The following is a 98,986-nucleotide window of genomic DNA, read 5'->3' on the forward strand; positions in this document are numbered from 1 at the left end:
TCGGAATAGTGCGACGGCGCTTTGGTGCTGGAAGCATCCGCAAGGGTGTCAGCGAACAAGGGGGTTTCCGTGCCGGCGTCCGCAGCTTCAGCAGCTTTGCGGTCCGCGCGACTCTCGGGCTGTCCGTGGGCTGGTGTTGCAGTTGACGTAGCTGAAGACTTTGCTGCCGCGGGTGCTGCTCCGGTGGTGGCTGGAGCAGTGGCCGCAGTAGAGCCACCGGACGTTGTGGGCTTCATCCAGTCGAAGGCCGGTTCGTTCGGGTCCTCATGGACGGCCGTGTCCGGTTCTTGTGGTTTTGGGCTCTTGTCGCTCACAGCGGGTTTCACTTCCGTAGGCATCCGCCGGCGATTGCTTGCTACCGGCTCTCTTGTCTGCATTCGAGCCTACCGCCCGGCATTGGCGAGACACGCGGTGCCACCCCGGCTGCGGCCAGATTGAAACGTAACTGTAAGCTCTATGCCGCGATGCTGCGGTAACCGGCGTCGTTGGCGTCCATGTCTCCGGTGACGCCGGCGCGGACTGCCTTTCCGCCAAGGATCAGGGTGTAAACCCAGTAACCGGCCAAAACCAATGCCCCAATAGTGACCTTGGCCCAGACCGGCAGCGGGCTTGGAGTGACAAAACCCTCCACAATTCCTGAGACAAACAGGACAAGCACCAACCCCATGGCAATGGTGATCAGCGAACGGCCCTCATCAGCCACAGCCTGCAGCCTGGTCCTGGGGCCGGGCCGCACCATGGCCCAGAAAATCTTGAGCCCCGCCGCGCAGGCGATGAAAACGGCCGTGAGTTCCATGAGCCCGTGCGGAAGGATGTAGCTGAAGAAAATGTCCATCTTCCCGGTGGCCAGGAAAAGTCCCGCAGCGATTCCAAGCCCCTGCGCATTCATGAACAAGATGAAAGGCACCCAAAATCCGGTAACGCCGAAGGCCACCGCTTGTGCGGAAATCCAGGCATTATTGGTCCATACCAAACCGGCGAAGGAAGCGGCAGGATTCTCGGAATAGTAGTCGATGAAGTCTTCCTCCACGTACTGCTGCACTCTGGCGTCGCTGGAGGCAACAGCCCTCAACGCCTCCGGTGAGGTGCCGATCCACAAAGCATAGGCACCCGCCACCACAACAAAGGCGAGCCCGCACCATAGGGTCAACCACCGGATCCGGTAAAACGCCGCAGGGAGGGAAAGGACGAAAAACCGTGCCAGATCCTCCATGAAATTCGAGCGCGCCCCGGTGAAACGTGTACGGGCCTGGGCCAAGGCTGCGGACAACGACGCCGACAATCCCGTTTCAGGCGCCACGGACCTAATGAGGGAAAGGTGCCCGGATACCGTCTGGTAGAGGCGCAGAAGTTCGTCTGCCTCGGCACCGGTAAGCCTGCGCTTATGCGCGAGGAAATGAAGCCGGGACCATTTGTCCTCATGTACGGCCGAGAAGGCATCAATGTCCACGCCACCACCCTAGCGCCTGTAGCCTCCGCGCGGTCAGCCCCACGGCTAGACTCGTTGGTGCGGGCACTCAAGGCGCCCACGGTATTGGCAAACTTGGGGGCGGGCATGAGTTCAATCATCACAGGCGAGGCAGTAGTCCTCGAGCTGCGCCCCGCGTCTTTCGCCGCGCGGGCCCTGGGCCTGATTCTGGATGTCATTTCACAGGTAGTCCTCGCAATACTCCTGATCATTCTCATTTCCGCAGCCTCCCGGGATCTTGACGACGCCGCCATCCAGGCATTGGTCCTCAGCAGCGTCGTCTTCTCCGTGGTGATCGTCCCCATCACGGTGGAAACCCTGACACGTGGGCGGTCCCTGGGAAAGCTCGCAACCGGACTACGCACAGTGCGCGACGACGGCGGGTCCATCCGCTTCCGGCACGCCCTCATCCGCGGGCTCGTCGGCTTCCTGGAGATCTACATGACCTTCGGCGGCCTGGCAATCGGCGTGGCACTATTCAACGACAAATCCAAACGCCTCGGGGACATCGTTGCCGGCACCTACTCACTCCGTCAACGCGTGCCCTCAAAGCCCCGGATCATGCCCGCAGCACCGCACCATCTCCAAGCATGGGTGTCCATGGCGGATATCGGCAGGGTGCCGGACGCCACCGCCCGCCGGGCCGGAACCTTCGTCCAGCAGGCCTACCTCATGGCACCTGCCTCACGCGTCAACATGGCGGCCGCCCTCGCATCAGAACTCGCAAGGTACGTCGCCCCACCCCCTCCGGCAGGAACCATCCCCGAGGACTACATAGGGGCAGTCCTCGGGGAACGGCGCAACCGCGAACTCATCAGGCTCCGTCAAGCGGAACAGCGGAACGCAACCGTAGGTGAGCGACTCAGAAGGCTGCCGTTCACTGGTGCCTGAAACATGGCCGGAAGACCGGCCGATGGCCGACATCCTCGGCGTGCTCGCTCGTTCCTCGCTTAGACGCACGCTGCCGGATGCCGTCCACCAGCCGATAACGCTGCAGGTTTAGCCCCAGTGAGCCGGTTTTGTTAATTGGGGGGGTAGGAGGGTGGTGGGGTCGCCTTCGGCGGCGTTGATCTGCGGCTGGGTCAGGTAGAGCGCCTTGGTGAGATCGGCTCCGTGAAGCTGCGCTCCGCGCAAGTCAGTGCCCAGGAGGTCTACGGCCGTGAGGTCGCTCCCCCGTAAGTTGGCTCCGATCAGGTAGGCGCCGCGGAGGTCCGATCCGCAGAGGCGACGGTCCGCGAGGTTGGCACCCATGAGGTCGGCACCCGCACGGAGACCGCCGTCGGGTATTTGCTGGTCTTCGGCGCCGTAGGAGGCGCGGACCTCTTCGCTGACCTCCATCAGGAGCGCCCTAACCTCTCCATGGAGTGTTTCGACGTCGGCGGCCAGTACCGTGGACGCGTCTCCTTGGGCGGCGGCTGCTATGGCCTCGGAGAGATGGTCTGCCGCAGCAGCAAGATCGGGATCGAAAGTCCGTTGGCCTGCTTCAGCCAGGTACCAGAGCATCTCGTGGAGTTGCCTGACAACTTTGAACACCGCAAACATCGAGGACGTCGACGACGGGTCCTGTGCCCAGCTGGTTCCGGAGAACGTGCGTTGGGAGACCACTTGGCCGGCGCCGAAACAATCAAAAACCGTACAGCCGCGGAAGCCCCGGGGCCGTAGGCGTTGGTGAATGGTGCAGGAAAAATCATCCGCCATGTTCGGGCACGGCGAAGCTGCCGGTTTGTCGATCGCGAAGTCAGCGGATCGGGCGAATCCGAGCGCGGTACAGCAAAGGGCAAAGCAGTTGCCGCAGTCCGGGCTGAGGTTTAGTGAAAGGGTCATGCATGCTCCAGGTGAAGAGAAAGGGTCCGGTGGGAAGAGCCGGGGAACCCGTGAACGGGTTCCCCGGAGGGACACCCGTGATCACCTTGGAGGGCAGCACAAAGGGCAGTGCCGACGTTGTGTCAGCGCTGGGAAAATGGGTCAAAGCGCGCAGGAAAGAATCACTGCAATGATCTTAACAGGTGGATTGGCTTAACAGCAGGACTACCGCTGGGCGTAGCTCGCCCACGGAATGTTCCAGTCGCCGAAGCCTTCCAGCGGTTCCACTGCCGGTGCACCGGTGTTCAGGACCTGGACCACATCACCGGTCTTCATGTTGTTGAAGAACCACTCAGCATCCGCAGGCAGCAGGCCCACACAGCCATGCGAGACGTTGGCCACTCCAATAGAGCTCCACGCGGATTCCAGGGCTTGGTGAACATACACCCCGGACCACGTCAAGCGGTTTGCATAATCCACCACCACGGGAGCGTAGTAGCCCTTATCGCCAGGCTTCAGGCCGATGCTGCCGGCATTGAAGTTGGACTTGCGCTCCTGCTCAAGTATCACGGCGTAGCCGGTGGGCGACAGCCAGTCCTCCCCGCCCAAGGATACGGGGGCAGTATGAACCAGCTGACCATCCGAGTAAATGTTCATGGTCTTGGTTTTGTCGTCCACCACGGCCACACGCTGCGGACCCGTGGTGAACGTCGAGACCACGTCAGCGTTGCCGATCATATTGTTCCCAAAATCCACGCCCAAAAGCTTCATGTCCACGGTGACCGTAGTGCCGGAAGCCCAGAAAGCCTCCGGGCGGATCCTGACCTTCTTGTCCGAGTACCAGTGCCACGCCACAGGCTGGCCGGAGGACACGGTAATGGCAACCCGCTTCTCCATTGCCACCTTGTCTACTACGGGCTCACTGAAGTTGATTTCGATGGGCTGCCCCGAGCCTGCCGTGGTGCCGTGGCGGGGGTAGATGGATGCGTCGGCCTCGTATGCGGCGGAAACCGTGGTGAAGGTCTGGGACTTCCTGGTCTCTTTCCCTGCGGTATCCACAACAGTGAACGAGTAGCTGTACTGGGTTTTGAACTTCAGGACCTCAAGAGTGGTCCAGGTGCTGCCGTCGGGGCTGGTCTCGCCCTGCACAGGAGTACCGCCTCCCACCGGTGCCAGCACTACGTCCTTCAGCTTGCCATTGACCGCCTTGATCTGGGGACCCACCACGGGGTTCCACTCCACGGCACCGTCCAGCGGCGTGATGCCCAGCTCTACGGGTTTGGCTTCGACGGTAGGAGTCGGCGACGGCGCTACGGAGACGTCCTGCGCAGAACCTGCAAGCAGTCCAGGCACCGTGGCGACGCCAATTCCCCCCACCACAATAGCTGCGCAGATTCCAATGATGGCAAGGATCTTGCCCTTTTTCCGTTTGGCGACTTCCGTCATGGTTCCCGTCATCCTGTCCCCCGCAAGCATTGCTGAAGACCAAATTCTAGCCGAAAGGCCGGTCACGCTGGTCGCGTTCCCGGCCTTTCACCATCGATTTGGTTACCGCCGACACCGGCGGAAGGAGCAGCCTAGTAGCGGTAGTGCTCAGGCTTGTAAGGACCTGCAACATCCAGGTCCAGGTAGTCCGCCTGGTCCTTGCTCAGTTCCGTCAGCTCCACGCCCAAAGCATCCAAATGGAGGCGCGCTACCTTCTCATCAAGGATCTTGGGAAGGACGTAGACCTGGTTCTGGTACTCCCGCTCGCCGGCGGGCTGGTCCTTCTTGGTCCACAGCTCAATCTGCGCAATGGTCTGGTTGGCGAATGAGTTGCTCATCACGAACGACGGGTGGCCTGTGGCATTGCCCAGGTTGAGCAGCCTGCCCTCGGACAGCACAATAATGGAGCGTTCGGAATCCGTGCCGGCCTCGAAGACCCACTCGTGGACCTGCGGCTTGATCTCGACCTTCTTGACACCCGGAATTTTGGCAAGCCCGGCAATGTCGATCTCGTTGTCGAAGTGGCCGATGTTGCCCACGATCGCTTTGTTCTTCATGCCCAGCATGTGCTCGGCCATAATGACGTCCTTGTTGCCGGTGGTGGTGATGAAGATGTCACCCTGCGCGAGCACCGTCTCCAGCTTGGCAACCTGGTACCCATCCATAGCGGCCTGCAAAGCACAGATGGGATCAATCTCAGTGACGATCACCCGCGAGCCTTGGCCACGAAGCGCTTCAGCGGCACCCTTGCCTACGTCACCGTAGCCGCAGACAACTGCGACTTTGCCGCCCATGAGGACATCCGTGGCCCTGTTGATGCCGTCCGGAAGGGAGTGGCGGATGCCGTACTTGTTGTCGAACTTGCTCTTGGTGACGGAGTCGTTGACATTGATGGCCGGGAACAAGAGCTTGCCCTGCTCCGCGAGTTGGTACAGGCGGTGCACACCTGTGGTGGTTTCCTCGGTGACGCCTTCGATGCGTGCGGCCAGACGGGTCCACTTCTGCGGATCAGCGGCCAAGGTCCTGCGCAGGAGATCCAGGATGAGGACGTATTCCTCCGGATCATCCTCCGTGGCGGTCGGGACGGCGCCTGCCGCTTCGAATTCGGCGCCCTTGTGCAGCAGCAGCGTGGCGTCGCCGCCGTCGTCGAGAATCATGTTGGGACCCAACTCCGGGTTGGCATCGGCGCCAGGCCAGGTGAGGATCTGCTCAGCAGTCCACCAGTACTCCTCAAGGGTCTCACCCTTCCAGGCGAAAACCGGAACACCCTGCGGGTATTCCGGGGTGCCCTTGCCGACGACGACGGCGGCAGCGGCTTCGTCCTGGGTGGAGAAGATGTTGCAGGAGGCCCAGCGAACTTCCGCGCCCAGGGCAGTGAGGGTTTCGATGAGTACCGCGGTCTGGACCGTCATGTGCAAGGAACCGGCGATCCTTGCACCCTTGAGGGGCTGCGAAGCGCCGAACTCAGCACGGAGCGACATGAGGCCCGGCATTTCGTGCTCGGCAAGACGGATCTGATGGCGGCCGGCCTCCGCAAGAGTGATGTCAGCCACTTTAAAATCGAAAATCATGGAAGTCCTTAGGGGTACCGTGCGGATTAGATGGAAGTAAGCGCGTCAGGCCTTGGAATCGTGCTGGGCCGAGCTCGCAGCGTTGGCGGCGGCCAGCAGTTCCGGTGGCAGGAGGAGCGGGATACCGTCCTCGATGGTGTAGCGGAGCTTTTCGCCGTCCGCAGCGGCATCGGTGGAAACCAACTCGTCGCCCTCTTGGACCAGCGGTGAACCCGTCACGGGGCAGCGCAGGATGGACAACAGTTCAGGACTGACCTTTGGCATGAATGATGCTCCCTGGGTGGCGCCGGCACGGCGCCGCTGGCGGATATATCTGCAGATTCCAGACTACCAAGCAGGGAGATCGTGTTTTGATCCCGACGACGAATTGCGTCCGGGAAGCGAAACTCTGCAGCTGAAGCGGGCGCTAAGACGGTTCGCGGAGGATGCGCAAGTGCCCTCGACGGGTGCCTTCGGTGCCTGCGGGCGGCTCCATCTGCGCGTGATTGTGCCGGGTTGGATTCTCCGTGGTGGCCGACGCCGCCTCCCGGACCGCGTTGGCAAGTGCCAACAAGTCATCCGGGCCCGGCTCCTGGGGTGTTGTGGGCATAGCCAGGCGCAGGACTTCCCAGCCACGTGGAACCGTAAGCGACTCTGCGTGCTGAGAGCAAAGATCGTAGGCGTGCGGCTCCGCGTAAGTGGCCAGAGGACCGAGGACGGCGGTTGACTCTGCGTACACGTACGTCAAAGTGGCCACCGCGGACTGGCGGCAGGCTGATCTGGAACACTGACGAATGGCACCCACAACATCCCAGATTAGCGCCATTCCGCACGTACGTTGCGCATTGCCGGCCCGTGGCCCACAACTCCACGGAGTATCAAACCGATGCGGCGCGCTGCGGGCATTGATGTCGCGCTGGCGGTTCCTCGGGACTAAAGTCGATATATGCAGTCACAGCCACATGTTCCCGGGTTCAATATCCGGTGGACTGACGCCGATGGCGATCAGGCCCAGGAACACGCCGGTTCGGAAGTGCGGGGCTTTCGGCGACGCCGGCGAAACCGGCACGGACGGGGACTGCGGGGAGAGTTGATGCTCCCCAATCTCCCCGGGTTCCGCACCCGCTCAGAACGCTTCGACGACATGGTGTTGGATTCCGCAGAGCGGCTCCAGGACATGTGGGGAAAGCAGCTGGACGGCGTCCTTTTTGCAGTCGATGAAATACCGCCCAACCTTGAACAGATTGTCGCTACGGGAAACACTGCCCCGATGGGTTCCTACACCCCCGGTGGGCATGGCGAGGCACCCATGATCACGGTGTACCGCAGGGTGGTTGAGCAAGGCGCTTCCACCCGCGAGGAATTGCAGGACCTTGTCCACGATGTCGTGGTTGAGTACACCGCCGAGATGCTCGGCGTGCCGCCGGAGACGCTGGACCCGGTCTACCGTCGTCGATACCAGTGACTTAGTAGCCTACCGAGACCGGGACCTTCTCAAGTCCCGCTGCTGCGTCCTGGATTGCCACGACCGATACGTCTGTCCGTCCTTGCCTTCCAAATACCAGCGCCCCGAACACCGGGTCACCTGACGCTGAGACCACGTAGCCAACCACAACCGAACCTCCGGACTTATCCGACAGCCCGATCACGGACGTGGTCCCGCCGGACATGTCCACGTCAACGGCCTTGCCGACTTTTCCGTCAGCGGTCACCGGTGCGTACGTGACGGTGCCACGCCCGTCGGGGACACCGAAGCTCAAGGACCGCTGGCCCTCCCGGGGAAGGGCCACCAAGTGCTGGCTGCCAAGGCGGGCCGACGACGGCGACCACGCAAAGTCGGTTGCTTCCTCGGCCTTGGCGCCGCGGGTGATCCTCGCCGATGCAAGGAACGAAACGTCCGAGCTCGCACTGAGGGTGTAGCTGCCGGCCGGAACCCCGTCGAGGTTTAGGGTGGCCACTGTACCGCCTTTGACCGTCACGACTCCTCCGTTGGGGATCTTGCGTTCCCCGTTGACACCATAAAGTCTTACCTGCACTACGGCGTCAGTGGATCCGGGCACTGCGATCTGAAGGGCCGGTACCGCGTCCGCGAAACCCGACTTACCGGCCAGCGCCTTGATGGCCCCCGGATCTTGAATATCAACTCCGGACATCACCTGCAGGTTGGAAGGACCCGCACCCGGTGAGAGGTACTCGACGCCGCCGGGAGCGATCCCCCGCAGCACGCTCTGCTGAATGGTGGATGCGACCGGGCCACCCGTGCTGCGCACGTGCACGGCAAGTTGCGATTCGCCTGGCGCGAGTCCGGCCAAGTTCACCGAACGGGTGGTTCCGGGAGCTACCAGGAGCCCGCGGGCGCCGGGAGCTTGAATCTGCCCTTCGTATCCGTACAGTTCAAGGTTTACGGTGGCAGGGGTTTCGGAGGCATTGCTCACGTTCAGGACTGCTGTCCGGCCGACAGCAGTGTTGGCTCCCAAGAGCCAAGCATCGTTGCCCGGCGACTGGCATTGGGTGGACGCGAGGCCGCGGAGATCACCATCCGTAGCTGAGTAGCTCAGATTGGCCGCCAACGAGGCCTGTTCGTTTCCAAGGGCTTCGGCCCCCACCACCGTGGGAGAAGTCACCGGGCTGATGGTCGCCACTCCGGCCGCCAGTACGGGCGGACCAACCGTGGGGGTCGGCGTGGTGGCAGGAGCCTTGGCGATCTCGGCCACAGCCTCACCAGCCAGCGATGTCACATTGCTCCCGGGGACCGTTCCGGCAGGGTTGCTCAACACCACAGCGTTCAGGGCGCTGGCGGCCGTGGTGGACACCGGGCTGAAGTCAGCGTCAGTTCCCACCACCGTTCCACTCACGAGCCTCGCGGGTTCGGGACACACTCCCAAAGAGCGTCCCGCGGGAACGTCGGCTTCTCGGATGTCCGTGGTGGTCCCCCCGGAAGGTTCCGGGACCATCGCGGTCGCAGTCACCGCGGCGCCACCCGCGGCGAGGATGACCACTGCCGACACGACGCCGGTGATGACTCCCTTGTTGGAGCCGCGGGAGTTGGAGCCGCGGGAGTTGGAGCCGCGCGAGTTGGAGCCGCGGGAAGTGGAACTGCGGATCTTGGAGCTCCCGGACCTCTTGCCGGAACCTCTTGCTTCTCCCCTGTCCCCCGCCGGGGACTTTGTGTTTTCCGGGGTTCCAGGGCTTTCCCCGGACACATTCGTCTGGACCTCAGACACTGCTGTACTCCTTACGGAGGGAGACTTCATCCCTCGACATGCCGGTTCGGCTACGGCGCGCGGGCATCGGAACGGCCAACAGCACCGTCAATCCAATCACCACAGCCTGCAGGATTCCGATCCACACGGCCCAAGCGTTGGTGTAGCGGATCTCAAGGTCGCCACCGCTGGCAGGGAGTTCGAAGGCCTGAGACCAACCGGATGTTGTGGCCTTCAGTTGGCGGCCATTCAACCAGGCGCTCCAGCCGGGATCGGACCGTTCGGCCAGGACAACTTTTCGGCCCTCAGCGCCCGGCGGCACAGTGGCGTTGACGTCCACTTCTTCCGATGGCAGGCCACTAACCAGCGCGCCCTGTGAATCCACAATGCGTACCCGGTGCGCGGTGTCTGCAGCAGTAGCCGCTGGTTGGTCTCGCGGCGTCACCCGCCACAGCCAGCCGGCGTCGGTCTGGCCAACGGCCACAAGTCCGGGGACAGCGTCGATCCTGCTGGCCGTCAACTGCGCAGCATTGTCTGCTGCCTTGAGGACCACGAACCCGGCACCGAGTTGTTCAAGGTCGGCGCGGGGGTCCACACCCGTTCCCGCCACGATGGTGGCGACGGCCCTGCGGAGGGAGGTAGTAGCGGCGTCATCGGCCGCGATTTCCTCACGTCCAGGCGCACCAATGATGGTCCGTGCAGAGGCAATAGTGGACAAGCTGTCCAGGGTGGTACCGACGCCCCGCATCAGTGAAGAGGAGTATGCCCCCTGCTCACCGCTGGTGATGACAAGCGTTCGCGCCCGCTCGGGTCCCTGTCCACGGTCGACGGCGGTGGCAGGCAGGGTGCCCGTCTCCACCGGCCATATTTGGCGGCGGGCTCCAAGGGACGAGACCTGATCGGCCGGGTCGGGTGCGGCAGTAACACCGGCAATCGGCGTGGGCTGAAGGACGTTCTGGACGGCCCAGGCAGTCATGCCGGCAAGAGGACCCGCGACGAGCAGCGTCATTGCCACAGTCGAGGCAACCCGCCGCCACGGGAGGTGACGCGGGGCAAGCTTTGGTGCCCGCCGCGTTGCGGCGAAAAGCTTCTCCGCGCCGAGGATAGCAGCACCGAGGAGCAACATACCTGCCGCTGATACGGCCGGGCCTGTGAACGGTCCAACAATGACGTTGTTGTTGACTCCGGTAGCCACATGGCCCACAAGCCAACCACTCGCAAGGGTAGCCAAAGCAACCAACCAGAACACCCTGACCAGTGCAGCGCGCTTGCCGGGCACGAACAAGGCGGCAACAGCCAGGACCAGGATCGGTGCGATGAAAAGCAGGGCCAGCAACAGGGCCCAAGGCACGGAGCCAGGGCCGAAGATCGCCAAACCGGTCAGGCCGCCGTCGATGTCGAAGGCAAGCGGCTGGCCGAGAAGCTGCTGCCACAGCGGCGCGGCTTCAAAGGTCAGCGGCAATCCGGGATCGGCAAGCAATGAGCGCGGCCTGTCCAGCACGGATACTCCGTAGGGAAGGAACAAGGCGACAGTTGGCAGGAGTGACCACCACAACGTTTTACCGCGATGCCCCAGGACTACTGCGGCCAGGATTACCGCCACGGCGATAGGCCCCAACAATGAGGGCGCAGAGGCCGTGATGACGGCCATGGCGAGACCTGCAGCGGCAGCAGCAGTCCAGGACGGTGTTCCATTGATGCCGGGCTTACCGAGGATCAGGGCAGGACGTCGGCTGAGGTGTGTGGCCGCCAACGCAGGCCCTTGGGCTACGGCCGATCCCGAGGCACGCAACAGCGCGAGCAGCAGAAGCGGCATCATCATGTGAGCCATCAGGGCGCCGACGCGGCCCTCGTTGATCGCAATCAAAAGCGCTGGAGCGCCGGCCCATGCAAGGGCGGCTGCAATCCTAAAGCGGCGCTTGGTAGTCAGCGCGCCCGCCGCGAACCATGCGCCCAGTGCGGACAACGGCATGGCAAGGATCAGGAGCCACACCATGGCCGCGTTTCCGTCTCCGCCTCCGAAGAGGGAGAGCAGCCACAGCACATAGCCGAACGGATCGCCGTGTCCGGGCAGGCCCGCGCCCAAGGCGATCCACCACGTGGACGCATTCGCCCAAATGTCATTTGGTGACGCCGAAAGAGGCAGGAGTCCACCGCCTGCAACCATGCCTGAACGGAGTAGGCCCAACAATCCCACGAGTGCCGCGGCGAGGGCCACCAGGGAAGCGGCGACGGCGCCGGTGCCCACCCAGCCTCGTTCATTGGTGGCCAGCGCGGCGAAGTCGTCCACTGCATCCCCGCTGGGTTCCGGGGCCAAAAGATCGGAGACCGCCGAGATTTCGTCGGCGGGGCGGATTGCCTCCAATAAGGAGCGTCGGTTAGCGCGGACTTCCCTTGTGGGCGTCTGCAGGCCCCGAACCACGGACCTGTGTACGCGGCGCGTCCTGGCAGCAACCCTTCGCCCCCTGGCGATGGCCATGGGCCGGACGAGGGCAGCAATGGTGGCAGTAAATTGGGAGAGTCCGTATCCCGGTTCTTTAACCAGGATGCTCAGCATTAGTCGGATAATGGCACCGAACAACGCCCCCACGGCCTGGAAGGGCACATTCCACCAAGGCGTGTGCTTGAGCCGCATATGGATCTGGGCTTTACGTGCCGCGGTGGAGGTTCCCAGGCCGTGCGGGCGGTGCTCCACGTGGAACATGCGTGCACTGGGGACTACTACTACGCGGTTGCCCGCCAGCCAGTTGCGCCAGCAGAAGTCCACGTCGTCGCCGCTGCCGGGCAGTGCGGGGTCAAAACCCTGCAGCAGTTCCCAGACGTCGCGGCGGATCAACATACCTGCGGAGTTCACGGCGAAAGTGTCCGTACGGGCGTCGTATTGCCCCTGGTCCACCTCGTCGGCGTCGATCAGGGTAAGGCGTTCAGCCCAACGGCTCGTTGAAAGTCCCACATCAACCAGATGCCGCTTGTTGTCCCAGCCGAGCTGCTTACAGCCGGCCACGGTAACGGATGGGGCGCGTTCAACTGCATGGAGCAGCTCCGCCAACGCATCGGGCGCCGGTGCGGCGTCGTCATGCAAGAGCCAGATCCATTGGACAGAATCACCCTGCGAAGCAATATTGTCGGGAGCGAGTTCCTGCAGCCCGGCGCGCACAGCGGCCCCGAAGCCTGACTTTGCGTGCTGGAACGACGTGACGTTGCTCTGGCCGAGGGCCCCTCGGAGCAAGTCAAGCGAATTATCCGTGGACCCTGTATCAACGCCAATGGCGGCATCTGCCGAACGCGTCTGGTCCGCCAATGCCGCCAATGTCCTGGGCAGATAGTTGCCGCCGTCGTGGGAAACCACGACGGCGGTAACATGCACTTCCTTGAGAATTAGACCGCTCGCTTCCTTAGCCGACGACGCTCCCGCTCGGAGAGTCCGCCCCAAATACCGAACCGCTCATCATTCGCGAGAGCGTATTCCAAGCACTGCGAACGGACGTTGCACGCTCCGCAGACCTTCTTGGCGTCCCGGGTTGACCCACCCTTTTCGGGGAAGAAAGCTTCAGGATCGGTCTGTGCGCATAGCGCGTCTGTCTGCCAGCCGAGTTCACCTTCGTCATCGAAGTCCCCTTGGGGCAAGCCGATCCACACCGGCTGCCCCGGCGTTTCAAGCGGACGACGCACCTCCATGGGAGGGTCGTCCAAGTCTTCGTCCGGTCCAGCGGGCAGGTCACCGACCAGCGCCTCATGTGCGGCAAGGAGGGCTGTTGCCTGATCCTCCAAGGACTGCTGCACATTCTGGTTGTATCGCTCTGCCGCTTCCGGGTCCGCCGGGTCCACGTACCAATCCCCCGGTACTTCCCGCGAACGGTATTTCACCGACGCATGTTCTGCGACGACTGCATCTTCCTGGATACGCAACGCTTGCCCCATGGCGTCCCTCCTGATTTTGCAGCTGCTGCTTGGATGTGTTTCCGATTCCCGGTGACGTTCCGGGGATCTGTGCAGCGGCGTTGATTACTAATTACACGCGTGTAACTACCCGCCCGTCAAGCCGCGCCGGGATAATAATCAAGAATTCGTAGAAACGTGGGATGCGCCACGCCCAACATTTTGGTCGCGCCGCTGCGTGTCTGGACGGGAAACGGAAGCACCTGGTCGGTTCAAGTGAACTTTCATTGAATTTCCGCGGAATTGCGCTCCCGCCCCCAATGGCGCCCACCGACTGGAGAAATTGCAGTGTGTCGCATCTCACAATTGCGGTGTCGGGCCCTAAGGAACCTGCCTAACCGCCGTGGCAAGATTGACGCATGAGCATCCCGGCAGCAAACCTGATGACAGCCCTGCGATCCGGCCATTCGACCTCACCACGCCTCACCTGGTACGGCCCCGACTCTGAGCGGGTGGAGCTGTCAGGTCGGGTCCTGGATAACTGGGTGGCCAAAACCAGCAACCTGTTGCAGGACGAACTGGATGCCGAACCCGGTATGTCAATCAGGCTGGATCTCCCGGCCCACTGGAAGTCCTTCGTCTGGGGGTTGGCATCGTGGCAACTGGGAATGGAGGTGGTCTTCGACCACAGCTCAGCGGACCTCTTGGTAACGGACAAGCCCGGCGACGGCGCCGGGGCCGGTTACAACGCGGTGGTCGCCGTGCCGCTCGCTGCACTTGCCATGCGGTGGCAGGGCGAGCTGCCCTCCGGCGTCGTGGATTACGCGGCGGAAGTCCGCTCCCACGGCGACGTCTTCATGGCGCATAACGAACCCGAGGCAACCCTGCCGGCCGTACGTGGAACGTCAGGTGTCCCCCACGAGGACCTCATAGACGTTTTTGCTGCCGCGCAAGAGCCCGGTGTCCGGCTGCTTGTACGTGCGGCAGACGGCCTGGAATCGTGCTTGGCAGCGTCATTGGGGGCATGGAAAGAGGACGGCTCGGTAGTGCTGGTGCACCCGGACCTTGAAGTGACCGACCACCTGCTGGAGAACGAGCGGGTTAGCCGCTCCTAACCCCAGTGGTATCACACGCTCTTGGGCCTCAGAGGTTCTTGGCTGTAGGAAATTCGCCGGTAGCCGGATGGGCGCCGGCTTCGGCCTTGGCCTTGTGGTGAAGCTCAATGATCTCGTGGTCATGCGAGAATTCGGGTTCGGCATCCAGTTCTTCGTTGAACACCCAGAAACGGTAGGCGAAGAAACGGAAGATGGTGCCCAGGATGAGCCCAACAACACTGCCGGCAATGAACAGCGAGGGCTTGTCGTTGAGGTCCAGGATGTACTTCGCCACCCACACACAACCCGATGCAATCAGGAGCCCTACAAGGTTCATGATGGCGAACAGCACGGCCTCACGAACAACGTTGGCCTGTTTACGGTGCCGGAAAGTCCAGAAACGGTTGGCTACCCACGAGAAGATACTTGCAACAATGGTTGCAATGGCCTTTGCCCACACTTCGCTGCCGTGCATCGGGCCGGAGAACAGCCAGATGAATACCGCCGAATCGATGACAAAAGCAACACCGCCGACGGCGCCGAACTTTGCTACCTCACGCCAGAAAAGTGAGGCAAGTCCGCGGATGCGATCTGCAAGTGTGGTGATCATGACCCTCCATGGCCGTTGAAATGTGGGCCGATGGGCCAGACCCATTTTAGCGCCGATTTCCATGCGCCGCCTTTGAGCGGGCTGTGAGAACGCCGATACTGCTGCTTCGCGCCGTAGAAATCCGTAGCCAAAGGCGGCAGAATCAGTGATCCTGCCGCCGGTTCGGTAGGCTGAACCTTGTGACTTTTCCAGTAATTGGCGTTGTTGGCGGCGGCCAGCTCGCACGAATGATGGCTCCGCCCGCTACCGCCCTGGGCTTCGAACTCCGCGTTTTGGCCGAAGGTGAGGACGTTTCGGCCGTGGCTGCAGTGGCCACTGCGCCTATTGGCGACTACAAAGACCTGGACGCTCTTTTGGAGTTCTCCAAGGGCTTGGACGTGCTGACGTTTGATCACGAACACGTCCCCACGGAACACCTGCAGGCCCTCCTGGATGCCGGCGTCAACGTGCAACCGGGCCCTGATGCATTGGTCAATGCCCAAGACAAGCTGGTGATGCGGGCGGCAATTGACCGCCTGGGCCTGCCGAACCCCGAGTGGTCAGCAGTTAACACAGTTGAAGATCTCGTGGCCTTTGGCGACAGGATCGGCTGGCCCGTGGTTCTGAAGACACCTCGCGGCGGCTACGACGGCAAGGGAGTAAGAATTGTTGACTCGGCGGAGGACGCCGTGGAAACAGCCGACTGGTTCCAGGCCATGAGCCCGCTGCTGGCCGAAGCAAAGGTTGAATTCAGCCGCGAACTTTCGGCCCTTGTAGCGCGCAGCCCCAGTGGCGAATCACGCGCCTGGCCCGTCGTGCACACCATCCAGGTGGACGGTGTTTGCGATGAAGTGATCGCTCCCGCACAGAACATTTCCCTTGAAGTGGCTGCTGCAGCGGAAGAGGCTGCCCTGCGCATTGCCAATGAACTTGGCGTCACCGGAGTCATGGCCGCAGAGATGTTCGAAACTCCTGGAGTGGGAGCGGGCTTCCTGATCAACGAACTCGCCATGCGTCCGCACAACACCGGTCACTGGACGCAGGATGGCTCCATCACGAGCCAGTTCGAGCAGCACCTGCGGGCCGTGTTGGACCTTCCGTTGGGTGCTACCGACGCCTTGGCCCCTGTAGTGGTCATGAAGAATTTCCTGGGAGGCGACAACCAGGACCTCTTTGAAGCCTTCCCCATGGCATTGGCCTTCGAGCCCGCGGCAAAGGTGCATTCTTACGGCAAGTCCGTCCGCCCGGGCCGCAAGATCGGCCACGTGAACCTCGTAGGCAGCTCCGTCTCCGACGTCGACTCCGTCCGCCAGCGTGCTACCACCGTGGCCAACATCATCCGTGACGGCCGCAGGCCCGCGCAGACCACCCTTGAGGAGACCGCATGACTTCCGAAACAACAGCCCCGCTCGTAGGGCTCGTGATGGGCTCCGATTCCGACTGGCCAGTCATGGAAGCCGCCGCTGACGCCCTGGCCGAGTTCGGTATCCCCTTTGAGGCCGACGTCGTTTCCGCCCACCGAATGCCCACAGAGATGATCCGCTACGGCCAGACCGCCCATGAACGCGGCTTGCGCGTCATCATTGCCGGAGCAGGCGGAGCAGCGCACCTTCCCGGGATGCTGGCCTCAGTTACGCCCCTTCCGGTCATCGGCGTCCCGGTCCCCCTGAAGACCTTGGACGGCATGGACTCGCTGCTGTCCATCGTGCAGATGCCCGCCGGTGTTCCCGTGGCCACAGTGTCCATCGCGGGTGCCCGCAATGCAGGCCTCCTCGCCGTCCGTATGCTGGCTTCGGGGACCGACGAACTTGCCTCGAAGCTCCGTGCCGACCTCCTCACTTTCGCCCAGGAGTTGAACGACGTTGCCACCAAGAAGGGCGAAAACCTTCGCCACAAAGTAGAAGAGGTCTTTTCCCCTGCCAATGCTTCCGCACGGAGCTCCCGCTAGGAAGGCAGCGGTTGATGACCATGCAGAAGACCCAGAGTCAGCCCGGTTCCGCCCTGACTGATCCCGTCCGCTATCCGTCCGGCGCCAGCGCACCGGTGCGGACCAAACGCGCCTTCGTGCTGGTCCTCCTCACTCTCTTTGTTCCCGGCAGCGCCCAAATCGTTGCCGGGGATCGCAAACTTGGCCGCATCGCTTTGCGTGTCACCATCACGGTATGGGCTCTCGCCCTGCTCACGTTGTTCATCGCCTTGGTGAACCGGACCATGCTGCTCAGCGTTGTCACCCATCCTGTGGGCTCGCTGTTCATCATTGCGGTCCTCGTCGCGTTGGCGGTGGGCTGGGCTTTCCTGTTCCTGAATACGCTGAGGATCATCAGGCCCGCGCTGCTGGCCCCTGGAATGCGCCCTATCATCGCCGTGGTCCTGGCAGTAACCACAGTCCTTGCCAGCGGATCGCTCGGTTATCTCGCCTACGTCCTGAACGTCAGCCGCAATGCGATCGGCAGCATCTTCAATGCCGGCCCCGCCATTGATCCCGTGGACGGGCGGTACAACTTCCTTATGATGGGTGGCGATGCCGGAGACGACAGGACCGGCCGCCGCCCTGACAGCCTCTCGGTGATCAGCGTCGACGCGAAAACCGGCGAGAGCGCCATCATTTCCGTCCCCCGCAATCTTCAGAACGCCCGGTTCAGCGAGGGTTCGCCAATGCGTCAGGTCTACCCCGACGGTTACAACTGCGGTGACGAATGCCTTATCAACGCCGTGAACACGGAAGTCACCAACAACTATCAGGATCTCTATCCAGGTGTGGCCGATCCCGGCGCCCAAGCTACGCTCGAGGCAGTGTCAGGCACTCTGGGCATCACCGTCCAGGCGTATGTCCTTGTGGACATGGACGGTTTCGCCAAACTCATCGACGCCATGGGTGGAATCCGTATCAAGGCCGGTGGCTGGGTACCTATCAGTGGTCCCGTCACTGACGAGGCCAACGGAATTCACGGCATGCCCGATGGCTGGATCCCTGCCGGCGACCAGCAGCTGAATGGCTTCCAAGCCCTTTGGTATGGACGTTCCCGCGAGTTCGTTGATGACTACGCCCGCATCGCCCGCCAGCAATGCGTACAGCAAGCCATGCTCAAGCAGCTGGACCCCGCCACGCTCCTCACCAAGTTCGAGGACATCGCCAACGCAGGCACCAAGGTGGTTGACTCCAACATCTCCTCCAACCAGCTGGGCAGCTTTGTGGACCTCGCCTTGAAGTCCAAGAACCAGCCCATCAAGCGCCTCACCATCGGACCTCCGGACTTTGATGCGTCCTTCTCCACGGTTCCCGACTTTGAGGTGATCCACTCCAAGGTCCAGGAAGTCCTGGCCTCGTCCAACACGCCCAAGGCGAATGACGCAGACATTTCCTCTGAAGGAGCCGTTGCCGGGGGCATCATGGCCGCTGGTCCGGTTGCCGGTTCCGTCAGCGCGGGTCAGCTGCCGTCGCCGTCGGCCGATTTCACCCCCGTGACCACCACGCCGGACGGCACCCCGATCACCGTCGAGCTGTTGAACGGCCTCAAGGCCCAAGGCGATGAGCAAGGTATCCGTGACCTCGTGGCTACCAACGGGCAGTGCGCACCACTGTAAACCCGGTTACACCCACCCACGTTCAGCGCAACGATAAGGACTTTCTTTCGTGTATCAGATAGAGAATGTTTTGCGACCCTATGCGTGGGGTTCGACGACGGCAATCGCCGGTTTGCTGGGTCGCCCGGCATCAGGTGGTCCGGAAGCGGAAATGTGGATCGGGGCCCACCCGGACTCGCCTTCCACAGCCGTCCACCCCAATGGAGTTACCCAGCCCTTGGATGCACTGATCGCTTCCGATCCGTTGCGTTGCCTGGGCTCGGAAAGCCTTGCCGAGTTCGGACCACGGCTGCCGTTCCTCACCAAGCTCCTCGCCGCGGAGCAGCCGCTGTCCCTGCAGGTGCACCCCAGCCTGGAGCAGGCCCGGGAAGGGTTCGCACGGGAAAATGCGGCCGGGATTCCCGCCGATGCGGCTGACCGGAACTACCGTGACGACAACCACAAACCTGAGATGATTTTCGCTCTCACTCCGTTCAAAGCTCTGTGTGGTTTCCGTTCACCTGCCGTGTCCAAGGACATCTTCGAGCACCTGGCCCGCGTCCTTGATTCCGCAGCGGTCAACACCCCGGATGTCATCCATGGCGTCATCACGGACCTTGGCCAGCCTGATGAGCCTGCAGCCCTGAAGGCAGCCTTCAGCCGGCTCATCCAAGGTGGCGCCGACGTCTCCGACGCCATCAACGAGGTAGTCGCGGTCCTGTCCGCCGGCGCGCCGCTGGAGCCGCACCGCGAAGCGTTGACCGCCATGGTGGACATCAACGAAGCCTTCCCCGGAGATCCCGGCGTGCTCATTTCGCTGCTTCTCAACCACCTGTCCCTGAAGCCCGGCGAGGTGGTTTACCTGCCGGCCGGCAACGTCCACGCTTACCTGCACGGTTTGGGGGTGGAGGTCATGGCGTCCTCGGACAATGTTCTCCGAGGCGGACTCACGCCCAAGCATGTTGACGTCCCGGAGCTCCTGAAGACCGTGCGTTTCGAAGCACTCGGCGCGCCCCGCATCGAGGCGAGCGGAACCGAATTCGGGCAGGAACTGTACCGCCCGCCATTCAAGGAATTCCAGCTGCAGCGCATCGAGCTCGGCCCGGGCGCCGAGCCGGTGCCGCTGGCCCAAAACGGACCCGCCGTCGTCGTGGTGGTGACCGGTTCCGTAATGCTCGACTCGCCCAAGAGCGATCTTCGCTTGCAGCGGGGCGCTGCGGCGTTCATCCCCGACCTCGAAGCGCCCGTGAACGTCCACCCCGTCCAGGGCACTACGGACACCAGTGTTGCCTTTGCAGTAACCACCGGCCTGGGGAACTGATCCATGGAGTTTTTCCTCCAAACGCCCGCATGGGCGGCCGTCCAGCGTTCCCTGGGACGCCGTGTCCATGAGCAGTCCGGACCGGGTTGGAGCTTCCTCGCCATCGAGGAGAAGAACCCGGCAGGCAAAGTCATTTACGCCCCCTACGGCCCCGTGGCGGAGTCCGTGAAAGCTTTCGACGCCGCCACCGCCGCCCTGGTGGCTCTGGCCAAGGACGAGCGCGCGGTGTTCGTGCGGATGGAGCCCGCTGCCGCAGGGTTCACAGCGTCCGACGCCGATGCCCTCCTTCGCGCCCGTGGCTTGAGGCCGGCGCCGGTCAACCAACAGCCAGAGCTCAGCTGGATCGTGGATCTGGAGGGGGACTTCAAGGACGTCCTGGCCGGCATGAAACCGACCAACAGGAACCTTTACCGGAATATCCACAAAAAGGGCGTGACCTTCCGCGCGTCCCAGGACCCCGCCGATATCTCTGTGCTCCTGCACTTCCTGCACCTCACGGCTGCCCGGAACGGTTTCAAGCCCCAAAGCGACGAGTACCTCACCCAAGTAGCCGCCTCCCTGCTGCCTAACGGTGCAGGAACGCTGTTCATCGCGGAGCTCGACGCCGAACCGATCGCCGCTGCTTTCGTCTATGACTCAGCTGATACTCGTGTGTACGCCCACGCGGCCCTGGACGACACCCATCGCAAGCTCAGCGCAGGTATCCCGCTCCTGGTCAACCTGATGGCCGATGCCAAGGAGAAGGGCCTCAAACACGTGGACCTCTGGGGCGTTGCACCCGAAGACCAACCGGACCACAAATGGGCTGGCTTCACGGCGTTCAAGAAATCTTTCGGAGGCCGCGAAGTCTCCTACCCCGGCACCTGGGACCTCCCGGTGAACAAGCTCCGCTACGGCGCCTACCAACTGGCCAGGAAAGTCCGGGACAAACTGCGCTAGGCCGCCGCCCGTGTCACCAGTGAACGCGTACCGCCACCACCCACTTTGAGGCCTCCTGCATCATGACACGCCGGGGATCCGGCTCGTCCACAGGGTTCCAATGTCAAAGTAGGTGGTGACGGCCCACCCCGCGCACTGCCCCACCAAATCCCTTAGCAGTGCGAAGCCGTGGGCCGCGGAACTAACGTGCCCCGGACAGCGAAAAGCGCCCTGTCGCGTCAGCGGCATCAAATCGACGAGGTACGAGGAGATAGCCGCAGAGCGATAGGGCGCTTTTCGCGTCAAAGACGCGACAGCAACGGGGGGTTACGGCTTGCGCGCGTACGTCTCCCACTTGGACGCGTGGTGCTCAGCTTCTACGAAGCGGACGGTCCCGGACTTGGAGCGCATCACGATGGACTGCGTCATGACGCGATCCTTCTGGTAGCGCACACCGTGGAGGAGGTCGCCGTCGGTGATGCCGGTCGCCGCGAAGTAGCAGTTATCCGAGGTGACAAGGTCGTTGGTGGACAGGACGCGGTCGAGGTCGTGTCCGGCGTCGATGGCCTTCTGCTTCTCTTCGTCCGACGTCGGCCACAGGCGGCCCTGGATCACACCGCCGAGCGACTTGATGGCACAGGCTGCAACGATGCCTTCAGGTGTGCCGCCTATGCCCATGAGGGCGTCGACGCCGGTGCCGGAGCGGGCTGCTGCGATGGCGCCGGCAACATCGCCGTCCATGATGAACTTGGTGCGGGCACCGGCTTCGCGGATTTCTTCCACGAGGGGGCGGTGCCGGTCGCGGTCCAGGATCATGACGTTGAGCTGGTTGACCTTGACGCCCTTGGCCTTGGCGATGAGGTGCAGGTTCTGCTTGACGGGCAGGCGCAGGTCCACCATGTCGGCGGCTTCGGGGCCGGTGACGAGCTTCTCCATGTAGAACACTGCGGAGGGGTCGAACATGGACCCGCGCTCAGCAACTGCCAGCACTGCGAGGGCGTTGTTGATGCCGAGGGCGGTCAGGCGGGTTCCGTCGATGGGGTCGACGGCGACGTCGCACTCGGGACCGGTGCCGTCACCAACCTGCTCGCCGTTGAACAGCATGGGGGCTTCGTCTTTTTCGCCTTCACCGATGACCACGACGCCGTTGAAGTGGACGGTGTGAAGGAACGAACGCATGGCGTCGACGGCGGCGCCGTCTGCCTTGTTTTTGTCACCGAATCCTACCCAGTGGCCACCGGCAATTGCCGCGGCCTCGGTGACGCGGACGAGTTCAAGCGCAAGGTTGCGGTCGGGTTCGTCGAGGCCGACGGCGAGCGACGGCGAAATCGTGGAATACTGCTGGGTCATTGGTGCAGGAGACACTTGAACCTCTTCTTCGAGTGACGATTCACGGGACCGGACATGGTTGCACTGGGCAACCCGGGGTTCCTCTATCAACGATCATAGTCGCCGCGTGCTCCGGGAGTCGTTGGATGACCACGGCCCACGATACCGGTGGTGAGGTTGCCGAATGTGTGTTCCCTGCCGGGATAGGGGATCATGGACACGTGAGTGAAACGCAGGACAAGCCCGCAGCAGAGAACCCATCCGGCGCTTCAGCGGCCAAGCAAAACGATGCCCAGGCAGCCCCGGACGCCCCCTACAAACCCGTCATCGCGGCGAAAGCTGCCAAACGGGCCAACGCTTCGGTCATCGGCATGGTCATCGCGCTGCTTGTCTGTGTACTGGCTTTCCTCCCCATCGTTTTGATGAACCCGGCTCCCAAAGGTGAGGGCTTCAGGCCTGATGTCGATGTTGCAGCCATTGCCCGCAACGCCACAGATGTGGCGGGATTCACACCCGTCACCCCGGATACCGGCGACACATTCAAGCCCAATTACGCCCGTTGGGAATCCGGCAGCGGAAGCGGCGTTCCTACTTGGGAGATCGGCTTCCTGACTCCCAAGGAGAATTTCATTGGCCTCACGCAGACCAACCAGGCGAACCCCACATGGGTTCTGCAGAAGACGGAGAACCTTCCCGTAACCGGCACCCGTAGTGCGGGCGGCCAGGAATGGGAGTTGCGCGACTCGGGCAAGGAAAAGCGCAGCATGGTCCTTGAGTACCGCGGCACCACGATCGTCCTGAACGGCACCGCAAACCTCGAGGAGTTCGCTACGCTGGCCGCCGCCGTCGTGAAGTCCGCGGAGCAGGCTCCGCCTGCAAGCGCACCGGCCACCGCGACTCCTTCCGCGCAGCCGTCCGCCTAGTCCCGGGCTTCCGCCTGACCGGCTTTCCCGCTTAACCGGCGCAACAGTTTCACGGACTTCCCCGTCCGCGTCGTAAAGTAAGGCTCGTGCCTACTTACCTGACTCCAGCCCTGGCGTGGCGCCGTCTCCGCGAGGGCAACGAACGTTTTGTTTCCGGCGAATCCCTGCACCCCAACCAGGATGCTTCGCGACGATCCTCACTCATTGAGAACCAGAACCCTTTCGCCGTGATCTTCGGCTGCTCGGATTCCCGGCTCGCTGCAGAAATTATCTTTGACCTGGGTCTTGGTGACGCCTTCGTGGTGCGCACTGCCGGCCAGGTCATTGACGATGCGGTCCTGGGTTCCCTCGAGTACAGCATCAGCGAACTTCGGGTTCCACTGATTGTCATCCTCGGCCATGACAGCTGCGGTGCCGTTAAAGCCACCAAGGCAGCCGTTGAAACGGGCGAGATGCCCCCGGGCTTCATCCGGGACCTCGTCGAACGCATCACCCCTTCCGTCCTGACTGCCAAGCGCAACAGCCAGGAAGACGTCAACGACATGGTGGTGGAGCACGTCAAGCAGACGGCTGCCCGCCTGGCTGACAGCTCGCGTGTGATTTCCGACGCCATCGACGACGGCCGGGTGGCCGTCATCGGTCTGTCGTACAAGCTCGATGAAGGCCGTGCGGCCCTCGTTTCCGGGATCGGCAAGCTCTAGGAGCACGTGCTCCGGCCGCGGCGCCGGAGCACGTAGCACTCCCCTCCGGGTTTTCTGTGCGGCGACCAATCGCCCTAAGCTAGCCCCATGACTTCCACCACTGAGTTCCGTATTGAACATGACACGATGGGCGAAGTTCGCGTCCCCGTGAACGCCCTGTACCGCGCCCAGACGCAGCGTGCTGTGGAGAACTTCCCGATCTCCGGCAAGACGCTTGAGCGCACCCACATTGAGGCCCTGGCCCGCGTGAAGAAGGCCGCCGCACTGGCAAACGCCGAACTGGGGGTGCTCGATGGCGAGCTCGCCGAGGCTATCGCTGCCGCTGCCGATGAGGTTGCCAGCGGCAAGTACGACGGCGACTTCCCCATCGACGTTTTCCAGACCGGCTCCGGCACGTCCTCCAACATGAACACCAACGAGGTCATCGCCGAGCTTGCATCGCGTGCACTCGCCGCCGCCGGGAGCGACAAAGTTGTCCACCCGAACGACCACGTGAACGCATCCCAGTCCTCCAACGATGTTTTCCCGACGTCGGTGCACGTCGCCGCAACGTCAGCCTTGATCAACGACCTGATCCCGGCGCTGGAGTACCTGGCAGCTTCCCTGGACCGCAAGGCCGTGGAGTTCAAGGACGTCGTCAAGTCCGGCCGTACCCATCTCATGGACGCCACGCCGGTCATGCTTGGCCAGGAGTTCGGCGGCTACGCTGCCCAGGTCCGCTACGGCATCGAGCGCATCAACGCAGCACTCCCCCGCGTTGCCGAAGTTCCCCTCGGTGGCACCGCCGTAGGCACCGGCATCAACACCCCGGCCGGCTTCCCTGAACGCGTCATCGAACTGCTTGCAGCCGACACCGGCCTGCCGCTGACCGAGGCACGCGACCACTTCGAAGCGCAGGCCAACCGCGACGGCCTCATCGAGGGTTCCAGCCAGCTGCGCAACATCGCGATCTCCTTCATGAAGATCAACAACGACCTCCGCTGGATGGGTTCGGGTCCCAACACGGGCCTGGGCGAAATCGCCATTCCGGACCTTCAACCCGGCTCCTCGATCATGCCGGGCAAGGTCAACCCGGTCATCTGCGAAGCATCCATCATGGTTTGCGCCCAGGTGATCGGCAACGACACCGCGATTGCCTGGTCCGGCACCAACGGCGCCTTCGAACTCAACGTCGGCATCCCTGTCATGGCGGCGAACCTGCTCGAGTCAATCCGCCTGCTGGCCAACACCAGCCGCGTCATGGCCGACAAGATGATTGACGGCATCACCGCCAACGTCGAGCGCGCCCGCTTCCTGGCCGAGGCTTCCCCGTCCATCGTGACCCCGCTGAACAAGTACATCGGTTACGAAAACGCGGCAAAGATCGCCAAGATCGCCGTCAAGGAAGGCCTGACCATCCGCCAGGCAACCGAGAAGCTCGGCTTCGTCGGCGAAGGTGAAGGCAAGGTCTCCGAGGCTGACCTGGACAAGGCGCTGGACGTCACCACCATGACTTCCCCCGCCCACAAGGCCTAACAGCCAGGGCACTACTTACCGCTCTACGACGGCCGGTACCTTTCGTACGAAAGGTGCCGGCCGTCGTCGTACCTGGAGTTTTTGTGCAGCAGATGCCCTTATAACCCCTCCTAAAGGGCGTTAGCTGTACAAAAACTCCCAGAATTTTGCACTTTCTGTGCATGAGTGCAAAACTTTACTTTGTGAGCAATAGTGCAAATATCGACGGTGGCCTCCGCGAGCGCAAGCGGGCAGCCACGCGAACGGCGATCACCGCCGTCGCGCGTTCCATGACCGCGGCGCACGGCCTGAGCGGTTTTACGGTGGAAGAGGTCTGCGAAGAGGCGGGGATCTCACGCCGGACCTTCTTCAATTACTTTCACTCCAAGGAAGACGCCGTGATCGGCTCGTTCTCTGATGAGTTGCCTGAAGACGCCTTGGAAGCGTTCAACCAGAACCCTTCCCGCACACCGGACAGTATCTCGGGGACCCTCCTGGCGGCCCTGCACGTGCTCACCGTGACGCTCATGGAGCGTTCATCCATCAGCCGTACCGAGGTCCAACAGTTCATCGCTGCCATCACGGCCGAGCCACAACTCCTGGCACGGCTCACCCTCGAAGGGGAAGCCCGCGAGCGGCAATTTGCCGCGCTGGTTGCTGCCCGCGAAGGGCTGGACCCCGAGCACCCCGAAGTCATGACAGCAACTGTGTTGTTCGGGGCTGTGTCCAAAAAAACGGCACAGCAATTCTTCTCAGAGGAAAATTCGCGTCCCTACCGCGGGATCCTCGAACAGAACCTCAACGCCGCACGGAAACTATTCGCCCAGCCGCTGGCCACGAAGCAACAGCTGGGCCCCAACCCCCTTGAAACCTCAAAGGATCCCGCATGAGTACCTTGTCCAAAGCAGCCGAACCGCTGCTGCTGACCCAGAAACGAATCTGGATCATCTTCTCGGCGCTGATCGCAGGCATGCTCCTGTCCAGCCTCGACCAAACCATCGTCTCCACCGCCATGCCGACGATCGTGGGCAAGCTGGGTGGAGTGGAGCACCAGGCATGGATCACCACGGCATATCTCCTTGCCACCACCATCGTGATGCCCATCTACGGCAAGTTCGGTGACATCCTGGGTCGTCGCAACCTGTTCCTCGTCGCTATCGCCCTTTTCACGCTCGCATCTGTTGGCTGCGCGTTTGCCACCGACTTCTGGGGCTTCGTGATCTTCCGGGCCATCCAGGGCCTGGGCGGCGGCGGCCTCATGATCCTCTCACAGGCGATCATCGCTGACATCGTTCCCGCCAAGGAGCGCGGAAAGTACATGGGCCCGCTGGGTGCCATCTTCGGCCTCTCCGCTGTAGCCGGACCGCTGCTGGGCGGCTTCTTCGTGGACCACCTCACGTGGGAATGGGCGTTCTACATCAACATCCCCATCGGCATCGCTGCGTTCATTACCGCCTGGTTCACGTTGACCCTGCCGAACAAGAAAGCCGAGAAGAAGATCGACATCCTGGGTGTCCTCTTCCTCTCCGCAGCGACCACCTGCCTCATCTTCTTCACCGACTTCGGCGGCAAGAAGGACGAAGGCTGGGACTCACCCCTTACGTGGGCGTTCGGTGCAGGCATGGTCCTGGCGGCCTTCTCCTTCGTGATGGTCGAACGTCGCGCCGAGGACCCCATCATTCCGCTGAGCCTCTTCAAGAACCCCATCTTCATCAACGCGACGGCCATCGGCTTCACCTTGGGCTTGGGCATGTTCGCTGCCATTGCCTTCGTTCCCACATTCCTGCAGATGTCTTCCGGCACGTCCGCCGCGGAATCGGGCTTGCTGATGCTGCCCATGATGGTGGGCCTGATGGGCACGTCCATTTACTCTGGTATCCGCATCTCCAAGACCGGCAAGTACAAGATGTATCCGATCCTGGGTGCAGCCCTGACCATTGTCGCGATGCTGTGGCTGACCACGCTGACTGCGGCAACGCCCATCTGGGTCATCTGCGTGCAGCTCTTCATCTTCGGTGCGGGCTTGGGCCTGATCATGCAGGTCATCGTCCTGGTGGTGCAGAACTCCGTACCGGCTGACCAGATCGGTACGGCGACCAGTACCAACAACTACTTCCGCGAAGTAGGTGCATCGCTGGGTGTCGCCGTGTTCGGAGCAATCTTCACCAACCGCTTGGCAGAATCACTCACCGAAGCCTTCACCGGTGCCGGCGCTTCCGCCGAGCAGGCCTCACAGTCCACCAGCACGTTGGATCCGCAGGCCTTGGCCCAGATGCCCGAGCAATTGCGGGACGCGATCGTCAACGCCTACGCCAACTCCTTGGCGCCCGTCTTCTGGTACTTGGTTCCGTTCATCGCCATAGCGCTGATCCTCGCCCTCACGCTAAAGCAGATCCCGCTCTCCGACACCGCCGGCATGGTGGCACGCGGCGAGGCCGTGGGTGGCGAAGAGGCGAACCGGCTTGAAGCCGAGCGCCTGGAGACTGCAAAGCTGGAAGCTGACCTTGCCGCTTCGGAGGACAATGACAAGGACCGCGCCGGCGCCGGACGGTAGCCCGCTTCAGTCCTCCATTTGGTACGCCACGGGGCCTTCGGGTTCCGTGGCAAGCCTGATTGCTTCAAGGTTTCCGGCGCTCATGTCAGGGAGGTCGTCCAAGGCAAACCACCCTACCGCCAGTGATTCGTCGTCATTAACGCGGGCTTCGCCGGACACATAGCGGCACCTGAAGATGATGTCCAGGAAGTCGCACACGTCACCGTTGGGGAAGGTCACCGGACCCACGACGCCGACTCCGACGATGCGCTCCGTTTCGGCCACCACCGCAGTTTCCTCGAAGATTTCCCGGACCAGCCCGGGAGCCGGGTGTTCGCCCGGCTCGAGCATTCCTGTGATGAGCGCCCAATGACCGTTGTCGGCGCGTTGGCCGAGCAACACCCGGCCGTCGTCGTCGAACACCACTCCCCGCACGGCCGGCAGCCAGAGGGGATCATTGCCGATCTTTTCCCGCAGTTTGAGCACGAATTCCGGTGCACCCATGGTGTCAGTTTTCCTTCAATTCGATGGTCGCGTGTGAGTTGGCCAAGGTGAGCGTGTCGCCGTCGAGCGCCCACCGGACAGGCTGTTCAAAGAGCTCCTCTGTCCACGCCTGATAGCTGGCAGTTGCCCCGATGCAGCCCCTGTCGGTCACTGTCCGCCAGAGCTGCCTCAGCATGTCAGCCTGCACTGAAACGGCCACCTCCAGATGATTGCACGGCGTGTGGATGAGGAGGGTCCACGCGCCGTTGGTATGCCCGGAGCTGACCTTCAGGGGATCTGTTCCGAGCCACGCTATATCCCCTGAAGCATCCCTTCCCCGCACTGACGTGAATTTGGAACAGCCCAGCGGGCTCCCCTCGCAGGCGCTTCCGGGTGTGGGACCAGGATGTTGGGTGGCCCCCGATTGTTGCGGATCACGTGACTGAAGATCGGTCGCCGGCGATACGACGGAAACCGGCTGCCCGCATCCTGTCACCAGGACTGCGCAGCAAAGGGAAGCTCCCAGAAAGGACTTCAACCCGATCCGCTGCATTGCAACGCCCCTCCTGCCGTCCTTGAGCACATCCGAACACCTGTTGCGCCAAGCATGCCTTAGCCCGGTGAACACCGAGAATACGGACAGCGTTGCAATTCGGCCGCAGTTGGCTCCTTTTCTACGTTTCACGCGGGCAGGACAACCATGGCGGCTGCTGCCCCCGCCAGCATGAACGGGCCAAACGGGATGGCAGAGCGTAGCGTGCCGCGCCGGGCCACCAGGATGCCCAGGCTCCACAGCCCGCCTAAAACAAATGCAGCGAACGTACCGGCAAAGATGTGGCTCCACCCCAAATAGCCCAAGTAGAGGCCCAGCACGCCAGCCAGCTTCACGTCGCCAAAGCCCATGCCTGGCGGGTGAATAAGCCGCAGCACGAAATAGAACAGCCAGAGCACGGTGCCGCCGACAATGACGCCCAGCCCGGGCACCCCAAGCCAGGCAGCTGACAGTTCTGCCTCGGGATCGGCGTTCATGAATGTCAGGACTGCGGCGGCCAGTAGCAGCACTCCTGCCACTGCGTAGGACGGGAACACGATTCGATTCGGCAGCAAGTGGCTCCGGACATCTATCACCGTGAGCCGCACTCCCATCACCACGAAGTACAGGCAGGCCGCCACCACGAGCCAAAAGCCGAGCGGACTGGCTGTCCAGAGGTCTGAGAGTCGTCGGATCACCTTCGGATGCTATCCCGCTTTGGGCGACGGGCCTGCTTGAACGCTTGGGTAAACTGTGGATATGGGGCGCTACAGTGCAGCTGGACCGGGTTTTGACTTGTCCTCCACATTCCGAAATCTTTGCCGCTCTTCCCCGTGGAAGTGGACCAGCCTCCGCTTCGAGTACCTTGAAAGGCCAGCCCCCGGCACCGCCGTCGTCCGGGCCTGGCTTAGGCGCCCGGGGGCACTCCGCCTTGAAACCCCGGATGGCCGGCTTCTGCACAGCACTACCGGCATCAACGACTCCAAGGACGATCTATACGTCAGCTCCACCCGGCGCTCGTGGCTGCTTCCGGCCCACCTTGTGACCCCTGTATATGACGACGCCGGCCTTGTCCGCCGCCGTCCCGAAGCCGCCTACGGTGAACCCTCCTTCGGTAATGGCCGCCTCGCCGCCGCACTCGATCCCGTGGAGCTAGCCGGCAATGCGCCTGTCCCCTTGGAGTTCCCGGACACGAACCGGGTCTTCCTTGAGGAGCCGCGTGAGGTGGACCATGAGGGTCGTCTGGCATTGGAAACCATCGTGACGCCAAGCCGGACATACGTCCCCTCAGACCGGGATGCACCCTTGGCGCACCCGGGCCGGACGTTGATCAGGATCGACGCCGCCACAGGCGTTTGCGTGGCCAGCCAGAGCCTGGACGGCGACTCCGCAGGTAAAGGACACTGGCTCAAGATCCTGGCCGTAGACGAGTACATGCTGGACGACCTCTTCCTGGCAGAGTCGATGAACCTCACGGACGTCCGCCGCCACATTTCCTGGGACATCGGCCCCGCCGCCTGAGCAGGCCCCCCGCCGAGAGGTGATCTCTCGGCAGTATCAGGGCGCCAAAGTCCCGGGATCCAACCCCTCGGCGAGCGTCCCTGCGCCGTGACTCGCACGGCTCCCGCCGCCGGGCTAAGCTACGGCGATGACATCGCTGGCAGAAATATGGCCCCCGTTCGGACTCATCCTCACCACTCCGAGGCTGACGATCCGTCCCGTCCTTGACGAAGACATCCCCTCAGCCGTGGCAGCGGCCCGTTCCGGCGTCCACGAACCGGGTAAGAGTCCGTTCAGCGTTCCATGGGCCGAGCTTCCGGCCGACGAACTGGCCCCCAATATGGCCCAGTGGTATTGGCGCTGCCGTGCCAACTTCGCCAAGGACTCCTGGACCCTCCTCTTCGGAGTCTGGCACAATGACGAACTCCTCGGAGTCCAGGACATCGGCGCCAAAAACTTCAACAGTCTCAAGACAGTCAGCACCGGCTCTTGGCTCAAGCAGGCCGCGCAAGGCCAAGGTTTCGGCAAGGAGATGCGCGCCGCCGTCGTAAGCTTCGCCTTCGATTACTTGGGCGCCGAAGTAGCCGAGTCAGAAGCAGCGATCTGGAACCACCAATCCCTGGGCGTCTCCACCGGCCTGGGCTACGAACTGAACGGCACCTACCGCGACGGCTGGGGCGAAAAGGTGGAAGAGGTCCAAAGAGTCCGCCTCACCCCCACCACCTTCTCCCGCCCCAACTGGACCCTCAAAGTCCAAGGCCACGAAGAGCTCAAAACCTACCTGAAGCTGTAGCCGCACCAGTAGCATCAGCGTGGCTGCGGTCTCCCGGGAAGGAGCGCATCGCGACGCATCGGACCCCGAAGGTCGCCCAGCGACCTTCGGGGTCCTTTTGCGGTGTGTCCAAGCGACGGCGGGAGGCTGTTGCCGCGCGGCGGTAACCACTGTGCAGCAGCGAACCTAGATCTCAGCCCCTTCGAGCAACTCCGTCACCAGGGCTGCGATGGGTGACCGCTCGGAGCGCGTCAGGGTGATGTGCCCGAACAGTGGATGGCCTTTTAGCGTCTCCACTACCGCAGCGACGCCGTCATGCCGCCCCACGCGAAGGTTGTCGCGTTGGGCGACGTCGTGGGTGAGGACGATTTTGGAGTTTTGTCCGATGCGGCTCATGACGGTGAGGAGGACGTTTTTCTCGAGTGACTGTGCTTCGTCAACGATCACGAAGGCATCGTGCAGTGAGCGCCCGCGGATGTGGGTCAGGGGCAGGACTTCGAGCATGCCCCGGTCCATGACTTCTTCGACGACCTCTTGGCTGACGAGTGCCCCGAGGGTGTCGAACACTGCCTGCGCCCAGGGATTCATTTTTTCTGATTCGGAGCCGGGGAGGTAGCCGAGTTCCTGGCCGCCCACGGCGTAGAGGGGACGGAACACCACTACTTTGCGGTGTTCCCGGCGTTCCAGGACGGCTTCCAGGCCTGCGCAGAGGGCGAGTGCGGACTTGCCGGTACCCGCACGGCCACCTATGGAGACGATGCCGACGGCGGGGTCCATGAGGAGGTCGATGGCCAGGCGTTGTTCGGCTGAGCGTCCATGGAGTCCGAAGACGTCGCGGTCGCCTTTGACGAGCCGGACTTGTTTGTCTGCGCCTACCCGGCCAAGTGCGGAGCCCCGGTTGGACAGGAGGACGAGTCCTGTGTTGACGGGGAGCTCCGCGGCTGCGGGGATGAAAGCGGGTTCGTGTCCGTAGAGGGTGGTGATCTCTTCTTCGGTCGCATCGACTTCGGCCATTCCGGTCCAGCCGGAATCTTTGACGAGTTCGTTGCGGTACTCGTCCGCATGGAGGCCCATGGCGGAGGCTTTGACGCGCATGGGAAGGTCTTTGGAAACAACGATGACGTTGTGGCCTTCATTGGCAAGGTTTTTTGCCACGGCCAGGATTCGGCTGTCGTTGTCGCCTCCACGGAATCCTGCGGGAAGCACCTCCGGGGAGATGTGGTTCATCTCCACCCTGAGGAGGCCGCCGTCTTTCCCTATGGGGATGGCATGGTCCAGTCCGCCGTGTTCGATCCTGAGGTCGTCCAGGAGCCTGAGGGCTTTCCGGGCGAAGTAGCCCAGTTCGGGATCGTGGCGTTTTCCTTCCAGTTCACTGATGACCACGATGGGGACGATGACTTCGTGTTCGGCGAAGCGCAACAGTGCGTGGGGATCGGAAAGCAGGACGGACGTATCAATCACGTAGCTGCGGCCTGTGGCGGACGCCTCGGTCCGCGCTTTTTGTGAGACCCGCTTGGTGCGAGAGGTAGCTGCACTTTCCCCGTCGGAAACCATTGCGGGCAGTTGCTCAGAAATAGCCACATCGACTCCAGCCCCGGGCAGTTCGCCCGGCCTAATGGTGAAGCGGCTCGGCCGGAAGGCCGGGCGTGGCCTCCCATGTAACTGGTGCGATAGTCCGCTCCATATACTGGCCTCCCCGATCAGCGGGCGGTTTTGCCTGCTGATGGGATTAACGTAATCCCACTCACAGGAATTTCCGAAACCTGAGTCGGCAAGTCGCATTGCCTGCAGATTAATTCCTCGTAAACGGGAATGGGATCAGGTGCCGAACCTGCGCTGGCGCCCGGCATAGTCCCTGAGCGCACGCAGGAAATCGACCTTGCGGAAGGCCGGCCAGAGGGCTTCGCAGAAGTAGAACTCGCTGTAGGCGCTTTGCCACATGAGGAAGCCCGAGAGCCGCTGCTCACCCGAGGTGCGAATGACGAGGTCCGGATCTGGCTGGCCGCGCGTATAGAGGAACCTTGAGATGTCGTCCACCGAAAGTTCATCTGCAACGTCGGACATCTTTCGTCCTTTGGTGTCGGCATCGTGCAGGAGTTCGCGTACGGCGTCGACGATTTCACGGCGCCCGCCGTAGCCCACAGCCACGTTCACGTGGATTTTTTCGTGTACCGGGGTCCGGGCGGTGAGTTTGTTGAGGCGTTCGGCCAAGTAGTCCGGCAGGAGTTCCGGGGCGCCCATGGCGTGGACGGAGACGTCTTCGTCTTCATCGAGCCGGTCCATGGTGTTGGCGATGATGCCCATGAGGAGGTCAAGCTCTTCACCGGAACGGCTCATGTTGTCCGTGGAAAGCATGTACAGGGTTACTACTTTGACGCCGAGTTCCTGGCACCAGCCGAGGAATTCGTGGATTTTATCCGCGCCCGCCTGGTGTCCTTGGCTGGTGGGCGCGTTGAACTGGCGGGCCCAGCGTCGGTTACCGTCCACCATGACGCCGATGTGCCGGGGAATCCTGTCTTGCTTGAGGGAGCGCAGCAACCTGCGCTCGTAGAAGCCATAGAGGAAACCGGGCAGCTCCACCGGACTCTCACCTGACTTCCTTGCTTATACGACGACGGCGCACATCCAAGGCTACCGTCCCGAACTGCCGGGCCGGTGCAGTGGCCGGTCAAAATTCGTCCCGGACTTGTTACCACTGGGTAACTTACCGAAACGTAAGTTATTCTTGTCCCATGGCCGAGCTCCTCGAAACCAAGCCCCTATGGCGTGGGTGGATCCACGCTGTCGCCGCTCCTTTTGCCCTCGCGGCAGGGATCGTCCTGGTCACCATTGCCCCTACCCCGGACCGCAAAATCACCTCCGCCGTTTATGCATTGACGGGCTTCCTGCTGTTTGGGGTCAGCGCCGTCTATCACCGCGGGAACTGGTCACCAAAAGTCCGGATGCTGCTCAAACGTCTGGACCATACGAACATCATGCTGGTGATCGCCGGCAGCTATACGCCGCTGGCGTGGTCTTTGCTGGAGCGCTCACAGGCCGTGACCCTGCTCTGGCTGGTGTGGTCCGGAGCAATAGTCGGCGTGCTCTTCAGGATTCTGTGGACCCACGCTCCACGATGGTTGTACGTGCCCGTGTACATAGCCCTCGGCTGCGGAGCATTGTTCTACTTGCCCCAGTTCTTCTCGGCCAACGCCCCGGCAGCAATCCTCATCTGCGTCGGTGGCGCCCTATACATCGCGGGCGCCGTGTTCTATGCCCTCAAGAAACCGAATTTCAGCGTCCAGCACTTCGGGTTCCATGAGCTCTTCCACGCCTTCACGGTGCTGGCCTTTGCGGCGCACTTCGTGGCGATCATGATGGCGGTGGTGAGCTAGGCTCGGCAGAAAAGGCCACGTGAGCTCCTTGCACCCTCCGCGGGGACCCGGTTCAGCGGGTTCCGGGGCCGCCGTCGCCGTTCTCACCTGCGGTACTGCCTGCATCGGCAGGGCTTTCACTTGCACTGCCCGCATCGGCTGATTCGCCCGCCTCCGCAGCCAGGCGCGCCTCCTCTGCCTGTGCGCGGTAACGGACTCGGCGGATCCTGCGAACCATATCCACGATCAGGAAGGTTGAAAGGATCACGATGAAGGCCGTGAGGACGAAGCCCCACGTACCCGGCGTCACCTGATCCGCGGACAGGCCGGGCCGCAGCGTACCCGAGGGATTGGGCGAGGGAGTTACGGTCAGGGCAAGAATCAAGTGCTGCACTTTCATACCTTCTATTGGAGCTGGTGCGTGCCTGCTGGCAGCGCACGGCCGGGAAGCCGGCTGGCAATACGACAACTTCTACGAGCGATAGAAACTGCCTGAATCCCTATCTTATCCCCGCGAAGAGGTCCTTCTCCGGCAGCTCGGAGGAGACCCTGGACTTGATCAGGGTATAGTCCTCCCACGGCCAGGCGATCCGCTGCAAATCCGGCGAAACCGCGAAGAAGAAGCCGAGAGGATCGATCTGCGTCCGGTGGGCCCTCAGGGCGTCGTCCCGGGTTTCGAAGAAATCACCACAATCAACCTGCGTGGTGGTCTGATGCCCGGCCACCGGGGCCGTGTGACCTTCGGCGTCCGCTTCCAGCCAAGCAGCAAGCCGCTCCGCATACGGTGATTGCAGCCCGGCTTCTTCCAGCGCAAAATGCAGCGCACGGAATCGTTCGGGACTGAAGGCTCGATCGAAATAGAGCTTGCTGGGCGTCCACGGTTCCCCCATGCCGGGGTAGCGCTCAGGATCGCCCGCAGCTTCGAATGCTTCAACCGTAACCTTGTGGGCCATGATGTGGTCGGGATGCGGGTAACCGCCGTTTTCGTCGTAGCTGAGGATGACGTGCGGCTTGAAGTTCCGGACCAGACGGACCAAGGGCGCAGTTGCGCGCTCCAACGGCTGCCGGGCGAAGCAACCCGGCGGCAACGGCGGGAGGGGATCGCCCTCGGGCAGGCCTGAGTCCACAAAACCCATCCAACGCTGCTGGATTCCAAGGACCGCGGCCGCTTGGGCCATCTCAAGGCGCCGGGCACCGGCCATGTCCCGCTTGGGATGGGGCGCATCTACCATGGCGGGGTTCTGGATGTCACCACGCGAGCCATCCGTGCAGGTGGCGACCATCACGCCTACTCCGGCCGCGGCGTACATCGCCATGGTTGCTGCACCCTTGCTGGACTCGTCATCCGGATGGGCATGGACGGCGAGCAGCCGCAGCTGCTGCTCGGAACTGCTGGACGCTGTCACTTGACGGCTCCTCTTTCATGGAACGTGTGTAGGGCCAGTGCAGGAGGTGCCGCAATCCGCACTAAACTGAATAGGTGACTTCACAGAACGAATCGGCCACCGAACTACCGGCAAGTAATAGCCTAGCCAATCGCTACGGTGGCCAAAAGCGACGCTTGACACGAAAAACCAAGCGAATCATCGTTGCTGTGGCCTTGTCCGTCGGTATCGCGTTTGCTGCCTACGTCACAACGGGCCCGGGTCAGCCCCCGGTTACGTTCAAGGACATCGGTTACAGCACCGTGGACCAGACTCAGGCAGAGGTGGACTACCAGGTGACCAAACAGCCCGCCGCCACCGCCAAATGCGCCATCAAGGCTTTGGATTCCAAGTTTGCAGTGGTGGGCTGGAAAGTAGTGGAGATCGGACCCAACGAACCCGAGAACAATCCTGACGGCGGCAGCACCAGCATGCAACGGACGGTCCTGAGGACCGAATCCCCGGCAGTCTCAGGCGTTGTTGATAACTGTTGGATCGTGGACAGCGGCAAATAACAATCGTGTGACCCACGGCTCAACCGGTTTGGGTTCGTCCAAAGGATTTACTACAATGGATGAAACCTTCACCCCGTTAAGTTGGTTACTGAGATTCACGAGTGGCCAACTCGGCGGGGTCTTTTGCATTGTCAGATCTAAAGGAGAAATCCGTGTCTACCACCAATAGCGCCACTGCGGCTTGGCTTACCCAGGAAGCTTTCGACCGCTTGCAGGCTGAGCTGGACCACCTTTCCGGCGCTGGCCGGGCGGAAATCGTCCAGAAGATCGAAGCTGCCCGTCAGGAAGGCGACCTTAAGGAAAATGGCGGCTACCACGCCGCCAAGGAGGAGCAGGGCAAGATCGAGGCCCGCATCCGTCAGCTCACCGCGCTCCTGCGCGATGCCCAAGTGGGCGAAGCTCCTGCCGACGACGGAATCGTTGAGCCCGGCATGCTGGTTGTTGCCCGCATCGCCGGGGACGAAGAAACGTTCCTGTTGGGCTCCCGCGAAATCGCCGGAGATTCCGACCTTGATGTCTTCAGCGAAAAGTCGCCGCTGGGTGCCGCCATCATCGGCCACAAGGAAGGCGACAGCCTGAGCTACGTCGCTCCCAACGGCAAGGAAATCCCGGTGGAGATCGTCTCCGCCAAGCCGTACGTCGCCTAAGCAGCGGGCTTTCACCGGTCTGAAATACACGACGCCGGCCCACCCCATCGCGGGGCGGGCCGGCGTTTTTCGTGTGCCCGCCCAACCGGGTTGCAGCAGTGCGCGTTCTGAGAGCTCATAACGCGCACAGCTGTGACTTACTTGGGTTGGATGGCGGGCTTGGCCTTGGGGCGCAGCAGGACTGCCGCGATGACGCCGCCCACGGCACCGCCGAGGTGCGCCTGCCAGGAAACGTAGCCAAGCACAGTAGGAAGCACACCGAAGAGGATGCTGCCGTAAGCCATGAACAAAACCACGGAAAGCAGTATCTGCCACCAATTGCGGTTAAAGAATCCCCGCACCAACAGGAAGGCGAAGAAACCGAAAACCAGTCCGGAAGCTCCCACTGTCACGCCTCCCCCGCCGACCAGCCACACTGCAAGCCCTGATCCGAGCCAGCTGAAGGCCAACGCCGTGATGAACACCCGGATTCCGGACAGGAACACCAGGAAGCCGAAGATGATCAACGGCAGGGTGTTGGACAGCAAATGATTCAGGTTCGCGTGCAGCAGCGGAAATGTCAGGATGTCCAGCACGCCGTCCATGGAACGGGGGCGCAGGCCAAAGGTCGGGTTGAGTCCGTGACGCATCAGGGTGTTGAGGATCTCAATGACGTAGAGGACGATCACGAATCCTCCCATGAAGAGCAGACCGCCCTTCGCCCGGCCAGCGAGCGACTCCCTGGCCCCTTCCTTTGAGCCCTCCGGCATTCCCAGCACCATGGGCACCCCTCCTGTCAGTGCACCACGATCGGCTGGAAGCCCTCGGCCCGGAGTGCACCGAGAACCTGTTCGCCGTGTTCGTGGCCCTTGGTTTCCAGGTTGATAGTGATGGAGACGTCACCCATGCTGATGGAACCACCCAAGCGGGTGTGGTCCAAGCCGGTGACGTTGGCATCGTTTTCAGCAATGATGCGTGCGATGGTGGCCAAGGAACCCGGCCGGTCGTCCAGCATCATGCGGACCGTCATGAAACGGCCGGCAGCCGAGAGGCCGCGCTGGATGACTTTGAGCATGAGCATGGGATCGATGTTGCCGCCGGAGAGCACGACGGCGGTGTTCCCCGGGTTTTCGATCTTGCCGTCCATCAGGGCGGCTACTCCGACGGCCCCGGCTGGCTCGACAACCATCTTGGCGCGCTCGAGCAGGAAGATCAGGGCCCGTGCGAGCGAGTCCTCGCTCACGGTCACGACGTCGTCCACAAGCTCGCGGATGATGCTGAAGGGAAGCTGCCCGGGACGCCCAACCGCAATGCCGTCGGCCATGGTGGTGACCTTCTTCAGGGGCACCAAGGCGTCAGCAGCCAGTGATGGCGGGTAGGCGGCTGCGTTTTCTGCCTGCACGCCGATGACCCTGATCTCACGCCCGAGTTCCTTGGCCCTGGCCTTGATGGCCACAGCCACACCGGCCAGCAGCCCGCCGCCGCCAACTCCCATGAGGATGGTGTCCACGTTGGGGATCTGGTCCAGGATCTCAAGCCCGATGGTGCCCTGCCCGGCAACGACATCCACGTTGTCAAAGGGGTGAACAAAGACCGCGCCTGTTTCGTTGGCGTAGCGCTGCGCTTCGGCCAACGCCTCATCTACGTTGTGGCCATGTAGGACCACTTCAGCGCCGTGGCTCCGCGTGGCTGCAAGTTTGGGCAGGGCCACGCCCAGGGGCATGTAGATTCGGGCATTGATGCCCAGGCTCTTGGCAGCCACTGCCACACCCTGCGCGTGGTTGCCGGCCGAGGCCGCCACTACACCGCGCTTCTTCTCGTCCTCCGTCAGCCGTGCCATGCGCACATAGGCGCCGCGGACCTTGAAGGAGCCTGCACGCTGCAGGTTCTCGCACTTGAAAAAGACGTTGCCGCCCACGAGGCTGCCCAGCGCCCGGGACGATTCCACCGGAGTCTTGGTGATAATGCCCTCGAGCAGTTCCTGCGCCTTGAGGACATCGTCCAGCGTGACGGGCAGGGTTTCGAGGGTATTCACTGACTATTCTCCTTTGTTGGTGTTGGCTTGAGGCTCCTCAACTGAGGTGTTCCCCGAAGCCTTGGTCTTGCCGGCGATGCCTTTGCCGAGCCGGGATTCAGGCCGTGGTAGGTGGACCTCCTTGAAGTTGGCATCGCCGCTTGGCCCCGCCGAAGCGGCTGCCGGCTGGAGTTCCACACCGCCCAATCCTTCATCATGTTCCCACGTCCGGCCCGCAATATAGCGAACTGCCGTGTTTACTACGGCGAGCAGCGGGACCGCAAAGAGGGCTCCGGGGATGCCGGCGAGGTAGGAACCCGCGGCAACCGAGAGGATCACGGCCACCGGATGCAGTGCCACGGCCTTGCCCATGACCAGCGGCTGCAGGATGTGGCTTTCAAGCTGCTGCACTACCAGGACGATTGCCAGCATGATCAGCGCATTGATGGGCCCGTTGGCCACGAGGGCGAGCAGCACTGCGATGGCCCCCGTAACCAAGGCACCGACCACCGGGATGAACGAGCCGATGAATACCAGGACCGCCAAGGGAAGAGCCAGCGGGACCTGGATGATGGCCGCGCCCACGCCAATGCCCACGGCGTCCACGAACGCGACGAACATCTGGATCCGCACATAGCTGACCATGGATGTCCAGCCCCGGCGCCCGGCACCATCGGTGGCCCGCCGTGCGCTCTTGGGCAGGAGACGGACAAGGAAGGCCCAGATCCGCGGCCCCTCCAGAAGGAAGAAGATGAGGATAAAGAGGGCCAGCACAAGACCAGCCGCAAAGTGTCCGGCAGTGCTTCCGAAAGACAGCGCACCACTGAGAATGCTGCTGCTGTTGTTCTGGAGGGCATTCGCGCCATCAGAGATGTACTGGTCTATCTGGTCTGCGGTCAGGTGCAGCGGCCCATCGGCCAGCCAGGTCTGTATCTGCTGGATGCCCGCCAGCGCCTCCTGCCAGAGGGCACCGAAACCCGCAACGAGCTGCCTGCCGACCAGTGCCAGGGCACCACCGATTACGCCGATGAAGCCCAACACTGTGATGGCGACTGCTCCCCCGTTGGGGACCTTCCGGCCGCGCAACCACGCCACTACCGGATGCAGCAAGCCGGCCAGCAACGCAGCAACCATCACCGGGATAATGAGGAAACTCACCTTGCCCAGCAACCAAACCAAGGCACCGATCATGAGGAGGATCAGTCCTGCCCGCCACGACCAGGCCGCTGCGATGCGCACCCCGTACGGGATGTCTTCGGCGATTTGGCGGTCAGAACGTGTCTTGGCGTCCGGTGTTGGCGTCATGAACCCATAATTCCGTAGCCCGGGCCGTATGGGAAACCGGCTCTCACTTCCGAGACGATCCGAGACATACCGAAGGATTTCCCAGTCTTTTCCGAGGCGAACAAGCTAGAGGGATGCTGTGATTCCCCAGCGCATGGTGAAGTCCTCGCCAGGGGCCAACCAGCGGAGGCCATCCCCGCTGTTGAACGCGTTGGCAGGGCCAGTCATGGGTTCGATGGCCACTGCCTTGGATCTGCCGGGGAAAGTGTCTGTGACGAAAACGTGGACGTAGCCGCAGTTCTCGTCCTGCTCAAGGCTTACGCTGCGACCATCCGGAGCGGTCAGCGTGTGGCGCGCAATGCCGCCGTCGAACGCCAGGTCCGTCAGCGCAACATCCACCAGCAAATCCCCCACGGCAGCGCCGCGGGAGAAATCAAACTGACCATCCGCCGGAGCGGTGCTGCGTGGAATGAGTCGGTCGTCGGCTACGAGACGGGTGCCTGCCTTCACCGTCAGGGCCAGGTCCTCGGGAGCCGTGTCGCCGAACCGCAAGTACGGGTGCGCGCCCAGGACAAAGGGTGCCGTGGCCTGGGAATCGTTGATCAAGGTCTGCGCGACACGAAGGTCCAGGTTCTGATCGAGCTCGTAGCGCACCCGGTGCCGCACCAGGAACGGGTAGCCGTGTTGAGGGAAGACCGTGGCCTCCAACGTCACGGAAAACTCGGATTCGTCAACAAGGGCGTACCCGGTGTTGCGCAGCAGGCCGTGGCTGGCGTTATTGCGTGAGGCCTCGGTGATGTCCAGTTGCTGCTTCTTGCCCTCCAGGTACCATATCCCGTCTTCCACCCTGTTGGCCCAGGGCGCCAACGTGATACCGGTGGCACCAGGGGAAATTTCGTCGTCGCCGTAGCTTTCGGTCAACTGGACTCCGCCGCGTGAGTAGAGCCTCAGGCCAGCGGCCAGCTCGGTGACGACCGCGAGCGCGTCGTCCCTGCGAAGCTCGAACTGACGGCCAGTAGCAAAGCGACAGGATTCGGACTGGTGGGCGTCACCGGCAAGCGATGGGGAGGCAGGCATGGCAATACCGTACTGCATCAGCGGACTGCGTCCCATCAAGAAATGTTTGCTTTTGTTAGAAACTATGCGTTTTTGGTCGCTTGTGGAATGATGTAACTATGAGTCGCATCACCAGCACCCGCCTCGCCGACAGCCGAGAGCTGATCTACTTCGACGACCCCGGAACTCCGGAACGGACACCGGATTCACTGGTGGACCACCGCGAACTCCCGGCCCGCGGCGAGCCCGGCGAAGTCCGTTATGACGCCTTGTCGGGTGACTGGGTAGCTGTGGCCGCCCATCGGCAGACACGCACACACCTTCCCCCTGCTGATCAGTGCCCCATTTGCCCCACCACGGCCGCGAACCCTTCGGAAATTCCGGCGCCGGATTATGACGTTGTGGTCTTCGAGAACCGCTTCCCGTCCCTGGGCCCGGCTTTGGGCGACATCCCACCGGTTCCTGTCCCGGGGCACTCCGGCCATAAAATCAAGGGAGCGGCGTACGGGCGCTGTGAGGTAGTCGCTTTCACTCCGCAGCACACTGGATCCTTTGCCGAACTGGGTGAAACGCGTGCCCGCACGGTCATTGAAGCGTGGGCCCAGCGGACCGAGGCTCTGAGCGCCTTGCCCGGAATCAAGCAGGTGTTTCCGTTCGAGAACCGCGGTGCGGACATCGGCGTCACCCTGCACCATCCGCACGGCCAGATCTACGCGTACCCCTACGTGACTCCCCGCGCTGCCCAGCTCGGCACGGTGGCACGGAAGTATTACGACGACGTCGACGCGAGGGAAACGCTCGGGGCCTCGCTCCTGCGGGCTGAACGCGAAGACGGCAGCCGCATGGTCCTTGAGGCCAAGCACTTCAGCGCCTATGTACCTTTCGCGGCGCGCTGGCCGTTGGAAATCCACCTCACACCGCATCGCAGCGTCCCTGATCTTGCGGCCCTGACAGGCGAAGAACGCGATGAGCTTTCTCACGTCTACCTGGACCTACTGAAGCGCCTCGACGCCCTCTACCCCACCCCGATGCCATACATCTCAGCCTGGCATCAAGCCCCGCTGGACCCGGTTCTTCGCCCTGCCGGCCAGCTGCACCTACAACTCACATCACCCCGCCGCGCTGCCGATAAGCTCAAGTATCTGGCCGGCTCTGAGGCCGCCATGGGAGCGTTCATCAACGACACCACACCTGAAGCGGTGGCCGAGCGGCTCCGCAGCGTCGCCGCAGCACCTTCAACCAAGACCCTGGAAGGCACACGAGCATGACCACTACTACCGACGCCGGCGTTCTCGCGGCACGCTTTCAGGAAACCTTCGGCGCCACCGCCGACGGCGTGTGGCAGGCACCGGGACGCGTCAATCTAATCGGCGAGCACACTGACTACAACGAAGGTTTTGTGCTGCCCTTTGCCATCGACAAGACAGCAAAGGTGGCGTTGCGCGTCCGCGACGACTCGAAAGTGCGCATGCTGTCCACCTTTGGCGGGCACGGATTGGTCGAGGCCGACCTTGCGGACTCGGAACCCGGATCCGGTGCGGGATGGTCACGCTACCCTCGGGGCGTGGCATGGGCGCTCAAGGAACGTGGCATCGAGGTGCCCGGCTTTGACCTCCTGCTGGATTCCGATGTTCCTTCCGGCGCTGGATTGTCTTCGTCCCACGCCATCGAGTGCGCCGTCATCTCCGCCCTCAACGAGTTGACCGGCGCCGGTTTGGCTGCCGAGGACCTGGTGCTGGCTACCCAACGCGCCGAAAATGTGTTCGTCGGCGCGCCCACCGGAATCATGGACCAGTCGGCCTCCTTGCGCGGCGCCAAGGGACAGGCCGTCTTCCTGGACTGCCGCGACCAACATGTGGAGCTGGTCCCCTTCGACGCCGAAGCGTCCGGTTTGGTCCTGCTGGTCATCGACACCAAGGTCTCCCACTCCCACGCCGACGGCGGTTACGCCTCCCGCCGCGCCTCCTGCGAGTTGGGTGCCGAGATCCTCGGCGTCAAGGCACTGCGCGACGTCGGCGTGGAGCGTCTGGAGGAAGCGTCGGGACTGTTGGACGAAACCACCCTTCGGCGGGTCCGGCACGTGGTCACGGAAAACGACCGAGTCCTCCAGACGGTGGAAACCCTGGGCGCCGACGGTCCTGCAGCCATCGGAGGGTTGCTGGATGCCAGCCACGTCTCCATGCGCGACGACTTTGAGATCTCCTGCCCGGAACTCGACCTCGCGGTGGACACCTCCCGGGCCAACGGCGCGATCGGCGCCCGCATGACGGGCGGCGGTTTCGGCGGTTCAGCCATCGCACTGACTCCGGTGGACCAAGAGCAGCAGGTTCGCGACGCCGTCGTGCGTTCCTTCGCCGAGGCCGGCTTTACCGCACCGGACATCTTCACCGTTACGCCGGCCGCCGGAGCACGTCGCCTCTCCTGACGCGCTCCCCTATCTTCCTGCGAGTTTCTTCCTGCGAGCGCCCGGCATCCAAGTGGATGCCGGGCGTAAGCTGGGGCCATGACTGAGGCTGTCATTGTTGCTACTGCCAGAAGCCCCATTGGACGGGCCTTCAAAGGCTCCCTCAAGGACGAACGTCCGGACGACCTGGCCACGGCCATGGTTCAGGCCGCGCTCACAAAAGTTCCGGGCTTCGATCCCGGAGCGGAGGACGGGCAAGGCTTGGACGACATCCTGCTGGGCTGCGCCGAACCCAGCGGCGAGGCCGGATCCAACATGGCAAGGGTGGTAGCCGTCCTTGCGGGGCTGGACCGCGTGCCCGCGGCCACCATCAACCGTTTCTGTGCCTCGAGCCTGCAGACCCTGCGGATGGCCGTCCATGCCATCAGGGCCGGTGAAGCCCACGCGATCGTTTCCGCTGGAGTGGAGAGTGTATCGCGGTACCAGGACTGGGCCGGGGCAGGCGAAACGGATCCCTCGAACCACAATCCCGTGTTCGAGGCGGCAGCACAGCGCACGGCCTCCCGGGCGGCGTCGAATATCCCTTGGACCGACCCGCGGCTCGGCGGCCGACTGCCGGACATCTACATTTCCATGGGCCAGACGGCCGAGAATGTCGCCACGAGCTATGGCATCAGCCGCTCCGAGCAGGACGAGTGGGCTGTCCTGAGCCAGAATCGCACCGAAGCTGCCATCGCCTCCGGGTTTTACGCCCGGGATATCACGCCCTACACCCGCAAAGACGGAACCGTAGTAGAGCGGGATGATTCACCCCGCCCAGGCGTGACCCTTGAAGCGGTATCCGCACTGCAACCCGTCTTCCGCTCGGAGGGGACCGTCACCGCCGGCAACGCGTGCCCCCTCAATGACGGCGCCGCCTCGGTAGTGGTCATGAGCGACGTCCGCGCACGCGAACTGGGTCTGGAGCCGCTGGCCAGGGTGGTGTCCACCGGCGTCAGCGCCCTCTCCCCCGAGCTCATGGGAATGGGCCCCGTGGAGTCCACCAGACGGGCCCTGGCACTGGCTGGACTGACCATGGACGACATTGACCTTGTGGAGCTCAATGAAGCCTTCGCTGTGCAGGTGGTGGCGAGCGCCCGTGAATTGGGCATCGACCCCGCCAAACTCAATGTCCATGGCGGCGCCATCGCCCTTGGACACCCCTTCGGCATGACGGGTGCCCGGATGACGAGCACGTTGCTTAACGGCCTCCAGGAACGCGATGGGACCTTGGGGCTTGCCACGCTCTGTGTAGGTGGCGGTCAGGGCATGGCAGTTGTCTTCGAACGGCTGAGCTAGTTGGTTCGGTGAGGTGGCTGCGAGGGGTTGGTTCTCGACTCTTAAAGCCTCACATACGGTCGAGACGTCGCCCCTCGCGAACGAATAAATGCCCCCGGAGACGCAAAAATGCCCCCGAATCTCTTCGGGGGCATTTGCGGTGGAGCTGTTGGTAACTAGTCGTCGCCTCGCAGGATGGCCAGCAGGCGGATGATTTCCACGTACAGCCACACCAGGGTGACCGTCAGGCCGAAGGCCGCAACCCAGGAGTAACGCTCCGGGGCGCCGGCGCGGACGCCTTCTTCGATGCTGGTGAAGTCCATGATCAGCGAGAAGGCTGCCAGGCCGATGGCCAGGATGCCGATGAAAACGCCCAGCGGGATGCCGAAGATCTCTACTTCAGTGCGGAGGCCGAACGGCGATTGCACAGCGCCGGTCCACACCATCACCATGTTGATCAGCGCGAAGACTGCGTAACCAATGGTGGCGATCATGAAGAAGCGCACCATCTTGGGGGTGGCGCGGACCTTGCCGCTCTTGAAGAGCACCAGGGTGACGCCGAAGACTGCCAGCGTACCGATAACAGCCTGGAGGCCGACACCGGGGTACATGCCGTCCAGGATCCGGGTAAGGCCACCGAGGAACAGGCCCTCCAGACCGGCATAGGCAAGGATGAGCGCCGGTGAAGGCTGCTTCTTGAAGGTGTTGACCAGCGCCAGGACGAATCCGCCCAGCGCGCCAACGATCATGAGCATGGTGGAGAGGGCAGGCGCGACGAAGAGCGTTACACCTGCACCGATGATGAGAACCACGAGGCAGGCGACGGTCTTCATGATGACGTCGTCATAGGTCATGCGGCCGGTGTCGGCCGGGCCTGCAGCGGGCTGGTTGTACATCTGCTGCAGTTGCTCGTTGGTCATGTTCTGCTGCTGGGCGGACCATGCTGCATGGCCGTCCATGACCTGGCTCGGCGCACGGCCGGGTGCCTGGTTGAACTGCTGGCCGTACGGGTTCTGCGGTACAGGCGGGGCCTGCTTTGCTCCACGGAAATTCTTTCCGTTGAAGACTGGGTTTCCGCCAAGTGCCATTGCGGGTGTCCTCCTGAAAAAGGGCTAGTGATAGTTCACGGTACCAATTACCACGCGCGCGCGGCAGGGAAAGTTCCCTTGTTCACGGAGACGAAACTCAACCGTGACAAGAAATTGGCAGTGTTACCCCGGGGGAACGTTAAGGAGCACCCTCAAACAACAAAGGTTTACTTAAGCATTCCTACATCACTAGTTGCCTATAGCTTCACAGTTGTTATCCGATCGCGATCTTTGCACCCCCGAACTGGGCATTTATTCGGCTCACTGAGCGGTAACATAGGCCACACATGGGTGACTTAGATCACAATCGAGGCAGCTAGGCAAGAACTGTTCACAAGCCCCATTTACCGTTCGCACCGGCTGCAATGGCGCAGCCGGGACCACCCCCACTGTGGAGGTTTCCATTTTGAGAAGCACACTGCGCGACCCGTCCATGAGACGGTCCAAGGGACTGCAGAGAGTTGTGGGGGCGCTGTTCGCAGCCCTCATCACCGCTCTGTTGATCGCCGCCCCTTCGGCACAGGCAACCACCACCCCCTCGCCTTCGCCGTCACCGACGACGTTCCAGAACAACATCAGCGGGTTCCTCCGCGATGATGCCCGGGCTCCCATACCCGGCGTCAAGATCAAAGCCACGGGCAACGGCTTTGAAGGTGAAGCCACCTCCGGAGCCAACGGAGCCTGGACCATCGGCGTTCCCGTCCAAGGCACCTACACCATCGAGCTGGACACCTCCACCTTGCCGGAGGGCATCGCACTGGCCGAGGGCCAGGACAATCCCCGCGATGTCACGTTCAGCCAGACGTCCAACTTGTCGGTGATCTTCGCCTTTGGCGAAGGCATCGTGGTCCAGCAACAGGACTTCGGGCAAAACCTCCTCAACCGCCTGGTCGCGGGACTGAGCTTCGGCCTCCTCCTCGCCTTGGCTTCGGTTGGCCTCTCCCTGATCTTCGGAACCACCGGCCTGACCAACTTCGCCCACGGCGAGATGGTGACGCTGGGCGCCGTCCTGGTGTTCATGTTCAACGCCTTCGGACTCCCCTTCTGGCTGGCCATCCTGCTTGCCCTGGTGGGCGGCGGTCTCTTCGGCTACGTCCAGGACGCAGGGCTCTGGCGGCCCCTGAGGAAACGCGGCTCAGGACTGGTCCCCATGATGATCGTCAGCATCGGCCTCGCGTTGGCTATCCGCTACGTCATCCAGTTCTTCTTCGGCGGTGCAACACAGCAGCTGCCCGGCGCTCAGAGTGCCGAGATCCAGATTGGTCCTGTTTCGATTTCGCCGAACAACCTGTGGTCCTTGATCATCAGCGCCGTGGTCATTGCCTTGATCGGCATCGTCCTGCTGAAGACGCGCCTCGGTAAGGCAACCCGCGCGGTAGCCGACAACCCCGCACTGGCAGCCGCCTCGGGCATCGACGTCGACTCCGTCATCCGGATTGTGTGGATCGTGGGCGGCGTCCTCGCCTCCCTCGGCGGCATCCTGTGGGCGTACTACCGCCCGGGCGTCACCTTCGACATGGGCTCGCAAATCCTGCTGCTCATCTTCGCCGGTGTGACCCTTGGCGGTTTGGGAACCGTCTTCGGTGCCCTGATCGGCTCGATCGTCGTCGGCATCTTCGTGGAACTGACTACCGTGTTCGGCCTCCCCGCCGACCTCAAGTACGTCGGTGCCCTGTTCATCATGATTGTTGTTCTTCTGTTCCGACCGCAGGGTATCCTCGGCCGGCGTGAGCGTGTGGGTTAGGAGCGGGCCATGGACTTCGGATTCATTTTCTCCAGCGCCCTTGGCGAATTGTTCAGCCCGACGACGGCGGCGTACGCACTTGCCGCTTTGGGCCTCGCGGTGCACTTCGGCTACTCAGGCCTGCTGAACTTCGGCCAGGCCGGCTTCATGGCGGTTGGTGCCTACGGTTTCGCAATCTCGACCCTGAGCTTCGATGCCCCGTTCTTCCTTGCCTTGATCATTTCTGTTCTCTGCTCGGTGATCTTCGCCTTCATCCTCGGCATACCTACCCTGCGGCTTCGGGCCGATTACCTCGCAATCGTTACCATCGCAGCGGCAGAAATCGTCCGCTACGTGGTCACCACCAGCCAGCTCACCAGCGTTACCGGATCGGCCAACGGCCTGGCAGCGTTTGAGAACACCTTCTATGCCATGAACCCGTTCCCCGAGGGGTCCTACATGGGCATGAACAACCGCGACTTCTTTATCCGCGTCGTCGGCTGGGGACTGGTTATCGTTTGCTGTGTGTTGGTGTGGCTCCTCATGCGCAGCCCCTGGGGCCGCGTCCTGAAGGGCATCCGCGAGGACGAGAACGCTGTCCGCTCACTCGGCAAGAACGTTTACGCCTACAAGATGCAGGCGCTGGTCATTGGTGGCGTGCTGGGCGCGTTGGCGGGCATGATTTTCACGCTCCCCCGCGGCGCCGTCCAGCCGTCCAACTACGGCACTGAACTCACGTTCTTCCTGTGGACCTGCCTCCTGCTCGGCGGCATGGCCACGGTCCTGGGGCCCGTCATTGGAGCAATGATCTTCTGGGTGGTGCTTTCGCTGACCCAGAGCCTGCTCTACGGCCTCATCGAATCAGGGGCTGTCACGTGGCTGACCACCGTCCAGGCCGGACAGCTGCGCTACATCCTGGTGGGCGTTGCGCTGATGCTCCTGATGATCTTCCGCCCGCAAGGCGTCTTCGGCAATAAGAAGGAGCTTGCTTTCGCATGAGTGAGACGAACGAACGCAACACGGAAAATATCGACTACATGACCGATTCCCGGCCGATCGCCGTCGGGGAAAATACCCCCGGCTGCAAGAAGCGGGATCCCATTGTGGTGGCAGAGGACGTCACCCGTTCCTTTGGCGGCATCAACGCCGTGGACGTGGAATACCTCGAGATTCCACGCCACAAGATCACCGCCCTGATCGGCCCCAACGGAGCCGGCAAAACCACCCTGTTCAACCTGCTCACCGGATTCGACACTCCCAATACCGGCAAGTGGCAGTTTGAAGGCAACAGCCTGGCCGGCGTCTCCTCATACAAGGTGGCACGCATGGGCATGGTCCGCACGTTCCAGTTGACCAAGGTGATGGGCAAGTTGACCGTCATGGAAAACATGCGCCTTGGTGCTGCGAACCAGCCCGGCGAACGGCTTTCCAAAGCGCTTTTCAAAGGCATGTGGGGAGGCCGTGAAAAGGAAATCACAGCCCAAGCCCACGTGCTGCTGGAGAAGTTCAAGCTGGATACCAAGAAGGACGACTATGCAGCGTCCCTCTCCGGTGGTCAGCGGAAGCTCCTGGAAATGGCACGCTCCTTGATGGTGAAGCCCAAGCTGGTGATGCTCGATGAGCCGATGGCCGGTGTGAACCCCGCTTTGACACAGTCTCTGTTGGACCACATCAAGAACCTCAAGGCGGAGGGCATGACCGTGCTCTTCGTGGAGCACGACATGAACATGGTCCGCCACATTGCCGACTGGGTTGTGGTCATGGCCGAAGGCAAGGTTGTTGCCGAAGGCCCTCCGGGCGAAGTCATGAAGAACCCCGCAGTCATCGACGCCTACCTCGGTGCCCACCACGACGTGGACCTCGGTGACGCCGAAGGCATCAAGGTGCTCGAGGCAGAACTCGAAGCTGACGAGGAGTCGGTAGTGGGAACGGAAGACGCCGGCATCCTGTCCGAGATCGAAGAAACCAAGAAGGAGGACGGGAAATGAGCAGCACCAGCGCAATGCCCGCCTCGGCGGCCGCCCCGGCCGGTGATTCCGTCGTCAAGGTAACAAACCTCGTGGCCGGTTACATCCCCGGCGTCAACATCCTCAACGGCTGCAGCATCGAGGCCCGCAAGGGCGAGCTGATTGGCATCATCGGGCCCAACGGCGCCGGCAAGTCCACGCTCCTCAAAGCCATGTTCGGTCTGGTGAAGGTCCACTCCGGCACGGTAGTAGTGCGCGGCCAGGACCTCACCGGGTTGAAGGCCAACAAGCTGGTGACCCAGGGCGTGGGCTTCGTGCCGCAGACCAACAACGTCTTCGCCACGCTGACCATTGAAGAGAATCTACAAATGGGCATGTTCCAACGGCCCAAGGACTTCTCCGAACGATTCGACTTCGTCACCAGCCTCTTCCCGGAGCTGGGAAAGCGGCGTGCCCAGCGTGCAGGGTCCCTTTCCGGCGGTGAACGCCAGATGGTGGCCATGGGCAGGGCTCTTATGATGGACCCGGCTGTGCTGCTGCTCGACGAGCCGTCGGCAGGCCTCTCCCCCGTCAAACAGGACGAGACCTTCCTCCGTGTCCACGAGATCAACCGCGCCGGCGTCTCGGTGATCATGGTGGAACAGAACGCCCGCCGTTGCCTGCAGATCTGTGACCGCGGCTATGTCCTGGACCAGGGCAAGGATGCGTACACGGGTACGGGACGTGAGCTCATGAAGGACCCCAAGGTCATCCAGCTCTACCTGGGTACCCTGGCGGACGAAGTCTAGCTGCGACAACCCCGAAAGGCCTGGTTCCGGTGACGCACCGGAACCAGGCCTTCGGTGTTTTCAGATGCGTCCCTCAAACGTCGCGCTGCTGCTGTTCCCGGGCACCACCACATGCACCGCATTTCGTTCAACACTGAAGTCCGTGGGGGTGCTGGTGGTGATCTCGCCGTCGAGGTTCACCGGCAGTAGCGGATCAGTCACCAGCCTGACCTTCCGGCTGGTCAGGTGGCACACCCGCTCGTTGTCCACAAATTTGCCGTTCTTCAGTGAACGGGCGATCTTGACCTGTTCCCGCAGCGGCGCCGACCGGATCGCGTAAATGTCCAGGGTGTGATCGTCGATTCCCGCTGTTGGCGAGACCGCATTGCCGCCGCCGTAGTACCTTCCGTTGCCGACTGCCACCTGAAGCAGGTTGTCCAGCTCCATGGGCTCATGGTCCCCGTCCGGGAACTCGAGGCGGGCGTGGAAGGGCTTGTGCTTGGCATAGGAGCGCAGTGTGGCCACACCATACGCCAAGGGCCCGATGAGGCGCTTGAGGCGCGGACTGAGCGTCTCGGTTACTGCCACGGAGAGGCCGACTGAAGCCACATTGAGGAAGGGCTGCCCATTCGCCCGCCCGAGGTCGATGTCCACTACTTTTCCCTCCGCGAGGGCAGCGCAGGCGCTGCCCGGATCCCGGGGAATCTCCAGCGTCCTGGCAAGGTCATTGGCGGTGCCCAGCGGCAGCACACCCAGCACGACGTCGGTACCCGCCACGAGACCGGCAGCCGAGGCAACCGTTCCGTCGCCACCCCCAACCACCACGAGATCGTGCCCCTCGGTAACCGCTTGTTGCAGGGTTCGTCCCAGATCTTCGCCGCCATGCACCGTATAAACAGCAGAGACGGGGAGCCCCGCCTTTGCGAGAGACTCGGCCACAAGCTTCTGAGCCGCGGAACCTTTGCGTGATCCGGCATTGATGACCACGGCAATGGAGCGGGCGTCCCGGGTTAGCTTCATGAGGACATGGTAGGTCCACCGCCTGTGTAAGGGCTTTGTTGACCGGAACGGTTAACGCGCAGCGGGTCCCCTTCCTTGTGAGGAGGAGGACCCGCTGCTAAGTGCGGTCCAGTTGGCGTTCAGCTTAGAGCTTGCCGAACTCTTCGCGAACCGGCTTGTAGGTGTTGTCGTCCTGGTATTCGTAGATACCAATGTATGCCTCGGTGGGGTCACCGTCATTGGAGAACGTTACCGGACCGGACTGGCCGTCGTAGTCAACGTCCTTGCCCTCGCGGAGCAGGGTGACGCAGGACGGGAAGTCGGTGCACTTCTCGCCTCCTTCAGAGACTTCCTTGAGCTTGGCCGCGATTTCCGTACCCTTGGTGCTCTTTGCTGCCTCAGATGCCAGGGCGATCAGGTTCACGGCGTCGTAGGACTCGCCTGCGTAGCTGTAGTCCTTCAGGGCGGGATCGATCGCGAGGAGCTTCTGCTTGAAGGCGTCCTTGGCGAACGTACCGGGGATGGTCCCCTGCGCGCCCTTCATGGTGCCTGCCTGGAAGTCCTTGCTGTAATCCGAGGTGTTGCCGTCAACCATGAACAGCTGCGTGGGCTTGACGCCCTTGCCCGTCATGAGGGGCACGATGCTCTTGGCCTGGTCGAAGGTAATCAGTGCGATGGCATCGGGCTTGGCCGCGAGCACCTTGTCAACCTGGCTGCTGAACTGCGAATCACCTTCGTTGAAGAGCTCTTCAGCAACAACCTTGCCGCCGGCTGCCTCGAAGGCTTCCTTGACGTTCTTCTGCAGGCCGGTTCCGTAAGCGTCGTTGAGAACGATCATGCCAACAGTCTGGGCGCCACAGGTGGCCATGTAGTTGCCGAGGACCTTGCCCTGGAGGACGTCGGACGGTGCCGTTCGCCAGTAGAGGCCCTTGTCGTCCCATGTGGTGAAGTCAGGTGAGGTGTTCGCCGGGGAGAAGTGGATGACGCCGGCGCCCGTGATCTGGTTGATGACCGTCTTGGAAACGCCGGACGAGGCCGCACCGATAACCGCACTCACACCCTGGCCCAGCAGGGCTGTGGTGGACTGCGTGGCGATGTCCGTCTTGGTATCGCCGGAGTCGCGGTGGGTCACTTCAACGGGGGCACCCAAAACGCCGCCGGCGTCGTTGACTTCCTTGACGCCGAGGTTGACACCGGCAATTTCAGGCGGGCCGAGGAACGCCAGCGACCCCGTTGTCGGCAGGAGCGATCCAAGCTTAAGCGGCGTAGCCGTGGTGGTGGTCGAGGGAGGTACAGGTCCCGCTTTGGTGGCAGCCTGGCTGTTGCCGGCTCCCGCCCCTCCGCTCGGAGCCGGGCAGGCGATACCGGCCGGGGCGGCGGATTGAGACCCAGTCTGGGTAGGTGTCGAAGACCCACCACAAGCTGTGGCCAAGAGAGCGACCCCAATGCCAAGCGCTGTTAGCTTGGCGGCTCGGGGCGCCGCTGGGGAAAGATCAAACATTCGTTGTCTCCTCGATCGAAAGGTGCGAACTGCCTTTGATGCGATTTACTCAGGTGTTCCTGATTAAGACTCAAACTAGTGCAATTGCCCCGCGAACATAAGTGATTCAGGTCACATCCCTATAACACTCGTTGCCTGTGGGGAATCTACGAGGTTGCTGGGAAAAGCCGCTGAAGAGGAGAACCGTGCACGGGAAGGGAGAAAGAGCTCTCACCTTGCGTTTGTGCCCCAGGTGGGACTCGAACCCACAACACGCGGATTTTAAGTCCGCTGCCTCTGCCAATTGGGCTACTGGGGCGCCCGGACCATGGTATCCCAGCTAGAGCCTGTTAAATGGCGCGGCGTAGCGAAAGGTGCCCCGGACGTCGTCGGGCCACCCCGGTAGGGCAAGAAGCTGGAAGTGTTCGCCCCACACGGGCTCAGGCGGTTCAACACCCAACGAAGTGGCCGGCACATAGCCGAAGCGCCGGTAACAATGTGGGCTGCCGAGCAAGGCTATCCCGGGTTCCCCGAGGGCAGTGGCACGGGCCGCCGTTTCGCGCATCAGGGCCGAACCCACCCCGCGTCGCTGGAACGGTGGGAGTACGCCTACGGGACCCAGGCCCAGCAGTTCGAACTCCCCCACCCAGCCTCTCGTGCTGATGGCGTGACCCACAATTTCCCCGCCCATCTCCGCAACGATGCTCAGCTCCGGAACATACTCGCTGCACTCAAAAAGCTCCCGCAGGAGGTCCACCTCAATGGGTATGCCTTCAACGGGTTCACCGGTCGCCGGCGAGACAGAAAACGCGCGGGCTGTCAGTTCGAGGATCTCAGTGCGGTCCTCGGGGCGCTCGGTGCGCAGGACCACACCGCGTGCCAAAAGCCGGAGCAAGTCCATGGCCCGGGCAGCATCTGCCGACGGCACCAGGAGGTGGTCGTGATGGAAGCCGGCAAGGACGTTGCAGCTGATCCCGGCGTGCGTCAACGCGGCACTTACTGCAGCCGTGAGCCCCACGGCTTCAAGGGCCGAATGGACCTGGAGCGTGATCCACGCAGCGACGAAGTCGTAGCTCAGGCCCAAGGAATCAGCTTCGTCCCTGGGCAGGACAACGGTAAGGCCCTCGGCCTCTCGAACAGCCGCCTCGATGCCACCCGAAAGCGGTCTGCCGTGCGGCCACAAGGCGTAGACGTAGTCGCCATCGCGCACAACGGGGTGAAGGGATTCCAGCAACGTCTTGAGGTCGGTTTCACCGGACATGAGGACAGTCTAGGGGCAGCGGCGGAAACGCTGCTGGTTAAACGCCGACGGCGGCCACTCCCCGAAAAGGGGGTGGCCGCCGTCGTGCGTGGACTACTTGGCGTTAGCCGTAACCGGGGTCTTGACTTCCTCGGCAACCGGCTTGGCTTCCACCGGCGCCGGAGCGGCAGCAGGCTTGGGAGCCGGGGTTGCAGCGGCCACGAAGGCGCCACGCGGGTTGTCCAGGTCCATCAGGGGCGTGGTGTCGCGGCCGGCGAAGAAGGCCAGGATCCAGCCGAAGATCACGCGGAACTTACGCTCCACGGTGGGCATCGCCATGCCGTGGTAACCACGGTGGGCCAGCCAGGCGAGACCGCCCTTGAGGCCGATGCGGCCGAGCAGGTTGATGTTGGCAACACCCTTCCACTCGCCGAAGCCGGCTACAGCACCGAGGTTCTTGTGCTTGTAGTCGTGCAGCGGCTTGTCCCAGCGCGAAGCCCAGAGGTTCTTGGCGAGCTTCTTGGCCTGGCGGAGAGCGTGCTGGGCGTTGGGGACGCAGGTGCCGTCCGGCAGGCCCTTGCCCGTGAGGTCAGGAACAGCGGCGATGTCGCCGGCGGCCCAGGCGTTCTCAACGATGCCTTCGTCACCTGCGATGCGGAGGTCCGGGAGGACGCGGACGCGGCCACGGGGTTCCAGCGGGAAGTCGGTGGAGCGGATCATCGGGTTGGCCTGCACACCGGCAGCCCACACCAGGGTGTCTGCTTCAACTTCGCCGGCGGGGGTCTTGTCCGGGAGATTGATGAGCTTGAGGTTGCCCTCGGCGCTGTCAAGGGAAGTGTTCAGGAGTACTTCGATGCCGCGGCTGCGGAGGTGCTCCACAACCCACTCGGCCTGCGAGGCGGTGACCTCGGGCATGATGCGGCCCATGGCTTCGACCAGGATGAAGCGGACTTCTTCCTGACGGATGCGCGGGTTGTTGCGTACCGCGGCGCGGGCGAGGTCTTCCATTTCGGTGAGGCATTCGATGCCGGCGAAGCCGCCGCCGACCACAACGAAGGTCAGTGCCTTGGCGCGCTCTGCAGGGTCCGTCATGGTGGAAGCGGCTTCGATGCGCTCCAGCACCTTGTTGCGCAATGCAACGGCTTCCTCGATGGTCTTCAGGCCGATGCCCTTGTCCGCGAGGCCCTTGATGGGGAACGTGCGGGTGATGGCGCCTGCCGCGATCACGACGTCGAAGTATGGGATCTCGAAGTTCTCCCCGCCATCGGACGGGGCGATAACCGCGGTCCGGTTGGCGTGGTCGATGCTGGTGACGCGGCCCTGGATGAGCTCAGTCTGCTTGAGGTGCTGACGGTGGGAGACGACGGCGTGGCGTGCCTCGATGTTGCCACCGGCTACTTCCGGGAGGAAGGGCTGGTAGGTCATGTACGGCAGTGGATCAACGACGGTGACGATTCCGCCTGCGTTCGCGATCTTCTTCTGCAGTTTGAGTGCTACGTACAGGCCGACGTAGCCGCCGCCGACGACGAGAACCCGGGGACGGTCAATGAGCTCTGGGGTGGTTGCCATGGGTCCAGAGTACAGTACTTTGTGAAAATCTTCACTAACTACTTCCGGGCGGGCGGATCCACCTTCAAGAGGGCGCCTGTTTCGGGCTCTTCGGCCACCGCTGGCGGGTTCTTCACGACCCTTCGCAGCTGGATCGCAGCACCTGTTACGAGGGCTGCGAACAACGCACCAAAACCAAGTACGACGGCGGCAGGAAGGGCGTCGTCCACCGTGGCCGGCGTCTTCGCAACAGGGACGGTCGGATCAGCGAGGGTGGGCGCGGCACTGGTGGGACTAGCCACGGGCGCCTGTGAGGGCTCGCTGAAGACACCGCGGCGGTGGACGCGGATCCAGTCGGCAATCGAACCGAGCGGGTTGGTGCTGGTGACCGGCACGTCATTCTTCAAAGCGGCTTCAGCGTTCAGGATGCCGTAGCCGTAAAGAGGGTCCTTGCCGGGGGCGCCAGCGTCCTTGGCCGTGCTGACAATTCTGTTGATGACCTGGGTGGCGCTCATTTCCGGCCATTTGGAACGGATGAGTGCTGCCACACCTGAAACAATGGGTGCCGCTCCGGACGTTCCTGCCCACTCGGCATAGGAACCTCCGGGAATGCCACCCACCAGCTTCTCCGCAGGGGCTGCCACTCCGATGCTGATGCCTTGGGAAGATGAGTCGACGCTGGCGCGCCCCTCGCCGTCCAAGCCGGCTACGGTCAGGACGCCCGGAATGGTTGCCGGTGCTCCAACCTGCACGTTGCCACCCACCCGGTTTCCCGCGGCTGCAACGATCACCACATCTTTTTGCTCAGCGTACAAAAACGCTGCGTCCCAGCTTTGCGGCCAGTCAGGCGAGGTACTGCCCAAGGAAATGTTGATGACCTTGGCGCCGTTGTCCACCGCCCAACGCACTGCTTCAGGTATCTGTTCCTGGTCGGTCTTGCCGCCCGGGTTGGGCGAACCGAGCCAGGTTGAGATGGCCAGGATCTCCGCTTCAGGCGCAACTCCAGTGATCCCGTCCGGTCCCCCGGCAGGCGGAGTGGTTGGGGGCGGTGGCGGTGGGGCCGGTGATGCTGATGCTGACGCCGACGGCGAGGGTGGCGGGGTGGGCGTGATGTGGCCACGCCCGGCCAGCATCGTTGCCACCAAGGTGCCGTGCTCAGTCTTTGCACCGATACTCTTTTGTCCGTTCGGAGCCCCCGCTCCGGAGACATCCGTCCCACCGACAACAACGCCCTTGAGGTCAGGGTGGCTTCCGTCAATACCGCTATCAATAATCGCCACCTTGACTCCGGCGCCCTTGGACACCTGCCAGGCATTGGTAACACCCGACTCCTTGAGCCAATACTCCTTGTCCCGCCACACATCCGCGTTGGCTGCAGGAGCCGACAACAGCGCACCAGCAAGCGCGCCGCCCGCCAAGGTGGTGGCAAGCGCAGCGGAGAGGGTGCGTCGGTGTCCCAACGTCATTGGTCGTCCCGGATACTCAGGGCTATGCCGTCCAGGATGTCGTGTTCGCTGGCGACAGCCTCAAGAATGGTCCCGTTGCTGACCGCTGCCAGCCTGGTCAGAATGCGGCGCCACACCAAGGCTCCCGCCCCGATGACGTCCGCCCTTCCCGGATGCATGTACGGAAGGGCAGCCCGTTCGTCGCGGGTCATTTCCAACAGGCTGGTGCACGCGTCAGCGATGGTTCCGAGGCCCAACGACGCACCATGGATGCGGTCCGGCTGGTACTCGGTCAAGCCCAGCGCGTGCGCGGTGATGGTGGTGATGGAACCGGCCACGCCAACCACGGCCGTGGCACGGTCAAGCGGCACGGTCCCGGCAGCAAGATCCAGTGCGGCATCGACGTCGGCCTCTGCTGCGGCGATTTGCGCAGCCGTTGGCGGATCGCTGCGAAGGTGACGTTCGGTGAGACGGACACAGCCAATGTCCACCGAGCGTGCCGCGATAACGCCGCCGGAATCGCCCAGGACGAATTCGGTGCTGCCACCGCCAAGGTCCACCACAAGGATGGAATCCTCCCCTGTGGCGGGCAGGACGCTGCTGGCTCCTGCGAAGGACAACGCAGCTTCCTCATCACCGGAAATGACCTCGGGCTGCACACCCAGGAGGTCCCGGATGCCGTCTACGAAGACCTGGCGGTTAGTGGCATCACGAGTTGCGGATGTTGCGGCGAAACGAACTCGCACGGCGTCGTGTTCCTTGATAAGCGCGGCATAATCCCGGGTTGCAGCAAACGTCCGCTCCAACGCCTCCGGAGCCAACTCACCCGTGGCATCAACGCCCTGGCCCAGCCGTACCACGCGCATCTCACGCACGACGTCGGTCAGCGGGCCCGCTGCATCCCCACCAGACGCATCGTTCCCTGAGACATCGGCGATCAGGAGGCGGATGGAGTTGGTACCGCAGTCAATGGCAGCCACGCGGCTCATGCGGTGCCTTCCTGCTCATCTTCGGATTCGAACTTCGACTTCCGAACCGGCGCGGGACGCCCCACAATGTCCGGCAGTCCCTGCGGACCATGGCGGCTCAAGTCGCGCGAAGGAGCCTCGCCGGTGGTGTCCCAGGCGCCGTCGCAATAGCAGCGGTCCTTGGCCCACCACTCGGTGATGGCACCCAGTGCCTCGTCCCCCAGCGGATTCACGCCCGGACCGGCAGCCAACGAATGACCAACCAAAACATGCAGGCACTTCACGCGGGTGGGCATACCACCCGCAGAAATACCGTCGATCTCGGGCACAGCTCCCGTGCCGGAGCGGTCAGCGATCTGGTTACGGGCCTGGAGGTAGGCGTCGTGGGCGCCATGGTAGGCAGCGGCCAGGTCCTGGTCGGCGACCAGACGATCGTTCATCTCATTCATGAGCCCGCCCGCTTCAAGCCGCGACACCGCTGAGGTAATAACAGGATGTGTCAGGTAGAACGTGGTGGGAAACGGTGTTCCGTTGCTGAGCCTGGGAGCTGTAGCTGCCACCAAGGGGTTGCCGCAGACACACCTTGCCGGGATCTCGACAACATCCCGGACCGGCCTGCCCAACTGGCGGCTCAGGACCTCAAGATCATGTGCTGATGGCTGGCGGGATTCCTGCGGCACGGCTGCCGTGTTCTCTTCCACTTGCGCTGCCAACCTTCCTGCCCCTTTTGTCACGTCCCATGCGGACACGACGGCGGCGGGCACCGCATCTAGTCAGTTGCAGATCGTCTGATTGTCTCCCAGAGAGCATCCACCCAGGGCAGATTTTCCGGGTTGGCCGACGATCCGGAGCCGGTGCGGCCACCCGGTGTGCCGGCGGCTTCTTCTCCCCCAAACACCCAGTAACCTGTTTCACCCGGCATAACCATGTTAATGCGGTCGCGGGCCTGCTGTTTCACGTAGTTGGGGTCCTGCCACCGGGAGAGCTGCTTGTTCAGCTCGCTTTGCTCCGCTTTCCTACCAGCAATTTCCGCTTCCAACGCGGAAATTTCGGCACGTTTCTCCAAGAAGATCTTCACGGTGGGGGCCAGCAGGATGGTGATGGCAATCATGACCACAGCCAGTGCAAGCATCCGGCCTGAGAACGCCTTAGCCGGTACTGGATCCAGCAATCGGTCATCCTTCGACGCCGGGCTTGGTTTATCCGAGCCCTTGCCGGTTGCCTTCGTTGACGTCCCGGGCGGTTTGCTTCCGGTGGTCGCCTTGGCGCCCGTGGGCGCTTTGCTGCTGGATGTTTTGCTGCTCTCAGGCTTCGCGCCAATAACCGGCGTCTTCGAGGTGCCCCGAGCGCCGCCGAACTCAGCCTTGATGACGTCGGCGCCCGCAGAAGCTGCGTGTTCGGAATCCTTCGCGGCGGGACCCTTCACGGCGGTGCCGTTTGCGTTGGACGCACCGTTAGCACTGGACGGACGGGCACTACTGGACGGACGGCCAAGGGCGTCGGCCCTGGGTACTTTTGGACGACGGGTGGCCATGACACTCCTGTAATGCCCGGTGCTTGCCTGGCGGGTTGCTGCGCTTGCTCTTGCTGACCTGGCCGGTGTCATCAGAACCGGAGTTAAACAGAACCGGCGGCCATGGTCTTTCAACCATAGCCACCGGTTAAGTGTTTTCGCTGAAGGCTAGCCCTTGAAACGCGGGAACGCGCTGCGGCCGGCGTAGCGTGCGGCGTCGTCGAGTTCTTCTTCGATGCGCAGCAGCTGGTTGTACTTGGCAACACGCTCGGAGCGGGCCGGGGCACCGGTCTTGATCTGGCCCGCGTTGGTGGCAACGGCGATGTCAGCAATGGTGGTGTCCTCGGTTTCGCCGGAGCGGTGCGAGGTGATGGTGGTGTAGCCCGAGCGCTGTGCCAGGGAAACGGCGTCGAGCGTCTCGGTCAGGGAACCGATCTGGTTGACCTTGACCAGCAGGGAGTTGGCCGTGGCCGTCTCGATGCCCTGCTGCAGGCGGACCGGGTTGGTGACGAAGAGGTCGTCGCCAACAAGCTGGACCTTGTCACCGATGGTGTCGGTGAGGGTCTTCCAGCCTTCCCAGTCGTTCTCGTCCAGCGGGTCCTCAATGGAAACCAGCGGGTAGTCGGCAACGAGCTCAGCGTAGTAGGCGCTCATCTCAGTGGCAGAAAGTGCTTTGCCTTCGAACTGGTACGCCCCTTCCTTGTAGAACTCGGAAGATGCAACGTCCAGGGCGAGGGCGATGTCCGTGCCCGGGGTGTAGCCGGCGTTCTTGATGGCTTCCTGGATCAGGTCCAGTGCAGCGCGGTTGGACGGCAGGTTCGGGGCGAAGCCACCCTCGTCGCCGAGGCCGGTGGAGAGGCCCTTTTCCTGGAGGACAGCCTTGAGGTTGTGGTAAACCTCAACGCCCCAGCGCAGGCCTTCGGAGAAGGTCTCGGCACCGATGGGCGCGATCATGAATTCCTGGATGTCCACATCGGAGTCGGCGTGCGAGCCGCCGTTGAGTATGTTCATCAGGGGAACGGGCAGGACGTGGGCGTTCGGGCCGCCCAGGTACTTGTACAGCGGCAGGTCAGCAGAAGCTGCGGCTGCGTTGGCGACAGCCAGGGAAACACCCAGGATGGCGTTGGCGCCGAGCTTGCCCTTGTTGGGCGTACCGTCCAGGTCGATCATGGCCTGGTCGATGCTGCGCTGGTCAGTGGCGTCGAAACCAATCAGGGCCGGGGAGATCTCGTCGATGACGGCGTCAACGGCCTTTTGGACACCCTTGCCGAGGTAACGGCCCTTATCGCCGTCGCGAAGCTCAACGGCCTCGTGCTCACCGGTGGAGGCACCGGAGGGAACTGCTGCGCGGCCGATCTGGCCGTCGGAGAGCAGGACCTCAACTTCTACGGTCGGGTTTCCGCGGGAATCAAGGATCTCGCGTGCGTGGATGGCATCGATAAGCGCCATGGATGTGCTCCTTATGGGCGAATTACAGGAATGTGGAGGGAAATTCTCAACGTCCTCGTCGCTACTAGCGTAGTCGAGAGTGGCTTACGTTACGGCACGGCTTCCAACGGCTCACGTCATGAAGGCTGCGCCTGGTTGTTCTGAAAGGATCGAACTGCGGCACGGAGGGCCCGTTCGGCGTCGAGTCCTTGCTCCCGCGCACCGGCGACCACGGCGAGCAGCAGCTCCCCCAACGCCTCTTCCGAGGCCGGGATGACAGGAAGTCCGACGGCGGCCAAGGCACCTTGCGCGTCAACGTCCAAGCCTGAGCGTGCTGCCCGGTCAAGGGACTTCTGCGCCGCTGCCAACGCCGGAAGATGGGGCGGAATGCCCTCGAAAGGGTCTTTCCGTTCCGGCTTCTCCGCGCGTTTGGCGGCATCCCACTTGACAATGATCTCCTCGACGCTGGCCGGGAAACTCTCCTGCAGGGAACCGTCGGCTTTGAAGACGTGCTGGTTTCGCCGGACCATCTTGGCATTGATGCCCCGGGCCACGGCAGCAAAATCAAAGCTGCCGCGCTCCTCGGCGAGCCGGGCATGAAGCACTACTTGAAGCAGCACATCGCCCAGCTCGCCGCGGAGCTCGTTGTCCCGTTGCGCGGAGTCACCCGCTTCGATCGAGTCCACCACTTCATAGGCTTCCTCGATCAGGTACTCCACCAGCGACTCGTGCGTCAGCGCACCCATCCAAGGGCAGTGCTCACGCAAGGCAGCGATCGTCCCCAGCAGCTCCCCGACCTCGCAAGCTCGACCGGGTACCCCTGCTGCTGTGGGCCCATCCAGCAGTTCCAGCAGCTCGCAAGCTCGACCGGGTACCCCTGCTGCTGTGGGCCCATCCAGCAGCTCGGGGACCTCGTTGGAATCGCTAGCCGAGGTTGGCGTAGGCATCGTTGATGTACTCAACCAAGGCTTCGCGCTCGTCCAGGGGCAGGAAGGCTGCCTCCGCGGCGTTGAGTGTGAGCTCCAGCAGATCATCGAGGTCGTAGTCGAAGGTCTCCACCAGGAGTTCGAACTCGTCCGTCAGGGTCACTCCGCTCATGAGGCGGTTGTCCGTGTTGATGGTGACATTGAAGCCGAGCTGGAAGAGCATGTCCACCGGGTGGCTTTCGATGCCATCGCCGAAGCCGGAGATGGCGCCGGTCTGGAGGTTGGAGGACGGGCAAATCTCCAACGCAATTCCACGGTCGCGGACCCAGGCGGCCACGCTGCCGATGGTCACCATCCCGATGGTGTCCTCGCCGTCGTCGTCGGAGTTGTCCTCGAACTCCACCGAAATGTCCTCGGCGATCCGCACACCGTGGCCAAGACGCAAGGCGCGGCCGTCCACCAAAGCGGACTGGATGCTCTCCAGGCCGGCGGCTTCGCCGGCGTGGACCGTTGCCGGGAAGTTGTTCTCGGCAAGGTAGGTGAAGGCATCCTTGAAGCGGGAGGGCAGGAAGCCGTCCTCAGCGCCGGCAATGTCGAAGCCGACGGCGCCGTTGGCGCGGTGGCGGACAGCGAGTTCCGCGATTTCCTGACCGCGATCAGCGTGGCGCATGGCGGTGATGAGCTGGCCCACCTGGATCTGCTGGCCGCGCTCTTCCGCGGAATCCATACCGGCTTCGAGGCCCGTCTGGACTGCTTCCACAACCTCGTCCAGGGTCAGCCCCTGCCGCAGGTGCTGTTCAGGTGCCCAACGGACTTCGCCGTACACGACGCCGTCCTCGGCGAGGTCTTCCACGAATTCCTTGGCGACCCGGAACAGGCCTTCCTTGGTCTGCATGACGGCAACGGTGTGGTCGAACGTTTCGAGGTAGCGGACCAGCGAACCGGAGTCGGCGGATTCGCGGAACCATTCGCCCAGCGCCACGGGATCGGTGGAGGGAAGGGTGTGGCCGGCGGCCTCGGCCAGCTCGATGATGGTGGCCGGCCGGAGTCCTCCGTCCAGGTGGTCGTGGAGGGAAACCTTGGGCAGGCTCTTCAGATCGAAGTCAAGGGCAGGGGCAGCGTCAAGAATGGGCTCAGTCACGTACTAACTGTAGGGGGACCGCAGTAGCTTAGCCAGCAGGGTTGGAGAGGTCGGCGCCGGCAACAGCTTTTTGCGACGGCTCGGGCGACTCCGCTGCGGGTGCTGCACTACTCGCGGCCGCTTCACGGGCCAGGTCCTTCTTCTCAAGGTACTTGTGCCACCAACGGAGGGCGTGGTCCACCGCGATGCCGAGAACCACGGCGAATGCCACTGCAATTCCGACACCCAGGAGCGGGTTGTTGTGCACCCACTGACCGGCGAGCAAGCCAATGCCGATGGAGTAGGCCACCCAGGTGATGCAGGCGAAGGCGTCCAGCCAGAAGAAGGTGCGGTGCCGGAATCCGGTCTGCCCGGCCACATAGTTCACTGCTACGCGACCCCACGGAATGTAACGGGCGGTGAAAATAAGCACCGCACCGCGCTTGTCCAGCTCGTACTGCGCCCACGCGAACATTTTCTGGACCTTGGGACGCCGCATCCACTTCCAGCGGGTGAGGCCGATCTTACGGCCCAACATGTAAGCCATGTTGTCCCCGGCCATTGCACCCACCAGGGCAGTGGCTCCCAAGATCCAAAGGTTGGGTTCTCCGCTGTGAAGGGACAGCGCCGAGAGGCCCACAATGGCAGTTTCGCTGGGAAGGATAGTGGCGAATCCGTCAATGAAAAAGAAGACCAGAAGTACCGGGTATATCCAGGGCTGCCCGGCTGCATGCTCGAGCATTTGATTCAAAAACTCCACGCGGGGGTAGCTCCTAGACGAATTTGACTTGACGGTGTGACGGAAGTCGCTCTAGTGTCCCACGGCCAGGGCGTCGTTCGCTACGCCCCAGCCTTGGGATCACGCGTTTAACGCTATCGGTTTGAGAATGCCGGCGTCGTCAACCGCCGGGCTGATCTTCCAAGACCAAAGGCGTCATACCGTGGGTGGAGTCGGGGCGTCTTCCTCGGGAATGTTTTTACCGTCCAGGGGCACTGATCCCCGGACTTTGCTGATGACGCGATCGATGATAATTCCAAGGATCACAGCTACGACGATCGCAATGACGGCACCGAGGAGGTGGTTGTCCTCGAACCAGACACCAAAGAAGTACCCAAGGATCACCGAATACGTTGCCCACAAGATGGCCGACATGGCCGTGAGCGCTACGAATTTACGGTGGTTGAAGTGCGTGGCACCGGCCGTCAGGTTGACGGCCACCCTGCCAATGGGGATGAACCGGGCCACCATGATGAGCGAGGCTGAGCGACGTCGGAGTTCCTTGCCCGCCCAACGAAAGGCGCCCTGCATCCGCTGGGTGCGCATCCATCGCCACCGTTGGATGCCGATGCGGTGTCCAATGATGTAGGCGATGTTATCCCCGGAGAACGCGCCGATGGCTGCCATCAAGCCCAGCAGCCATACGTTGGGTGAGCCGCTGCTGCCGGAAACGGCGCTCAGGCCCACCACTACGGATTCGCTGGGGATGGGCGGGAAGAAGCCATCAATCACGCAACAAGCCAGCACCAGGACCAACACCCATGGCTGCTCGGCCGCGGCGAGGATGAAATCGTTGATGCCCTGCACGGTTTCCTTACGATAGCCGGCTCCCCCACAGGCGCCGGATGGCTGGTGTCCCGGCTGTTCCTGGAAACAGCCCGGGACACTTAAGCCTAGGCGATGCGGTCGATGATGAGCTGATGCGCCGGGCGCGAACCCTCGGGTGCAATCACCACGGCATTTTGGAGCGCTTCCTTGGCCCGTTCGAACTTCTCCGGGGTATCCGTCAGAAGTGTCATCAGGGGCTCTCCCGCCCGAACCAGGGCGCCGGGCTTGGCGTGCAGCCGTACTCCGGCTCCGGCTTGGACCTGGTCTTCCTTGCGGGCACGGCCAGCACCCAGGCGCCAGGCAGCAACACCCACGGACAGCGCGTCCAATTCCACCAGGACGCCGTCCGCCGGAGCGTAGACAACCTCGGATTCCCTGGCCACGGGCAGCGCGGCCCGGGGATCTCCACCTTGGGCTTCGATCATCCGGTTCCAAACGTCCATGGCGCGCCCGTCCTTCAAGGCAGCTGCGGGATCGGCGTCGTGGATGCCGGCGCCGGCCAGCATCTCCTCGGCCAGACGGACGGTCAGCTCGACGACGTCTTCCGGACCGCCGCCTGCAAGGACCTCCACTGATTCCTCCACCTCGATGGCGTTACCTGCGGTCAATCCAAGCGGGGTGGACATGTCGGTGATCAGCGCGACGGTGTGTACGCCTGCATCCTTGCCGAGGGCCACCATGGTCTCTGCAAGCTCCCGGGCCCGGGCTTCGTCCTTCATGAAGGCACCGGAACCCACCTTGACGTCCAGCACCAAAGAGCCTGTTCCCTCGGCGATCTTCTTGCTCATGATCGAGGAGGCAATCAGCGGGATGGCTTCCACCGTTCCAGTGACGTCACGCAAGGCGTACAGCTTCTTGTCCGCAGGAGCGAGCCCTGAACCTGCAGCACAGATGACTGCGCCGACGTCCTGGAGCTGGGCCATGATTTCGTCGTTGCCCAGGTTGGCCCGCCACCCGGGGATGGCCTCCAGCTTGTCCAGCGTCCCGCCGGTGTGGCCAAGTCCGCGGCCCGAAAGCTGAGGAACCGCGACGCCGAACACGGCCACCAGCGGCGCCAACGGCAGGGTGATCTTGTCCCCCACCCCACCGGTGGAGTGCTTGTCGCTGGTAGGCTTCCGGCCGCCGTCGGGCCTTGTCAGGGACGAGAAGTCCATCCGCTCGCCCGAGGCGATCATGGCCGATGTCCAGCGCGAAATCTCGGCGCGGTCCATGCCGTTGAGCAGGATGGCCATGTTCAGTGCGGCCATCTGTTCCTCGGCGATCACGCCGCGGGTGTAGGCGTCAATGGTCCAGTCGATCTGCTCGGGAGTGAGCGTGCCCTTGTCCCGCTTGATGGAAATGATCTGGACGGCGTCGAACGCTTCAGTGCTGGTCACGTGGTTTCCTCCAGATGTTCGGGACCAAAGGCGTCAGGCAGCACCTGGTCCATGGATTTGATTCCCTGAGTTGTCATGAGCTGCATTCCCGGAGCCCTGAATTCGTAGAGCAACTGGCGGCAACGCCCGCACGGCATGAGGATGTTGCCTTGGCCGTCCACGCAGTAGAACGCAGCGATCCTGCCGCCGCCTGACATGTGGAGCTGCCCAACAAGTGCACATTCCGCGCAAAGGGTCAGCCCGTAGCTGGCATTCTCTACGTTGCATCCGCTGATGATCCGGCCGTCCCCGGTGAGGGCCGCAGCGCCCACCGGGAACTTGGAATATGGCGCGTAGGCCCGTTGCATTGCCTGCTTTGCCGCATCCTCCAAGGCCTGCCAGTCGATATCTTCCGCTGGCATCGTCAACCCTTCACGTACGGTATGCCGCTTGCGGCCGGTGGTCGCGACTTACCCACCAGACCGGCGACGGCGAAAATGGTCACCAGGTACGGCAGCATGGCCATGAACTGGCTCGGTACCGGGGTACCGATGATGCCCAGGATGGACTGCAGGTTGTAGGCGAAGCCGAACAGCAGTGAGGCCAGGAACGCGCCGATCGGGTTCCACCGCCCAAAGATCAGGGCAGCAAGGGCGATAAAGCCGCGGCCACCGGAGATGTCCTTGGTGAAGGAGTCGATGGTCACCAGTGTGAAGACGGCACCCCCGATGCCCGCGATGGCACCACCCAAGGTGACGTTCCAGAAACGGGTTGCGTTGACGTTGATACCCAACGTGTCGGCAGCCTGCGGGTGTTCGCCGACTGCCCGGACTCGGAGGCCCCAGCGGGTCTTGAACAAGCCGAACCACACCACGGCCACCGCAATATACATGAGGTAGCCCGCGATGGACTGCTCGAACAGGATGGGCCCGATGATGGGGATGTCCGAAAGGAGCGGGATCGGCAGGATGTCCAGCCGGCCTGGAGTGTTGAACTGCTCCTTGTTGGGTACCATCAGCGTGCCGTACAGGAACCCGGTAAGGCCGGAGACCAGCACATTCAGGACCACACCGACGATGATCTGGTTCACCAGGTACTTGATGCTGAACACGGCGAGGACCATGGACACAGCAGCACCGGCAGCGGCGGCTGCAATCAGGCCGATGTAAGGGCTGCCCGTCATGGTGGCCACCAAGGCCGCAGTGAATGCTCCGCCCAGGAGCTGACCCTCAATGGCGATGTTCACCACGCCCACCCGCTCACAGAGCACGCCCGAGAGCGAGCCGAAGACCAATGGCACTGCCAGCGTTACCGAACCGGCAACGAGGCCGGCCAGCGAGATGGAGGGCTGGCGGGCGCCTGCCACGATCCAAACAAGCAAGGCGAACACGAACACCACTGCAAACGCGATGGGCAGCCACTTGGGTGACCGCTCGCCTTGCGTCCAGAGATAGATCGAGTAGGCGGCCATCGCGAGCAGCAGGATGCCGAGGACAATGCCGCCCACTTGGCCGGGAATCATCAAGGCCGGAACGGCAACGGCGTCGCCGGCATCACTGATTTTCATCTCGGCGGTCTGGTCCGGGCCAAGGAAGCCGAAGAAGACCAGAGCTATAAGTGCCAGGATCCCGAGCGAGAGCGGTACTTTCATGGAAGGCCGGAACGCCGGCAGGGCCGTTGATCCCGGCTTCGGAGCGGTGGTTGTCGCGCTCACTTGGCACCTCCGGAGGCGTTGGCAAGGGCAGCTTTCGGGGCCGCCTTCGGTGTCTTGTCTTTGTTCTTCTTCTTTGGCTCAAGCCGGAAGATCGACCGGATGAGGGGCGGTGCTGCAATGAACAGGACGATCAGGGACTGCACCACCAGCACAATGTCGATGGGCGTTCCCGTCTGGATCTGCATCTGCACGGCACCTGCACGGAACGCGCCAAACAACAGGCCCGCGAAGAACGTCCCCCACGGAGTACTGCGTCCCAAGAGGGCAACCGTGATGGAGTCGAAGCCGATCTGGGCCGCCACGCCACCCGTGAGGACCTTCTCAGTACCTGCCACTTGGGCCACGCCGCCAAAGGCCGCCAGGGCTCCGGCCAGGGCCATCACCAGGATGGTAGCGCGGGGTACCTTGACCCCTGCAGTCCGGGCGGCGATGGGGTTGGCGCCGACTGCCCGGAATTCGAAGCCGATGGTGGATCTGTTCAGCATCCACCACACGCCATAGGTCAGGGCGATTGCCACCAGGAATCCCAGGTGGAGCCGGGATCCCGGAATGAGCACCGGATAAGTCGCCGATTCGTCCAAGCGGGGAGAGATGGGGCTGTTGTCCCCGGGCCGGCGGAAGGCCGCGGTGTTCAGCAGGAAGTCCAGCAGGAACAGCGCAACATAGTTCAGCATGATGGTCACAATGACCTCGTGCGCACCGGTCCTGGCTTTGAGGACACCAACGATTCCACCCCATACGGCGCCACCAAGGACGCCCATGATGATGACCACCAGCAGGTGCAGGCCGAACGGCAGGTGCCAGGTGAAACCAACATATGCTGCCAGCGTGGCACTGATGATGATCTGCCCCTGCGCACCAATGTTGAAAAGGCCGGCGCGGAATGCCAGGGCGACACCCAAGCCGGCACAGATCAGCGGGGTTGCCACGGTCATGGTTTCCAGCAAGGGCTTGAAGCCCTCACGGGGATTGAACACAGCGCCCTGGAAGAGTGCAACGTAGCTCTCGGTCATGGCTGTCCACAACGCACTCAGGAAGTCCGTGGGGCGTGCGAACAAGTAACCTGCGGTTTTGGTCACCTGGGTGTCCGTGCTGGCAATCAGCAAGCCGCCGAGGAACAGCGCCACAATGACCGCCAGGACGGAGACAAAGCCGCTGCCCATCACGATCCGGCGCATGAGGCTGCCTTGCTTGTGTCCCGGGTCCCCGCTTTGGGAGGAAACAGGCACTATGGATGGTTCCAGTGTCCCTCCGGCGGTGTCCAAGGCGACGTCTGCCGCCCGGACTTCGGAGGTGGATTCCTCGGGTGTTTGGTCCTTGCCTGACTCGTCTTTAGTTGTCATCGGAGCCTCCTTCAGGGCCGACTCCGGCCATCATCAAGCCAAGGGTGTCGCGGGGTGTTCCAGCAGGGACAATGCCCACGAGCTTGCCTTTGTAAAGCACGGCAATCCGGTCGGCTAGCTCAATGACCTCATCAAGTTCAGTGGAAACGATCATGACCGGCGTTCCGACGTCGCGCTCGGCAACGATGCGCTTGTGCAGGAACTCGATGGAACCGACATCCACGCCGCGTGTGGGCTGACTCGCGATAAACAACCGCAAGGGCCGGGACAGTTCCCTGGCCATGACCACTTTCTGCTGGTTGCCACCGGACAGCGTTCCGGCCGCAGACGCCGCCGACGGCGTACGGATATCGAATTCCTCGATCTTGGCCTTCGCGTGCTCCACAACCTTGCCGGGCTTCATGCTGATGCCGCTGGCGAACGGTGCTTGGTCGTAAAGGTCAAGGACCAGGTTCTCTGCCACCGAGAACGGACCAACCAGTCCATCCACGGTTCGGTCTTCCGGGACAAAGCCGACCCCTGACCGCAGGACGTCCTTGACCGGGAGGCCCAGCAGTTGCTTGCCGTCCAGGGTCACGGAACCGGTCACGTGTTCCTGCACGCCAAGGATGGCTTCGGTCAGTTCCGTTTGGCCGTTGCCTTGGACACCGGCGACGGCGAGGATCTCACCCTGCGCGATGTCGAAGCTGATTCCGTCCACTACGTTGGTGCCGTTGGCCGCGCGGACCGTCAGGTTTTCCACCACAAACGTGGTTTCCTTGGGCTGCGCGGGAGCTTTGTTCAGGCTCAGGCTAACCGGGCGTCCCACCATCATGGAGGCCAGTTCCGTGGCTGACGCAGTGGGAGGCGCATCGCCCACCACCTTGCCGCGGCGGATGACGGTAATGACGTCCGAGACAGCCTTCACTTCGCGCAGCTTGTGCGAGATGAAGACGATGGACGTTCCGCCGGATCTGAGCTGCCTCATGATGTCCAGGAGTTCATCGGTTTCCTGAGGCGTCAACACGGCCGTGGGCTCGTCCAAAATGAGGACTTTTGCCTCACGCACCAGCGCCTTAATGATCTCAACCCGCTGCTGGACGCCCACGGGGAGGTCCTCCACCAGGGCGTCGGGATCGACGTCGAAGCCGTATTGATCGGAAATCTCCCGGATTTTCTTCCGGGTTTCGTCGATGCTCAGCACACCGCCAAACGTGGTCGGTTCCGCGCCGAGGGCAACGTTTTCCGCCACTGTAAAGACGGGGACCAGCATGAAGTGCTGGTGCACCATGCCGATGCCGGCCGCCATGGCGTCACCGGGTCCGCGGAAATTGACCGGTTGGTCATCCACCAGGATCTGGCCGGCTGTGGGCTCGTATAACCCGTACAGCACGTTCATGAGGGTTGATTTGCCGGCACCATTTTCGCCGAGGAGGCAATGGATCTGGCCGGATTCGACCACGAGGTCGATGTCTTGGTTGGCGTAGAAGGTCCCGAAGGCTTTCGAGATCCCCTTCAATTCGAGTTTCACAACTCCCACCGTTCTGTGAGTCCGAGGGACGGCTGTACTGCTCCAAAGCCACTGGCTTTGAGGCCCAGCGTAGTCAGGGCAAAAACGCGCCGCCAGTACCGGTGCTCGGTACTGGCGGCGCGTCCAGGAATTGTTTTACTTCTTGGGGCTCGCTGCCGACTCGACAACCAGCTTGCCTGAGACGATGTCAGCCTTCAGGGCATCGAGCTCGGACTTGGTTTCAGCGGTGACAGCGGAGTCGAGATCGTGGAACGGAGCGATGGCCACACCATCGTTCTCCAACGTGCCGACGTAGGCTTCGTTGTTGAACTTGCCTTCCGTGTCGTCCTTCACCACGGCTTCAACGGCTTCGCCCATCTGCTTGACCACAGAGGTCAGCATCAGGTCCTTGTACTCGGGCGCGGTGAGGTAGCCATCGGAGTCAACCCAGATGAGCTTGACGTCCTTGCCGGCTGCTTTGGCTTCCTTCAGCGCAGCGCCGGCACCCTTACCGACCGGTCCGGCTACGGGCATGATGATGTCCGCGCCCTGGTCCAGCAGGTTGATGGTGACCTGCTTGCCCGTGTCCTGCTTCTCGAAGTCGCCCGTGAACGAACCGTCCTGCGTGTTCTTGTCCCAGCCAACAACCTGGACTGTCTTGCCCTTGGCCTTGTTGTAGGCCTGTACGCCGTCGTAGAAGCCGTCCATGAAGATGGTGACCGTGGGGATCTTGATGCCGCCGAAGGTGCCCACCTTGCCGGTCTTGGATGTTGCGGCAGCTGCGTAGCCTGCCAGGTATGCCGCCTGTGCCGTGTCATAGACAATCGGCTTGACGTTGGCGATCGGAGTCTCGTACGTGTAGTCGACGATCGCGAAGTGCCTGTCGGCGTTCTTTTCTGCGGCGGCCTTAGTGGCATCGCCCAAGAGGAAGCCAACGGTGACAGTGAGGTTACAGCCAGCGGAGATCATGCCGTTGAGGTTGGTTTCGAAGTCGCTGTTGGCCTTGGATTCGGCCGACTTTACCGTGATGCCCAAATCAGACTCCGCCTTCTTGAGGCCTTCGAACGAAGACTGGTTGAAGGACTGGTCATCGAATCCGCCGGAGTCCGACACGATGCAGCCAGTAAAGTCACTCTTGGTCGCCGCGCCGGATCCGGCGTCGGGAGCTTGGCCGCAGCTGGTCAGCAGGAGCGCTGCCGCACCTAGGGTGGCAACACCGGCCATTGAACCGCGCTTCAGGGTGGCACGCAGTGGTTTCTTCAATTTTCCTCCAGGAAGAAAGTGATTGGCGCTACGACGGATGGTCAATGAGTGTCCGTTTCCTATACCTGAGGCAGAAATTCTGTTTTCACTGATGCTCGCAGCTGCGCCGAAGCGCATTGATGAAACCAACACTAGTGGCCTGCAACACACCCAGCTACCACAAATGATCACTCCAGGTCAGATTGTTGACCTTTTGTTACCAAGCAGTAGCCGGGTGTGCAAGTCACACGCGATTCGCCTGTGGGCTAGAGGCGAACCAACATCTTTCCAGTGTTCGCGCCGTCCAACAGATCAATGAATGCCTGCGGTGCGTTCTCCAGTCCATCCACGATTGTTTCGTCGTAACTGACGGACCCATCGGCCAGCCATCCGGCCATCTTCTGCGCGAATTCGGCGGCATGCTGTCGCTGCCCGCCCACCAGGAATCCGCGCAGGGTGAGCTGCTTCCCGATAGCAACCGCCAGGTTCCCCGGGGCCACCGAGGGCTCCGTGGAGTTGTACTGGGCAATAGCGCCGCACATCGCTACGCGCCCGCCAACCGTAAGCGTCGCCAGGGCTGCTTCGAGGTGCTCACCGCCGACGTTATCGAAGTAGACATCAATGCCGCGCTCCCCCACTGCTTCCTTCAGTTGATCCAGCACAGGAGCATCGTTGTAGTTGAAGGCAGCATCGAAGCCGAGCTCCACCAAACGGGCAACCTTCTCCGGCGATCCGGCACTGCCGATGACCTTGGACGCGCCCATGGCCTTGGCGATCTGACCAACCATGGAGCCGACCGCACCTGCCGCTCCGGACACGAAAACCACGTCGCCCTCTTTGAACTCGGCAACTTTCAGCAAACCGGCGTAGGCAGTCAGGCCGGTCATTCCCAAGGCACCAAGAAACGCTGATGTTGGTGCAAGGCCACTGGGGACCGGCGTAGTCGCCGCGGCGTCCACCACCGAGTGCTCCCGCCAGCCAAGTTGATGCACGACGACGTCACCCACCTTGTGCGCGTCCGAACGGGACGCGATCACCTCACCTACCGCACCGCCGTCGAGCGCTGCATCCAGGCGGAACGGCGCCGAGTACGACTTGACGTCATTCATGCGGCCGCGCATGTAGGGATCAACGGACATGAACTGGTTCTTCACCAGGAGCTGGCCCTCCGCGAGTTCAGGCAGCGCAGCGTGTGCCAGCCGGAAGTTTTCAGGGGCCGGGCGTCCTACAGGGCGTGATGCAAGCTGGATTTCGCGGGTTTCCACCGGCGTGCTGGTAGCGGCGCTCATGCTGCGAACTCCACAAGCTTGAGGTCCACGGCCATATTGCCGCGCGTTGCATTGGAATAGGGGCAGATTTGGTGCGCCTTGGCCATCAACTGCTCCGCGGTGCCGCGGTCCAGTGCGGGCAATGCGATTTCGAGCTCGGCGGCCAGCCCATATCCTTCACTGTCCGCCAGTGCACCGAAGTGGATCTTGGCGGCAACTGCTGAATCGCTGAGGTCCACGCGCTCCTTGCGGCCTACCAGGCGCAGGGCAGAGTGGAAGCACGCGGCATAGCCTGCAGCGAACAACTGCTCCGGGTTGGTTCCTTCGCCATTGCCTCCCAGTTCCACGGGGCTGGCGAGGGCGACGTCAAGTTTGCCGTCGTTGGTGCGGGCGTTGCCGTCGCGGCCTTCGCCGGATGCCAACGCCTCAGCGGTGTAAAGAGTCTTCATGGTGTTTCCGTTCTCTATGGGAATGGATGTCCGGGATTTTCCGGAGGTCTGTCAGAGTGAGCTGTTCAGTGCTGCCGTGAGCTTGCCGAGAGTGGCGTGGAGCTGATCGATCTCGTCGGGCGAGAGGCCTGCGGCGTCAGCGAGGCGCTTCGGTACAGCCTGGGCCCGGGCACTCAAGGCGGTGCCGGCGTCGGTCAGTAAGACATCCACCCGGCGTTCATCCTCGGCCGAGCGGTGGCGTTCCACCAGCCCCATGGCCTCCAGCCGCTTGAGCAGGGGCGACAAGGTGCCGGAGTCGAGGCCCAGTTCAGCACCGAGTTCGCGGACACTGCGCGGCTCCTGCTCCCAGAGGACCAGCATCACCAAGTACTGCGGGTACGTCAGGCCGAGGTCCTCCAGCACGGGGCGGTAGACCGCCGTCGCTGCCTTGGACGCCGAGTACAGCGAGAAGCAGACCTGATGGCGGAGGCGGGGTGCATCACTCATGGACTAAATGATAGTGCACAATTCAATTGTGCACAACCTATCTTCGCCAGTGGCACCCGAGTAGCTGGCATGAGTGGTTGTTCCCAGCGCTCAGAACAACCACTCATGCCAGTCAGTTGGGTTTACTGTTCGAGGTCGCGGATCGTGCGGAGGGCAGCTGCGGTCAGAACACGGATGGCATAGCCGAGCGCGCGCTCGTCAACGATGAAGTCACCACGGTGGAGGTCGTACTCTTCGCCGCCGGGTGTGTGCGTGCCCAGGCGCATCATGGCTCCCGGGAGGTCGGCCAGGAACCAGGCGAAATCCTCTCCACCCATGGACTGAGGAGTCAGGACCACTGCGTTTTCACCCAACTCAGCGCGGGCAGAGGCCTCGATGATAGCCGTCTCATGCTCGGAGTTCACGACGGGCGGCACACCTCGGGTGTGCTCAAGGCGAACATCAACGCCATAAGGCGCGGCAACCTGTCGCACCACATCGTCCAGCAACTCCCCCGCGCTATGCCAGGCATCGCGATCGAGGCAACGCATGGTGCCGGCCATGTAGCCGACACCCGGAATGGCGTTCGGCGCGGAACCCGCTGAAATCTGGCCCCACACCACCGACACGCCACTGCGGACATCCACCCGGCGGGAAAGGACAGCCGGCACGTTCACTGCGATCTGCGCCAGTGCGAACACCAGGTCCTCGGTCAGGTGCGGCCGTGAAGTGTGGCCGCCGCGGCCGGAAAGCTCAATCTTAATGGTGTCCGAGGCGGAAGTGATCGCACCGATACGGGTGCCGATCTGGCCCACGTTGATGCGGGGATCGCAGTGCAGGGCCAGGATACGCGGTACGCCTTCGAGCACTCCCTGCTCAATGCAGGACAGTGCGCCGCCCGGCATGGTTTCCTCGGCGGGCTGGAAAATGATTCGAACCGTGCCGCCCAGCGGATTGTTCTTGTGCATCCGCTGCAGCGTCAGGGCAATGCCGAGCATGGCCGTGGTGTGGACGTCGTGCCCGCAAGCATGGGTAACGCCATGGTTCTTCGACGCGAACGGCAGGCCGGTTTCCTCAATGATCGGCAGTGCATCGATATCCCCGCGAAGGGCTGTGGCAATGGGGCCCTCGCCCACGTCAACCGTCAGTCCGGTTTCCTCAAGGCGGCGCGGCTTCAGTCCGGCTGCTTCAAGCCGTTCCACGAGCTTATCCGTGGTGCGGAATTCCTTGAAGGACAGCTCGGGGTGCGCATGGAGGTCACGCCGGAAGTCAATGAGTCCGGGAAGCAGTTCATCAACCCAGGGACTCACAACGGGAGCGGGCTCGGTTTCAGTCGTGTAATTGCGCACGTCACAACTCTAGCCATGCGTGGCATCCGAAGAACGAAAGCCACCTCTTGGTTACGCTGCGTTCAGACGCAGGACAACCAAAGAGGTGGCTCACGGTATAAGCGGATGCCTTACAGCACGTCCGTGTCGCCGCTGGCTTTCAGGGCGTCGACAGTGCCTTTCACGAGTTGTGCGTGTTCCTTCGTTGTGACCAGAAGTGCGTCCGGGGTATCCACAATGACCACGTCTTTGATGCCGATGAGGGCAATGACGCGCTTAGTGTCGGACACCACCACGCCACTGGCGTTCTCCGCGAACACGCGTGCACCTTCGCCAAGCACCGTTACTTCATCAACATCGCCTGCATTGTTCAGGCGCCCGATCGCGGCGAAGTCGCCAACGTCGTCCCAACGGAAGGTACCAGGCACGACGGCGACGTCGCCGGCTTCCGCTGCGGGCTCAGCCACTGCGTAATCGATGGCGATTTTCGGCAACGTGGGCCACACGCGGGATGTCACTTCCGCGCGTTGAGGCGTGTCCCAAGCCTCGGCGATTTCCTGGAGGCCCTTGAACAGCTCAGGCTGGTTGGCTTCGAGGTGCTTGAGCATGAGCGCCACTGGCGCAACGAACATGCCTGCATTCCAGACGTAGTCCCCGGCCTCGACGTATTTGTCGGCCACTTCCTGGCTCGGCTTCTCCACGAACTCCGCAACAGCAAGTGCGTTGGGGGCGCCCTCCACGTTCAGGGCTGCACCGGAGCGGATATATCCGAATCCAGTGGAGGGGTGGGTGGGTTTGATGCCGATGGTGACGATCTTGCCGGTGGCTGCGGTAAAGATGGCCTCGCGGACGGTCTCCAGGAAGAGATCATCCGGGCTGATGACCTGATCAGCAGCAAAGGAACCCATGATGGTGTCCGGGTCGCGGCGGTAAAGGATGGCAGCGGCGAGACCGATGGCGGCGCCGGAGTCCTTGGGCTCGCTTTCCAGCACCAGCTCGTCGTCCCCGATTTCGGGCAGCTGGCGGCACACGGCGGCGCGGTGCGCCTCACCAGTGACAACAAGGACCCGTTCACCGGCCAGCGGTTCAAGACGGTCATAGGTAGCCCTCAACAACGTACTGCCCGAACCGGTCAGGTCGTGGAGGAACTTGGGCGCAGCGGCACGCGAGAGTGGCCATAGCCGGGTCCCCACACCGCCCGCCGGAATAACCGCATGGAAGCGGTTCAATGGCGATTCCGGGTATTTCGCGTCTTCTGTACTCACCGCAACACTTTATCCTGTGCCGACGACAAGCCCTGCAGCGGGACACACGTGTGGCGTTCGTCTCAGGCAGTGCCGAAAATCGCCTGAATATCGGCGGGAAACATGGAATTAACAAGCAGAGAAGCCCGTCCTAAATTGAATATGCTGTTAGCGAAGCCTAGATTTAGGCGTGAGCTACGAGTGCTCTCGCAGCAGGCGTTCCCCCCGCATGGATCCCATGCCAGCGCCGCTGTGTTGCAGGAAGGTTTAATCAGTGCCGACAAAACCAGCTGGCACCTTGTACCGCGGCCGTGAAGGCATGTGGTCCTGGGTTGGACACCGCATTACAGGTGTAGTGATCTTTTTCTTCTTGTTGGTCCACGTGCTGGACACCTCATTGGTGCGCGTGTCCCCTGAGGCCTACACCGCCGTCATTGGCGCATACAAGAACCCCCTCATGGCCCTGGGTGAAACGGGCCTGGTCGCCGCGATCATTTTCCACGCCTTCAACGGCCTGCGTGTGATCGCCATCGACTTCTGGAAGAAGGGCGCTAAGTACCAGCGCCAGTTGCTGTGGATCGTGCTTGCGCTGTGGCTTGTCACGTTCGCAGGCTTCGCCATCCGCCACCTTTCCCTCGCACTGGGAGGCCACTAAGCCATGACAACCATCGAATCTCCGCGCAGCGGAAAAATCGGTGCCGGGAAGATCGCTCCGAAGTACAACCGCACCGGCTCCAGCCGTGGCAACTTCGAGATGATCGCCTGGCTCTTCATGCGTCTCTCCGGCATCGTCCTGGTGGTGCTGATCTTCGGCCACCTGTTCGTGAACCTGCTGGTGGGCGAGGGCATCCAAGCAATCGACTTCGGCTTTGTTGCCGGCAAATGGGCCGATCCGTTCTGGCAGTTCTGGGACCTTGCCATGTTGTGGCTCGCCATGCTGCACGGTACCAACGGCGTCCGCACCATCATCAACGACTACGCCGAGAAGGATTCCACGCGCTTCTGGCTCAAGATGGTCCTCTACGCGGCCACCCTGGTCATCATCATCCTTGGCACGCTGGTGATTTTCACCTTCAACCCGTGCCCCGTCGTCGACGGCGTTCAGTTGCCTGGCGGTTTCTGCCCGGCCCCGTAGCGGTGCCTCCGGCTGCTCCCACGAGCAGCCGGTTCGCCTGACGTAGCGGAGCAGCCTCCGCCGACCATCTGAATTTTTGAAAGAGAGAGCATCTGGTATGCAGGTCCATAAGTACGACGTCGTCATTGTCGGTGCAGGTGGCGCCGGCATGCGCGCCGCGATCGAATCCGGTCAGCGAGCACGCACCGCGGTACTGACCAAGCTCTACCCCACCCGCTCGCACACCGGTGCAGCCCAGGGTGGAATGTGCGCCGCACTGGCCAACGTCGAAGAAGACAACTGGGAATGGCACACCTTTGACACCATCAAGGGTGGCGACTACCTGGTTGACCAGGATGCAGCCGAAGTCATGGCGAAGGAAGCCATCGACGCCGTGCTGGACCTGGAAAAGATGGGTCTGCCGTTCAACCGCACGCCCGAGGGCCGGATTGACCAGCGCCGCTTCGGTGGCCACACCCGTGACCACGGCAAGGCGCCCGTCCGCCGCGCATGCTATGCAGCCGACCGTACCGGTCACATGATCCTGCAGACGTTGTACCAAAACTGCGTCAAGCACAACGTTGAGTTCTACAACGAGTACTACGTCCTTGACCTGCTGATCGTCGAAGAAGACGCAGTACGCGAAGACGGTACCCCGTACAAGCAGAAGCGTGTTGCCGGCGTGGTCTCCTACGACCTCGCTTCGGGCGAACTGCACGTCTTCCAGGCCAAGTCCGTGGTGTTCGCCTCCGGCGGCGCAGGCAAGGTCTTCAAGACCACGTCCAACGCCCACACCCTCACCGGTGACGGCATGGGCATTGCGTTCCGCCGCGGCATCCCTCTGGAAGACATGGAGTTCTTCCAGTTCCACCCGACCGGCCTCGCCGGCCTGGGCATCCTCCTTACCGAGGGTGCACGTGGTGAAGGAGCCATCCTGCGTAACTCCGAGGGTGAGCGCTTCATGGAGCGGTACGCCCCCACCATCAAGGACCTCGCACCCCGCGACATCGTGGCTCGCGCCATGGCGAATGAAGTGCGCGAAGGCCGTGGCTGTGGTCCGAACAAGGACTACGTCCTCCTGGACTTGACGCACCTTGAGCCTGCACACATCGAGGCCAAGCTTCCGGACATCACGGAGTTCGCCCGTACCTACCTGGGTGTGGAACCGTTCACCGATCCCGTTCCTGTGTTCCCCACCGCGCACTACGCCATGGGTGGCATCCCCACCAACATCACCACCGAAGTGCTGCAGGACAACGACACGATTGTGCCGGGCCTCTACGCAGCCGGTGAAGTTGCCTGTGTGTCCGTTCACGGCTCCAATCGTCTCGGCACCAACTCGCTCCTGGACATCAACGTGTTCGGCAAGCGCGCCGGTATCGCTGCAGCGGAATACTCGAAGACAGCCGACTACGTTGAGCTGCCCGAGGATCCCGAGGCAATGACCCGCGGCATCCTGGACGGCCTTCTGACCGGCAACGGTACCGAGCGTGTTGCGCAGATCCGCAAGGAACTTCAGGACACCATGGACGCCAACATGCAGGTGTTCCGCACCAAGGAATCCCTGGAACAGGTCCTTCGCGACATCGCTTCCTTCGAAGAGCGGTACAAGCACGTCACCGTTCAGGACAAGGGCAAGCGCTTCAACCTGGACCTCCTGGAAGCCGTGGAACTCGGCTTCCTCCTGGACATGGCCAAGGTCATGACCGTTGGTGCCCTGCACCGGGAAGAGTCGCGCGGTGGCCACTACCGTGAGGACTTCCCGGACCGCAATGACGAAAAGTTCATGAAGCACTCCATGGCTTACCTGGACACTTCCGTCACCGTCGACTCCTCGGCGGAATCTGTTGCGGGCATCCGTCTTGAGACGAAGCCCGTCATCTTCACCCGTTACGAGCCGATGGAGCGTAAGTACTAATGACGACCGAAATGGCAGAACCCGCTTCCAAAATCGAGCTCCCGGCAAGCGTTGCAGGCGACGGTGAGATCCCCACCTTCCACATCACGCTGCGTGTGCGCCGCTACGATCCCGAAATCTCGGACGAAGCACGCTGGGATGACTACAAGCTGACCATGTACGGCACGGACCGCGTGTTGGATGCCCTCCACAAGGTCAAGTGGGAGATCGACGGCAGCGTTTCCTTCCGTCGCTCCTGCGCCCACGGCGTCTGTGGTTCCGATGCCATGCGTATCAACGGCCGCAACCGCCTCGCCTGCAAGACGCTGCTGAAGGACCTGGACACCACCAAGCCCATCACCGTCGAGCCGATCAAGGGCCTCCCCGTGGAGAAGGACCTGATCGTGGACATGGAACCCTTCTTCCAGTCCTTCCGCGAAGTCATGCCCTTCCTGATCAACAAGGGCCACGAGCCCACCAAGGAACGCCTGCAGTCCGTCGAGGACCGTGAGCGCTTTGACGACACCACCAAGTGCATCCTGTGCGCCGCCTGCACATCGTCCTGCCCGGTCTTCTGGACCGACGGCCAGTACTTCGGTCCGGCTGCGATCGTCAACGCACACCGCTTCATCTTCGATTCCCGTGATGACGCCGGCGACATGCGCCTTGAGATCCTTAACGACAAAGAAGGCGTGTGGCGCTGCCGCACCACCTTCAACTGCTCGGAAGCATGCCCCCGCGGCATCCAGGTGACCCAGGCAATCGCCGAGGTCAAGCAGGCCATTCTGGCCCGCAAGATCTAGTTCACCGTTCTTCAAGAGAACAAGCACTACGACGGCGCCCCTCACCACTGATGGTGGGTGGCGCCGTCGTCGTTAATCAACTGCCGCAACAGGTCAACACCGCAACCGCAACCGCAACGCAGGGAGATCAGCGTGTCACGCTCCGAGAAGATCAGCTTCACGGGAAGCACCGGCGATACCTTGGCCGGCGTCGTGGACGTTCCCGAGGGTCCCGTCAGGGGCTGGGGCCTGTACTCGCACGGCCTGACGCTGGGCAAAGACAGCCCGGCCGCCTCCAGGATTTGCAAGGGACTCGCGGAGCAGGGCGTAGGGATGCTGCGTTTCGACAACCTCGGTTTGGGAGGCTCCGCGGGCGAATGGTCTGCCGGGTCCTTCAGCGTCAAGGTGGCCGATACCATCCTTGCAGCGCAGTTCATGCGGGAGCAGGGGCGGGGAATCTCACTCCTGGTGGGTCACTCCTTCGGGGGTGCCGCCGTATTGGCCGCAGCCCGCGATATCCCCGGCCTCAATGCCGTGGTGACCGTAGCCGCACCCTACGAGCCCAAGCATGTTGAGCACATGTTCGACACCGAAATCGACTCCATTCTCCGCGATGGCAGTGCAGTGGTTGACCTTGGCGGACGGCCTATGGAGGTTCGCCGACACTTTGTGGAGGACGTGGAACGCGCCGATCTGCGCGACTGCATCCGCACCCTCCATAAACCGCTGATGGTGATGCACTCCCCCACCGATAACACCGTGGGGATCGACAACGCCAGCGAAATCTTCCGTACTGCCCGGCACCCCCGGAGCTTTATCTCCCTGGAGGGCAGCGAGCATCTCCTCACCGGGAAGGGCCAGGCAGCACGCGTTGCAAAGATCATCGGCGCTTGGGCGGACCCTTACCTTGAGGTCAGCGACGCTGGCTAAAGGCATGCCCGCCCATGGAGGTGTCCTACTTGCCGATGGCCGCCTTGCTTTCGCTGAGCCATTGCTCGGCGGCTTTCTCCGGGGTAAGCCTCTTGAACAGGACCTCGGTGTTGATGCGGGCGGTGATCTCGGAAACCGCCGTTGAACCGGTGGGACCGATGAATGTCGGGGCGAAGTCCATCTTGCCGATCTGGTCGATATAGGCGGCTTCTACCTTCCCTTGCGGTGTCAGCAGGTCCTGGATGGCTGTTCGCATTCCCGAGTTGCTGGGCACGCCACGGTCACTCTGGATGATCTTTGCCGCGGCCTCATTGTTCACCAGGAAGCTAACAAGCTTTGCGGCGGCATCCGTGTGCTTGCTGCGGGCGGAGATGGTGTAGAACTGCGATGACTGCAACCAGATGCCGGGCGTAGGAGTCTCGCCGGGCAGCTTCAGCAGCTTCAGTTCGGCACCTGAGGCCTTGCTGAGGGCGGTCAAGGAGTTGGTCCAGGTCAGCATCATGCCGGCTTGTCCCATCCCCATGAGTGTCTGCTCGGTGCTGACGTTGAGCTTCTCCACGGTCTCAGAGGCGCTGGGGGCCGCGCCCGAGTCGCTGAGCTTAAGGGAGAAATCGAAGTAATCCTGAACGGTTTCCTTGCCCAGCCCCAGCTGGCCATCCTGCGTGTACAGGGATTCGCCGCGTTGGCGGGCGAAGGCGTCCAGGGAGTCATGCGTGAGGACGGTTGCCGTGCCGTAGGTTCCCTTGGGGCTCTTGGCAGTGATGTCCCCGGCTGTCTTTGCGAAGTCGTCCCAGGACCATTTGCTGTCATCCGGAAGGGCTACTCCGGCAGCTTGGAACACGGCGGGATTTACCACGATCGCCAAGGCGTTGGCGCCAGTGGAGACTCCATATTGTTTGCCTTGCACCTGCCCGTTCTCCAATGCTCCCTGGTCCATCTTGGAGAGGTCCAGGGACCCTTCAACCTTGGACAGGTCCAGCAGTGCGCCACGGTTGGCATACTCAGCCGGGTAGGCACCACCCATGGTTATGACGTCCGGGGCGTCGTTTGCTGCCACCTGGGTAGCCAGCTTGTCGAAGTAGCCGCCGATGTCTCCGTACTCCGGCTTCACCTTGATGTTGGGGTTGGCAGCCTCGAACTCCTTGATGGCCTTGTTGGTCAGTTCGGCCCGGGTGGCATTGCCCCACCAGGAGAACCGAATCTCTACGGGGCCGTCCTGGGCCTGATTGGACGACGGGCTGGAACACGCTGTGGTCAGGCCAAGGAGGCCCACCGCCGTGAGGAATGCTATGGATTTTCGGATGTTTCGGGGAGATTTACGCGCCATTGGGTAAGCTTCTTTCGAACGTGTGAAAACGGTTCCTGAAACGTATCAAGGCAGTGTATATTCGTCAATAGTTTCCACCCTGAACTATTTCTGCGACGAAGGAGAATGCTATGACTTACCACGTGGACCAGATCCAGATTCGGGATCCCTTCGTCGTCACCCTGCACGAATCCGGGCATTATCTGCTGTTCGGAAGCACCGACAAGAACATCTGGGCCGGGCCAGCCACGGGCTTCGACTGCTACCGAAGCAATGATCTGGTGACGTGGGAAGGCCCCATCGAGGCTTTCCGGCCACCGGATGGATTCTGGAGCCAGGAACAGTATTGGGCGCCTGAGGTGCATGAGTACCAAGGCCGTTACTTCATGCTTGCCACCTTTACCGCTCCAGGACGTTCCCGTGGAACGCAGATACTCTCCGCCGCCACTCCGGAAGGTCCTTATGAGCCGTGGAGCGACGGTCCCGTTACTCCCGGCGATTGGGAGTGCCTTGACGGCACACTCCACGTTGACCCTCAAGGGGCGCCATGGATGGTGTTCTGCCACGAGTGGAAGCAGGTCCATGACGGTGCCATCGTGGCCCAGCGTCTCAGCCCCGATCTGCGGCACGCCATAGGCGAGCCGACCTTCCTGTTCAGCGCTTCGGAGGCGCCGTGGGCCCGCGCACTGGACGTCCCGTCAGTGCGTGACAGGGAATACCCCGTATACGTCACCGACGGCCCTTTCTTGTTCACGCTGCGCAGCGGCAAGCTCATCATGCTGTGGTCCAGCTTTGGTGACCAAGGCTATTCCATGGGCATTGCCCGCAGCGAGTCAGGAACCGTACTGGGGCCTTGGACGCAGGAGGACGAGCCGCTATGGGGCAAAGATGGCGGACACGGCATGATCGGCCGCGCCCTGGATGGCAGTCTTTTCCTCACGCTCCATCAGCCCAACCGCAGCCCGGACGAACGGGCAGCATTCTTCCCGCTCCGTGAGCTGGAGGACACCGTGGTCCTGGCAACAGCTGATACCAACAGGCCTGCCATCGCTCGCAAGGCCCTGGTACAGCGACACAACGTCCGGCAGCAACACCTGGACCCCCGAAGCCCGGTTTCAGTAGGCAACGGCGAATTCGCCTTCACTGTGGACCTTACGGGCCTTCAGTCGTTCCCAAAGGACTACCCCGTCGGCGCACGGGATGACCTGCCGCCGGGAACCCTTCTGGGGACGCAGTCGCAGTGGGGTTGGCACTCTGTTCCACCGCCACAGCCTTACGATCTTGCCGGCTCAACAGTCCTCTACGATTCGCCCCGTGGCCCCGTCCCCTACGTAGACATGGTGGGAGACATCGTGAACGACCGCGAGACCGACACGTCCTTGGCCGAAACGTGGCTCAGGGCGAACGTCCATCGCTTGGATCTGGGCCGCATCGGCTTCAGCTGGATGGGAGACGGAACGGAACGTCCGCTCACGCCTGCAGACGTCACCGACACCAACCAAACGCTGGATCTCTGGACGGGCATGGTATCCAGCCGCTTCACGCTGGCAGGCCACCCCGTCACAGTCACGACGTCGTGCCACCCGGACCGCGATGAGCTCGGCATTCGCGTAGAGTCGACGGCGCTTGCTGCCGGGTTGGTAGTGGCTGTCGCCTTCCCGTACGGGTCCGAGGCGTGGCATGACGCCGCGGACTGGAACCGGCCCGGTTCCCACGCCACCTCCCTGCAGGACCCGGAGCCTGTGGAGGAGCACAGTGGTACCTCAGCGTGGACCATCAACCGCGAACTTGACGATTCGCGCTACCAAGTGGTCATCACAGGTCAGGAGCTCACCGTAGAACAGACCGAAGAGCACCGGCTCAGGGTCTCCACCGCCGCCGCAACCACCATGGACCTCTCCATCGCTTTCGTATCTGCCGGGGACGGCGACTGCATACCGCGAGGCAACAACAGGCTGTCCGGTCCCACACCCAAGGTGCGCTCCGGCACCCCTGCCGGTACCGGCGTCGGGCCTTCACCTGCGCGAGCCGTGGAGAACGCAACAGCGGCCTACTGGCCTGCTTTCTGGTCTTCAGGAGGGGCGATCGAGCTCGATGCCACGGATGATCCCAGGGCCAAGGAACTGGAACGCAGGATCGTGCTGTCACAATACCTGACCGCCATCAACTGCTCGGGTTCGTTGCCGCCGCAGGAAACCGGACTGGTCTGCAATTCGTGGCGTGGTCGCTTCCACCTTGAGATGCACTGGTGGCATGCCGCGCACTTTGCGCAGTGGAACCGAGTGGAACTGCTCCTGCCATCCTTACGGTGGTACTCCACCGTGCTGGAGACATCGCGGCTAACCGCGAAGGCGCAAGGATTCGACGGCGTGCGCTGGCCCAAACAGGTAGGACCGGATGGGCGGGAAAGCCCGAGCCCTATCGGTACGTTCCTGATCTGGCAGCAGCCGCACCCCATCTACCTGGCGGAGCTGGTGTACCGCGCCGATCCCCGCCGGGAAGTGTTGGAGGAATTCGCCGAGGTAGTCTTTGAATCCGCTGCATTCATGGCCAGCTTCGCGCATCCAACGTCACGTGGTTTTGAGTTGGGTCCTCCCTTGATTCCGGCGCAGGAGAGCTACGGCTCCATCAGGGCCAGGGTCACCAACCCCACGTTCGAACTGGCGTACTGGCAGTGGGGCCTGCGGACTGCTCTAGCCTGGCGGGAGCGGCTGGGCTTGGACCCTGTGCAGGAATGGTCAATGGTGGCCGATGGCATGGTGGCGCCGCGGGTCGTTGACGGCGTCTACGCAGCGATCGATGTGGAGCCGTTCACTACTCGCACAGATCACCCGTCAATGCTGTGTGCCTTGGGTGTCCTCCCGCAAACCGACCTCATTGATCCGTCCATCATGCGCGCAACGCTCTCCGATGTCCTGGCGGACTGGGACTGGGGCAGTACCTGGGGTTGGGACTACCCCGTGATGGCCATGACCGCGGCGCGACTCGAGGACCCGGAGGCTGCAGTTGATGCGCTCCTCCTGAGTGCAGGCAAGAATACCGTCCTGCCCAATGGGCACAACCGCCAAACCGACTCGCTCCCGCTCTACTTGCCCGGCAACGGTGGGCTTCTGGCCGCTGTGGCGCTGATGGCCGCCGGCTGGGACAACGGACCGGGCAGTCATGCGCCGGGATTCCCGGCAGACTGGACCGTTGCGTGGGAAGGGCTGGCGCAGGCCCCCTAGCTCAAGCAACGCGGGGTCACTTATGGTCCCAAATCCACCTCTGGATGGGCTATAAGTGACCCCGCGTTGTTCGGCTAGCCGCGGCGGGGTCCCACCGCAGCACCAACGAGAGCCCCAAGCCCTACTCCGATGAGGATTCCGAGAAAGGGGGAATTGAAGACCAACTGGCCAACAATGAGTCCCGCAGCAGCCCCGAGCAGACAGGCAATCCACAGTTGGTTATTCACGGCTGCCTCCAGTTCGAACTGTCAGGTGCGGGAAGGGCTGTCAGGTGCGGGGCGCCACGCGCCGTGAACCAAGGACTTTTTTGCGGGGTGACTCCCCCGACTCCGTGTCAGCCTCGCGAACGGCTGACCACGATGCCGAGACGAGATACACCTGGCTCACAAGATTGAACCAGATCAGCAGGCCGATGATGATGGCAAACGATGCCAGGACCGGGTTGTTGCCGGACCGGGCCAGAAGTTCGGTGCTGAAGAACTGCAGGACTGTAGTCCCGACGCCCGCCAGTACCACGCCCTCCAGGAACGCGCGGCGTCCCAGCTTCAGGCCACCCGCAATACGGAACAGCACTGCCGCCGTCGCGCAATTCAGTAGAAGCGGAATCACGATCTTGACGGTCGCCGCAATGGGCTCGGCAACGCCCTCGTCAAGCTTGAGCAAAGCGATAAGCCAATCCGCTGCGGTACCGAAAACGAGCGAGACACCTGCGCTGAAGACAAGGATGACGCCGAGAAGCAGCAGTGTGCCGGCGTCGATCAGCTTTTGAAGGATGGGATTGCGCACTAAGGGGTCCGCCTTCATGACCCCCCGCAGTCCTTCCCTGATGCTGGCGATCCAGCCGAGGGAAACAAAGACAGTGACAACGGCTGCGATCAGCGCCGTCCATCCGAGTCCGGACGGGTTGAGCAGGGATTGCGGATCCACCAGCCCCTCGCCGCCATCCACCTGAAGGAGCCCAGGGGCGGCCGCTGCCACACTGTCGATCACGGCATCCTGCAATGCGGGGTTACCGCCCAGAACGATCCCTGCAATGGCGAAGCCGGTGGTAAGCAGACCCGTCACGGAGAAGAACATGTTGAAGCCGATTCCGGCGCTCAGCAACGGCCCGTGTTGCCGGGTGTAGTGCTGGAAGGAGCGCAGCGCCCGGTTGGTGTTCAGCCGGGCGAGGAAAAGGGCAAAGAATGCGCCGGCCTTTTTCGGCAGGCCCTCACCGGCGCGCTTTGCATGGCCCCAGTCCTGCCTCTTGCGAAGAAGCTGAAGTTTGAGTTTGGCCAGCTCAGTTGGCAGCGGAGGAACGTCCGCCTCTGTGGCTTGGATCCGCTTGCTGTGCTTGGTCAGTATCGCCGCCAAAGTCGAGCTCTTCCCGTAGCTGCCAAATTCCATTGGTGTCGTGCTCGTAAAGTCCCATGCTAACCACAGGGAAGGTTGCCCGGTAATCCCTGAGGACCGTTTCGGCTTCGTCGAGGTTTTCCTGGGCGACATCGTGGGCCACGGTGACGTGCGGGTGGTACGGGAAAGGCAGCATCCGTTCAAGCGGGCCGGTTTGAAGTTTCTCGTGCAACTTCACGCACTCTTCAAAGCCCTCCTCCACGTTGACGAACACCACCGGCGACACGGGACGGAAAGAACCCGTGCCGGAAATGGTGATATCGAAGGGTTCCTGGTTCCGCGCGACTTCCCTGACGTGTTCCCGGGTGGCGGCCCAGTCCTGGGTGGGGGTGGTGGTGATCAGGGTGATGTGGGCAGGAATGACCTCAGCCATCGGGTCGCCGAAGGAGGCCCTCCATTCCTGGAGTTCACGGGCGATCTCCGGCGGGAAACCGAGGATGACACCCACGCACATGGTCTCTTCCTCGCCGCAATCAGTGCCGGAAACAGCGGGCTGGCGGGAGTCGTCCGGACCGGCACCCCGTCGGGTGCCGGTCTTGACGTTGAGCTGGCCAGCAGAGCACATGGAGTTAGCGGGCTCCCTGGATTCCGTGGGAAGCATCGCCGCGGTATGGCAGGAAGCCAACCTTGGAGTAGACGTCCGCGAGGGTTGCGGCCGCGATTTCGCGGGCCTTGTCAGCGCCGAGGGCCAGGAGGCGGTCCAGTTCCGCAGGATCAGCCAGCAGCTCATTGGCGCGTTCCCTGATGGGCGCCAGGTGTCCGGAGACGAGTTCGGCCAGGTCAACCTTCAGGTGGCCGTACATCTTCCCCTGATAGTCAGCCACGATCTTGTCCACTGGTGTACCGCTGATGGCCGAGTAGATGGTCAGCAGGTTGGAGACGCCCGGCTTGTTCCCGCGGTCGTAGCGGATCTCGGTTTCGGTGTCCGTGACAGCTGACTTGATGCGCTTGGCCACGGTCTTGGGATCATCCAGCAGGTTGATCAGCCCGGCCGGTGATTCCGCTGATTTGGACATCTTGGCGTTCGGGTTCTGGAGATCGTAGATCTTTGCCGATTCCTTCTGGATGAAGGCCTCGGGCACTTGGAAGGTCTCGCCGAAGCGGCTGTTGAAGCGGTTGGCGAGGTCGCGGCTCAATTCCACGTGCTGGCGCTGGTCCTCACCTACCGGCACACCGTGAGGCTGGTAAAGGAGGATGTCGGCCGCCTGCAGGATGGGGTAGGTAAACAAGCCAACACTGGCGTGGTCCGAACCCTGCTTCTGAGCTTTGTCCTTGAACTGCGTCATGCGGGCTGCTTCGCCCATGCCCGTGATGCAGTTCAGGACCCAGGCCAACTGGGCATGCTCGGGAACCTGGGACTGGACGAAGAGCGTGCATTTGTTTACGTCCACGCCGCCGGCGATGTACTGCGCTGCCGTAACCCGGGTGCGCCGGGCGAGCTCCGCTGGATCCTGCGGCACCGTGATGGCGTGCAGGTCCGGAATGAAGTACACGGCGTCATACTCGTCCTGCATCCGAACCCAGTTCACCAATGCGCCCAGGTAGTTGCCAAGGTGCAGGGAGTCGGCGGAGGGCTGCATGCCGGAGAGGACCCGGTGCTTGGCGCCAACGGCAAGCTTGGTGGATGTCGCGGGCTGCGGCAAGGCGGCAGCGTCAGCCGATTCGCCGGTTTCAGTCGTAGTGGAACTAGTCATGGAGCAATACCTTAGGAAGCTTAGAGCCGGTAGTCGACTACCAGCGGTGCGTGGTCAGAGAAGCGGGTGTCCCACGAAGGCGCCCGGTCCACCACAGCCGAGAAAGCGGCTGCTGCGAGGTCCGGAGTCGCCAGGTGGTAGTCGATGCGCCAGCCCGTGTCAGTGTCGAAGGCCTTACCGCGCTGGGACCACCAGGTATAGGGGCCGGCGACATTACCTGCCAGGCCCCTGTGGACATCCCTCCATCCGATTTCTTCGCCGAGGAAGCGGTCAAAGTACGCCCGTTCCTCCGGGAGGAAGCCGGCACGCTTGACGTTGCCCTTCCAGTTCTTAATGTCCAGTTCAGTGTGTCCGACGTTGAGGTCGCCAACCACCAAAGCGTGGTCGCTATGTTTTGCGAGCTCGGGCAGGCGGACGGTCATGGCATCCAGGAAGCGGAACTTATCATCCTGCTTTGGGGTTCCCACTTCTCCGGAGTGCACATAGGCGCTGACAACGGTGAGGCTGCTGGATTCACCGGCTGTGTTCTTGACGGTGTAATCCGCCTCCACCCAGCGCCCGGACGTATCAAAATAGTCATCGCCCACGCCGATGCGCGTGGCGGTTGGCTCCTCGCGGGAAGCGATGGCCACACCTGCACGGCCCTTGGCCTCAGCCTCGGTGTGGAGGATGTGCCAGCCTTCGCCGATCAGCTTCCTGACGACGTCGTCAGGGGCGCGGACTTCCTGCAGGCAGAGAATGTCAACCTCGCGAGGCTCCAGCCATTCCGCCATGCCGTTCTTGTAGGCAGCCCGCAGGCCATTGACGTTAACTGATGCGATGCGAAGGAAGTCCTTCTTCAATGCCGTACTCACCCGCTCTACTCTAGTCGATGATGGTGCCGGCCATTGGCTCGTCCGAGCCGCCCGAAGACTTGATCATGTCCCGTGCATTCGTTGCTGTGATAGCGATGGTTTCGAGTGCGCGGTTGATGGTGTCCTGGTTCGCCGTTGCGCCCTTGGCACGTTCCTCGTCAACCACGCGGACCTGCACCTGGACAATCTTGAAGGAGTGGTCCAGCTTGAGGTCGCGGACTTCATCGGCTTTGCTGCGCTCGGCGACTACGCGCGTACCCCCGCTGTCGGCAGCGGACGACGACGGCGCTCGGCCGGCTGCGGCATTGAAGGCATTTTGCGCTTCGGTCAACTTGGCACCGGCCCGCCGCGCGGCCTTGCGGATGCTCAGCACCACGAACGTTGCAAGGGCAAGCCACCCGAAGGCCACTACTGCCACGACCCAGCCCACAACATCGTTCTGGTTGGCCGCAAAGATGACGGCTACCAGGAAAGCGATGATGACGACTGTCATCCCCAGGCCGCCGATGCGGAAGCCCTTGAACATGCCTTTTCCGGCGGGGGACGTGGACGGGTGCGGGTCACCGAGAGATTGCATGGATCCATTCTCTCAAATGCGCAAAGGTGCCCTGTCCGCTTCCACGGACGGCGAACATTGGAGTTTTTGTACAGCTAATGCCCCTAAGACGGCGCTTTAGGGGCTTTAGCTGTACAAAAACTCCATCAGGGGGAGGAAGGTTTACCGCCTACAGTGGATTCGCGTTCCAGGAAGCGGGCGGGGAGCAGGACAGGCGCGGACTCCTTATCCGCTTCCATGACGTCAACCAGTTGCTGAACCAGTGCCGCAGCGGCGGCCGGGATGTCCACGTCGAGCGCCGAAATGGGCGGTTGATGCTGACGTGAGTGCTCAGAGTCCGACCCCGTGCACACCAGCAGGTCCCGGGGAATGGTGAGTCCGTGCTCCTGCATGGCCTGGGCAACACCTGTGGCGTGCCTGCCCGTCAGGCAAAAGACAGCGTCCGGCACACCTGCGGCGAGCAACGCGGCGCCGACTTCGCGGCCGCCCTCCAAGCCATCCCGTTCCGGCACGTGGTGGATCAACGGTTCCCGGTCTGATTCCAAGCACCACGCAACGTAGGCGGCCTCGCAGTCGAAGTTCCAGGCATTCCTGTCCGTACCGCCCACGTAGGCAATGGATTCAGCACCCGCTGCCCTCAGGTGGTCCAGGACGACCCGCGTGGATGCGGCGTCGTCGTGCGCAACCCAATTCCGGAGGTCGGGGCGGCCGGGGTGGCGATCCCAGGTGACGTAGGGAATTCCGCGTTTCTCCAGCAACGCCACCACCGGGTCATCCAGGAGCGGGGCAAAGACTATGTAGCCGTCCAGGGACATGGAGAACGGAGGCAAAGGTCCGCGGCTCAGGTCCGGGACCAGCATTAGGCCTAGATTCCGGTTGAGCGTCTCCCCAGCTGCCGCTCCTGCAAGCTTCATGAAGACATCCACCCCGTTGGGGCCGTAATTTCCCAAGCTGTCCAGGGAGCGGAAAACGAGCCCGATCGCGTTCATCTTGGAACTTCGCAGGCCCCGCGCCATGGCGTCCGCAACGTAACCCAGCTCTGCAGCGACGGCCCGGACGCGTTCCCGGGTGGCCGCGCTGATGTTGCCCTTGCCGTTGAGCGAATGCGACACCGTGGTGATCGAAACTCCGGCTTTGCGGGCGACATCCCAGATGGTGGCGCCCTGCTGAAGTTCGCGTGCCATGCGCCCCACTCTGCCTTCCTTGGAGATCAGGATTCCAAAATCAACAATAAATCTTTCGGAGCCAGCTACACAAAAACGTTTTTGTTCCGTACTTTGAGCGCCACACGTGATCCACATCATCCCGACGGGCACCATATCCTGCCGGATGGCCCCTCAAGAAGACCAATGCAGCTTCACCTCCACACCTCCACCGCGCATCACCCCCACGAGCGCGGCCTGGACATCGGCCGGACCTGGGATGCCCAAACGCGCAGTACCGCCAAGCTCTACAGCGACTTCTTCGCCACGCTCGGCATCGCTACGGGCAAGGTGCGGGAGATCGCCGAGCAAAGCCACGAGGCCCTTTACGAGTGGAGCCCCGAGCTGGCCGAGGAAGCCGAAGGCTGGGCTGAGGGCGCCGGGCTTGAAACCTGGCAACTCAGTGTGGTCAACGCGCGTACTGAAATCCTGGCGGCGGCACCCCGGAAGGTCGGCTCCCATGAGTGCTCGACGGCGGTCTACGCACCGGTCGGTGCCGAGGCGCCGCAGACCATGCAAACCTGGGATTGGCATCATGACCTCGCCACCGACGGACTCTTGCTTGAACTGGCCCCATCCCCTGGTCGGACCACCAAGACGTTTACCGAGTTCGGTGCGCTGGGCAAGATCGGCGTCAACAGTGAAGGCCTCGGCCTGCACTTCAACATCCTTTCCCACGCCAGGGACAACGACTCCGCAGGCGTGCCTGTCCACGCGGTTGCCCGCCGCATCCTGGACGAAGCATCCAGCATCGACCAAGCGATCAGCATCGCTTCCTCAGCGCGCGTCAGCGCCTCCACGGTCTACACGGTGTTCACGGCGCCGAGCGCAGGCACCCCGGCCGCCGACAGCAACAGCACCCCACGCCGGGCAGCCAGCATCGAGGTTTCTCCCGCCGGAACCGCCGTCGTGGACGCCGGCAGCGACGGGTGGCTGCTCCACACGAACCATTTCCTGGATCCGTATCTGGCGGTGGAGGACGCAATCGACGACGACGCGTTGTCACCCGAGCGCCTTGCCCACCTCCGGCGGGTGCGGACGGAGCTGGTGGGCCTGGGTGCGGCGGACCGGGCCAGGCACTTCTGCTCATCTGAAGGAGCTTCCGCCGTGGTCTGTTTCCATCCCGATGACTCCATGCCAAGGCACGAACAATGGCAGACGCTGCTGACCATCAGCATCGATGCCGTCGACTGCTCCCTCGCCTACGCCGCTGCCAACCCTGCCGATGCGGCATGCGATGGCTTCCGAATTTTCTGACCCTCATTCCCAAACAAGACACCCAACGAAAGGCACTTCCTTGCCGCAATCTCTTCAGCCCAACGTTGCGCTGGAACCACAGAGTCCGTCGTCCCAGCGCCCTGCCTCCGCCGCGCGTACTTTCTTCATCTCCTGCTTTGGAACAGCACTGGAGTTTTATGACTTCACCATCTACGGCCTGGCTGCAGCGCTGGTGTTTCCCCAGTTGTTCTTCCCCAACCTTGACCCGTTGACCGGAACGTTGGTTGCCTTCGCTTCCTTCGGCGCAGGGTTCTTGGCCCGACCCCTGGGTGGCATCGTCCTGGGCCACTTCGGCGACCGCCTCGGCCGGCGGAAAATCCTCATCCTTACTCTTGTCCTCATGGGTGGAAGCACCTTCCTGATTGGTTGCCTTCCCAGCGCAGATTCGATCGGCGCCGCCGCCCCCATACTGCTCATTTTCCTGCGGCTGGTTCAGGGATTCTCTGCCGGCGGTGAATGGGGCGGCGCTGCGTTGGTGGGAATCGAAGCGGCCCCGGCCGGACGTCGAGGGCTGTGGGGAAGCTTCACCAGCATGGGCATTGGGCTGGGCGTACTCATGGGCTCCGGCGTCTTCTCGCTTACGGATGCCATCGCGGGTGGCGAAGTGGCCAGTTTCGCCTGGCGGGTCCCCTTCTGGATCGGCGGCCTGTTGGTGGTAGCCGGCCTGATTGCCCGGCTGGCCCTCCCCCAGGACGAACGTCCCTCCAGCGGAGAGACACCGCGTGTCCCCTTGCTCGCCGTCATGAAGTCGCACCCACGACAAATCCTAATGTCCATCGGCGTGAGCTACGGCTACAACACCTTCACGTACATCGCGACCGTCTTCCTGATGTCCTACGTGCTCCAGCGTGGCTACACGGGCAGCGAATCACTTCAATTCCAGCTGTGGGGCGCCGTGGCCAGCGTCATCTCAGCTCCCCTCGCAGCGATCCTTTCCGACAGGATCGGCCGTAAGCCGGTGATGGTGGGCGGCGCAGCGATGCTCATCATCTACTTCCTGGGATTCTTCCCGGCCATCGAAACCCACACCGGATGGCTCGCACTCCTGATGTTCACCTTGGGCGGCGCGCTGAACACGGTGCCGCAGGGCCCCCTGCCGGCATTCCTTGGCGAACAGTTCCCGGCAGCTTCGCGCTACTCGGCCATTTCGGCGAGCTACCAGATCGGCTCAGCCCTGGGCGGCGGTACGGCAGCCACTGTGGCGACGGCGTTGCTGATCGCCACCCACGGTGACCCGATCGGCGTCGTGATTTACACCGTCTTCGCGCTGGCAGTGATGGGACTCTGCTCCTGGGGCCTTCGCGACCATGCAAAGCTGACCATGGCCGAAATCGAGACCGCCTAACTTTATGTACAGCTAATGCCCCTAAGACGGCGTTTTAGGGGCATTAGCTGTACAAAAACTCCATCATTTGAGGAACAGCTGGCGCAATCTCGCCGTAGTCAACATGATCCCGAGCGCGATCATCACCACGTAGTAGCCCACGTGGATGGCGGTGGCCGGGCTGAACGATCCCACGCTGATCTGGCGCAGGAGTTCCACCCCGTGCCACAGGGGCATGGCCTGAATGAACCACTGAATGACCTGCGGGTAAACACTGAGCGGGTAGAACGTGGCACTGAACAGGAACATGGGCAGCAGGAAAAAGTTGATCCAGTCCATCTGCTGGAAGGTCTTCATGAAGCTGGTGATGCCCATGCCGAAGCTCGCGAAGCCGAAAGCGATCAACACCGAGGCAGGAATGACCAGGATGGCCCACCAACTCGTGAGCAGCCCCATCACCCCCATGACCGCGGTGAATCCGGTGGCGTACAGCAAACCCCGCAGGAGGGCCAGGAAGATCTCACCGATCGCCACGTCCAGCGGCCCCAAGGATGTGTAGAGCATCCCTTGGTAGAGCTTGGCGAAGTTCATTTTGAAGAAGACGTTCCAGGTGGAGTCGTAAATCGCTCCGTTCATGGCCGAGACCGCCAGGAGTGCCGGGGCAATGTAGGCGGCGTAGCTGATCTCCTCACCGCCTGGACCTTGGACCGTGCCCACGATGGAGCCCATGCCCACGCCCATGGCCAGCAGGAACAGCACCGGCTCGAAGAACCCGGACACCATGACCAGCCATGTGCTGGACTTGGCCGCCATGAGGCCGCGGCCCACCACGGCTTTTGCGTTGCGGGAGTACAGCGAACCGAACTTACGCTCGCGGGCTACGTCCGTGGCGCTGTGGCCACCTGTCAGGACACTCATGAGCCCATCCTTTTCACGAACTGGCGGCGGACCAGCACCCAGCCAACAGTGGCCGTGGCCAGCAGGAACACCACGTGGGTGATGGTAAGCAACGGGTTCTGGTCCATTCCGTAGGTGAAGACCCGGCCCAACTCAGTTCCGTGCCACACCGGCGAAATCCAGCCGATCCAACGGACCGCGATGGGAAGTGAATCCAGCGGGAAGAACGTCCCGGAGAACAGGAACAGGGGCATGACGATAAAGCGCTGCACCAACGCGAACTGCCCTTTGTCCTGCTTGATGCTGGCGGCGTAGGCCATCAGCGGCAGCCCGAACGAGAGCGCGGCAACCGTTGCCACGATGGCTGACACCCAACCCCAAGGGCTGGGCGAAGCACCGAACATGGCCACCACCGCGAAGTAAACCACCGATTGCAACAGAAACCGCAAGGAACTGGCCATGATGTGACCACTGGCAATCTGCTGCGGAATCAGCGGCGAGGCATGAGGGCCGTAGAACACGCGGCGCCATTTGAAGCCGTCCATGATGGGGTACGAGAATTCCCCTGATGCCGTCATGACGGCGGCGGAGACCAGCAGGGCCGGAGCTACGAACTCCAAGTAGCTGACACCTCCGAAGGCCGCCTCGCTGTTGGCGTCCACCAGGCTGGCCAGCCCGACTCCCATGGCAAAGAGGTACGCTACCGGCTGCCCTACGCTGTACAGGATCACGGACCAGCCGTAGTTACGCATGACGCGAAGCACCTGCTCCGCGTAGAAGAAGGAACCCCAGCGTCGCGCCCGCGCAGCCGAGACCTCAGGTGAGTGTGCCCGCAACGGTGGCGCCGCCGTCGTGACTGGTTTGTTGGCCGGGTCAGTCAACGAGGCTCCTGCCGGTCAGCCGCAGGAACACGTCCTCCAGCGAAGAGCGGCGCACCAACGAGGTCATCGGGTGCAGCCCGCGGGCCGTGACCTGCTCCAAGGCGGCCTCGCCGTCGTGCGCGTAGATGAGCACACGGTCCGGCAGCGTCTCGAGCCGCTCGCCGATGCCTTGGAGCTCGACGCCGATGGTCGCGTTCCGCTCGGACCCGAACCTGAGCTCAAGTACCTCGCGCGAGGAGTGCTCGCGAATCAGGGCAGCAGGAGACCCCTCGGCCATGATTTTGCCTTTGTCCACCACGATCAGGCGGTCGCAGAGTTGCTCAGCCTCGTCCATGTAGTGCGTGGTGAGGATCAGCGTGACACCGTTTTCCTTGAGCCGGAACAGCCGGTCCCAGAGGATATGGCGGGCCTGCGGATCGAGGCCGGTGGTGGGTTCGTCGAGGAGCAGTATGCGGGGTTCGTTGATCAGCGACCGCGCGATGGTGAGCCTGCGCTTCATGCCGCCGGAGAGGGCGTCCACCTTGGAATTGGCCTTGTCCGTCAACTGCGCGAACTCCAGCAGTTCGTCGGCTTTAGGGCGCAGATAGCTCAGCGGCAGGCCGAAGTAGCGCCCGTAGACGATCAGGTTCTCGCGGACCTTGAGCTCTTCATCCAGGTTGTCCTGCTGCGGGACTACACCCAGGTGCGCCCTGACCTCAGGGCCGTGCGACTCGGGGTCCAAGCCCATGATGCTGAGCGTTCCCGAAGTGCGTTGCGAGACGCCACCAATCATCTTCATAGTGGTGGATTTGCCGGCTCCGTTGGGGCCCAGCAGCCCGAAGGACTCCCCCGCCGGTACGTCGAAGGAGATGTTGTCCACGGCGGTGAGATCACCATAGGCCTTGGTAAGGTTCCGCGCGCTGATGACGGTTGATCGGTTCATGTCGAGGCCGGATTGCGACGATTCTGACGGGGTTGAAGACGGGCCTGCAGAGCGGATTGCTTCATTGTGCACCCTCAGCAGACTAGTAGCGCCCACCGATATGTGAAAGGGCTCTTCCAGATATTTTCTGAGTTAAGCCGGTCAGGTGCCAAGCGTTCCCGCCCGGACAGACCCTTCGCCCGGTAATATGGCTAACCGTTGGAGATATGCCACGCAACAGAAACCAGGATGAGGATGCGCCGGACTTTTCAGATGCTGCCACGCGAAGACGTCTTGGTGGCTCTGAGCTATTTCGCCGTCGGGCTCGGTCTGCAGATTTTGGAGCTATCCGGCAGAAACCCTCCCCATATCCCGGCGGCCGCGGGTTTAATGATCACCATCCTGTCCACCGCCGCAATCACCCTGCGGCGGCAAAAGACACCCGTGATGCTCACCGTCGTCGCCGCTGCCGTTGCGATCAGCGCCGCAACTGGCGGCAGCACCTTCATGTACTTCCTGATGTTCGAGTGGTTCTTCTCGGCAACCCTGTACGCTTCCAAAGTCATCCGGCGCGTGGCAGCCGCCATCGCTGTCGCATTGGTCGCGGCCGTCAGCATATACGCACAGTGGGAATCGGCTTCCATCAACGTAACCGCCGTAGTGTTCATGCAAGCAACCATGCTGTGCATGATCCCCATCTGGTGGGCCAACAACATTGCCTCCGTCCGGCGGTTGGCCGCAGCAGATCGTCGCCGCGCCGAAGCGGAAGCCGAAGCAAGTATACGGGCTGAGAGACTGCTCGCCGCCGAAAAACTACTGGCCAGCCATCATGAAAAAACGGCACTGGCCCGGGATCTTCACGACATGGTTGCCAGTCGCATCTCAGCCATAGCCATGCAATCAGCCACTGGCGTCGATATCGCCGATACCGTGGTCAAAGACAAAGTGCTGGCATCCATCAGGGAGGGAAGTCTGGAGGCCCTCAGGGAGATGCGCGCCATGATCCAACTCCTCACATCCAATGATGCCCCGGCAGCCCCCACTCGAGGCCAGCATCGTGACCGATTCTTGGAACTCGTGGGCGCTGCCCGTGCATCAGGAGTCGAAGTCAAGGTGGAAGACGCCTTGGAACCGTCATTGGACGAGACCGCGGAAGACCTGTACCTCATCGCTCAAGAAGCTCTCACGAACGTGCTGAAACACGCACCGAAGTCCAGTGTGAGCATCACTCTGTCACGCACCGCCGGAAAGACCCGCCTCACGGTTGTAAACCGCCTTGACCCTGCGGCACCCCATACTCAAGATGGCGACAATCTGCTGGCAGAACACGGAAGCGGCCACGGGCTGGCAAACATGCTCGAACGCGCGAAGGGACGCGGCGGCAGTTTCTCCGCCGGTCCCATGGATGCCGGGCTCGGATGGTCGGTCAGCGCAGAGATTCCCGACAGTGACGCCGTTAGCACCCTAAATACTTAAGTCTCCGGACAACGGCACGAATGGAGGATGACGGCCGCCGGCGGGCACGGAAGACTTCTTCTATGACTGCTGCGGACTATCCGGTTCGCTTTCGTTATGTTGAAGGAGCATCATGCGTGGATCATCTGGTCGTACTGAAATTCTCTGGGGAGCAATAAGCGCAGTGGTTGGTCTACTGCTGTGGCTATTCGCCGGCGACATTGAGACACCCATCATCACACTCAGCAAAGTTGGAGTAGTCCTCATGGCAGTTGGCGGGGGCGGCATTTTGTACGGTATCTACATGCTGGCGAAGTCCGGGGCGAGGAAAGAACAGCAATAGCCAGCACCCGGCCCGCGAGCCTGCGAACTGGCCCGTCGCTCGTCACGCAGGTGCACAAGATCACGGACGATGTTGCGATTCTGCTTCCCTCGGCCCGGCAGCTTTGG

94 protein-coding genes, 1 tRNA gene and 1 pseudogene (1 of these 96 cut by a window edge) are annotated in these 98,986 nt (G+C 62.5%); 36 read left to right on the plus strand and 60 right to left on the minus strand.

Going from position 1 to position 98,986, the window contains the following annotated elements; genetic code table 11:
* Together ACLRGI_RS11080 and ACLRGI_RS11085 are read right to left on the minus strand one after the other, a co-directional pair.
* A protein-coding gene (locus ACLRGI_RS11080) for a TIGR01906 family membrane protein (protein ID WP_419201706.1) crosses the window boundary here: on the minus strand, positions 1–314 show its 5' end (the start). 862 nt of this gene lie to the left of the window's left edge; 314 of the gene's 1,176 nt are visible here — the first part of the coding sequence; its start codon is at positions 312–314; its stop codon lies off the left edge, out of view.
* 140 nt (positions 315–454) lie between these two features.
* The gene (locus ACLRGI_RS11085; protein ID WP_419201707.1) at positions 455–1,450 is read right to left on the minus strand and encodes a stage II sporulation protein M; all 996 of its coding nucleotides are present in this window, start codon (positions 1,448–1,450) and stop codon (positions 455–457) included.
* Between the two features lie 105 nt (positions 1,451–1,555).
* On the opposite strand from ACLRGI_RS11085, the gene ACLRGI_RS11090 reads away from it, so the two are divergent.
* Positions 1,556–2,359: an RDD family protein gene (locus ACLRGI_RS11090; protein ID WP_419201708.1), complete on the plus strand. Its 804-nt coding sequence runs from the start codon at positions 1,556–1,558 to the stop codon at positions 2,357–2,359.
* A gap of 108 nt (positions 2,360–2,467) precedes the next feature.
* On the opposite strand, the gene ACLRGI_RS11095 is transcribed toward ACLRGI_RS11090, so the two are convergent.
* The 5 genes from ACLRGI_RS11095 to ACLRGI_RS11115 all read right to left on the minus strand — a co-directional run bounded on the left by ACLRGI_RS11095 (position 2,468) and on the right by ACLRGI_RS11115 (position 7,132).
* Positions 2,468–3,292, minus strand: coding sequence for a pentapeptide repeat-containing protein (locus ACLRGI_RS11095; protein ID WP_419201709.1), 825 nt, complete (start codon positions 3,290–3,292; stop codon positions 2,468–2,470).
* Positions 3,293–3,496: 204 nt separating this feature from the next.
* A complete protein-coding gene (locus ACLRGI_RS11100) occupies positions 3,497–4,729 on the minus strand; it encodes a L,D-transpeptidase (protein ID WP_419201710.1) in 1,233 nt (410 codons plus the stop codon).
* Positions 4,730–4,848: 119 nt separating this feature from the next.
* Positions 4,849–6,327, minus strand: coding sequence for an adenosylhomocysteinase (ahcY, locus tag ACLRGI_RS11105; protein ID WP_419201711.1), 1,479 nt, complete (start codon positions 6,325–6,327; stop codon positions 4,849–4,851).
* Positions 6,328–6,372: 45 nt separating this feature from the next.
* On the minus strand, positions 6,373–6,591 hold the full coding sequence (locus ACLRGI_RS11110) for a Trm112 family protein (protein ID WP_419201712.1): 219 nt from the start codon (positions 6,589–6,591) through the stop codon (positions 6,373–6,375).
* Between the two features lie 142 nt (positions 6,592–6,733).
* Positions 6,734–7,132 carry a DUF3499 domain-containing protein gene (locus tag ACLRGI_RS11115; protein WP_419201713.1) on the minus strand — a complete coding sequence of 133 codons (399 nt, stop codon included), beginning with the start codon at positions 7,130–7,132 and terminating at the stop codon, positions 6,734–6,736.
* Between the two features lie 120 nt (positions 7,133–7,252).
* Here ACLRGI_RS11115 and ACLRGI_RS11120 point away from each other — a divergent pair, with 120 nt between their 5' ends.
* Positions 7,253–7,771, plus strand: coding sequence for a metallopeptidase family protein (locus tag ACLRGI_RS11120; protein ID WP_419201714.1), 519 nt, complete (start codon positions 7,253–7,255; stop codon positions 7,769–7,771).
* A 1-nt stretch (position 7,772) separates the two neighbouring features.
* Here ACLRGI_RS11120 and ACLRGI_RS11125 read toward each other — a convergent pair whose 3' ends face one another.
* From ACLRGI_RS11125 to ACLRGI_RS11135, 3 genes are read right to left on the minus strand one after another with little or no spacing between them, the layout of a single operon-like run.
* Complete coding sequence (locus tag ACLRGI_RS11125) at positions 7,773–9,530, minus strand: DUF5719 family protein (protein WP_419201715.1); 1,758 nt, start codon at positions 9,528–9,530, stop codon at positions 7,773–7,775.
* Complete coding sequence (locus tag ACLRGI_RS11130) at positions 9,523–12,876, minus strand: glycosyltransferase family 2 protein (protein ID WP_419201716.1); 3,354 nt, start codon at positions 12,874–12,876, stop codon at positions 9,523–9,525. Before ACLRGI_RS11130 ends, ACLRGI_RS11125 begins: the two co-directional genes overlap by 8 nt.
* 11 nt (positions 12,877–12,887) lie before the next feature.
* On the minus strand, positions 12,888–13,430 hold the full coding sequence (locus ACLRGI_RS11135; protein WP_419201717.1) for a WhiB family transcriptional regulator: 543 nt from the start codon (positions 13,428–13,430) through the stop codon (positions 12,888–12,890).
* 377 nt (positions 13,431–13,807) lie between these two features.
* Between ACLRGI_RS11135 and ACLRGI_RS11140 the strand changes: the two genes are divergently transcribed.
* Entirely contained in the window at positions 13,808–14,503 is a 696-nt protein-coding gene (locus ACLRGI_RS11140; RefSeq protein ID WP_419201718.1) for a TIGR03089 family protein, read from the plus strand.
* Positions 14,504–14,531: 28 nt separating this feature from the next.
* Here the strand turns inward: ACLRGI_RS11140 and ACLRGI_RS11145 are convergent, their stop codons facing one another.
* Positions 14,532–15,092, minus strand: coding sequence for a GtrA family protein (locus ACLRGI_RS11145; RefSeq protein ID WP_419201719.1), 561 nt, complete (start codon positions 15,090–15,092; stop codon positions 14,532–14,534).
* 179 nt (positions 15,093–15,271) lie between these two features.
* Between ACLRGI_RS11145 and ACLRGI_RS11150 the strand changes: the two genes are divergently transcribed.
* From ACLRGI_RS11150 to ACLRGI_RS11170, 5 genes are read left to right on the plus strand one after another with little or no spacing between them, the layout of a single operon-like run.
* Positions 15,272–16,459 (plus strand): 5-(carboxyamino)imidazole ribonucleotide synthase, encoded by a 1,188-nt coding sequence (locus tag ACLRGI_RS11150; protein ID WP_419201720.1) that lies wholly within the window; start codon positions 15,272–15,274, stop codon positions 16,457–16,459.
* A complete protein-coding gene (purE, locus tag ACLRGI_RS11155) occupies positions 16,456–17,019 on the plus strand; it encodes a 5-(carboxyamino)imidazole ribonucleotide mutase (RefSeq protein ID WP_309075397.1) in 564 nt (187 codons plus the stop codon). The genes ACLRGI_RS11150 and purE overlap by 4 nt, the downstream gene beginning before the upstream one ends.
* A 14-nt stretch (positions 17,020–17,033) precedes the next feature.
* The gene (locus ACLRGI_RS11160) at positions 17,034–18,656 is read left to right on the plus strand and encodes an LCP family protein (RefSeq protein WP_419201721.1); all 1,623 of its coding nucleotides are present in this window, start codon (positions 17,034–17,036) and stop codon (positions 18,654–18,656) included.
* A gap of 49 nt (positions 18,657–18,705) precedes the next feature.
* Positions 18,706–19,956 (plus strand): mannose-6-phosphate isomerase, class I, encoded by a 1,251-nt coding sequence (gene manA / locus ACLRGI_RS11165; RefSeq protein WP_419201722.1) that lies wholly within the window; start codon positions 18,706–18,708, stop codon positions 19,954–19,956.
* A gap of 3 nt (positions 19,957–19,959) precedes the next feature.
* Positions 19,960–20,895: a lipid II:glycine glycyltransferase FemX gene (locus ACLRGI_RS11170; RefSeq protein WP_419201723.1), complete on the plus strand. Its 936-nt coding sequence runs from the start codon at positions 19,960–19,962 to the stop codon at positions 20,893–20,895.
* 306 nt (positions 20,896–21,201) lie between these two features.
* Here the strand turns inward: ACLRGI_RS11170 and glpX are convergent, their stop codons facing one another.
* Positions 21,202–22,224, minus strand: a complete 1,023-nt coding sequence (gene glpX, locus ACLRGI_RS11175; RefSeq protein WP_017198677.1) for a class II fructose-bisphosphatase — start codon at positions 22,222–22,224, stop codon at positions 21,202–21,204.
* Positions 22,225–22,424: 200 nt separating this feature from the next.
* Between glpX and ACLRGI_RS11180 the strand changes: the two genes are divergently transcribed.
* The 5 genes from ACLRGI_RS11180 (at position 22,425) to ACLRGI_RS11200 (ending at position 27,875) form a co-directional block, all read left to right on the plus strand.
* Positions 22,425–23,126 (plus strand): DUF4245 domain-containing protein, encoded by a 702-nt coding sequence (locus tag ACLRGI_RS11180; RefSeq protein ID WP_419201724.1) that lies wholly within the window; start codon positions 22,425–22,427, stop codon positions 23,124–23,126.
* A gap of 86 nt (positions 23,127–23,212) precedes the next feature.
* A complete protein-coding gene (locus tag ACLRGI_RS11185; RefSeq protein WP_011774029.1) occupies positions 23,213–23,827 on the plus strand; it encodes a carbonic anhydrase in 615 nt (204 codons plus the stop codon).
* A gap of 87 nt (positions 23,828–23,914) precedes the next feature.
* Positions 23,915–25,342, plus strand: coding sequence for a class II fumarate hydratase (locus ACLRGI_RS11190; protein ID WP_211713145.1), 1,428 nt, complete (start codon positions 23,915–23,917; stop codon positions 25,340–25,342).
* 182 nt (positions 25,343–25,524) lie between these two features.
* Positions 25,525–26,211, plus strand: a complete 687-nt coding sequence (locus tag ACLRGI_RS11195) for a TetR/AcrR family transcriptional regulator (protein ID WP_419201725.1) — start codon at positions 25,525–25,527, stop codon at positions 26,209–26,211.
* Entirely contained in the window at positions 26,208–27,875 is a 1,668-nt protein-coding gene (locus tag ACLRGI_RS11200; RefSeq protein ID WP_419201726.1) for an MDR family MFS transporter, read from the plus strand. The genes ACLRGI_RS11195 and ACLRGI_RS11200 overlap by 4 nt, the downstream gene beginning before the upstream one ends.
* A 6-nt stretch (positions 27,876–27,881) precedes the next feature.
* Here ACLRGI_RS11200 and ACLRGI_RS11205 read toward each other — a convergent pair whose 3' ends face one another.
* The 3 genes from ACLRGI_RS11205 to ACLRGI_RS11215 all read right to left on the minus strand — a co-directional run bounded on the left by ACLRGI_RS11205 (position 27,882) and on the right by ACLRGI_RS11215 (position 29,567).
* Positions 27,882–28,358 carry an NUDIX hydrolase gene (locus tag ACLRGI_RS11205; RefSeq protein ID WP_419201727.1) on the minus strand — a complete coding sequence of 159 codons (477 nt, stop codon included), beginning with the start codon at positions 28,356–28,358 and terminating at the stop codon, positions 27,882–27,884.
* 4 nt (positions 28,359–28,362) lie between these two features.
* Complete coding sequence (locus ACLRGI_RS11210) at positions 28,363–28,680, minus strand: hypothetical protein (RefSeq protein ID WP_419201728.1); 318 nt, start codon at positions 28,678–28,680, stop codon at positions 28,363–28,365.
* 338 nt (positions 28,681–29,018) lie between these two features.
* Positions 29,019–29,567 (minus strand): prepilin peptidase, encoded by a 549-nt coding sequence (locus ACLRGI_RS11215; protein WP_419201729.1) that lies wholly within the window; start codon positions 29,565–29,567, stop codon positions 29,019–29,021.
* Positions 29,568–29,628: 61 nt separating this feature from the next.
* Here ACLRGI_RS11215 and ACLRGI_RS11220 point away from each other — a divergent pair, with 61 nt between their 5' ends.
* Entirely contained in the window at positions 29,629–30,390 is a 762-nt protein-coding gene (locus tag ACLRGI_RS11220; protein ID WP_419201730.1) for a hypothetical protein, read from the plus strand.
* Between the two features lie 127 nt (positions 30,391–30,517).
* Positions 30,518–31,162, plus strand: coding sequence for a GNAT family N-acetyltransferase (locus ACLRGI_RS11225; RefSeq protein WP_419201731.1), 645 nt, complete (start codon positions 30,518–30,520; stop codon positions 31,160–31,162).
* A gap of 165 nt (positions 31,163–31,327) precedes the next feature.
* On the opposite strand, the gene phoH2 is transcribed toward ACLRGI_RS11225, so the two are convergent.
* Complete coding sequence (gene phoH2 / locus ACLRGI_RS11230) at positions 31,328–32,722, minus strand: RNA 5'-3' helicase PhoH2 (RefSeq protein WP_419201732.1); 1,395 nt, start codon at positions 32,720–32,722, stop codon at positions 31,328–31,330.
* Between the two features lie 237 nt (positions 32,723–32,959).
* Entirely contained in the window at positions 32,960–33,721 is a 762-nt protein-coding gene (locus ACLRGI_RS11235) for an isoprenyl transferase (RefSeq protein ID WP_419201733.1), read from the minus strand.
* A 152-nt stretch (positions 33,722–33,873) separates the two neighbouring features.
* On the opposite strand from ACLRGI_RS11235, the gene trhA reads away from it, so the two are divergent.
* Positions 33,874–34,515, plus strand: a complete 642-nt coding sequence (trhA, locus tag ACLRGI_RS11240) for a PAQR family membrane homeostasis protein TrhA (protein ID WP_419201734.1) — start codon at positions 33,874–33,876, stop codon at positions 34,513–34,515.
* 52 nt (positions 34,516–34,567) lie between these two features.
* Here the strand turns inward: trhA and ACLRGI_RS11245 are convergent, their stop codons facing one another.
* Positions 34,568–34,888 carry a hypothetical protein gene (locus ACLRGI_RS11245; RefSeq protein ID WP_419201787.1) on the minus strand — a complete coding sequence of 107 codons (321 nt, stop codon included), beginning with the start codon at positions 34,886–34,888 and terminating at the stop codon, positions 34,568–34,570.
* Positions 34,889–34,994: 106 nt separating this feature from the next.
* Complete coding sequence (mca, locus tag ACLRGI_RS11250) at positions 34,995–35,900, minus strand: mycothiol conjugate amidase Mca (protein ID WP_419201735.1); 906 nt, start codon at positions 35,898–35,900, stop codon at positions 34,995–34,997.
* Between the two features lie 74 nt (positions 35,901–35,974).
* Here mca and ACLRGI_RS11255 point away from each other — a divergent pair, with 74 nt between their 5' ends.
* Complete coding sequence (locus ACLRGI_RS11255; RefSeq protein WP_419201736.1) at positions 35,975–36,433, plus strand: DUF4307 domain-containing protein; 459 nt, start codon at positions 35,975–35,977, stop codon at positions 36,431–36,433.
* Between the two features lie 152 nt (positions 36,434–36,585).
* A complete protein-coding gene (gene greA / locus ACLRGI_RS11260) occupies positions 36,586–37,080 on the plus strand; it encodes a transcription elongation factor GreA (protein WP_026542824.1) in 495 nt (164 codons plus the stop codon).
* A gap of 137 nt (positions 37,081–37,217) precedes the next feature.
* On the opposite strand, the gene ACLRGI_RS11265 is transcribed toward greA, so the two are convergent.
* From ACLRGI_RS11265 to ACLRGI_RS11280, 4 genes are all read right to left on the minus strand, one after another.
* Entirely contained in the window at positions 37,218–37,841 is a 624-nt protein-coding gene (locus ACLRGI_RS11265; protein WP_419201737.1) for a rhomboid family intramembrane serine protease, read from the minus strand.
* A 14-nt stretch (positions 37,842–37,855) separates the two neighbouring features.
* The gene (gene ilvA, locus ACLRGI_RS11270; RefSeq protein ID WP_026542826.1) at positions 37,856–39,094 is read right to left on the minus strand and encodes a threonine ammonia-lyase; all 1,239 of its coding nucleotides are present in this window, start codon (positions 39,092–39,094) and stop codon (positions 37,856–37,858) included.
* 3 nt (positions 39,095–39,097) lie between these two features.
* Entirely contained in the window at positions 39,098–40,378 is a 1,281-nt protein-coding gene (locus ACLRGI_RS11275) for an AI-2E family transporter (RefSeq protein WP_419201738.1), read from the minus strand.
* 105 nt (positions 40,379–40,483) lie between these two features.
* Entirely contained in the window at positions 40,484–41,434 is a 951-nt protein-coding gene (locus tag ACLRGI_RS11280) for an aldose 1-epimerase family protein (protein WP_419201788.1), read from the minus strand.
* A gap of 98 nt (positions 41,435–41,532) precedes the next feature.
* Here ACLRGI_RS11280 and galT point away from each other — a divergent pair, with 98 nt between their 5' ends.
* The 3 genes from galT to ACLRGI_RS11295 all read left to right on the plus strand — a co-directional run bounded on the left by galT (position 41,533) and on the right by ACLRGI_RS11295 (position 45,155).
* Positions 41,533–42,681, plus strand: a complete 1,149-nt coding sequence (gene galT, locus ACLRGI_RS11285) for a galactose-1-phosphate uridylyltransferase (RefSeq protein WP_419201739.1) — start codon at positions 41,533–41,535, stop codon at positions 42,679–42,681.
* Positions 42,678–43,838 carry a galactokinase gene (galK, locus tag ACLRGI_RS11290; RefSeq protein WP_419201740.1) on the plus strand — a complete coding sequence of 387 codons (1,161 nt, stop codon included), beginning with the start codon at positions 42,678–42,680 and terminating at the stop codon, positions 43,836–43,838. Before galT ends, galK begins: the two co-directional genes overlap by 4 nt.
* Before the next feature lie 78 nt (positions 43,839–43,916).
* A complete protein-coding gene (locus ACLRGI_RS11295; RefSeq protein ID WP_419201741.1) occupies positions 43,917–45,155 on the plus strand; it encodes an acetyl-CoA C-acetyltransferase in 1,239 nt (412 codons plus the stop codon).
* Positions 45,156–45,310: 155 nt separating this feature from the next.
* Here ACLRGI_RS11295 and ACLRGI_RS11300 read toward each other — a convergent pair whose 3' ends face one another.
* Positions 45,311–46,222, minus strand: a complete 912-nt coding sequence (locus ACLRGI_RS11300) for a Bax inhibitor-1/YccA family protein (protein WP_419201742.1) — start codon at positions 46,220–46,222, stop codon at positions 45,311–45,313.
* 433 nt (positions 46,223–46,655) lie between these two features.
* Between ACLRGI_RS11300 and ACLRGI_RS11305 the strand changes: the two genes are divergently transcribed.
* From ACLRGI_RS11305 to ACLRGI_RS11320, 4 genes are read left to right on the plus strand one after another with little or no spacing between them, the layout of a single operon-like run.
* Positions 46,656–47,966, plus strand: coding sequence for a branched-chain amino acid ABC transporter permease (locus ACLRGI_RS11305; RefSeq protein WP_419201743.1), 1,311 nt, complete (start codon positions 46,656–46,658; stop codon positions 47,964–47,966).
* A 9-nt stretch (positions 47,967–47,975) separates the two neighbouring features.
* Positions 47,976–48,944: a branched-chain amino acid ABC transporter permease gene (locus ACLRGI_RS11310; protein WP_419201744.1), complete on the plus strand. Its 969-nt coding sequence runs from the start codon at positions 47,976–47,978 to the stop codon at positions 48,942–48,944.
* Complete coding sequence (locus tag ACLRGI_RS11315) at positions 48,941–49,933, plus strand: ABC transporter ATP-binding protein (protein WP_419201745.1); 993 nt, start codon at positions 48,941–48,943, stop codon at positions 49,931–49,933. Before ACLRGI_RS11310 ends, ACLRGI_RS11315 begins: the two co-directional genes overlap by 4 nt.
* Complete coding sequence (locus tag ACLRGI_RS11320; RefSeq protein ID WP_144647612.1) at positions 49,930–50,700, plus strand: ABC transporter ATP-binding protein; 771 nt, start codon at positions 49,930–49,932, stop codon at positions 50,698–50,700. Before ACLRGI_RS11315 ends, ACLRGI_RS11320 begins: the two co-directional genes overlap by 4 nt.
* A 60-nt stretch (positions 50,701–50,760) precedes the next feature.
* On the opposite strand, the gene ACLRGI_RS11325 is transcribed toward ACLRGI_RS11320, so the two are convergent.
* From ACLRGI_RS11325 to ACLRGI_RS11445, 25 genes are all read right to left on the minus strand, one after another.
* Positions 50,761–51,699, minus strand: a complete 939-nt coding sequence (locus ACLRGI_RS11325; protein WP_419201746.1) for a lipid kinase — start codon at positions 51,697–51,699, stop codon at positions 50,761–50,763.
* A 124-nt stretch (positions 51,700–51,823) separates the two neighbouring features.
* On the minus strand, positions 51,824–53,179 hold the full coding sequence (locus ACLRGI_RS11330) for an ABC transporter substrate-binding protein (protein ID WP_419201747.1): 1,356 nt from the start codon (positions 53,177–53,179) through the stop codon (positions 51,824–51,826).
* A 224-nt stretch (positions 53,180–53,403) separates the two neighbouring features.
* A tRNA-Leu gene (locus ACLRGI_RS11335) sits at positions 53,404–53,477 on the minus strand.
* A 21-nt stretch (positions 53,478–53,498) separates the two neighbouring features.
* Positions 53,499–54,419 (minus strand): N-acetyltransferase, encoded by a 921-nt coding sequence (locus ACLRGI_RS11340; RefSeq protein WP_419201748.1) that lies wholly within the window; start codon positions 54,417–54,419, stop codon positions 53,499–53,501.
* A 93-nt stretch (positions 54,420–54,512) separates the two neighbouring features.
* Entirely contained in the window at positions 54,513–55,967 is a 1,455-nt protein-coding gene (locus tag ACLRGI_RS11345; RefSeq protein ID WP_419201749.1) for an NAD(P)/FAD-dependent oxidoreductase, read from the minus strand.
* A gap of 38 nt (positions 55,968–56,005) precedes the next feature.
* Positions 56,006–57,412, minus strand: a complete 1,407-nt coding sequence (locus tag ACLRGI_RS11350; RefSeq protein WP_419201750.1) for a S8 family serine peptidase — start codon at positions 57,410–57,412, stop codon at positions 56,006–56,008.
* Positions 57,409–58,380, minus strand: coding sequence for a Ppx/GppA phosphatase family protein (locus ACLRGI_RS11355; protein ID WP_419201751.1), 972 nt, complete (start codon positions 58,378–58,380; stop codon positions 57,409–57,411). The genes ACLRGI_RS11350 and ACLRGI_RS11355 overlap by 4 nt, the downstream gene beginning before the upstream one ends.
* Positions 58,377–59,060, minus strand: coding sequence for a DUF501 domain-containing protein (locus tag ACLRGI_RS11360; protein ID WP_419201752.1), 684 nt, complete (start codon positions 59,058–59,060; stop codon positions 58,377–58,379). Before ACLRGI_RS11360 ends, ACLRGI_RS11355 begins: the two co-directional genes overlap by 4 nt.
* A gap of 68 nt (positions 59,061–59,128) precedes the next feature.
* Positions 59,129–59,893, minus strand: coding sequence for an FtsB family cell division protein (locus ACLRGI_RS11365; RefSeq protein ID WP_419201753.1), 765 nt, complete (start codon positions 59,891–59,893; stop codon positions 59,129–59,131).
* A gap of 147 nt (positions 59,894–60,040) precedes the next feature.
* On the minus strand, positions 60,041–61,321 hold the full coding sequence (gene eno / locus ACLRGI_RS11370) for a phosphopyruvate hydratase (RefSeq protein ID WP_011773994.1): 1,281 nt from the start codon (positions 61,319–61,321) through the stop codon (positions 60,041–60,043).
* Between the two features lie 116 nt (positions 61,322–61,437).
* On the minus strand, positions 61,438–62,046 hold the full coding sequence (locus tag ACLRGI_RS11375) for a MazG nucleotide pyrophosphohydrolase domain-containing protein (protein WP_419201789.1): 609 nt from the start codon (positions 62,044–62,046) through the stop codon (positions 61,438–61,440).
* A 178-nt stretch (positions 62,047–62,224) separates the two neighbouring features.
* Positions 62,225–63,367, minus strand: coding sequence for an adenosine deaminase (locus ACLRGI_RS11380; RefSeq protein ID WP_419201754.1), 1,143 nt, complete (start codon positions 63,365–63,367; stop codon positions 62,225–62,227).
* Between the two features lie 28 nt (positions 63,368–63,395).
* Positions 63,396–64,088, minus strand: a complete 693-nt coding sequence (locus tag ACLRGI_RS11385; RefSeq protein WP_419201790.1) for a DedA family protein — start codon at positions 64,086–64,088, stop codon at positions 63,396–63,398.
* A gap of 192 nt (positions 64,089–64,280) precedes the next feature.
* Complete coding sequence (locus tag ACLRGI_RS11390) at positions 64,281–64,931, minus strand: DedA family protein (protein WP_419201755.1); 651 nt, start codon at positions 64,929–64,931, stop codon at positions 64,281–64,283.
* Positions 64,932–65,017: 86 nt separating this feature from the next.
* A complete protein-coding gene (locus ACLRGI_RS11395) occupies positions 65,018–66,328 on the minus strand; it encodes a thymidine phosphorylase (protein WP_419201756.1) in 1,311 nt (436 codons plus the stop codon).
* Positions 66,325–66,729 carry a cytidine deaminase gene (locus tag ACLRGI_RS11400; RefSeq protein WP_419201757.1) on the minus strand — a complete coding sequence of 135 codons (405 nt, stop codon included), beginning with the start codon at positions 66,727–66,729 and terminating at the stop codon, positions 66,325–66,327. The genes ACLRGI_RS11395 and ACLRGI_RS11400 overlap by 4 nt, the downstream gene beginning before the upstream one ends.
* A gap of 2 nt (positions 66,730–66,731) precedes the next feature.
* Positions 66,732–68,021, minus strand: a complete 1,290-nt coding sequence (locus tag ACLRGI_RS11405; protein ID WP_419201758.1) for an ABC transporter permease — start codon at positions 68,019–68,021, stop codon at positions 66,732–66,734.
* Positions 68,018–69,364, minus strand: coding sequence for an ABC transporter permease (locus tag ACLRGI_RS11410; protein ID WP_419201759.1), 1,347 nt, complete (start codon positions 69,362–69,364; stop codon positions 68,018–68,020). The genes ACLRGI_RS11405 and ACLRGI_RS11410 overlap by 4 nt, the downstream gene beginning before the upstream one ends.
* Positions 69,354–70,874, minus strand: a complete 1,521-nt coding sequence (locus tag ACLRGI_RS11415) for an ABC transporter ATP-binding protein (protein ID WP_419201760.1) — start codon at positions 70,872–70,874, stop codon at positions 69,354–69,356. Before ACLRGI_RS11415 ends, ACLRGI_RS11410 begins: the two co-directional genes overlap by 11 nt.
* A 135-nt stretch (positions 70,875–71,009) precedes the next feature.
* On the minus strand, positions 71,010–72,116 hold the full coding sequence (locus ACLRGI_RS11420; protein WP_419201761.1) for a BMP family lipoprotein: 1,107 nt from the start codon (positions 72,114–72,116) through the stop codon (positions 71,010–71,012).
* A gap of 245 nt (positions 72,117–72,361) precedes the next feature.
* On the minus strand, positions 72,362–73,384 hold the full coding sequence (locus tag ACLRGI_RS11425; protein WP_419201762.1) for an NADP-dependent oxidoreductase: 1,023 nt from the start codon (positions 73,382–73,384) through the stop codon (positions 72,362–72,364).
* Positions 73,381–73,812 carry an organic hydroperoxide resistance protein gene (locus ACLRGI_RS11430; RefSeq protein WP_419201763.1) on the minus strand — a complete coding sequence of 144 codons (432 nt, stop codon included), beginning with the start codon at positions 73,810–73,812 and terminating at the stop codon, positions 73,381–73,383. Before ACLRGI_RS11430 ends, ACLRGI_RS11425 begins: the two co-directional genes overlap by 4 nt.
* Positions 73,813–73,863: 51 nt before the next feature.
* Positions 73,864–74,298, minus strand: coding sequence for a MarR family winged helix-turn-helix transcriptional regulator (locus tag ACLRGI_RS11435; RefSeq protein WP_419201764.1), 435 nt, complete (start codon positions 74,296–74,298; stop codon positions 73,864–73,866).
* Between the two features lie 122 nt (positions 74,299–74,420).
* Positions 74,421–75,626: an amidohydrolase gene (locus ACLRGI_RS11440; RefSeq protein WP_419201765.1), complete on the minus strand. Its 1,206-nt coding sequence runs from the start codon at positions 75,624–75,626 to the stop codon at positions 74,421–74,423.
* A gap of 110 nt (positions 75,627–75,736) precedes the next feature.
* On the minus strand, positions 75,737–76,870 hold the full coding sequence (locus ACLRGI_RS11445; RefSeq protein WP_419201766.1) for a mannose-1-phosphate guanylyltransferase: 1,134 nt from the start codon (positions 76,868–76,870) through the stop codon (positions 75,737–75,739).
* Positions 76,871–77,123: 253 nt separating this feature from the next.
* On the opposite strand from ACLRGI_RS11445, the gene sdhC reads away from it, so the two are divergent.
* From sdhC to ACLRGI_RS11470, 5 genes are all read left to right on the plus strand, one after another.
* Positions 77,124–77,504, plus strand: coding sequence for a succinate dehydrogenase, cytochrome b556 subunit (gene sdhC / locus ACLRGI_RS11450; RefSeq protein ID WP_211713083.1), 381 nt, complete (start codon positions 77,124–77,126; stop codon positions 77,502–77,504).
* 3 nt (positions 77,505–77,507) lie between these two features.
* A complete protein-coding gene (locus ACLRGI_RS11455) occupies positions 77,508–77,984 on the plus strand; it encodes a succinate dehydrogenase hydrophobic membrane anchor subunit (RefSeq protein ID WP_419201767.1) in 477 nt (158 codons plus the stop codon).
* Between the two features lie 97 nt (positions 77,985–78,081).
* Positions 78,082–79,881, plus strand: coding sequence for a succinate dehydrogenase flavoprotein subunit (gene sdhA / locus ACLRGI_RS11460; protein WP_089594136.1), 1,800 nt, complete (start codon positions 78,082–78,084; stop codon positions 79,879–79,881).
* Positions 79,881–80,663: a succinate dehydrogenase iron-sulfur subunit gene (locus ACLRGI_RS11465; RefSeq protein ID WP_011773975.1), complete on the plus strand. Its 783-nt coding sequence runs from the start codon at positions 79,881–79,883 to the stop codon at positions 80,661–80,663. Before sdhA ends, ACLRGI_RS11465 begins: the two co-directional genes overlap by 1 nt.
* Positions 80,664–80,795: 132 nt before the next feature.
* A complete protein-coding gene (locus ACLRGI_RS11470; protein ID WP_419201768.1) occupies positions 80,796–81,572 on the plus strand; it encodes an alpha/beta hydrolase in 777 nt (258 codons plus the stop codon).
* Between the two features lie 25 nt (positions 81,573–81,597).
* On the opposite strand, the gene ACLRGI_RS11475 is transcribed toward ACLRGI_RS11470, so the two are convergent.
* Positions 81,598–82,899: an ABC transporter substrate-binding protein gene (locus tag ACLRGI_RS11475; protein ID WP_419201769.1), complete on the minus strand. Its 1,302-nt coding sequence runs from the start codon at positions 82,897–82,899 to the stop codon at positions 81,598–81,600.
* Positions 82,900–83,009: 110 nt separating this feature from the next.
* Here ACLRGI_RS11475 and ACLRGI_RS11480 point away from each other — a divergent pair.
* Positions 83,010–83,825 (plus strand): annotated as a pseudogene (locus tag ACLRGI_RS11480) (glycoside hydrolase family 43 protein); the annotation flags it as partial.
* Positions 83,826–83,924: 99 nt separating this feature from the next.
* Positions 83,925–86,102: a hypothetical protein gene (locus ACLRGI_RS11485; protein ID WP_419201791.1), complete on the plus strand. Its 2,178-nt coding sequence runs from the start codon at positions 83,925–83,927 to the stop codon at positions 86,100–86,102.
* A 74-nt stretch (positions 86,103–86,176) separates the two neighbouring features.
* Here ACLRGI_RS11485 and ACLRGI_RS11490 read toward each other — a convergent pair whose 3' ends face one another.
* From ACLRGI_RS11490 to ACLRGI_RS11520, 7 genes are all read right to left on the minus strand, one after another.
* Positions 86,177–86,329, minus strand: a complete 153-nt coding sequence (locus ACLRGI_RS11490; protein ID WP_419201770.1) for a hypothetical protein — start codon at positions 86,327–86,329, stop codon at positions 86,177–86,179.
* Between the two features lie 40 nt (positions 86,330–86,369).
* A complete protein-coding gene (locus ACLRGI_RS11495; RefSeq protein WP_419201792.1) occupies positions 86,370–87,455 on the minus strand; it encodes a YihY/virulence factor BrkB family protein in 1,086 nt (361 codons plus the stop codon).
* On the minus strand, positions 87,382–88,059 hold the full coding sequence (locus ACLRGI_RS11500) for a 2'-5' RNA ligase family protein (RefSeq protein ID WP_419201771.1): 678 nt from the start codon (positions 88,057–88,059) through the stop codon (positions 87,382–87,384). The genes ACLRGI_RS11495 and ACLRGI_RS11500 overlap by 74 nt, the downstream gene beginning before the upstream one ends.
* 4 nt (positions 88,060–88,063) lie before the next feature.
* Positions 88,064–89,188, minus strand: coding sequence for a tryptophan--tRNA ligase (gene trpS, locus ACLRGI_RS11505; RefSeq protein ID WP_419201772.1), 1,125 nt, complete (start codon positions 89,186–89,188; stop codon positions 88,064–88,066).
* Between the two features lie 20 nt (positions 89,189–89,208).
* On the minus strand, positions 89,209–90,042 hold the full coding sequence (locus ACLRGI_RS11510; RefSeq protein WP_419201773.1) for an exodeoxyribonuclease III: 834 nt from the start codon (positions 90,040–90,042) through the stop codon (positions 89,209–89,211).
* A 10-nt stretch (positions 90,043–90,052) separates the two neighbouring features.
* Positions 90,053–90,619 carry a hypothetical protein gene (locus tag ACLRGI_RS11515; protein WP_419201774.1) on the minus strand — a complete coding sequence of 189 codons (567 nt, stop codon included), beginning with the start codon at positions 90,617–90,619 and terminating at the stop codon, positions 90,053–90,055.
* 125 nt (positions 90,620–90,744) lie between these two features.
* Positions 90,745–91,782: a LacI family DNA-binding transcriptional regulator gene (locus ACLRGI_RS11520; protein WP_419201775.1), complete on the minus strand. Its 1,038-nt coding sequence runs from the start codon at positions 91,780–91,782 to the stop codon at positions 90,745–90,747.
* A gap of 165 nt (positions 91,783–91,947) precedes the next feature.
* Between ACLRGI_RS11520 and ACLRGI_RS11525 the strand changes: the two genes are divergently transcribed.
* Positions 91,948–93,057: a C45 family autoproteolytic acyltransferase/hydrolase gene (locus ACLRGI_RS11525; RefSeq protein ID WP_419201776.1), complete on the plus strand. Its 1,110-nt coding sequence runs from the start codon at positions 91,948–91,950 to the stop codon at positions 93,055–93,057.
* Between the two features lie 40 nt (positions 93,058–93,097).
* Complete coding sequence (locus ACLRGI_RS11530) at positions 93,098–94,423, plus strand: MFS transporter (RefSeq protein WP_419201777.1); 1,326 nt, start codon at positions 93,098–93,100, stop codon at positions 94,421–94,423.
* 63 nt (positions 94,424–94,486) lie between these two features.
* Here the strand turns inward: ACLRGI_RS11530 and ACLRGI_RS11535 are convergent, their stop codons facing one another.
* The 3 genes from ACLRGI_RS11535 to ACLRGI_RS11545 are packed head-to-tail and all read right to left on the minus strand — an operon-like array spanning position 94,487 to position 97,102.
* A complete protein-coding gene (locus tag ACLRGI_RS11535) occupies positions 94,487–95,320 on the minus strand; it encodes an ABC transporter permease (protein WP_419201778.1) in 834 nt (277 codons plus the stop codon).
* A complete protein-coding gene (locus tag ACLRGI_RS11540) occupies positions 95,317–96,180 on the minus strand; it encodes an ABC transporter permease (RefSeq protein WP_419201779.1) in 864 nt (287 codons plus the stop codon). Before ACLRGI_RS11540 ends, ACLRGI_RS11535 begins: the two co-directional genes overlap by 4 nt.
* A complete protein-coding gene (locus ACLRGI_RS11545) occupies positions 96,173–97,102 on the minus strand; it encodes an ABC transporter ATP-binding protein (RefSeq protein WP_419201780.1) in 930 nt (309 codons plus the stop codon). Before ACLRGI_RS11545 ends, ACLRGI_RS11540 begins: the two co-directional genes overlap by 8 nt.
* Before the next feature lie 234 nt (positions 97,103–97,336).
* On the opposite strand from ACLRGI_RS11545, the gene ACLRGI_RS11550 reads away from it, so the two are divergent.
* Positions 97,337–98,557 (plus strand): sensor histidine kinase, encoded by a 1,221-nt coding sequence (locus tag ACLRGI_RS11550; protein ID WP_419201781.1) that lies wholly within the window; start codon positions 97,337–97,339, stop codon positions 98,555–98,557.
* A 112-nt stretch (positions 98,558–98,669) separates the two neighbouring features.
* Positions 98,670–98,879, plus strand: coding sequence for a DUF5708 family protein (locus ACLRGI_RS11555; protein ID WP_419201782.1), 210 nt, complete (start codon positions 98,670–98,672; stop codon positions 98,877–98,879).
* The last annotated feature ends 107 nt before the right edge of the window (positions 98,880–98,986 follow it).

It is taken from the genome of Paenarthrobacter sp. PPS72, from assembly GCF_048537125.1.
In the GTDB taxonomy this organism is placed as follows: Bacteria; Actinomycetota; Actinomycetes; order Actinomycetales; family Micrococcaceae; genus Arthrobacter; species Arthrobacter nitroguajacolicus_E.

Bases quoted from the DNA above. Each gene is read 5' to 3' on its own strand.
- ACLRGI_RS11090 (WP_419201708.1), top strand. From the start codon at position 1,556: ATGAGTTCAATCATCACAGGCGAGGCAGTAGTCCTCGAGCTGCGCCCC.
- ACLRGI_RS11095 (WP_419201709.1), bottom strand. From the start codon at position 3,292: ATGACCCTTTCACTAAACCTCAGCCCGGACTGCGGCAACTGCTTTGCC.
- ACLRGI_RS11100 (WP_419201710.1), bottom strand. From the start codon at position 4,729: ATGACGGGAACCATGACGGAAGTCGCCAAACGGAAAAAGGGCAAGATC.
- ahcY (WP_419201711.1), bottom strand. From the start codon at position 6,327: ATGATTTTCGATTTTAAAGTGGCTGACATCACTCTTGCGGAGGCCGGC.
- ACLRGI_RS11110 (WP_419201712.1), bottom strand. From the start codon at position 6,591: ATGCCAAAGGTCAGTCCTGAACTGTTGTCCATCCTGCGCTGCCCCGTG.
- ACLRGI_RS11115 (WP_419201713.1), bottom strand. From the start codon at position 7,132: ATGGCGCTAATCTGGGATGTTGTGGGTGCCATTCGTCAGTGTTCCAGA.
- ACLRGI_RS11120 (WP_419201714.1), top strand. From the start codon at position 7,253: ATGCAGTCACAGCCACATGTTCCCGGGTTCAATATCCGGTGGACTGAC.
- ACLRGI_RS11135 (WP_419201717.1), bottom strand. From the start codon at position 13,430: ATGGGGCAAGCGTTGCGTATCCAGGAAGATGCAGTCGTCGCAGAACAT.
- ACLRGI_RS11140 (WP_419201718.1), top strand. From the start codon at position 13,808: ATGAGCATCCCGGCAGCAAACCTGATGACAGCCCTGCGATCCGGCCAT.
- ACLRGI_RS11145 (WP_419201719.1), bottom strand. From the start codon at position 15,092: ATGATCACCACACTTGCAGATCGCATCCGCGGACTTGCCTCACTTTTC.
- purE (WP_309075397.1), top strand. From the start codon at position 16,456: ATGACTTCCGAAACAACAGCCCCGCTCGTAGGGCTCGTGATGGGCTCC.
- ACLRGI_RS11160 (WP_419201721.1), top strand. From the start codon at position 17,034: ATGACCATGCAGAAGACCCAGAGTCAGCCCGGTTCCGCCCTGACTGAT.
- ACLRGI_RS11170 (WP_419201723.1), top strand. From the start codon at position 19,960: ATGGAGTTTTTCCTCCAAACGCCCGCATGGGCGGCCGTCCAGCGTTCC.
- glpX (WP_017198677.1), bottom strand. From the start codon at position 22,224: ATGACCCAGCAGTATTCCACGATTTCGCCGTCGCTCGCCGTCGGCCTC.
- ACLRGI_RS11190 (WP_211713145.1), top strand. From the start codon at position 23,915: ATGACTTCCACCACTGAGTTCCGTATTGAACATGACACGATGGGCGAA.
- ACLRGI_RS11200 (WP_419201726.1), top strand. From the start codon at position 26,208: ATGAGTACCTTGTCCAAAGCAGCCGAACCGCTGCTGCTGACCCAGAAA.
- ACLRGI_RS11205 (WP_419201727.1), bottom strand. From the start codon at position 28,358: ATGGGTGCACCGGAATTCGTGCTCAAACTGCGGGAAAAGATCGGCAAT.
- ACLRGI_RS11220 (WP_419201730.1), top strand. From the start codon at position 29,629: ATGGGGCGCTACAGTGCAGCTGGACCGGGTTTTGACTTGTCCTCCACA.
- ACLRGI_RS11225 (WP_419201731.1), top strand. From the start codon at position 30,518: ATGACATCGCTGGCAGAAATATGGCCCCCGTTCGGACTCATCCTCACC.
- trhA (WP_419201734.1), top strand. From the start codon at position 33,874: ATGGCCGAGCTCCTCGAAACCAAGCCCCTATGGCGTGGGTGGATCCAC.
- ACLRGI_RS11265 (WP_419201737.1), bottom strand. From the start codon at position 37,841: ATGGTGCTGGGAATGCCGGAGGGCTCAAAGGAAGGGGCCAGGGAGTCG.
- ACLRGI_RS11275 (WP_419201738.1), bottom strand. From the start codon at position 40,378: ATGACGCCAACACCGGACGCCAAGACACGTTCTGACCGCCAAATCGCC.
- ACLRGI_RS11280 (WP_419201788.1), bottom strand. From the start codon at position 41,434: ATGCCTGCCTCCCCATCGCTTGCCGGTGACGCCCACCAGTCCGAATCC.
- galT (WP_419201739.1), top strand. From the start codon at position 41,533: ATGAGTCGCATCACCAGCACCCGCCTCGCCGACAGCCGAGAGCTGATC.
- galK (WP_419201740.1), top strand. From the start codon at position 42,678: ATGACCACTACTACCGACGCCGGCGTTCTCGCGGCACGCTTTCAGGAA.
- ACLRGI_RS11295 (WP_419201741.1), top strand. From the start codon at position 43,917: ATGACTGAGGCTGTCATTGTTGCTACTGCCAGAAGCCCCATTGGACGG.
- ACLRGI_RS11300 (WP_419201742.1), bottom strand. From the start codon at position 46,222: ATGGCACTTGGCGGAAACCCAGTCTTCAACGGAAAGAATTTCCGTGGA.
- ACLRGI_RS11305 (WP_419201743.1), top strand. From the start codon at position 46,656: ATGAGACGGTCCAAGGGACTGCAGAGAGTTGTGGGGGCGCTGTTCGCA.
- ACLRGI_RS11310 (WP_419201744.1), top strand. From the start codon at position 47,976: ATGGACTTCGGATTCATTTTCTCCAGCGCCCTTGGCGAATTGTTCAGC.
- ACLRGI_RS11315 (WP_419201745.1), top strand. From the start codon at position 48,941: ATGAGTGAGACGAACGAACGCAACACGGAAAATATCGACTACATGACC.
- ACLRGI_RS11320 (WP_144647612.1), top strand. From the start codon at position 49,930: ATGAGCAGCACCAGCGCAATGCCCGCCTCGGCGGCCGCCCCGGCCGGT.
- ACLRGI_RS11325 (WP_419201746.1), bottom strand. From the start codon at position 51,699: ATGAAGCTAACCCGGGACGCCCGCTCCATTGCCGTGGTCATCAATGCC.
- ACLRGI_RS11330 (WP_419201747.1), bottom strand. From the start codon at position 53,179: ATGTTTGATCTTTCCCCAGCGGCGCCCCGAGCCGCCAAGCTAACAGCG.
- ACLRGI_RS11340 (WP_419201748.1), bottom strand. From the start codon at position 54,419: ATGTCCGGTGAAACCGACCTCAAGACGTTGCTGGAATCCCTTCACCCC.
- ACLRGI_RS11345 (WP_419201749.1), bottom strand. From the start codon at position 55,967: ATGGCAACCACCCCAGAGCTCATTGACCGTCCCCGGGTTCTCGTCGTC.
- ACLRGI_RS11350 (WP_419201750.1), bottom strand. From the start codon at position 57,412: ATGACGTTGGGACACCGACGCACCCTCTCCGCTGCGCTTGCCACCACC.
- ACLRGI_RS11355 (WP_419201751.1), bottom strand. From the start codon at position 58,380: ATGAGCCGCGTGGCTGCCATTGACTGCGGTACCAACTCCATCCGCCTC.
- ACLRGI_RS11365 (WP_419201753.1), bottom strand. From the start codon at position 59,893: ATGGCCACCCGTCGTCCAAAAGTACCCAGGGCCGACGCCCTTGGCCGT.
- eno (WP_011773994.1), bottom strand. From the start codon at position 61,321: ATGGCGCTTATCGATGCCATCCACGCACGCGAGATCCTTGATTCCCGC.
- ACLRGI_RS11375 (WP_419201789.1), bottom strand. From the start codon at position 62,046: ATGGGTGCGCTGACGCACGAGTCGCTGGTGGAGTACCTGATCGAGGAA.
- ACLRGI_RS11385 (WP_419201790.1), bottom strand. From the start codon at position 64,088: ATGCTCGAGCATGCAGCCGGGCAGCCCTGGATATACCCGGTACTTCTG.
- ACLRGI_RS11400 (WP_419201757.1), bottom strand. From the start codon at position 66,729: ATGCCAGCGGAAGATATCGACTGGCAGGCCTTGGAGGATGCGGCAAAG.
- ACLRGI_RS11410 (WP_419201759.1), bottom strand. From the start codon at position 69,364: ATGACAACTAAAGACGAGTCAGGCAAGGACCAAACACCCGAGGAATCC.
- ACLRGI_RS11425 (WP_419201762.1), bottom strand. From the start codon at position 73,384: ATGAGCGCCGCTACCAGCACGCCGGTGGAAACCCGCGAAATCCAGCTT.
- ACLRGI_RS11430 (WP_419201763.1), bottom strand. From the start codon at position 73,812: ATGAAGACTCTTTACACCGCTGAGGCGTTGGCATCCGGCGAAGGCCGC.
- ACLRGI_RS11435 (WP_419201764.1), bottom strand. From the start codon at position 74,298: ATGAGTGATGCACCCCGCCTCCGCCATCAGGTCTGCTTCTCGCTGTAC.
- ACLRGI_RS11455 (WP_419201767.1), top strand. From the start codon at position 77,508: ATGACAACCATCGAATCTCCGCGCAGCGGAAAAATCGGTGCCGGGAAG.
- sdhA (WP_089594136.1), top strand. From the start codon at position 78,082: ATGCAGGTCCATAAGTACGACGTCGTCATTGTCGGTGCAGGTGGCGCC.
- ACLRGI_RS11465 (WP_011773975.1), top strand. From the start codon at position 79,881: ATGACGACCGAAATGGCAGAACCCGCTTCCAAAATCGAGCTCCCGGCA.
- ACLRGI_RS11475 (WP_419201769.1), bottom strand. From the start codon at position 82,899: ATGGCGCGTAAATCTCCCCGAAACATCCGAAAATCCATAGCATTCCTC.
- ACLRGI_RS11500 (WP_419201771.1), bottom strand. From the start codon at position 88,059: ATGTGCTCTGCTGGCCAGCTCAACGTCAAGACCGGCACCCGACGGGGT.
- trpS (WP_419201772.1), bottom strand. From the start codon at position 89,188: ATGACTAGTTCCACTACGACTGAAACCGGCGAATCGGCTGACGCTGCC.
- ACLRGI_RS11515 (WP_419201774.1), bottom strand. From the start codon at position 90,619: ATGCAATCTCTCGGTGACCCGCACCCGTCCACGTCCCCCGCCGGAAAA.
- ACLRGI_RS11520 (WP_419201775.1), bottom strand. From the start codon at position 91,782: ATGGCACGCGAACTTCAGCAGGGCGCCACCATCTGGGATGTCGCCCGC.
- ACLRGI_RS11525 (WP_419201776.1), top strand. From the start codon at position 91,948: ATGCAGCTTCACCTCCACACCTCCACCGCGCATCACCCCCACGAGCGC.
- ACLRGI_RS11535 (WP_419201778.1), bottom strand. From the start codon at position 95,320: ATGAGTGTCCTGACAGGTGGCCACAGCGCCACGGACGTAGCCCGCGAG.
- ACLRGI_RS11545 (WP_419201780.1), bottom strand. From the start codon at position 97,102: ATGAACCGATCAACCGTCATCAGCGCGCGGAACCTTACCAAGGCCTAT.
- ACLRGI_RS11550 (WP_419201781.1), top strand. From the start codon at position 97,337: ATGCGCCGGACTTTTCAGATGCTGCCACGCGAAGACGTCTTGGTGGCT.
- ACLRGI_RS11555 (WP_419201782.1), top strand. From the start codon at position 98,670: ATGCGTGGATCATCTGGTCGTACTGAAATTCTCTGGGGAGCAATAAGC.